This window comes from Actinomadura sp. NPDC047616, from assembly GCF_040642915.1.
In the GTDB taxonomy this organism is placed as follows: Bacteria; Actinomycetota; Actinomycetes; order Streptosporangiales; family Streptosporangiaceae; genus Spirillospora; species Spirillospora miaoliensis.
The window spans coordinates 1-113,375 of the sequence record NZ_JBEYTB010000010.1; the positions used below are offsets into that span (position 1 = coordinate 1).

A 113,375-nucleotide genomic window follows, 5' to 3' on the forward strand; every position below is an offset into this window, starting at 1 on the left:
CGCTGGAACAACTCCCATAGCTCGTCAGGAACCAGTCGCTCAGTGAAGCTCGCCACGCCTGATCAAACGAGTGATCGCCAATCAAGACACGGTCTTAGCGGGGCGCAGCAAACCAAAGACCCTGCCGGTTAGCCACCGGGGAGCGAAGGGGGCCGCCCGCAGGAAACACGCCCCCCGGAACAGGGCGGAGCACAGTGCAGGCCTGCCGGTCAGCCACGGGAGGGCGAAGGGGGCGCCATCAGCGCACACGCCACCCGCAACAGGACCCAGCGGAGTGCAGGGTGCCGGTTTGGTTCTGCCCGCAGACGCAGGATCATTCAGGCGATCAGCTCCGCCCGGCGCACGCCAACGACTCAATCGTCTTGCGAGCCGTCAGCCCACCCGCTCAAGGACCTGCACTCGCCCGCCGTCCATACCGCGACCTCACCACCATGCACACCGGTACGAAATCAGGCGGACGGTGGCGCGCAGAAGTACGGACGTGCTGGTGCTCCTCACTGACCTTCCTAAATTCCCGAAGGTTCAAGACAACCGTGCACAGGACTTCAAAAACGACATTTCCTGCGATCGTCGAGCGACGGTCTGAGGCTCAGGGCGCTGACCGGCCGACTCCCGAAAGGTTGCCGTGCCACCGAAGCTGTCACACGCCAAGGCCGGGCGTCATCGTCTCCTCCTGGAAGCGCATCGAAAGGCCGCCGCACTGCCGGACGGCGAGATGCCGGAGATCCAGCCGGGCCCGGCAGCGCGGTCTGTAGGCAGACGACATCGTCACCGCCGCGGTGAGAACCGTCCCGCGACAGGACCGATGCGGCGAATTCGACGTGCTGGCGGAACCGCTGCGACAAGCTCAAGCCGCCCGCCCGGCCAGGCCGAGATCGAGCTGCAGCTGCGCGCTTGGCCGCCGCCCCTGCGCCCGCCGACCAGGCACCACGCCCGGGGCGCCCTAAAGGGCCTTAACACGTTGTCGGAACCCGCCATGCAGCGCACCCAACTCCCCACCGACGCCGCTCTGCCAGACTGGCACCCTCCGCCGCGTCCGGGAACGGTCCGGCGCGGTTGCTGCGCGCGACCGAGCTCCGGGCGGAGACCGCCCACCGGTTCCTGCCAGGCGGTCCAGCCCGCGTCACTGTCCCACCCCCGCCCCGTAGCGGCCTGCCTGACGGCGCTTGCCGATCAGATCGCCCTCGCCAGAACCCGTTAGCCTGACGGACGGACGCCCCTTGTACCCCTTCGCGGCCGACGGGCGGCGCTGCACTCCGCTCCGCCTCTGGTTCCGGCCGGGCTGCTACCAAGCGCCCGATGCGATCGCGAACTGGCTTCCGCGACGACCGGGCGGCCCCGCTACTGTGGAGCGGCCCCGCCGCCACCTTCCGCGAACCACTGCGACGGCCGGGGCCAACAGCCGCCCGGCCAGGGTTGTTAACAGCCGTCCAGCCGAGGACCAGTGGCCTGGTGGTGGCGCCGCGCCGGTCGATTGCTCGATCGTTGCCCGCCTTCGGGTCGACGGGTGGGAGCACATGCCCACTGGGCGTCTGACCAGCAAGCCCCAGCGCTGGACTGGAAGGCCGAACGACACCCGGTCCGCGGAAAGGAGAACCGATGGGTGTTGCAGCCGACGTGGATGCTCTGCTGCGGCTGATGCCGCCGCCGGAGGACGGCGGCAGGGCCGTCGACTGGGATCGGATGGCACAGTCCTGGGGCCGACCGTTCCCGCCTGACTACCGGCGGTTCATGGAGGTGTACGGAGCCGGAGTCGTCCAGGACTTTCTGGTGGTCCTCGCGCCGCAGCCGAAAGCACCGCTGCCCGAGGCGGGCTGGGACGGGATGGTCGAGGAGACGGGAAACGCCGAGGACACCTGGGCGGACGCCTACAAGACCCCCGAACTGGAGGGCACGTCGCCCCGGCTGATCGCCTGGGGGGCCGCCGCCAGCGCCGACATGATGTGCTGGGACGCCTCCGGGGAGGATCCGGCCGCGTGGCCGGTCCTGGTTTTCAACCGCGGGAAGATGCAGTTCAGTCGCTACGAGTGCGGGATGGCGGAGTTCCTCACCCGGTTGCTGCGGGGCGATTTCCCCGAGTGCCCGCTGGGAGACGTCACCCTGTGGGAACGGGGAGAGGCGGCCTTCGAGAAGCTGGGGTAACCCGCCGCTCGTAAACAGTGAACGGAAGGCCCGGATCGGTCGCGGCCTGGGCCTCCTGCCTCGTCCGGGCGCAGCACCGGCGCCGACTCACTCCCCCACGTCCACATCGCAGTGGGACCGGCCACTCGCCGCCGCAGAAGCAGGGCCGGTTTCGCCATCATGGCGGCCAGACCGGCCAGGACACCTGAGACGTCATCAACTGGCCGGACTGACGGAGTCATCGCCGAAGGAGACGGCGCGGCCTGGACGGCTATGCCCAGGCCCACGTCCGCCTCGATCTCGAGGGCACCTGGCGCCGCGTCGACCCGCTGCAAGAGCTGCCCCGATAGGTCGACCCGTCACCGACCAACGCCGTTCCCCCTCTCGCCGAAGCGCTGCGGGACTGGAGAGGACGGTCGAACAAACCCGATGACGCGGGGAGCCCGCTACCGCCGCTAAGGCTGCTTGTCAGCCCACACGAGCGTCCACCTGCGGACCGTCAGCCGCCGCTCGTCGGTGAGAAGATCGCCGGACGATCGGGGATCATCAGTCGCCGGGCCGGTCGCCCCCTGTCAGTCCGAGTGCCAGGCCGTGTCGCCCGCCGCGATAGCCACCGAGTGCCGCATCCAGCACCCCATCCGTGCCGATCTCCGACGACCGCGGTCAACAGTCCGATGGCGACTCCCGGGGGCGAGCACAACGCCGGCACGGAGTACACCGTCAAGCGGCCCGCAACAACCTCCGCCGCCGCTCCACGGGGCCGTCCTTGGCGTGTCCCATCAACCACCAAGCCGGGGCCGCAGCACAACGCCGGTTCCGCCGCTCGCCCCCCGAACACGATCAAGCAGCGGGGAAACCGCTACCTCGTGGTGCGCCGACCTGTCATTCATGAGCAGCAGCCATGACATCCTTCCCCAACTCCCCCGCGGCTCCGCGGAGGCAACCGCACTACGCGCCCCCGCCCCCCCAGGCTCGTTTTGAGCAGTGCGGCACTGGGGCGGTTGCTCGCCGCATCAGGTCCGGACGACAGCCGTGTAAAGGCCCCTCGTCGGTGGCGGCCAGGAGGATGCCGTCCGCGGTGAAGGCCAAGTCGTTGACCATGCCGGGAAAAGCGATGCGGTGACAGGAGGCGGGGTGGGCAGCGTCCCAGGCCAGCAGCAGACATGGATCGTTGGGCACGTCTGCGGCCACGAGCAGGCGGCCCGCCACGGTGGCGGCCGCCACCTGTTCGGGCAGATCGGGTGTCTGCAGCGCGGTGACGCGCCTGCCGTCGAGCCGGCACTCCAGCACGCCGGGGTACTCCGGCCGAATCAGCGAGGCGCCGTCCGGTCCGTCAACCGCCGCGGCCCGCCGGCAGCCCGGGGACGGGAAGCTGGTGATCTCCTCGCCCCGTTCGATGTCCCAGACTGCGAGGTAGTAGGCGTCCACGACGTCCACGGTGCCGTCGTCCCACTCATCGATCTGTTCGGTGTCGCACATCAGGCCGATCAGCGGGCCGGTCAGGTGCAGGATCCAGCGGTCGAGCCCGGCCCAATGGCCGAGCCACACACCGAAGACGGCACGCTGGTCCCCGGTGAAGGCGTCCCAGACGACGACCTCGGCGTCAACGGGCCCGAAGACGGCGACGACGGCCGCTGTGCCACAGTGCACGGCCAGCCCGACCGACACCGGCGGCTTGGGGCGCTTGGGATCGATGGTGATCTCAGTTCCGGTACCCAGGTGACGGACGCGCAGGCATTGGCGGTCTGCCCAGGCCACCAGCGGCGCGTCACCACCTGGGCCGGGCAGGACATCGAACGCCCAGCTCGACCGGTCGGAGGGGAAGGACAGGATCGGCGGGCCGACGGGCGATCCAGACGGCACGTGCCATGTTCGTCCCGTGTTCTGGGACTGCGCGCGCTGGGACGTGAACGCCAATGGCTCCTCACGGGTGGTGGCAACGCCGTCGAACACCCCGGGCGCCAGCAGGTTTGCGGTCACGGCTTCTGACACGTGACGCAGGCTAGGGCACATGCGCGCCCCGTACCGCATATTCAATCTCCGTCACTACGGGCCCGCAGGGCATCCTGCAGGCGGGAGAAGCACAAAGTCATCCACGACCGAATCCGGGAGCCGAGACATCCACTCGCGGGCATCGCGTTCGATCAACGGCAGGAATTTCTCCGCAGGTCAGCGCTGCGGAACGCGCGAGCCACCAGCGCGCGCCGCACCGCGTACTCGCGCCCGCCGAGTTGCACGATGGTGCGCCCGTACACCTGGGAGGGGTGAACTCGATGCGGCCGGGCTGAGTAGCGGCACCGCCAGGCCCGCTCACGGTGCGGACGGGACGACTCGTGGTCACCAACGACTCCTTCACCCGTGAAGCCCGTCGCCGAGCGATGCAGTTCCGCATGCCCCTGGTCAACCGGAGCCGGATGGCGCCACGGGACCTCCTGCGGCGTGTCAGCCTGTCAAAAGATGTTTGAGCTGGTCAGTCGGTAATGCGACCACTGCTGTCGACTGTTGTGCCGTATTGAACAACCCACGCCCTTTACAATGTAGATCAACAAGGGGCGGGCCAGTCTCGACGCGGCGCGGCAGGTGATGAAGCCCCTCCGGTCCACGCCACGGTCATCGATGCGCTCGGACGCGCACTCGACGTGCTCGGCGATCGCCTCGTGGTGGTGAGGTCATCGGCGGCGAATGACGCCGGCCAGGCTTCGGTGGCCGGTCCGAGAGCCTTCTCGCTGTGCACGAAGTCAGCGAAGTCGCCGCTGCCGTACGCGCCTGCTGGGCCTCAGTGTTCTCCCCACGCGCCATCGACGGCCGGGATGCCTCCCGCCGCAGCGACCAGCCGCCCAACGATCCTCTAATGGCCGTCATCGTCCAACGTCATCTGAACGCCGAGGTATCCGGGATCATGTTCACACCCGCGGACCCCGGCGACACGACGGAGATTGAGGCGTCCTGGGGCCTCGGCCCAGCATCGTCGGGGGCACGGTCTCCCCTGACGCCTACCGCATCACTGAAGGCGGGACGGTTACGGGCACCGTCGCGGACGAACGGACCCGCCTCGACCGGCACGGCACGAAGCTCGTCACCCGCAACGTGCCCACCCGTATGCGGAACCGCCCGGCGAGCGACGCCACGACCGCGACCCGGCTCGCCGAGCTGGGCAAGGAGATCATTGCCGCCCTCGGCGGACGCAGAAACATCGAGTGGGCGATCTTCGACGGCCGCATCTGGGTCTGCAAGTACGGCCGGTCACCGCCGCACTCCCACCGCCACGGCCGCCCTCCGCCAGCGCACGCTCACCGGAACGCCTGGCAGCCGCAGGACCGTGCAAGGGTGGGATCGGTGGCGACTGAGCTCCTCGTGAACTCCGTCACTGGTTGGTCTTGATCATGAGTGACAGCGGTGTGCCCATCGAGGCCATCGCCGATCTCGTCGGGCACGTGGGCACCGCTGTGACAGAGAAAGTGTACCGGCATCAGCTCAGACCGATGATCAACGAGGGGCCGAGGCCATGGCCGCCGTCTCCGGGCGGCGACAAGTCAGCGAGGTCCGCTGACGGTGGCTCACCGTTTGGCTCCTGAGACCAACCAAGATCAGAAAAAGGTCCCGGAGTGATCTCCGAGACCTTCCGAGCTGGTGGGACCGGGTGGGCGATACTGGGTTCGAACCAGTGACCTCTTCGGTGTGAACGAAGCGCTCTCCCACTGAGCTAATCGCCCCGGCGGTTCTGCCTTGCGGCGTTCCCGACGACCGAAAGACTAGCGCATGTTGGGGGTTGTTCGCGCATCGGAGCGGAGATCAGCCGGGCGGATGAGGGCGCGGGGGCGCGGCCGGCGGGGTGGGAGGAAGGCGGCGCCCCTGGTCAGCGGGGGTGGCGGCTGAGCGCGGGAGGTGTCCGAGGGCGCCAGGAAGATCGCGAAGCGGGCCGGGAGCACGGGCCGGAATGGGGGGCTCGGCGTGAGGGGGCTGGGGGCGCCGGGCTGGGGTGGGCGGCAGGTGGAGCTGGCCCGGGTGGAGAGAGGGGGTGAGCGGGGTCAGGCGGACGCTGGGGGTTACTGCCAGGGGGTCAGGTCTTTGACGTTCCAGGGGAGGTTGAAGCCGTAGACCGTCAGGTAGGCGATCACGGCGGCGCCGGCGAGGATGCCGCCGATGACCGCCAGGATGGTGTTGCGGCGTTTGGTGCGGGGGTCGAGCGCCTTCTCCTTGGCGCGCTCGGCGGCCTGGCGGGCGTGGTGCAGGGCGCGCTGGGCCCAGGCGAACTCGGTGGCCAGGATGGCCAGGCCGACGACGATGCCCAGGATGCCCGGTCCGGGGGTCACCATCATCACCAGGCCCCCGAGGAGGACCGTGGCGCCGACGGTGAAGACCCCGATGCGCCACGTGGTGTGGAGCAGCGGGTTGCGGCGGATGAACGCCCGGAACCGCACGAAGCCCCCCGGCTTCTCCTCCACCCCCTCCACAGGCGGGGGCGGGACGTCCTTTTCCTGGTTAATTGCCATCTTATTACCCTAGGACACAATGACGGTCGTCTCGGCCCGCAGAACCCAATTCGGCAATCATTAACGCGTCCTCCATCGTCGCAGATCCGCGCCGACACCGTCCGGGCACCGCGCCCGGGGGCTCCATGATCCGTTTTTGCCCAGGTCAGGGGCTTGGTCACGGAGCGTGAGGTGAGTCACACGCAGCTGCGGGAACGGAATGTTCCCCCGCGCTCACTCAGTTACGCGTCATAGATCGCGGGGATGTCCGTGGGTGGAGTGAACTCCGACCGGGAACGCCCGCGTGCGAGCGGGACCGACGTCCGAAGGAATGGCCATGAACAGCAGTACCACCGTCTCGGCCGAGCTGGGCCTCCGACTCGTCGTCCCCGACCGCACGACCGTGCCCCTGCTGGCCGGGCTGGAGTACGCGGCCGACGACCCGTACGCCATCCGCATGGCCTTCCATGTCGGCGACGGCGAGCCGGTGGAATGGATCTTCGCTCGGGAGCTGCTGACGGTGGGCATCGTGCGGCGGGCGGGCGACGGCGACGTGGAGGTGTGGCCCGCCGGGCCGGACGAGGACGACGGCACGCTGAACCTGGCGCTGTCCTCGCCTTTCGGAAACGCGCGGTTCCTGGTGCCCCTGTCCCCTTTGGCCGACTTCCTCCACCGCACCTACAAGGTGGTCCCGGCGGGACGGGAGCCGGAGTTCATCGACATCGACGCCGAGCTGGAGAACCTGCTGTGGTCGTCGTGACCGGTCACTGGCTCAGCCGGGCGATGTGCCGCATCTTGTTCATGGCGTCCAGCGCCGCCACCTTGTAGGACTCGGCCAGCGTCGGATAGTTGAACACCGCGTTGACCAGGTAGTCCACGGTTCCCCCGCAGCCCATGACGGTCTGTCCGATGTGCACCAGCTCGGTGGCCCCCGTACCGAAGACGTGCACCCCCAGCAGCGACCGGTCCTCGGGCGAGACGAGCAGCTTGAGCATCCCGTAGGAGTCCCCGATGATCTGGCCGCGGGCCAGTTCCCGGTAGCGGGAGATCCCCACCTCGAACGGCACCTTGGCCTCGGTCAGCTCGTCCTCGGTGCGGCCGACGAAGCTGATCTCCGGGACGGTGTAGATCCCGATGGGCTGCAGCTCGTCCAGCCCGGACACCGGCTCGCCGCAGGCATGGTGCGCGGCCAGCCGTCCCTGTTCCATGGACGTGGCGGCCAGCGAGGGGAATCCGATCACGTCGCCGACGGCGTAGATGTGCGGGACCTCGGTGCGGTAGTCGCCGTCCACCGTGATGCGGCCGCGCGCGTCGGCGGTCAGCCCGGCGGCCGCCAGGTCGAGGTCGCCCGTCATGCCGTGCCGGCCCGCCGAGTACATCACGGTGTCGGCGGGGATCCGCTTGCCGCTTTCCAGCACGGTGATGGCGCCGTCCCGGCGGCGTTCCACCGAGGCGACGCTCTCGCGGAAGCGGAACGTCACGGCCAGGTCGCGCAGGTGGTACTTGAGCGCCTCGACGATCTCCAGGTCGCAGAACTCCAGCATCCGCTCGCGCCGCTCCACCACGGTGACCTTGGTGCCGAGCGCGGCGAACATCGAGGCGTACTCGATGCCGATCACCCCGGCGCCGACCACGACCATGGTCTCGGGGATGCGCTCCAGGCTGAGGATGCCGTCGGAGTCGATCACGGTGCGGTCGTCGAACTCGACGCTGTCGGGGCGGGCGGGACGGGTGCCCGTGGCGATGACGATCCTGTCGGCGGTGACCTTGTGCTCGCGGCCGTCGCCGTCGCTCACCCCGACGGTGTGGGGGTCGAGGAAGCGGCCCGTGCCGGACAGGACGGTGACGTGGTTGCGCGCCAGCTGGCTGCGGATCACGTCGACCTCGCGGCCGATGACGTGCTGGGTCCGCATGCCGAGGTCGGCGACCGTGATGTCCTCCTTGACCCGGTAGCTCTGCCCGTACAGCTCGCGCTGGTTGAGCCCGGTGAGGTAGAGGACCGCTTCGCGGAGGGTTTTGGACGGGATCGTCCCGGTGTTGATGCACACGCCGCCGAGCATGGTGCGCCGGTCGACGATCGCCACCCGCCGGCCCAGCTTGGCCGCGGCGATCGCGGCGCGCTGTCCCCCGGGTCCGGAGCCGAGCACCAGCAGATCGAAATCGCTCACGGCCCCCAGTGTGACGGGATGCCGGGCATCCCATAAGCCCTTCGCCGGGACGTTTCTGATCGTTTCGTGCGATGTCGTGGATGGACCGGAGGCGGCTCAGGACGCGGTCAGGCCCGCGACCAGGTCGTCCAGGCCCGCCTTGACGCGTTCGAGGCTCATGCCCCGGGTGCGGCGCTGGTGCCGGAACAGGTTGGCGGCCAGCGGGGCGAGCAGCGCGTCGGCGACGTAGGCGGCGTCGGCGGACGGGCGGATGCGCGTGATCAGCGTCTCCAGGTGCATCCGGTACAGCTCGTAGGAGCCGTCGTTGAACCGCGCGTCGGGCGAGTCGGACTCGGCCATGAGCAGCAGGTCCATCTGGTCCTCGGTGCGGTCGGCCAGGGCGTGCAGGAAGGCCCGGACGCGGTCGAGGGGGTCGGCGCCGGGGCCGAGCGGCGGCGGGCCCTGGAGGAAGGCGGCCTGGAATTCGCGTTCGCGGTCGTCGAGGACCGCGTAGAGCAGCCCGGCGCGGTCACGGAAGCGCCGGTAGACGGTGCCGACCCCGACGCCCGCCACGCGCGCCACCTCGTCCATCGACAGGGTCTCGACCCCGCGTGTGGCGATCAGGTCGGCCGCGGCGGCGAGGATCCTGCGGCGGTTCTGCGCCGCGTCGGCGCGTTCGGCTCGCCCGCCGCGCGGCGCGCGTTCCGCGTCGGGGCCGAGCAGGGGCAGCGCGCGACGGCCGGACGGCGGTGCGTCGCCTCGTCCCCGGGTGTCAGCCTCGCTCACCGGGCTTCCTCCTCCGCGCCTGCGGTGTCCCTCGGAGATTACCGGAAGGCCCTCCGGTTTCCGGGTTGTAACCGGAGAACCCTCCGGATATGGTGGCGGCGGATTAACCGGAGAAATCTCCGGTTATCCGGAGGGGAGGCACGACATGCCGGAGCTGACGGGACGGGCCGCGCTGGTGACGGGCGGCAGCCGGGGCATCGGCGCGGCGATCGCGCTGCGCCTGGCCCGCGAGGGCGCGGACGTGGCGATCACGTACGTGCGGGCGGCCGACCAGGCCCGTGAGGTGGTGGCCCGGATCGAGGCCGAGGGGCGCCGGGGCCTGGCCATCGCCGCCGACGCCGCCGACCCACCGGCCGTGGCGGCGGCGGTCGACCGGGCGGCCGAGGCGTTCGGACGGCTGGACGTGCTGGTCAACAACGCCGGCATCGCCCCGTACGGCCCGCTGGAGGAGGTGTCGGCCGAGCAGGTGGACCGGACCCTGGCGATCCACGTGCGCGCCGCGTTCGCGGCCGCGCAGGCCGCCGCCCGCCACCTGGGACCGGGCGGGCGGATCATCAGCATCGGCAGCAGCATGGCCGAGCGGGTGCCGTACCCGGGCTGGACGCTGTACGCGACGAGCAAGGCGGCGCTGGTCGGGCTCACCAAGGGGCTGGCCCGCGACCTGGGGCCGCGCGGCATCACCGCCAACGTGGTGCATCCCGGGTCGACCGACACCGAGATGAACCCCGCCGACTCCCCCGACGCGGAGTTCGAACGCGGTTTCAGCGCGCTCGGCCGGTACGGCCGTCCGGAGGAGATCGCCGCGATGGTGGCGCACCTGGCCGGGCCCGGCGGCGACTACGTGACGGGCGCGTCGATCGCCGTCGACGGCGGCTACGCGGCCTGACCCCCAATCCGGCGAACATTTCCGAAGGAGGAGCTTTCGTGGCCTGGTTGCTGCTGGTCGTGGCGGCGGCGATGGAACTGGTCTGGGCGACCGCGCTCAAGCAGTCGGACGGCCTGACCCGGCTGGGGCCGAGCCTGGTGGCGCTGCCGGTGAGCCTGCTCAGCGTCGTCGTGCTGTCGCTGGCGCTGCGGGAACTGCCGGTCGGCACCGCCTACGCGGTGTGGGTGGGCCTCGGCGCGTTCGGCGTCGCGGTCGCCGGCATCGTCGCGCTGGGCGAGAGCGTCAGCCTGCCGCGCCTGGCGTTCCTGGCGCTGATCCTCGTCGGCGTCATCGGGCTGCGGGCCGTCGACGGCTGAGCGAAACGCGCCAAGGGTGATCCTTTAACCCGGTCCGGCCTGGGCATGCTGTCAGCAGACGGTCGGTTGACGCACGGGAGCGGGGCAGGGGCAATGGGCATGGAACTGCTGGGCATCGACATCGGGGGCTCCGGCATCAAGGGCGCTCCCGTCGATCTCGACCGGGGCGTGCTCGCCGCCGAACGGCTGCGCGTCGACACCCCGCAACCGGCCGAACCGGAGCCGGTCGCGCGGGTGCTGGCCGGGATCGTCGACCATTTCGGGTGGACGGGCCCGGTCGGCGTCACGTTCCCCGGCGTGGTGATCGACGGGGTGACGCTGTCGGCGGCCAACGTGTCCAAGAAGTGGCTGGGCCTGAACGCGCGGGACCTGTTCGCCACGGCGACCGGACGCGACGTGACGGTGGTCAACGACGCCGACGCCGCGGGCATCGCCGAGATGCGGCACGGCGCCGGGCGCGGCGCGGACGGCACGGTGGTGGTGCTGACGCTCGGCACCGGGATCGGCAGCGCGCTGTTCACCGAGGGCGTGCTCGTGCCCAACACCGAGTTCGGTCATCTGGAGATCAACGGCAGGGAGGCCGAGGCGCGGGCGTCCGCCCGGGTCCGCGACGAGGAGGGGCTGAGCTGGGAGAAGTGGGCCCACCGGCTATCGCGGTACCTGCGCCATCTGGAGGCGTTGATCTCCCCGTCGCTGATCGTGCTGGGCGGCGGGGTGTCGAAGAAGTCCGACAAGTTCGTTCCGCTGCTCAAGGGGGTGCGGGCGCCGATCGTCCCCGCCGCCCTGGTGAACAACGCCGGGATCGTCGGTGCGGCGATGGCGGCCGCGGACGGCGCGGCCGCGGTGCGCCACCGCGGCCTCCAGATCGACCAGCCCGCCGCCTTCCACACCGCCCGGCAGGCCGCCCGGGACGATCACGCCGCGTCGTGAACCCGCAGGGTGGCGATCTCCCAGGGACGTAGCGGCAGGGACACCGCGCCGCCGTCGACGGGGAGCACCTCCCCGGGGCGTCCCCGCAGGTCGGCGCGTGTCGCCTCGCCGAACGCGCCGCGGACGACGGCCGTCGTGGGCGCCGGGTGCAGGGCGACGAGGCGCAGCTCGGTCCAGCCGTCGTCGCGTCGCCGCACGCTGGTCAGCGCGACGCCCTCCCCCTCGACCTCGATCCCGGTGCGCGGCTCGGGCAGCGGCGCGGCCTCGGGGCCGTAGCCGGCGGCGGTGAGCAGGTCGTGCCGGTAGGTCTCGGCGGCGGCCGCCACGTCAGGGCCGGGCCGCTCCCCCGCGTACGGCATGATCGCCATCTCGACGGTGCGTTCACCGCGGCACTGGGCGCGCGGTGTGGCGAGCTGGGGCCCGGCGGGCTGGTCGCGGTAGGCGTTGTGGTCGCGGGACAGGTAGCCGACGCAGCGCAGCAGCGTCAGCGCCAGCTCCCGCGTCTGCGGCCGCTCCCCCACGAGTTCGTACTCGGTGACGTGCTCCAGCAGGACGGCGAGCCCGCCGGCCGCCACGAAGCCGGACGCGGGGAAGGTCGGCACGGGCCGTTCGCCGCAGCCGCCCTCCGAGGTCGTCCCGCGTTCGACGACCGCGAACTGCCCCTCGGCGAACGACACGCCGGCCCGGCGGGGCAGCGGCAGGTGCAGGCGCACGCGATGGTCGTCGCAGCGGTTGTCGAACGAGATCCGCAGCCGTACGAACGGCTCGCCGGTGCGCAGCTCCACGCGGGTCGTGACGGTCACGTCCTCCGGCTCGCCGACGCGGCGGGCGTCGGCGGCGGGGTCGCCGGAGCGCGGCCAGCGGTAGGTCCGTTCGACGTCGACCGCGCCGACGATCGGGCCGTCGCACACCGGGCGGACGCGCGTCGCGACGGGGGTGTCCACCACGTGGTCGTGCCGGGGCGGGGCGTGGTTGTAGGTGTCGCCGAGGTCGCCGCCGTCCACGACGCGTCCGAGGCCGTCGATGACGTCGCCGTCGGGTGTGCGCATGGCGAAGGTGCCGTCGTCCGACACGTCCACCCGCAGCAGCCCGTTGTCGAGCACCGCGCCGTCGACGCGCACGGGCCGGCCGACAGAGGCCGAGCCGGCGGCGGGGGCCACGGAGACGTGGCCGAGCGGCGGCGCCTCCACCACCGCGGCGACGGTGCGGCGGGGCGCGGCCAGGACACGCACGCGCCACTGCCCGTCCGCGTCCCGCAGCGCCTCGCGGACGTCGGCGATGTCGAACGGCGTCTCCGAACGGCGCGCCACCTGGAACGTGAGCGTCCGCTCGGCCGGCGACACCGACCAGCCGGTGATCTCCTGCCCGAACAGCACCCGCCCGAACACCCGGTTGAGCACCATCGGCAGGTCTCCGGCCGGGTGGACGGCGTCGTCCAGCACCGTCGGCGCGGCGTCCAGCGTCTGCGCGGGCCACACCCGGCCGGACGCGTCCCGCAGCACGAGATCGCCCGATGCGCCGCCGGGCACCGGGACGTCCAGCACGACCACGCCCGCACGGCGCGCCGGGGACGGGTTGAACACCAGGTGCCCGCCGACCGGAACGGACGCGGCCAGTTCCGCCGTCACCATGTCGCAGACGGCACGGCCGATCTGCTCGGCCTCGGCCATGCGGGCGGCGACCTGCTCGGCGGTCTCGTCGCTGCCGCAGCCGGTCACCGAGTCGTGGCAGCTCACCTCGATCAGCCGCCGCCAGGCCATGGCCAGGAAGCGTTCGGCGTCCCCGGCGTACCAGAGCGCGGCCAAGGGCTCGGCGTAACGTTCGACGAGGCGTTCGGCGCGTCCCATCGCCTGTTTGAGATGCGCCCGCGCCGAGATCACACCCGGCAGGATGTTGGCGCGCGCGTGCGAGCGCAGTTCTCCGCGCACGCGCGGCAGGTCGCTGGTCGAGTCGTCCTGGGCGGCCAGGTATCCGGCGAGGGTGTCGAGCCGCATCGGCAGTTCCGCGGCCTCGATCTGGTCGGCGAGGTCGGCGGCGGGGGCGGTGTGGTCGGATCCGTACATCGCCAGCAGCGGACCGCCGTCGCGGCGCCACCGGCGCATGCGGTCGGCGAAGCCGGCGACGCGGCCGGGCAGCAGGCCGGGCTCGCCGAACAGCGTGGCGTCCTCGAACATCCCGGCGGCGTTGCCGTAGCCGCCCTCCGGCAGGTACTCGGTGCGGACGGCCGTGCCGTCCGGCGCCTCCCACGCGAACGCGTGGGACCGCACCCGCGCCGGGACGCCCCGCCACACGCACGCCCGCGTGATCCCGGCTCCGTGCAGGATCTGCGGTGTCTGCGCGCAATGACCGAACTGGTCGGGCAGGTAGCCGACCATCATCGCGCCGCCGAGCTCCTCCGCGCGGCGCAGGCCGAGTTCCAGGTTGCGGACGATGTTCTCGCCCGAGCACAGGAACTCGTCGTGCAGGATCTGCCAGGGGCCGACGGCCAGGCGTCCCGCGCGCACCAGCGCGGCGATCCTGTCGCGGTGCGCGGGGCGGACCTCCAGGTAGTCGTCCACGGCGGCCATCTGGCCGTCCAGCGTGAAGCACTGGCGCGGGTCGCGTTCCATCCGGTCGACGACCTCGTCCAGCAGCGCGACCAGGCGGAGCCGGAAGCGCTGGAACGGCAGGTACCACTCGCGGTCCCAGTGGGTGTGCGGGACGACGACCACCTCGGCGCCGGCGTCCGGGGGGTTCAGCCGCATAGGGCGATCACCTCGTTCTCGTACGACTCCAGGCGGTGCGTTCCGCCGGTGCGGGCGGGCAGCCGGACGCGGTCGCCCCGGATGACCGTGCGCGTCCCGTCCGGGCGGACGAGCACGGTGCCGTCCGCGTCGACGGCGATCAGGTCGTCGTCGACGCGCAGCAGCAGGGGCGCGCCGGGCGACGCCGACACCGCGGTGCGTCCGGCGGCCAGGGCGCCGAGTACGCCGTCGTCTCCGGCGAGCACCCAGGTGGTGGGCTCTCCGAGGACCTGGTGCTGCGCCGGGGAGTGGAAGTCGCTGCCGCCCACCGGGACGACGTCCGGTCGCCACAGGTCCGCCCAGGCCAGGGGGGCGCCCCAGCGGCGGTCCCACCACGACGAGTGCCAGATCTCCGCCAGGCGGGGCCGCGACGCGGGCGGCAGGGGCCGCAGCCAGGCGCAGTCGCCGCTGAGCGGATGGTTGATCGAGACCAGCCCGCCGCGTCCGGCCGCGAACGCGACCCAGTCGGCGGGCGGGCGCCGGAAGTCGACCCAGCCGGTGTGGCCGAAGACGTTGGCGTGCCCGCGGTCGGTCGTGACCTCCTGACCGGGCAGGAGCGTGATCCCCGCACGCGCGGCGGCCGCGGGCAGCTCGGCGTGGTGGCTGACGGTGTTGTGGTCGGTGACGGCCAGGAAGTCCAGGCCCCGGGCGGCGGCGCGGCGTGCCAGCTCGGGGACGGTGAGCGTGCCGTCGCTGTGGTGGGTGTGGGCGTGCAGGTCTCCGGCCAGCCAGCGCGTTCCGGCGGGCGCGGGCAGATCACGGCGTCGCGGCGGCCGTTGCGGCGGGCCGGGGTCGCCCGGCGCGGGCGGATCGGGCGGCGGGGTGCCGGACGCGACGGCGACCACCTCGTAGGGGACTCCCTCGGGCGGCACGCGGTGCAGGCCGAGCCACACGTGCCAGACGCCGGGCTCCGGCTCGCCCGGAAGGTAGCCGGGCGTCGCCCGGTCCGGCCCGATCACGAACTCGCGGCGCGCCCCGCCCGACCAGCCGCGAAACCCCGCCGGGCCGTGGCAGCCCAGATCGATGACGCCGCCCTCGTACGCCAGGGTGACCGTGAGGGAGGCCGTGCCGGGCGGCACCTCCACCGGCAGCTCGCGCAGGGCGGCCTCCAGCCGGTCTTCGAGCGTCCACCGTCCCCGGAACCGGGCCGTCGCCGTCATGTCGCCGCCGGTCTCGTCGCGGGGTCGGCGGCGGTGCGCTCGTTCACCAGCTCGCCGTCGCGGTACAGCAGGACGCGGCCGGGGCGGGGCACGGCCCAGCCCCGGTCGCCGGGCCGTGGCTCGTGCCCCTCCCCGACGACGACGTGCACGAGCGTCCCGGCCACGTCGAGCGTGACCAGGGACGCGACGCCCAGGTTCTCCACGACCGCCACCTGCCCGCAGAACGCGCCGTCCACCGGTGTCCCGGAGTAGTCCAGGTATTCGGGGCGTACCCCGTAGACGACCGGCTCCTCGTCGGCGACGCGGCCGCGCGCCTCGTCCGGCAGCGGCAGCGTGGCGCCGGCGGCGACGACCCGTTCCCCGCGCACCCGGGCGTCCAGCAGGTTCATGGGGGTCGAGCCGATGAACGAGGCGACGAACAGGTTGGCCGGGCGGCGGAACACCTCGGACGGCGTGCCGATCTGCCGGATCCGGCCTGCCTCCATGACCGCGATCCGGTCGGCCATCGCCAGCGCCTCCGCCTGGTCGTGGGTGACGAACACGGTGGTGACGCCCAGCTCTCCCTGGAGTTTCCTGAGGAACGTGCGGGCCTCCAGACGCAGCCGGGCGTCCAGGTTGGACAGCGGCTCGTCCAGCAGGAACACACGGGGCCGGGCCGCCATCGCCCGCGCCAGCGCCACCCGCTGCTGCTGCCCGCCCGACAGCTCCCCCGGCCGCCGCGCCAGCAGCCCGTCCAGTCCGAGGGCGGCGGCTACGTCGGCCGCGGCCGCGTGCCGTTGCTCCTGGGGGACCTTCTTGACGCGCATCGGGTAGGCGATGTTGTCGGTGACGGTCATGTGCGGGAAGAGGGCGTAGTCCTGGAAGACCATGCCCACGTCGCGGCGGCCCGGCGGCAGCCGCGTCACGTCGCGGTCGCCGATGCGGACGGTCCCGGACGTGGCGGACTCCAGCCCCGCGACCGTGCGCAGCAGCGTGGTCTTGCCGCAGCCGGACGGGCCGAGCAGCGCGAAGAACTCACCGTCGGCCACGGCCAGGTCCAGGGCGTCCAGCGCGCGGACCCCGCCGGGGAACACCTTGGTCAGCGCGCGCATGGTGATGGCGGCCATCAGCGCTTGATCCCTCCGTGGAAGCGGAACCCGTACCGGCGGCTGACGAACAGGAACATCACCACCACCGGCACCGCGTACAGCAGCGAGAACGTCGAGATCAGGGCCAGGTCGGGCTGGCCGCCCTCGGTGTAGAAGGTGTACATGATCACCGACGCGGGGGCCTTGTCCGGGTTTCTCAGCAGCAGGAACGGCATGAGGAAGTCGCCCCACACCTGCGCCACCGTCCACACCGCGACGGTGGCCAGGCCGGGCCTGATCACCGGGACCACCACGTCCCGCAGGACCCGCAGCGGGGAGGCGCCGAACACCCGCGCCGCCTCCTCGTAGGAGGCGGGCGTGGCGTCGGTGAAGTCCTTGAGGATGAAGATCGCCGCGGGCAGCAGGCCGCCGCTGAGCACCAGGATCACCCCCAGCCGCGAGTCGATCAGGTTCAGCTCGAAGGCCAGCAGGAAGATCGGCACCATCGCCGCCGTGCCGGTGATGATCGACGACAGCAGGAGCAGCACGTACAGCAGGGCGTCCCGGCCGGGCACCCGGACCCGGCTCAGCGCGTAGGCCGCCAGCGCCGCGCAGGTGACGACCACGACGGCGGTGCCCGCGGCCAGCAGCGCCGAGTTGCGCAGCGACGCCAGCGCGTACGGGTTGTCCAGCAGCACCCGGAAGTTGCGCAGGGTGAACTCCGGCAGCGAGGCGTTGATCTGCGGCTCGGCGTCGAACGGCGCGAACGCCAGCCACAGCAGCGGCAGCGAGAAGAAGCCCAGCACCAGGGACAGGAACGTCAGCAGGCCGATCCGGCGGAGCACGTCCCGTGCGGTCATGGCGCCCCCACCCGGCCGGCCCGTTCCCGGCCGGCGCTCTCCCGGCCGCGCAGCGTCCGCAGGTACACCAGCGCGATCACCAGGTTGATCAGCAGCATGACCAGGGAGACGGCGGCGCCGAAACCGAGCCGCCCGTCGCCGAGGGCGGTCCGGTAGACGTACACCGACATGATCTCCGAGCGGCCGTCGGGCCCGCCCGCGGTGATCAGGAACGGGGTGAAGTCGTTGAACGTCCACAGGCTGACCAGCAGCAGCCCGGTGAGCAGATGGCCGCGCACGCGCGGGAGCACCGCGTCCCGCAGCGTCTGCCAGGTGGACGCCCCCGCCAGCCGCGCCGTCTCCAGGTGGGACGGCGGCACGTTCCCCAGCGCCGCGCCGTACAGCATCATCGAGAACGCCGTGCCGCGCCAGATGTTGAACACGATGACGCAGGCCATCGGATGGTCCAGCAGCCAGGCGGTGCCGGGCGTGCCCAGCAGCGCGTTGAGGGTGCCGCCGTCGCGGTCCAGCAGCGCGATCCACAGGAACGCGATCACCGAGCCGGGCAGGATCCAGGCCAGCAGGATGACACCCTCCACCAGCCGCCGGAGGACACCGGTCCGCTCGCGCAGCACCCACGCGACGGCGAAGCCGAGCACGGTCTGCCCGATCACCGCCGAGCCCACGACGAACTGCAGCGTCAGCCACAGCGACCGGTGGAACCGCTCGTCGCCGACCGCGCCGGTGTAGTTGCCGACACCGACGAACCTCGGCTCGCTGGCGGCGACGCCCGTCAGGCGGTAGTCGGTCACGCCGAGGTACAGCGTCCACAGCGCCGGGAAGACCAGGAACACCGCGACCAGCACCAGCGCGGGCGCCGTGAACGCCGCCGCCCGCCCGCGGCCCAGGCCGGCGGCGTCGTCGCCGTGGCCGGTGCGGGCCGTGTCAGCGAGGGGCGATGCCGCCGGAGCCACCGACGATCCCCTCCAGTTTCCTGGCGTACCCGGCGGCGGCCCGGTCCGGCGACTCACCGGAGACCACGGCGGCCGTCGCCTCCTGCAACGCCGTCGACACCTGCGGATACACCGCGCTGCCGGGCCGGTAGGAAGTGATCGGCAGGATCCTGTCGGCGATGAACTTCAGCAGCGGGTCGCCGCGCAGGATCTCGGCGTTGACATCGGTCCGCGCGGTGATCTCCGGGGTGCCCGCGGTGCGCGCCCTGTGCATCTCCGGCGAGTTCATGAACGCCAGCAGCTCGAAGGCCTGCTGCGGGTACTTCGTGCTGGGGTTCAGCACGGTGACCGAGCCGCCCGACATGCTGACGAACGACTGGCCGCGCACGCCGCGTCCCGGCGCCACGGCCGGGAACATCGCCCACCCGACGGCCTCGTCGCGGTCCTTCATCTTCGCGATGCCGGTCCGCGGGTTGAGGACGTCGCGCCACAGGTAGTCGCCCTCGGCGATGATGCCGATCCGACCGGCGGCGAACTCGGCGAACGCCTTGTCGCGTCCCTTGGCCTCCTGCTGGAGCCGGGGGTCGCCCAGGCCCTCCCGGTAGATCGTCGAGTACAGCCCGAGGACCTGCCGCAACGCCTGCCCGCCGCCGGTCCACCGGCCGTCCGCGTAGATCTCCGCGCCCGCCCCGGCCAGCAGCGGCAGCACCCCCTGCATGGTGGTGGCCTCGCCCATGGCGGTCCCGGCGTTCAGCTGGACCGGTGTCACGCCGGGCAGCCTCTTCAGCGCACGCGCGGCGGTGAGGATGTCCGCCCAGCTCTTCGGCTGCCAGTCCGCGGGCAGCCCGGCCCGCGCGAACAGCTTCCTGTTGTAGAACAGCAGCCGCCCGTCGGTGGCCGCGGGGATGCCGTAGCGCCGGGCGTCGAACGACGCCAGGCGCTGCACCGCGCCGGGGATCGCGCTCCAGCCGTCCCAGGAGTCGGCCCTGCCGCCCACCACCTCGGCCAGCGGCCTGATGTACCCGGCCTGGGCGAACTCGCCGACCCAGATGCCGTCCAGGTCGATCAGGTCGGCCCCGGACCGCGCCTTGAGGTCCAGGGCCATCTTGGTCTTGTACGGCTCGTCGTCCACGCCGTACCCGCGGAAGGTCACCTTGGCGGTGACGCCCCGCGCCTTCTGCGCCGCCACGAACCGGGGGATCACCGTCCTGGTGATCCACTCGGCCTCTTCGGTGTTCTTGCCGCCCTCGATGGCGTTGCGGGTGATCGTCAGGGTGAAGCTCTTGGCGTCCGCGCCCCGGTCGGGGTCGCTCGACGTCCCGCCGCCGCCGCAGCCCGCGCCGGCCGCGCCCGCGAGCAGGGCGAACGCGGCCAGCGCTCCTATCCGCCGTCTGGAGAAGTCCACGGTGACCTCCTGTGAGCGTCACCGTTAACGTGACCCATGATTTCGATCACGTAAAGGGTCCGCGGCGTCACGGATCCATGAGCTCGGCGCTGCGCGCCGCGAACACCTCCTGAACCTTCGCGGTGATCGGGCCCGGCGCGGCGGGCAGCGCGGTGCCGTCCACGGCGCGGATCGGCTGCACGTCGCGGGTGGTGGAGACCAGGAACGCCTCCTCGGCCCGGTACAGGTCCTCCAGCGGGACGTCCTCCTCCTCGGCGCCGTGCCACTCCAGCACCAGCGCCCGCGTCACCCCCGCCAGGCACCCCGCCGACAGCGGCGGGGTGAGCAGCCGCCCGCCGCGCACCAGGAAGATGTTCGTGCCGGTGCCCTCGCACAGGTTCCCGGCGATGTTGCCGAAGATCGCCTCACCGCCGCCGCGTTCCTTGGCGTACGCCAGGGCCATCGCGTTCTCCGCGTACGAGGTGGTCTTGAGCCCGGACAGGGCGCCCCGCTCGTTGCGCGGCCACGGCACCACCGTGACGTCCGCGGTCGCCGGGAACGGCGTCTGCTGCGCGACGGCCACCACCGCGGTGGCCCCCTGGCCGCCGCGGTCGGACCCCAGCGGCCCCGGCCCGCTGGTGTAGGTGATGCGGACCCGCGCCAGCGGCCACTTCGGCGCGGCGTTGAGCACCTCCAGCGTGGCCTGCGCGAGCACGTCCTGGTCGGGCTCGGGCAGGCCCAGCCCGGCCGCCGAACGGGCCAGCCGCCGCAGGTGCCGGGTCAGCGCGAACGGCTCACCCCTGGTCGCCTTGACCGTCTCGAACACCCCGTCCCCGACCAGCACGCCGTGGTCGAAGACCGACAGGCGCGCCCGCTCAGGTTCGAGCAGTTCCCCGTTCACCCAGACCTTCGCCTGCTCGTTCGCCTGGCCTGTCGCTCGCTCCGCGGACACCGGAAGCCACCTCCAACAGCCGAGCCGCCTTCAGCTCGGTCTCCTGCCATTCACGTCGTGGATCGGACTCCCACGTGATGCCCGCCCCGGTGCCGAAACGCAGATGCCCGTCCTCCGCCCAGAAGGTCCGGATGCCCACCGCGAGGGCTCCACGCCGGGAGTCCGCGTCCACCCAGCCGACGGCCCCACAGTACGGGCCGCGTGGCACGGGTTCGAGCGCATCCAGCAAGCTCAACGCACTCGACTTGGGCGCGCCCGTCACCGAACCGGGAGGAAACGTGGCCTTCAGCAACTCCGGCCACCCCCGCCCCGGCGCCAGCCGGGCCCGCACCGTCGACACCAGGTGCACCAGCCCCGGATGTTCCTCGACGGCGCACAGATCCGGGACGGTCACGCTGCCGGTCTCCGCCACCCGGCCCAGGTCGTTGCGGACCAGATCGACGATCATGACGTTCTCGGCCCGGTCCTTGGGCAGCAGATCGTCCTCCGTGCGCCCGGTGCCCTTGATCGGCCGCGACTCGACGACACGCCCGTCCCTGGACAGGTAGAGCTCCGGCGACGCGCTGGCCACCTGGAGCCCCGGCACCCGGAGCGTCATCGCGTACGGGGCCGGGTTGCCCCTGGCCAGCCGCGTTCCCAGCCCCGCGATGTCGGCGTCCGCCGGCAGCGGCGCCGACAGGACCCGGCACAGGTTCGCCTGGTAGACGACACCGTCGGCGATGGCCTCGCGGATCGTCTGCACCCCGCGCACGTAGGCGTCCTCGTCCATCGACGAAACCCACCCCCGTACGCCCTTCCAGGTCCCCTCCGGATGGGGCGCGGGCCGCACGGTGTCGAACCGCGCGCACGTCACCTTTCCCTCGTAGGTGACGACGACCGCCCACCACCCGTGCGACTCCAGCGCGTACGGATCACTGGTCACGTCCCGGAGCCCGCTGGCCAGCATGCCGCCGACGTGCGCGAACGCGTCTTTCACAGGACGCACCCGAACACGTCCGCCAGCCCGCCGCGCCCCTGCCGGGTGATCTCCAGCGCACGCCGCGTCCGGCCCCGTTCGAACCAGCCCAGCTCGATCATCCGCGCCAGCAGCGCCGCCCCCAGGGCCCCGTTCAGGTGCGGGCGCCGCTCCGTCCAGTCCAGGCAGTGCCCGGCGAACTTCCTGCGCCCCTTCCTGAGCTCGGCGACGTCCAGCCCCACAAGCCCTAGGCGTTCGTCCCCCTTGGCGGTGACCTCGTAGACGCCGTCGCCCTCGATCAGGCCGCCGTCCATGAGGGAGGCGAACAACGCCACCCCGGCCACCCCCGCCAGATGGTCGTAGCACGACCTCGCCGTGTGCAGGCGCCGCGCGTCCCTGGACTGGTTCAGGCTCCTGGCTTCGAGGGGCGGGCTGATCCGGCTCAGGGCCTCCACCACCTGTGCGACGTCGGCCCCGCTGAGCCGGTAGTACCGGTGCCTGCCCTGCTTGACCACCGTCACCAGGCCGCCGTCCAGCAGCCTGGCCAGGTGCGCGCTGGCGGTCTGCGCGCTGACTCCCGCCACACGCGCCAGTTCCCCCGCCGCCAGCGGCCGCCCGTCCAGCAGGGCCGTCAGCATCGCCGCCCGCCCCCGGTCGGCCAGCAGCGCCGCGACCGGCGCGATGTCGCTGTCGTAAACGGACATGTCCCCACGCTATGCCCACCACGCTTCCACGCAGGTCGAAGCGTCGCCGGGCGTTCCGGCGTAATCCAGTTTGGGGAAGCGGCCCGGACACGCTAATGTTTTCCTCGTCGCCGCGAGGGGCCGAAGCCCCGAAGCGAGACAGGCGGAAGTGGCTCAGTTGGTAGAGCATCACCTTGCCAAGGTGAGGGTCGCGGGTTCGAATCCCGTCTTCCGCTCTGGGAGGCCACCAGGTCTCGTTCTGGTGGAGTGGCCGAGAGGCGAGGCAACGGCCTGCAAAGCCGTGTACACGGGTTCAAATCCCGTCTCCACCTCAGGCGCCGTACTTCCCCAGGAAGCACGGTCCCGGGCGATTAGCTCAGTGGGAGAGCGCTACCTTGACACGGTAGAGGTCACTGGTTCAATCCCAGTATCGCCCACCATCCCCCACCCCGGGCCAGATCCCAAGATCCGGCCCGGGGTTCCTGTTTTCTCGGCCTCCGGCGTCATGCACCGCCCGGAGCACCTACTGTGACCGGTGCACGCTTCCTCAGGAGGAACGGCGGCGGCGTATCTCGTCGCACGTCATGAGGTGGTCGGCGACGACCATTGCCGCCGCCAGTGACAGGCCGACAACCACCACGGCGATGAGCATGGCACCCGGCTACGGCCAGGGAGGCCAGTCCTGCCGGCACCACTGCCAGCCCGGCGGCGAGCAGCCACGCCGCGGCCGCCTCGGGGACGATGGGGCGCAGCGCGGCGGTCTCCTCGTCCCCGGCGCCGTGGCCGGTGAAGCGCTCGACCCGCCACCCGATCCGGTTCGGCGTGACCGTCGCGTTGGTCACACCCATGACGACCAAGATCAGCCCGAGTACCTCGTTCACGGCGACTCCCGCTCGGCCAGTGCGGCACCGCCGGCCCCGGCTGGGCGACCACTGTGTCCCACAGCGGCGCCATACGCGTGGGCGAGCACAGCGCCACGCCGGCTCCGCAGGACGCGCTGCCAGATGTGCTCGGCCTCGACCTCGGGCATGGCGCGCCCACGGCGACGGCGCTCGCGCCCTGGTGAGGCGAGGACATTCGGCATGCTCACTCCTGACGGTTCACCGCCATCCTCACGCGGCCCGCAACGTGGCGAATCCGAAGGCGGGGGTGTTCGCGTGTCAGGCTCTCGCCGTGGACACCATGCGCCATGCTCTGCCCACCGGCCGCAGGCCGTCAGGCGGGCCGTCGTGGGCTCGACGTGGTCATCTCTTCCTCTTCCTGTCCGGCATGATCGCCTCGGCCGCCGTCCTGGCGTTCGTCGGCCTCGGCGGAGCACCGGGCCCGGCGGCGCTCGTGGGGGGCCGGCGGTTGTCTGACCACCGCCCTGCGCTCGGCCACCCGCGGCATGCCATCACCGCTGACGATCTGTGCCTACCTCGGCGGGAAATTGGACTCTTGGACCGGCGCCCGTATCGGATGGCCGGGCGTGTGCGGCTTTGGCATTGCTCACCGCAACGGGGCCGATCCGCCACGCCAGGAAGCGGCCCGCGCCGGTCGGGCGCCGAAAAATCGAGGGAGTTGGGGCGAGAGCACGGCGATGGATCGCGCGGGATCGGCGGGATGACCGGAATCGGTTGATCATGGGCGGCCGGGTGCCGTATGCAGGCGGTGTGCCGTTCACCTTGAGTCATCCCGCCGCCGTCATTCCGCTGGCCCGTGGCCGGCTCGTGCCGTCGGCGCTGGTGGTCGGGTCCATGGTGCCGGACGTCCCGTACCTGTTCTCGATCGGCGCGTTCCGGGGGACGACGCATCGGCCGCTCGGCATCGTGACGATCGATCTCGTCCTCGGCATGGTGATCTTCGCCGCGTTCCACCTGCTCTGGAAGCGGCCGCTGGTCGCGTTGGCGCCACCGTGGCTGCGGACGCGCATGGCGCGACCGGCGGCTGCGTTCGAGTGGCGGACCGCCGTGGCCAGGGTGCCGTTCTCGATCCTGGTCGGGATTCTGACCCATGTGCTGTGGGACGCGTTCACCCACCGGTACCACGGATTCGCCGACGTCCTGCCCTGGCTGGTCACGACCTCTGTGGCGGGGCTCGAACTGTTCCGCTGGCTGCAGTACGCCAGCGGATTGATCGGCGGCGCGGTCGTCGTCCTGTGGACGCTGCGATGGCTGCGAGCAGCCGAGGTGGAGGAGGAAGAGCAAGTTCCCGGACTGTCCAGGCGCGGTGCGTGGACGGTGTGGGGCTGCCTGGCGGGCGCCGTGGGAATCGGCGGGGCGGTGGGCGCGGCCACGCTGTTCAATCAGGCGCCCGGTACCCCGTGGAACCTGCACGCGGGCATGGCCAGTGGCGCCGTCAGCTCGATCGGCGGTGCCCTCCTGGTGCTGACCGCCTACAGTCTCGTCTGGCTCGTCATGCCCTCCCGGCGATCGGCCTCGGTGCCGCCGGCGGGGCAGAGAACCGAAGGCGTGGGATGAAGTGCGTCGCCATCGCCGACTCGCCCGTTTCGCGGCGGCACCGTCCTCTGCCACCGTCTAGGTGTCGCTGGGGCGTCGCATGGGGCCCCACTTGCCCTTCTGCTCGGAGACGACGCGTTTGGCGTCGCCCAGTACGGACTCGTCGATCCAGGCGATGGGCCGGATGCAGCGCACCAGCGGTTCGTTGTCGGGACCGCGTCCCAGCTCCTCCCCCACCAGGATCCACGGCCTCACCCCAGGCCCCTTCTCGTGCTTGAGGTGCGAGTAGTCGTACAGCCGCCGGGCCACCCACACCACGAGCGGGCGCGGCGCCCACCACTCCTCGACCTTGAGGGGGTTGGCCGACAGGCCCGGCATCTCGACGCCGGTCAGTTCGTCGCGGCTGCTTCCCTCGGCGTCCGTCTCGGGGCCGCGCGACCACCGGACGAACAGCCGATCGTCCTTCTCGACCAGTCTCGCGAGCTCATCCAGGCTGGTTACGGTGGGCATCTCCTCCATTGGCCATGCCCTACCCAATCCCGGCCCCTCTCTGCCACTTCACCGCAGAATGGCCTGCGAGCCGGTCATCCGCGTTCGCAGTGGAGCCTCGACCGGCCCCACCGCTGTCGAGCCGGAAGCGGGCTGGTACATGATCCGTCCGTGGTGGGCGGCCGGCCCCCGCCACGGGGCCGGCCGCCCCGTGACGCCGGCTCCTCGCGGATCTGGCGTCAGAGCGCCTCGCCCAGGGCGTCGCCGTGCTGTGGCTGCGCTGTGGTCATCGTGACGACGCGCTTGGTCATTCCTTCGGCCGAGGGGTCGATGCCCCAGGAGAAGACGATCCGCGGGTGGATCCTGATGATCTCGGGGCTGAGGTAGGAGCCCGGGACGGCCTGCTCGGTCAGCACCTCGGCCCGGCCCCGGATCTCGATGCCGCGGACCGCCCACGGGTCGGTGGAGACCAGGTCGTCGATGACCAGGGAGACCTGGTCGTTGCGCCGAACGTTGCGGAACTTGCGGGTGTTGGCCAGGTTTCGGCCGTAGATATCGATGGTCCCGGTCTCTTCGTTGTACGCGAAACCGACCGGATTGTTCTGCGGATCTCCCTTGGGACCGACGGTGGCCAGCCGTCCCAGCCGCTGCGTGCTCAGATATTCGCGTTCGATCTCTGTCAGGCTCATGACTCCAGCGTGAAGGCTCAACCTAGGTTGAGGTCAAGCGCGGCCCGCCGGTCGGCCGCGATCGACCTCGGGTTCGGTCAGCCGCCGAAGGCGACGGATCGGGCGAGTTCGTCGGGTGCCGCTCGTAGGCGTCGCCGGAGGACGCACCCTCCGCTCGTTCGTCTGCGTCCCTCTCGTCCCCGCCCACGCCCAGCCAGGGCCGTACGCGCAGATCGACGCCTACATCCGCGACCGCATGAAGGCCACGCGCACCCCCGGGATCTCCTACGCCGTGGTCGGTCCCGGCGGGCCGGTCCACCAGCGTTCCTGGGGAACCGACGGGCGGGGTGAACGCGTGACGGCCGAAACCCCTTCCTGTGGGGTTCGATCGCCAAGCCCGTCGCGGCGACCGCCGTCATGACCCTCGTCCAGTCGGGACGGCTCCGCCTGGACGACCGAGTCGTCGATCACCTGCCGGGTTTCCGGTTCGGAGGCGCCTCGCACGCGTCCAAGGTGACCATCCGTCATCTGCTCGCGCAGACCACCGGCCTTCCCGAACCGGCAGGTTTCGAGGTCACCGACTGCTTCCGGTCCGGCTGCCCCTCCCCCGCCGAGCGCATCGGCGCCCTGGACGACGTGAAGCCGCTCGGTCCTCCCGGTATGAGGTACGCCTACACCAGCGCCAATTATCTGGTGCTCGCCGCCGTGGTGGAGGCGGTCACCAAGCGTCCCTTCGGCGACTACCTCCGGCAGGCGGTCCTCGGCCCGGCGGGCATGGACGGAGCCGTCACCGACGCGGTGTCGGCGAGGAGACGGAACCTGCCACCGGGCCACCAGCTCCTGTGGGGCATCCCGTCCGCGGTCGCCGACGGGATCGACGACCACGGCGCGAGTTACGGCTACCTGGGCGGCGACCTGGGCGACCTGGCCGCCTTCGCATCGCTCCAGTTGCGCAGGGGGAAGACCGTCGACGGCGGCACCGTCCTGACGTCCGACTCCGTGCGGCTGATGCGCGAGGAGGGGCGGCTCCAGCCCGCCGGCACGGGAACCGGCTACGGGCTGGGCTGGCGGATCGGCGGCGGCCTGGAGGCGCCGCTCGACACGGCCGTCTGGCACACGGGCGCCACCCCCGGCTACTCGGCGATGCTGTTCCTGCTGCCGCAGCGGAACATCGCCCTCGTCCTCCAGCAGAACATCTACGGGCTCCTGCACGACGGGGCGGTCATGGAGGTCGGCTTCGGTGCGGTCAGGCTGCTCACCGGCGGTCGGCCGCCCGCAGCCCAGCCGTCCGCTTCGACGTACTACGCCACGGTCTGGGGGGGTCAGTGTCCTGGCGCTGGCGATGATCCTGGCGGCCGGGCGCTCGGTCCTGCTCCTGCGCCGCCCGGCCGCGACCGCCGCACGTCTCCGGCTCGCCTTCGTGACGGCGGCATGGTGCGTGCTCGGCGCGTTGCCCGGTGCGGGGATGGTGTGGCTCGCGGAGTCGATGACCCTGCGGCAGGTGAGGACGTGGGTACCCGACGCCTTCCTCGCGCTCTGCGTCGCGGCGACCGCCGGCGCCGTCACCGTCGTCCTCCGGATCATGCTCGCCCTGCGTGCCGGCGGGCACTCGCGTTGACGACCTCGTGGCGGCGGAGAAGACGGGCCGATCTTGGTTTTCTGGAAGGCCGCCGGGAACAGAGAGGACCATGACCGCTGCCACCCATCGGCCCCGGGCGGATGCCGAGCCGGCCGACCTGCGCCTCCCCGGCATCGTGCTGGGCGTGGGTCTCGGCGGATTCGTCGACGGCATCCTGCTGCACCAGCTGCTGCAATGGCACCACATGCTCAGCAGCACCGACAGCGACAACATCGGCGTGAGGTTCTACAACCCGCGCACCCTGTCCGGTCTGCAGATGAACACGGTGTGGGACGGTCTCTTCCACGTCGTGTGCTGGCTGTCGGTGCTGATCGGGCTGGCCGTCCTGTACTCGCGGGTCACCCACCGGCGGCGCCGCGTCTGGACGTCCCGGGTGCTGTGGGGATGGATGCTGGTCGGCTGGGGACTGTTCAACCTCGTCGAAGGCATCATCGACCACCACGTTATGGGCATCCACCACGTGCAGACCGGTGCCTACCGGCTCTGGTGGGACATCGGATTCCTGGTGCTGGGCGCCGTGCTGGTGGCCGCCGGATACCTGCTGCAGCGCACCGGCACACCCTTCGTCCCCCAGCCGGGCCCCGAGCCGGGCGGTGCCGCCGGCAGGCCGCGGAGCGCCTGATGCACGACCACCCGATGCCCGCACCCGGCGGCGGAGCGTGGCAGGCCGTACCGGCGGTGGCCGCTGCCGTGCTGCCGGCGGTCGCCTACCTGCTGCTCGTGCGCCGCGCGGCCCGGTCGGGGCGCCGTCCGCCAGGGCGATGGCGCACGGCGGCCTTCCTCACCGGATGCGCTCTGCTGGCCGTGGCGCTGCTGCCTCCCGTCGCGCCGTTCGCGCACCGGGACTTCCGCGGCCACATGCTCCAGCACCTGCTGATCGGGATGTACGCGCCGCTGGCCCTGGTGCTGGGCGCTCCGATCACTCTCCTGCTGCGTGCGCTGCCCGTACGGCATGCCCGGCGGCTGACCGGTGTGCTGCGCAGCCGTCCGATGCGCTCGGTGGCCCACCCGGTCACGGCGCTGGCCCTGAGCACCGGGAGCCTGGCCGTTCTGTACTTCACACCTCTGTACGAGGCGACCACCGCCGATCCGGTCCTGCACTGGTCGCTGCACGCGCACTTCCTGCTGTCGGGGTGCCTGTTCGCCTGGGTCATCGCCGGTCCCGACCCCGCGCCGTCCCGCCCCGGCGTCCGGGCCCGGCTGGTGGTGCTCGGCGTGGCCATCGCCGCGCACGCCGTCATCGCACAGCTCATGTACGGCGGATTCCTCGTCGACGTGCACGCGCCCATCGCCGAGGTCCGCGGCGGCGCGGAGATCATGTACTACGGCGGGGACATCGCCGAGCTCCTGCTCGCCGCCGCCCTGGTCGCCACCTGGCGGCCCCGCGCCTCCTCTGACCGTGGAGTCCGCCGCCGCCCGGTCGACACCTCGCCCGCGTGAACCGCGCCGCCCCACGTCCCGGTGGCGCAGGACGTCAATCGCCATGGGCCCCTTCATTCGCGTCCTCGGCCTCAGCAGGCGGCCACGGCGGCGCCTGCCTGGTGTACCCCTGGGTCCCGGGGTAGGGGCCTGGAGCCGATGGCCGGGAACGTGGCCGGTCGGCGGCCGAGGGACTGGAGGGGGCATCGGTGCGGGAGCCCGAACTGGAGCGGCGGATCGAAGCGGCCTGGGAGAGGCTCGGGCTGGAGGAGCCGAGGCCGGGGCAGCGGGACGCGGTGTGCGCGCTGGCCAAGGAGGCCGACGCGCTGGTGGTGATGCCGACGGGCAGCGGGAAGTCGGCGGTCTACCAGGTGGCCGCCGCCGTCCTGGGCGGTCCCGCCCTGGTGGTGTCTCCGCTGATCTCCCTGCAGCGCGACCAGGTGCGGCAGCTGCGCGCCATGGGGCTGGAGGCGCACGTCCTGAACGCGACCACCGGTGCCCGCCGCCGCGAACAGGGCCTGGCCGCGTTGCGCGGCGACGGCACGGCCTTCGTGTTCATGGCTCCCGAACAGCTCGTACGGCAGGACGTGCGCGACGCGCTGCGGGAGTCGCCGCCCCGGCTGGTGGCCGTGGACGAGGCGCACTGCATTTCGGCCTGGGGGCACGACTTCCGTCCCGACTACCTGCGGATCGGCACGACGCTGGACGCGCTGCCGCGCCGTCCCGTGGTGGCCGCGCTCACCGCGACCGCCGCCCCGCCGGTGCGCGCCGAGATCGTCGAACGGCTGCGGATGCGCGATCCCGCCGAGGTCGTCCGCGGATTCGACCGCCCCGAGCTGCGCCTTTCGGTCCGAACGTTCCACGACGCCGAACGGCAACGCGAGGCGGTGCTGGCGACGGCGCGCGAGCTGCGCGGATCGGGCATCGTCTACACGGCGACCCGCAGGGACGCCTCCGAATACGCCGACGCGCTGGACGGCGCCGGCGCGTACCACGCCGGGCTGCGCCGCAAGGAACGCGACCAGGTGCAACGGGCGTTCATGGCCGGGGAGATCCGGATCGTGGTCGCCACCACCGCGTTCGGCATGGGCATCGACAAGCCCGACATCCGGTTCGTCCTGCACGCCAGGGTGCCGGACTCGCTCGACTCCTACTACCAGGAGATCGGACGGGCGGGCCGGGACGGCGACCCCGCCGAGGCGATCTGCTTCTATCGCGGCGAGGATCTGGCGCTGCCCCGCTTCTTCACCGGCGGCCTGCCCGACGAGGACACCCTGGCCGCCGTCTGCGACACGGTCGCGGACGGTCCGATCACCCGCCGGAACCTGGCCGAGCGCACCGGCCTGTCCGCCCGGCGGCTCACCGCGCTGCTCGATCTGCTCAACCGGGCCGGAGCGCTGCGCCTGCGGAAACGCATCGAGCCCGCGCCCGACGCGCCGCCCACGGCCCAGAACGTGGCCCGCGCGATGGAACTGGCCGAGGAACGCCGGTCCGTCGAACGCACCCGCATCGAGATGCTGCGCCGCTACTGCGAAATGACCGACTGCCGTGGCCGCTTCCTGCTGCGGTACTTCGGCGAGAACCGCGAGCGTCCCTGCGGGCACTGCGACATCTGCCAGGCGGGAGAGGCCGAACAGCTCGCCGAGAACGCCGCCTTCCCGATGGGCGCACGCGTCCGGCACCGTGAATGGGGGCCAGGAGTGATCGTCGGCGGCGAGCAGGACCGGATCACCGTCCTGTTCGACGAGGCCGGCTACAAGGAACTCCTGGTGGAACCCGTCCTCGACCAGGACCTCCTCACCCGCGAATGACCCCTCGGCCGACGCGGCGTCCCCCAGGCCTGCGGCGCCCGGCCGTGCGGTCTCGGCCGCTCGTGGGCGCACCGATCGGGTAGGACGGGAGGGTGGACGCTCGGCGCCGACTGATCACCTTCGGCCACGGCACCGCGGAGCCGGAGCGGATCGCGAGCCTGCTCGGCGGTGTCGGCGTACGGCTCCTCGTGGACATCCGCACCGCCCCCGGCAGCCGGCGCAACCCCCACGTGGCCCGCCGTGAGCTGGAACGCTGGCTGCCGGAACAGCGTGTCGGATACCGCTGGGACAAGCGCCTCGGGGGGTTTCGGCGGCCGCCGCCGGACTCCCCCGACCTGGCGTGGCGGCAAGAGATGTTCCGCGGATACGCCGCGCACATGCGCACCGGGGAATTCTCGGCCGCCGTGGACGATCTGGTGGCCGACATGGAGAAGGTGGGCGACGCCGTCGGCGCGGTGGCGGTGATGTGCAGCGAGAGCGTCTGGTGGCGCTGCCACCGGCGGCTGGTCGCCGACTTCCTCGTGCTCGTCCGTGACGTGCCCGTCGCCCACCTCATGCACGACGGGCGCCTGACCGACCACACTCCCTTCCCCGCTGCCCGTGTGCGACAGGACGGGTTGCTGGTGTACGACGGCGGCCAGTCCGCACTTCTCTGACCCCGTCGTCGCGGCCCGTTACGGCCGTCTCCGTTCACGGGTCGGTCTAAATGCGTGCTCGACCGATGTGGCGTCCGGGGATTTCAGGTGGCACGGACGGGTGCTTCCACGACGGCCGCGTCGTCTTCTGCGAATGGGCCGTCTTCGAACTCCGAGGACAGGACCCGCACGTTTCCGGTGGACGCCATCCGCGGGTCGGCTCCGGTGTCCGGATCACCGCCTGCCGTGGCCGTTCGCAGCGCCTTGCGGCCGCGCTCCCACAGCTCGACGTCGACGCCGCTGCTCAACTGGGACAACCACGGCCCCAGGGCCAGCAGGGCGAGCACCGACAGGGCGATCAGGACCGAGACCATGACAGCGTCCCCCAGCTCCTCGGTCGGCACGACCGACGAGATCAATCAGGATGAATGTGGCATCAGCCTAGATACCACGGCAAACCACCACTAATCGCCCATCCAGCGCGTCCGTGAAGTCCGAAAGCGGGGCCCGCCATCGGCGGCCGAGAGGAACTCGACTGATCGTCAGGAGTAGGCCAAGTGACGAATCACCGGGTCGGGCATGACCCGGCTGTCGGCAAACGTTCGGCCAGGTCGACCACGGTGCCCTGTGGCGCGGCCGGAGTCAGCCTCCGGCCTGAGAGCGGGAAGGCCGTGCGGCCTAGGCGGGGGCGCAGGTGGTGGGGAGGGGGCCGGAGCCGGTCGCGGTGAGACCGGCGGAGGCGGTGCCGCCCGTGGGGACGGCGGCGTTCCAGGAGGCGTTCGCGACGGTGACGGTGGTGCCGGAGCGGGTGAACGCGCCGTTCCAGGTGGAGCCGAGCGTCCAGGTGGAGGGAAGGTCGAAACGGGCGCGCCAGGCGGCCAGGGCGGGGCCCTCGTTGCGGATCGTGACGGTGGCCTGGAAGCCGCCCGGCCACTGGTTCGTGACCGTCAGGGTGCAGGTGACCTCGGCGGGCGGAGGGGTGGTGGGCGGCGTGGGCGGGGTGACGGTTCCGAGGGCGGAGGCCAGGGCCGGGTACCAGCGGTCGGAGATCTTCTGGTTGCCGGAGTCGTTGGGGTGCACCCCGTCGTAGGTGTCGGCGGAGGTGCTGAACCCGGTCCACTGGTCGACGACCGTGATCGGGGACGCGGCGGTGGAGTTGGCGGCGGCCCAGTCCGGGATGGCCCGGTTGAGGGCGACGAGGCGGTCGGCGCACTCGGCGCAGGTGGCCGGGTTCATCGGGATGAGCTGGGCGACGAGGATCTTCATCGCGGGGTTGCTCGCCCGCATCTGGCCGACCAGCGTGCTGTACGCGGCGAGGATCGTGCCGGTGGGGCGGTTGCTCCAGACGTCGTTGGTGCCGAAGTGCATCAGCACGATGTCCGGGCGGGTGGCCGGCAACCAGCCCGGCAGCAGGTTCTGGTCGGCCACGTTGGTGACCAGCGCGCCGCCGTGCCCTTCGTTGTCGCCGTCATGGGGCACCGAGCAGCCCTGTGCGGGGAGGGTGCCGACGAAGTCGACGTCGGTGTGGCCGGAGTTCTGGAGGCGGTTCCACAGCAGCGCGCGCCAGCAGCCCGGGGAGCCGGTGATCGAGTCGCCGAGCGGCATGACCCGCACGGCGGTGGCCGCCCGGGACGGGGCCGTCGGCAGCACCGCCGGCAACGCCAGCAGCGTCACGCCGGTCGCGAGCAGCGCCAGGAACCTGGCCATGACGACCTCCAGGACTGGGAGCGCTCCCATCCTGCGGAGGCGTTCGCGCGACCGTCAACGAACCGCCCCGCGGCCGCCCGTCTTTCATTGCTCGATCATTGTTCAAGCCTGAATCATCAGTGCGTTTGCCCTGGTCGTGCACATGCAAGTGGGAATGCACAGGCATAGGGTGGTGGCGGTAACCAGAGCGGTCCGACGCATAGTGATCTGCCGAGGCGAGGAATGGTTGTTGCGACGTCGGGCACCTCGACGAGGCGGCGACGCAGGTCCGGGCTCCCGGCCGAGGTGACGAGCTTTGTGGGACGTCGGCACGAGGTCGCCGAGATCAGGCGCCTGCTGGCGGGGTCACGGCTGGTCACCCTGACGGGGGCCGGAGGCGTGGGCAAGACGCGGCTGGCCATCCGGGTGGCGGCGACGCTGGAACGTGCCTTCGCCGACGGGGTGTGGCTGGTGGAACTGGCCGACCTGGAGAAGCCCGGGCTTCTGGCGCCGACCGTCATCCAGACCCTCGGCATCCGGGACCAGTCGGCCCGCCCGCCGGCGGAGGTGCTCGCCGGGCACCTTGCGGACCGGCGGACGCTGCTGGTCCTCGACAACTGCGAGCACCTGCTGCGGGAGTGCGCGATCCTGGCCGAGACGCTGCTGCGGGCGGCGCCCGAGCTGCGGATCCTGGCCACCAGCCGCCATGTGCTGGGGGTCGCCAGCGAGCAGGTCTTCCCCGTGCCGCCGCTGTCGCTGCCGGACCCGGGGCCGGACGGGGGCGGCCCGTCGGACGCGGTGCAGCTGTTCACCGAGCGCGCCCAGGCCGTGCTGCCGGGATTCGCGATCACCGACGACAACCGGGAGGCGGTGGAGCAGATCTGCCGGCGCCTGGACGGCCTGCCGCTGGGCATCGAGCTGGCGGCGGTGCGGCTGCGGGCGCTGTCGGTCCCCCAGGTGCTGAAACGGCTGGACGACCGGTTCCGGCTGCTCACCACGGGGTCGCCGGCGGCGCTGCCCCGGCACCAGACGCTGCGCGCGCTGATCGACTGGAGCTACGCGCTGTGCGGCGAGAAGGAGCGCACGCTGTGGGCACGGATCTCGGTCTTCAGCGGCGGCCTGGACCTGGAGGCGGCCGAGGCGGTGTGCACCGGCGACGGGATCGCCGCCGAGGAGGTCGTCGACCTGGTCGTCGGCCTGGTGGAGAAGTCGATCCTGATCCCCGAGGAGCATCCGGGCACGGTCCGGTACCGGATGCTGGAGACGCTCCGGCAGTACGGCCGCGAGTGCCTCGCCCGATCCGGGGAGGCCGAGCGGGTCGCGCTGCGGCACCGCGACCACTACCGGGATCTGGCGACCGAGGCGCGCGTCCGCCTGTTCGGCCCCGACCAGGTCCAGTGGCTCACCCGGCTGCAGCTCGAACACGCCAACCTGCGCACCGCCCTGGAGTACTGCTTCGCCCACCCGGGCGAGGCCGGGACGGGCCTGGGCATGGCCGCCGACCTGCTCTACCACTGGATCACCAGCTACTACCTGGCCGAGGGGCGCCGCTGGCTGGACCGGGCGCTGGCCGCCGACACCGCGCGGACCGAGGTCCGGGCACGTGCGCTGTGGGCCGACGGCTGGCTCGCCATCATCCAGGCCGACCCGGAGCCGGCCGAGGCGATGCTGCGGGAGAGCAAGGCCATCGGCGAGGAGCTGGGCTCGGACTCGGTGCTCGGCTACGTCGCGATCTTCTCCGGCATGATCGCCATGTGCCGCCGGGACCCCAAGACGGCGATCGCCCTGTACGAGGAGGCGCTGGCCCGGCACGGCGCCACCGGCGACCCGGTGGGCCTGTCCCTGGCGCTCGTCCGGCTCTCCCTCGCCTACTCGTTCCTGGGCGACTCGGCGCGCGCCGTCGCCATCGGCGAGGAGGGCCTGGCCGTGTGCGAGGCGCACGGCGAGGGCTGGCACAGGGCGTACACCTTGATGGCGCTGGGAATCGAGGTCTGGCGCCAGGGCGACACCCGCCGGGCCGCCGCGATGGAGCAGGAGAGCCTGCGGTTCAACCGTTCGCTCGACGATCCGCTCGGCATCGGGGTGAACCTGGAGGTGCTGGCCTGGATCGCGGCCGCCGAGCGGCAGTACCAGCGGGCGGCCCGGCTGCTGGGCATCGTGACGAAGGTGTGGAAGGCGGTCGGCGCCCCGCTGTCCGGTTACGGGCATCTGGTGCACTTCCACGACGAGTGCGAGGCCGCCACCCGCGAGGCCCTCGGCGCGCAGGCGTTCCTGGCGGCCGTCCAGCGGGGCGCGAGCCTTCCGTACGAGGCGGCGCTCGCCTACGCGCTGGAGGAGCGGGCCCCGGCGGCCGCCGCGTCGCAGAGCGCCGCGGAGATCTCGCCGCTGACGCCCCGCGAGACGGAGATCGCCGGTCTCGTCGCCCAGGGGATGAGCAACAAGGACATCGCGGCGACCCTGGTGATCGCCCAGCGCACCGTCGAGGGGCACATCGAGCACATCATGAACAAGCTCGGGTTCCGTTCCCGCGCCCAGATCGCCGCGTGGGTCAAGGACCGGGGCCACGCGTCCGGCGAGGGAACGCCGTCCGGGTGAGGGCCGAGATGGACGCGCGCGGCGACGTGGCCGGGAAGGGCCGGCCGGACGGCACATCCGGCCTCGTCGGACGCCGCCGGGAGATGGCCGAGGTGCGGCGGCTGCTGCCCCGGACGCGGCTGCTGACGCTGACCGGCGCGGGCGGGGTCGGCAAGAGCCGGCTGGCGGGGTGGGCGGCGTGCGCGCTGCACGACTGGTTCCCCGGCGGGGTGGAGCGCGTCGACCTCGCCACGGTGGAGGACGGCGCCCTCCTGGAACCGGCGGTGGCCACGGCGCTCGGGCTTCGTGACACCGGACGGCAGGCGATGCCCGTCCTGGTGGACCACCTGGCCGACAAACGGATGCTGCTCCTGCTCGACAACTGCGAGCACCTGCTGCGGCCCTGCGCCGCGCTGGTGGACAGGCTGCTGCGCGGCGCGCCGCGGCTGCGGATCCTCGTCACCAGCCGGCAGCGGCTGGGAGTGGCCGGGGAGCAGATCCTCCCGGTGCCCACGCTGCCCGTCCCGCAGCCCGACGCCGACGTCCGCGACGTCGCCCGGTGCGCGGCGGTACGCCTGTTCGCGCAGCGGGCGGCCGAGGCGCGGCCCGGGTTCGCGGTGGACGCGGGGAACGCCGCCGCCGTCGCCCGGCTGGCGCGGCGCCTGGACGGTCTGCCGCTGGCCATCGAGCTGGCCGCCGTACGGCTGCGCACGACGACCGTGGACGACCTGCTGCGCGGGCTGGACGATCGCCTCGACGCGCCGTCCCGCGGCGGCTCCGGCGCCCCGCCGCGGCACCGGACCCTCCGGGCGACCGTGGACTGGAGCTTCGAGCTGTGCTCGCCCGGCGAGCGGCGGTTGTGGTCACGGCTGGCGATCTTCCCCGGCGGGGTGGACCTGGAGACGGCCGAGGAGGTCTGCGCGGACGCCGGCATCGCCCCCGAGGAGGTGTTCGACCTGATCGCCGGGCTGGTGGACAAGTCCGTCGTGGTCGCCGACCCGACGGCGGGCGGGGTCCGCTACCGCATGCTCGACACGATCCGGGCCTACGGCCGCGAGCGGCTGCCGTGCGCCGACGAGCGCGTCCTGCACGGACGGTACCGCGACCACTACCGGCGGATGGCCGACCGGAACCGGGTCGATCGGCTCGTCCCCGACCAGCTCGACCGCTACCGGGCCGTGCGAGCCGAGCTGCCCAACGTGCGCACGGCGCTCGACCTGTGCTTCCGGCGGCCCGAGGACGCGCACGCGGGGCTGGACATCGCGTGCCCGCTGTGGGCGCACTGGATCCTGTCCGGCGCCGTCAAGGAGGGACGGCACTGGCTGGAACGGGGGCTGGGTCTCGCTCCGGGCACCGGCCGCGCCCGCGCGACGGCCCTGTGGTGCGCCGCCCTGATCGCCGTCCGGCAGGACGATCTCCCCGCGGTGGCGCCGCTGCTGGAGGAGTGCCGGGCGCTCGCCGAGCGGACCGGGGACGAGACGGTCCGCGCGCAGGCCGTCGAGATCTCCGGCATGGCCGCGCTGGCCACCGGGGACGGCCGGCGCGGATTCCCGCTGATGCTGGAGGCGCGCGACCTGCGCCGGGCCGCCGGCGACGTCCACGCCGTCGCCGTCAACCTGTACTACACCGCCGCGTTCGGCATGGCCGAGAGCCCGGGCAGCGCCGCCGACGTCGGGGCGGAGCTGCTCGCGCTCTCCCTCGCCCACAACGCCCTGCTGTTCAAGGCCTACGCCCAGTTGAAGCTGGCGTTCGCGGCCTGGCGGCAGGGCGACCCGGGCCGGGCCGAGACCCAGATGCGCGAGGCGGCCACGGTTCTCGGCGCCGTCGGCGACCCGTGGGGCCTGGTCCAGTGCCTGGAGGTGCTCGGCTGGACCGCCGGGGCGAGCGGACGGCACGAACGGGCCGCCCGGCTGCTGGGCGCGGCCGGCAGGGTACGGCAGACCCTCGACATCACACCGGCCGAACTGCAGTACCTCGCCGACGCCCACCGCGACTGTGCCGAGCAGGCCCGACGAGAGCTGGGCGGCCGGGCGTTCGCCACGGCGTTCCGCGCCGGGGCGAGGCTCACGCTGGATCGTGCGCTCGCCTACGCCCTGGAGGACCACACGGTCAGCTCCCCCGCGCGATGACCCCCGGCACCGGGGGCCTGCGCGGGGGCCTACGTGCGATTGATCTACTCGGAATCTGCGCGGGGCCTACGCCGGGGAAGGGGCGGCGGGCCAGTTCCCGACCGTCAGGACCCAGCCGTCCTCGTGCACCAGCCGCGCCCCCAGCCCCATGGACTGCAGCCAATCGGCGGCCTCATGCCCGTAGGCGAGGGCGGCGGTGCAGGCCGTGCCGGCGTCGACACAGCTGTCGGCCGTGACCGAGACCGTGCGCCACGGCCCGCGCGGCTGCCTGCCCGCCAGGCGGTCGACGAGGCGCGCGACTCCGCCGGACGCCGGACGCTCCAGGGCCGACAGACCGCAGGTGGCCAGCCCGCACGGCGCCCGCAGCAGGATGTCCCGGCCGAGCGGGTCGTCGCCGCGCCGTGCCTCGCGGGGATCTTCGGTGATCCGGATCCGCCAGCCCCCGGCGGGGGGCGGCCCCGCCACCGAGACCTTCTGGTCGAGCGAGAAGAGAACTCCGCACCGCGCCTCGCCGGCGGCGAGCTCGGCGGCCCGGTCGACGGCGAAGGGCTTGGCCGTGGGCCACAGGTCGAGGGTCGCCCCCGCGGGCAGCCGCACCGACCCCGGCGGCTCGTCGATCACGATCGAGCGCCAGGCGCCCCTGGGGGCGCGGACGAGCGGATCGGCCCGGCCCCCGGTCACCTCGGCCGCGTGCAGGGCCGTCCACAGCAGCGCGTGGAACGTGGCGCCGACCTGGACCGGCCGGCCGGCCGCCGCGTGGACCCGCGCCAGGTCGCAGTCGCCGCGGTAGGCGTCGCAGGCGGCGTCGATGTCGGCGATCACGCGGTCGACGGCCTCGCGGGCGATGCCGAGGCGGTCCGGCTCGGTCACCGTCACCGTCGCCGTCGCGCCCCAGAGCGGAAAGCTCTGCGACACCGGCGCGGGCGCGCCGGTGTCTCCGGGCTGCGATCGTTCCTGCTGGTTCAACGGGTTCACAGTGTCTCCTCGGGTCTCGGACGCGCGGCCCACGCGGCGCTGAAGCGCCCACGCGGGAGCGGCGCGTACCGACACGCGGGCCCGGTGCCGCCGGGCCCGGTCTCAGCCCACGGGCACGACGTCGGCGGCCCGGTCGGCGGGTCGCACCCGGCCGTCGGGCGTCAGCTCACCGCCGTCGTCGAAGATCAGAACTCCGTTGCAGAGCAGGCCCCACCCCTGTTCGGGGTGGTAGGCGACGAGGCGGGCCGTGTGGTGGTCCGGGGCGGTCGCGGGTGGGCAGGGTGGCTGGTGCTGGCACATTTCGAGCCCCTCGGTGCACGCAGGGTGCGGTGGCTACCTAAAGAGCATGTCCCGGGCACCGCCACGGGGAACGGGGGTAAACCCCCATGTCGCTACCCATCCCCCCGGGGGACCGAGGGTCGGCCGCCGGCCGTCCCCCACCACGAGGTGCCGCTCTACAGGGTGTTCCCGGTGGAAATGGGTGTCAGGCCCGATGGTCCGGCGAACGCCGATGACGCATGGTGGATGCCAGGCCATCACGGGATGGCCCCTTGCTTTTCTGCGGGAAAGGGACGACGTCGGATGACCACGAACGTGGGGGACAGTGCTTCCGGTACGCATGCGCTGAACGACGCGGCGACGCGGGAGGTCCGGCAGCGCCTGGAGGAGGAGCGGCGCACGCGCGCCTCACAGCTGGCCGTGCTGGAGCAGGCGGTCGAGCGGTCTCCGCTGGAGCAGGTGGAGGCGTCCGACTACACCCGCCTGGAGAACCTGCGGCAGAGCCTGGTGGAGATCGACGGTGCGCTGCGGCGGCTGCAGGAGGGCACCTACGGCAAGTGCGAGGGCTGCGCGCAGGCGATCCCGGCCGGGCGGCTGGAGATCCTGCCGTACGTGCGGTTCTGCGTGCGTTGCCAGGGCCGCGGCGACCGCGGCGCCCGCTGAGGCGGAGGCGAGCGATGCAGCAGGTGTCCGGAGCGCCGCCATGCGGCCGGTTGGACGGCTGGCACGTGCTGGTGCCGCGCGCCGCCCACCAGGCCGGTGAACTGTCACGGTGCCTGCGCCGGTACGGGGCGGTTCCCTGGGAGGTGGCGATGATCGCGGTGGAACCGCCGCGGTGCGTGGCGTCGCTGGATCGCGCGCTCACGCGGTTGCGGGAGGGCGCCTACGCCTGGGTGGTGTTCACGTCCGTCAACTCCGTGCTAGCGGTCGGGCGGCGGCTTGCCGCTCACGGCCTGGACGGGCGGGCGCTGAACACCGCGAAGGTGGCCGCGGTCGGCGACCGTACGGCGGCGGAACTGGTGCGGCTGGGCGTGCGGGTCGACCTCGTCCCCGGCGGCGAGCAGTCCGCCGAAGGGCTGCTGGCCTGCGAGGCGCTGCGACGCGCGCCGGACGCGCCGGGGCGGGTGCTGCTGCCGCACTCCGACATCGCCCGCGACACCCTGGCGGTGGGCCTGTCCGAGCGGGGCTGGCAGTGCGACGCGGTCGTCGCCTACCGCACGGTGGCGGCCGCCGCGCCGCCCGCCGACGTGGTGACGGCGATCGCGGACGGCCGGTTCGACGCGGTGGCGTTCACGTCGTCGTCGACGGTGCGCAACCTGCTCGCGCTCGCCGCGGCGCCGCCGCCGTCGACGGTGATCGCGGCGATCGGGCGGCAGACCGCCGAGACGGCGCGCGAGCACGGGCTGCGCGTCCACGCGATCGCCCGGCGGCCCTCGGCCGGCGAGCTGGTCGCGGCGCTGGCCGGATACGCGGCCTCGGCCGGGCACATCCCCTCGCCGCGCGGCGCTCCCTTCCCCGCATAGAGCCGGATCCCCCCTGTCGCCTCCTGGAGGGGATCCTGAACGCTGCCGGGCCCGGGGCGAACCCGTAAGTACACCGCGCAAACACGGGTTCGTTTGGAGCCACCCGGGCCCGGCAGCCTCCCGGGCTCACAGCCCGGTGGAGGTTCACAGGATCCGGACGGCGGTGCTTCCGGAGACGGTGACCCGGACCTCGTCGAAGCTTCCGGCCTGTTCGGCCAGCCAGACGCAGTCGGCCAGGGTCGTCGTGCGGACCTTGTGGACCCGGGCGGGACGCCATGGCCGGTGCCGCAGGAAGGCCGGCTCCACCGGATCGTCGTAGATCACCCCGTAGGCCAGGGTGACCGCGCCGATCGCCGACGGGCCGAACGGACGGGCCAGCCGGACCAGGTGGGCGCCGAGCAGCGGCTGTCCGCGCCCGGCCGGCGGGAGCAGCGAGTAGGTCAGGGGCGAGCCGCCGCCCGGATCCACCACCAGGCGGGACGGCCGCCCGTCGTGCTGGTGGACACGCGCGGTCCAGCCGGTGAGCGGTAACGTCACCTGGCCGAGGAGATCACGGTTCATCAGGTCGCAGTTCGTCAGGTCTCGGGTCATCGGTTCACTCCGTTGTGATCAACCGTGGGCCAGCAGCTTGCGCAGTGCGGCGGTCGCGGCCGCGTCCCCCACGGCCACGACCGCGTCGCCGTGGGCGAGGCGGAAGCCGGAGGGCGGTGAGGTGATCGTGCGGCCGTCGCGGATGACGGCGACGATGGACGCACCCGTCCGGGTGTGGGCGCGGGTGTCGCCGAGCGTCCGGCCGTCATAGGGCGAGACGGCCGGCACCGGAATGCGCACCGCCCGCAGCCCGTCCGCCCGCGCCCCGGCCAGGGCGCGGTTCAGGTGGGGCACGTGGTCGATGACGACCGGCAGCCCCAGCAGTTCGGCGACCGTGCGCGGTTCGGCGCCGGTCAGCACCACCGTGCACCGCACCCGCTCGGGGTCGTGCGGGTCATAGAGCACCAGGTCGCGGCGGCCGTCGCGGTGCGCCACCACACCGGCGCGCTGGCCGTCGGCGGTGGTGAACACGTAGAGGAACCCGACCTTGGGCAGGACCATCCTGTCCAGCAGCATCGACAAGCCCTTCTCTTCGTGAAACCGTCGGCCCGGTCGGCGGGTCCGCGGCGCGACCGCCGTCCGCGCGGCGGGGGCCGGGCGGACGCGGGCCAGGCCGCGGATGGTGGCGCGGTCCATGCACGGCACCTCGGCGGGCGTACAGGAACCGGCGCCGGGCGGGCACCGGGGAGGCGGGACCGGCGCCGGCTCAGGGCCCGGTCTGGTGCCGCCGTTGCTGGCACAGCACGCAGCGGCGGGCATGGGGAAGGATCTCCAGGCGGGCCTGGCTGATCGGTTCACCGCAGTCTTCGCAGAGCCCGTAGGTGCCCGCGTCCACGCGGGCCAGGGCGGCCTCGATGTCCCGCAGGGCCTGCCGCAGCGTGGCGCACCGGGCCAGCGCCGGCTCCAGCGCCGCCCGGTCGCCGCGCGTCTCGGTCTCGTGCTCGATGATCACCAGTTGCGCCGTCCGGGTGCGACGCTGCCGCTCCAGCCGCTCGCGGGCCTGCCGGGCGGCCGCCTCGTCCGGCCCACGACCGGCCGGCACGGGACGCGCCGGGGACGAGCCGCCGGCCGTGCCGCGCGCGGCACCGCTCACAGTCATGCAACAGCTCCCTTCGGCCCCCGTCAGGGTGCCCGCGGTGGTCGGTCCCTCGGTTTCTCCTCCACCATGGGTGACTGCCGTGCCGACCGCCATCGGGGGCACCACCCATTCGCCGCGTGGGGGTCCTGTATTCGCAGGTCACCGGGCATGGGTGACGGCCGGGGGCATGGGTGCCGCCCCGGATCGCCCCTCCGGGGCCGCGGGCGGCAGGATGGACCGGCGGGAGCGTTGGGCGCGCGGATCGGCACCGGGCCGGGGCGCCTACCGTGGAATCAGCGCTCGCATCGTGCACGCGAGGCTTCTCGCAGACGTGTCCGCCGTGGGACGAGGCAGGGAACGCGCGAGGATGGGACACGAACGGCTTGTGGGCCGGCCCGGCCGGGCAGGCGACGAGGGGGACGTGCGGTCAGTGCGGCTGTTCTGGCGGGTGTTCTGGCTCAACGCGCTGGTGGGGGCGTTCGCCACCGTCCTGTTGATGGTCGGGCCGTGGACGGTGTCGGTGCCCATCCGGCTGACCGAGGCGCTGGTGCTGCTGGCCGGGCTGGCGTCGATGCTGGTCGCCAACGCCGTCCTGCTGCGCTGGGGGCTGGCGCCCCTGGACCGGCTGGCCCGCCTGATGACCACCGTCGACCTGCTGCGTCCCGGCCAGCGGCTGCCGGTCACCGGCAGCCGCGAGATCGCCACGCTGATCGACACCTTCAACCAGATGCTGCAGCGCCTGGAGACCGAACGCGGGACCAGCAGCGCCCGCGCCCTGTCGGCGCAGGAGAACGAACGCCGCCGCATCGCCCGGGAGCTGCACGACGAGATCGGCCAGAGCCTGACCGCCCTGCTGCTGGACCTCAAGCGGCTCACCGACCGGGCCCCCGAGCCGCTGCGCGAGGAACTGCGCCACGCCCAGGAGACCACCCGGCACAGCCTGGACGAGGTGCGCCGCGTCGCCCGCAGGCTGCGGCCCGACGTGCTGGAGGACCTGGGCCTGGCCAGCGCGCTGACCGCGCTGGTCGCCCAGTTCGACACCCACACCACCCTGCGCGTGCGCCGAAGTCTGCACCCGGACCTGCCGCCCCTCGGCCCGCAGATCGAACTGGTGCTGTACCGGATCGCCCAGGAGGCCCTGACGAACGCCGCCCGCCATTCGGGCGCCACGCGTGTCGAGCTCAGCCTGACGCCCGCCAACGTTCCCGGCGACGGTGGTGTGCTGCTGCGCGTCGACGACAACGGCAGGGGGATCGACGGCGCCCCCGAAGGCGCCGGGATCCGGGGCATGCGCGAACGCGCCCTGCTGGTCGGCGGCACCCTCAACCTGCACACCCGCTCCGAGGGCGGCACCCGCCTCACCCTGTACGTGCCCACCGGCCCCACCACCGGTCAGGACCACCCCGGCAACCGAGATCCCGGCGAGGACATCCCATGACCGCCAGCCCGAATCCGCCCGCGCACTCCGCCGCGAAGACCCGCATCCTGCTGGCCGACGACCACGCCCTGGTGCGCCGCGGCGTCCGGCTCATCCTCGACGGCGAACCGGACCTCCAGGTCGTCGCCGAGGCCGGGGACGGCGCCGAGGCCATCGCGCTGCTGCAGGGCACCGCAGGGCAGCGGGTCGAGGCGGACCTGGCCATCCTGGACGTGGCGATGCCGCGGATGACCGGCCTGCAGGCCGCGCGGGAACTGTCGCGCCGCCGGCCCGATCTGCGGATCCTCATCCTCACCATGCACGACAACGAGCAGTATCTGTTCGAGGCGCTCAAGGCCGGCGCCGCCGGGTACGTGCTCAAGTCCCTGGCCGACCGCGACCTGATCGCCGCCTGCCGGGCGGCGATGCGCGGCGAGCCGTTCCTGTATCCCGGGGCGATCAGCACCCTGATCCGCACCTACCTCGACCAGGCCGGCGCCGGGCAGGCGCCGGACACCGTGCTGTCCCCGCGCGAGGAGGAGATCCTCAAGCTGGTCGCCGAGGGCCACTCCTCCAAGGAGATCGCCGACACCCTGGTCATCAGCGTCAAGACCGTCGAGCGGCACCGCGCGAACATCCTGGCCAAGCTCGGCATGAAGGACCGCCTGGAACTGGTGCGCTACGCCATCCGCACCGGCCTCATCGAACCCTGACCCGCCGCCCGGGAACGGCCCGCAGGTGTCGCCCGGTCGGTGGTGTCACCCGATCGGCGCGGGCACGACCGCCACGGGGCACAGCGCCTGCTGCAGCACGGTCTGGGTGACCGGGCCCAGAAGCGTCTGGGGCGTCGACCCGATCCCGCGGTCGCCGACCACCAGCAGCGTCGCGCCGTCGGCGGCGTTGAGCAGGGCGTGCCGCGGCCTCTCGACGACGAACCTGCTCTCGACCGGCACCTTGGGGTACTCGGCCCGCCACGGGGTGACGGCCTGGTCGAACCGCACGATCGCCTCGTGCCTCAGCCTGTCGGGTTCGACGAAGGGAGCCCGGTCCGGCCCGGGCAGCGCGGCGGGGTCCCACCAGCTGCACACGGCCAGCAGGGACGCGTCGCGCAGCGCCGCCTCCGCGAAGGCGAACCCGAGGGCCGCCTCGCTGGCCGGTGAGCCGTCCACCCCGACGACGATCCGGGCGCTCTCCCAGCGGGCGGGCGGCGTGTCCGCCCCCACGACGACGACCGGACGGTCGGCGCGGGAGGCGACCTGCACCGCCGTGGACCCCACCGTGAGCCCCTCGAACCCGCCGTGGCCTCGCAGGCCGAGCACGACCAGCTCGGCGTTGCGGGACGCCTGCAGCAGCACCGCCGCGGCCCAGCCCCGCTCCAGGCACCAGCGGACCTCGACGTCCCCGCCGAAGGCGAGTGCCCTGCGCACCCCTTCGCCCGTCAGGAGGGCATGGGCCTTGCGCACGCCCTCGTCGGCCACGATCGCGCCCGCGCCGCGCAGGATCTCCAGGGTCTCCTCGTCCGGCTGACGCAGCGGGTAGGGCCAGTGCCAGGCGTGGCAGACGGTGACGGGGCGGCCGCGGAGCCGGGCCTCCTCCACTCCCCAGCGCAACGCGACCTCGGCGGCCGGCGATCCGTCGTATCCGACCAGTACGGGGCGGCCACCGCCGTCCTCGCTCATGGGCCACCTCCCTTGCGGCGGGCTCGTCTCCAGCCTCGCCGGGCTGGATCCGCCCAGGTAGAGGCCGGGGGTCCCCGAGGCCGGGGACCTTCGGCCCCGCCCCGGGGCGCCGTGCCTCGCCGGGCGGGGCCACCGCCCCGCCGCGGGTTCGGCCGGGTTCAGGAGGCGCTGGGCTCGCTGGTGCCGGTCTCCAGCCAGTGCAGGGCGGTCCGGAGATCGGGCTGGTGGTAGAAGGCCTGGTCGAGGCCGGTGAGGGAGAAGACCCGCTCGACGCGGCTGGGCATGCCGACGATGACCACGGTGACGCCGCGGGCGTCGGCGCGGCGGCGGGCGCGGGCGAAGACGTTGAGGCCGCTGGAGTCGCAGAACTCCACACCGGTCATGTCCACGATCACCGCCAGGCTGGTCATGTCGATCGCCCGGCCGAGGTGCTCGTTCATCGCCGGGTGGGTGTGGAAGTCGATGGATCCGGCGGGCACGACCAGGGAGTAGCCGGCCTGCTCGGTGACCTCGATGGTGAGGGCGGGGTCAGTGCTCATCAGGGGTCGCCTGTTCTCGTGCCGGGGAGCGGGAGGGGGCATCATGACCGGTGAACGTCTCATCATGACCGGCGAACAGGGTGATGAGCGCGTTGATGTGCTGGTCGCCCTCGGCCGGATGGCGGAAGGGCCGGTCCGGGTTGATCGTGTAGGTGTTGCGGCGGCCCACCCGGGCACGGGTCAGGTAGCCGGCCTCTTCCAGGTCGTTGATGATCAACTGGGTGGCGCGTTCGGTGATGCCGATGCCTCCCGCGATGTCGCGGATACGGGCCTGCGGATTGCGTGCGACATGGATCAGCACGCGGGCATGGTTGGTCAGGAAGGTCCAGCTCTTGCCGCCGAGCGCGTCGGTGGCGCCCACGTGATCACCTCTGGCCGTCAGCGGGTCTGCGGATGTTGAACGAAGCGAATTTCATGTAATGAACTGCGCCCTAAGGGTAGCCTCTGACCGCCGGGTCACGCCACCGCGGGGAACCCTGGGTGACATTGGTCTTCCATGCACGTCAGCGTCCGCGCGGCGGCCGTCCGACGCCGGCGGGACGGCCGTCCGGCGGATAGCGGCCGGGGGACGCCGGGCCGGGACCGACGGCTCGTGCGAGCAGCATGACCAACACGCCCGTCACGAAGCCGATGACGTGCGCCAGGTAGGCGACCGATCCGGTGCCGGGGACGGTGTACCCCAGGGAGTAGAACCACTGGAGCAGGAACCACAGCCCGAGCACCGCCCAGGCGGGCAGCACGAGCGGGATGAAGAACAGGAAGGGGACCAGGCTCCACACCCGGGCGCGGGGGAAGGCCACCAGGTACGCGCCCAGCACCCCGGCGATCGCTCCCGAGGCGCCGATCAGCGGCGTGGTCGACTCGGGCGCGGCCAGCGCGAAGCCGTACGCGGCGGCGTACCCGGACACCAGGTAGAGCAGCAGGTACCCCAGCCTGCCCAGACGGTCCTCGATGTTGTTGCCGAAGATCCACAGGTACAGCATGTTGCCGAGCAGGTGCAGCCAGCTTCCGTGCAGGAACATCGCGTACAGCACCGACAGGGCCGGGATCTTCGCGTACGGGGGGCGGTCCGTCGCGCAGGCAGGCCGGCCGCCGGCGGTCTCCACGACCCGGCCGGTCGCCACCCGCGGCAGCGGCCGGTTGCCGACCAGCTCCCGGGGGATCGCCGCGTACCGGTCGTAGAAGGCCGCCTGACCGCACACGGCGCCCGGCCCCGCCTCGCCCGCCGGGGTGGCCGCGGCGCCGGGGGTCAGCAGGAAGACCACCACGTTGACCAGCACCAGCGCGGTCGTGACCAGCGGTGCCCGGCGCACGGGGTTGACGTCATGGATCGGGATGACCACAGGCTCTTGGTGCCCGTGACACCCGCTGGTCACACCGGCGGGGGCCACCCCCACGGGTCGCGCGGAGGAGGTTACGGCGCGTCCCAGGTGACCGGGAACCGTTCGGGAGCCCGCGTCGCCATGCCGGCCTTCCACACGATGTCCTGCTCGGACCCGGCGAAGCGCAGGCCCGGCAGGCGCTCCAGCAGCGTGCGCAGGGCGACCTGCAGCTCCATCCGGGCCAGCGGCGCGCCGAGGCAGTGGTGCGGTCCGTGCCCGAAACCGACGTGGGGCGCCTCCTGGCGCCGCAGGTCGAGCCGGTCCGGATCGCTGTAGACGGTCTCGTCCCGGTTGGCCGAGGGCAGGGCGACCACCACGGGTTCGCCCGCCCGAACGGTCACGCCGCCCAGTTCCACGTCTTCGAGCGCGTACCGGGCGCCGCCACCGGCGAGCCCGAGGGGCACGTAGCGCATCAGCTCCTCGACCGCGCGCGGAACCAGGCCGAGGTCCGCGCGCAGCGTCGCCAGCTGCTCGGGGTGGGTGAGCAGCACGTAGACGAAGTTGGGGATCTGCGAGGCCGTCGTCTCGTGACCGGCGACGAGGATGCCCTCGGCCAGCGCCAGCATCTCGTCCTCCGACAGCCGGTCCTCCTGGTCGCGGGCCACGACGAGCGCGCTGAGCAGGTCGTCCCTCGGCTCCCGACGGCGCTCGGCGATCAGCCCGGCCATGTACTCGCGCAGCCGCGCCACGTGCTCGGCCACCTGCTCGGGCGTGAACCGGGTGGTGGACAGGAACGCGTCCGACCAGATCCGGAAGCGGGCCCGGTCCTCGACGGGGACGCCGAGCAGCTCGCAGATCACGGTGATCGGCAGCGGCAGCGCGAAGTCCTCGACCAGCTCGGCCGGGGCGCCCCTGGCGATCATCCGGTCGACCAGCTCGCCGGCGATCTGCTCGGCGCGCGGCCGCAGCAGCTCCACGCGCCGGACGGTGAACGCCTTGGTGACCAGCCTGCGCAGCCTGCTGTGCTCGGGCGGGTCCACGCTCATGATGCTGCCGGACGGGCCCCGGTAGCCGCGGGTGCGCGGCTCGTCGCGGGACGCGGCGGCGGCGCGGCTGAACCGCGGGTCGCTGAGGACGAGCTTGACGTCCTCATAGCGGGTGGCCAGCCAGGCCGGCTCGCCGTAGGGCAGCCGCACCCTGGACAGCGGCTGGTCGCGGCGCAGTTCGGCGAACAACGGCTCCATGTCGAGCCGCTCGGGTTCGCTGAACGGGAAGGTCCTGGTCTCCGTCGTGGTCATGACGAACTCCTCACTCGCCGAAGTGAGCCCTCCCGGCAACACATGTATTCACCATACGTTTCCCTGCAAGGCCTGACAATATGTCAGAGAACTGGTCATTTCTCCCCGCGTTTAGCCCCTCCTCCACGGTCGGCCGGCAGGCGGACGCCGATGGCCACGGCCACCAGGCCGATCGGCAGGAGCGCGGCGGCGGGCCTAGCGGCCGACAGCAGTGCCGCCGCGACGATCGCACCCGCCACCAGCGCGCCGATCTGGCCCAGCGCGGCGACGCGGCCGCCGGGCCGCCCGGCGGCCAGGTCGTGCAGCGCTCCGGTGAGGGCCCCGGTCATGTAGGTCGTCGCGGCGTGCAGCCTGAGCGCGATGACGCTCTGGCCACCCATCGCCATGGACGCGAGGACCAGCAGGAACGGCCCCAGGACGGGCCCCGGGCGCCCGGCCGCCGCGAACCAGCCGGCGGCCAGGGCGGCGAGCACGGCCAGTTCGGCCACCAGCGGCCCGAGCACCGCGTCGGGCCGGCGCCGCCACAGGCGCGACCACGCGAACAGCCCGGCGGCGAACCCGGCGACGGCCTCGGTGACGGCGCCGATCCTGCCGAGGTCCGCCGTCCCGACGCCCAGTCCGGCGATGACGAGGTTGCCGGTCACGATCCCGGCGAACGCGCCGCCGAGCCCGGCGAACGCCAGCAGGTTCACCGCGCCCGCACAGGCCGCCAGCGCCGGCGCGGCCAGCGCCGCCCCTCTCGTGGTTGCGCTTGCAGCGGTTGTCGTCACGTCGCCCCCGAAGCCTCACCTGCCGGCTCGCCGCCGGCCGCGCCCAGCCCTGGTCGTCCCCGTTCCCGCGCCGTGGTCACGCGCGCCGGCGCTCCGGCCGGGCGCCCGGAGGACTCAGGAGGTCCGGACGGTGGTCGCCTGGACACACTCCGGAGTTAACTTTAGAATTCTATAGTCATCGTTTCACGGCGGCAAAGGAGGAGCGGATGTCCGCAGGCGAGGTGTCCGCCGCCGACGAGGTCGCGGAGATCTACGACCAGACGTTCTGGGGCGTCGAACTGGTCGGCGGCAGCTTCCACGTCGGCTACTGGTGGGACGAGCACGACCGGACGCCGTTCCTGGAGGCGATCAACCGGAACACCGAGATCGTGACCGGCAGGCTCGACCTGCGTCCCGGACAGCACCTGCTGGACGTCGGCTGCGGCTGCGGGGTACCGGCGATCCGCGTCGCGCACCGGGCCGACGTCCGGGTCACCGGCATCACCAACAGCCGGGCGCACCGGGACGAGGCGATACGCCGGGTCCACCAGGCCGGTCTGCGCGGGCAGGTGCGCATCGACCTGGGCGACGCCGCCGCGCTCCCCTATCCGGACGCGTCCTTCGACGCGGTGCTGTCCTTCGAGTCGCTGGTGCACGCCGACGACCGCGAACGCTGGCTGCTGGAGATGGCGCGCGTGCTGCGTCCCGGCGGCCACCTGGTGCTGACCGACCTGGTGGTGGACGTCCCGCTGTCCGACGAGGACAGGCGGGCGCTGCGGGACTTCACGCTCACCCTGCCGCACTCCGGCACCGCCATGATCGACATGGTCCGCCGCACCGGCTTCAGGCTGGAGGAGTTCGCCGACATCACCGACCGGATCAGGCCGACCTACCCCGCCTACGTCCAGCGGATGAAGGACCAGCGGCAGGCGCTGGTGGACGCCTACGGCTGCGAGAACATCGACCACTTCCTGACCGGCACGCCCCGCATCCTGGAGGTCGTGCAGGCCAGGACCGGCTACGTGATCATCGTGGCCCGCAGGCGGGAGGGCGACCTCGCGGAGCGGAGCCCGGACACCTGACCGGGCCGAGGGCCGGACGGCGCGGGCCGCGGGCGCTTCGGCCCGCGCCGTCCCCGGGGCGTCTCGCGGTCTCAGGCGGGCGCGTGCCAGACGCGCGAGGACGCGACGGTCTCGCCGCGGGCGAGGTCGGCCAGGGTGATCTGAATCCGCCAGGGGTCGAGGCGCAGCACGTTGAAGTCGGGGTCGTGGGCGCCGTCCCGCCAGACCGCGTACGGGTCGAAGCCGCGCTCGCGCGCCTCGGCCGCGACCAGGGTCCAGGCATGGCGCCGGCTCGCGTCGTCCTCGGCCCAGCGGGCCCGGCAGTCGGCGAACACGGCGTCGTGCGCGGGAGTCCAGTAACCGCAGGACACGTACGGGTTGCGCGCCAGGTGAGCGGTCTTGACAGGAGACCTGGAGGTGCTGACCCACCCGACCGGCGCACCGTCGCCGGTCTCCCACGAGACGTGCAGGATGCGGGTGCGGGGGCGGCCCTTCCCATCGACGGTGGCGACGGAGCACCACCCGATCTCGGTCGTCAGGCGCAGGAAGTCGTCGTGGAGGTCGGCGAACGGGACCTCGGTGCTGAAGGTCGCGGCGCTGGCTGAGGTCATGCCGACCAGCGTAGTACGCCACAACCCAAGGTAACTATATGAATATGAATCCTGATCCTCAACTACGACGCGGTATTGCCTGAGCCTGGGCTGATAACTATGTTTTCATGTAGCAACTTCGCCGAACCTGCTCGGAGGTCGCATGCGTGTGCTGTTCGTGGCGGCCCCGGCGATCGGGCACGCCTATCCGATGGTGCCGCTGGCGTGGGCCTTCCGCGCCGCCGGGCACGACGTGGTGTTCCTCACCGGAGGCGACGGGCGGGGCGTGGCGCGGGCGGGGCTGCCCGTGCTGGACGCCCTGCCCGGCGTGACGAGCGCCGAGCTGCTCGCCGGGTTCGCCCGCGACTTCCCGGAGCTGTTCGCGCCGATCGAGGGCGAGTCCGTCGAGGCGATGGTCGCGGCGATGGACCGGCGCAAGCCGTTCATCGTCGCGGCCTGGGACGCCTACGTCGACCACTACGTCGCGCTCGCCAGGCGCGCCCACCCCGACCTGGTGGTCTACGAGCCGTTCTGCGGCGCCGGACCGCTCGCCGCGGCCCTGCTGGACGTCCCGGCCGTCGCGCACGGGCTCAGCGCGACACGGTTCGCTCCCGAGATCCTGCGGGCGGACCCGGCGGTGGAGGCGTTCCGCCGGCACGGCGTGGAGCCGCCCGACGGCATCCCGACGATCGACGTGGCGCCGCCGGGCATCGCCGAGGGCCCGCCGTCGGACCTGGCCATGCGCTACGTGCCCTACACCGGCGGCGGCACGCTCGGCGACCTGCTGCTCGTACCGCCGGAGCGCCCGCGCGTCCTGGTAACGGCCGGGTCGCTGCTGCCGGACACCGAGTGGTCCCGTCCGGTCGAGCGGGTCATCGCCGCGGCGCCCGACGTCGACGCCGAGTTCGTGGTGACGCTCGGCCACGAGCATCCGGAAGGGCCCCCGGACCTGCCGCCCAACGTGCGCACGACCGGGTGGGTGCCGTTCGCCGCGCTGCTGCGGACCTGCCGGGCGGCCATCCACCTGGGCAGCGGCGGCACCATGCTGACGTGCTGCGCGCTGGGCGTGCCGCAGCTGGCCCTGCCGCCCACCCCCGACCGGCAGATCGAGGCCGCGCTGCACCGGGCCCGTGGCACGGCGCGCGTGCTGCGCCCCGAGGAGCTGGACGCCGGCGCCATCGACGCGCTGCTGTCCGACGAGGAGCTGCGCACGACGGTGCGGCAGGTCCAGGCGGAGATGGCCGCGCTGCCCTCCCCCGCGGAGATGGCGCTGCGGCTCACCGGCGTCGCGTACGCCGCCACACGATGAGGAGGTCGCATGGGGCGCAACGACCCCGTCGCCGCGCGGGTCGGGGAGTACTACGACGACATCGGCGACTTCGTCGAGCTCGTCGGCGGAAACCTGCACGTCGGCTACTGGACCGGGGAGGACGACGACACGCCGCTCCTGGGCGCGCTGCACCGGCTCACGTCGATGATGGAGGAACGGCTGGCGCTGCGGCCCGGGCACCGGCTGCTCGACGTGGGCTGCGGCGTGGCCGAGCCCGCCGTCCGGATCGCCCAGCGCAACGAGGTGACCGTGGTCGGTGTGACGGTGAGCGGGTGGCAGGTCGCCGAGGCGGACCGCCGGATCATCGCCGCGGGGCTGCGCGGGCAGGTGTCGGTACGGCTCGCCGACGCCGCCGCGCTGCCGTTCCCCGACGGCTCGTTCGACCGGGTGCTGGCGTTCGACTCGCTGCCGAACGCCGAGGACAAGCGGCGGTGGACGGCCGAGATGTTCCGGGTGCTGCGGCCGGGCGGGCGCTGCGTCTACTCCGAGTACCCCAGGGACCCCGGGACGAGCGAGGAGGAACTGGCGGTGCTCAAGCGATACGCGCTGTTCGACCCGCCCATCCCCGACCGGGTCACCGCGCCGGCCGAGGAGGCGGGGTTCACGGTCGTGGAGACGCTGCACTGCGGCGACCGGGTCAGGCGGTACTACGACCTGGTCCTGGACAAGCTGGCCCGCCAGCGGGACGCGCTCACCGCCCTGTACGGCCGGGAGCGGATGGAGGCGTTCGCGGCCGACCTGCGCACGTCCTACGGCATCTGCCGCAGGCGGTTGGGATACGTGATCGTCACATGTCGCAAGCCCGGGTCCTGACCCGTCCGCGCGCGCGGAAACGCCGGGCGGAAAGACAGTCACGTCAAAGATTCAGGAGGCAGGATGTCAGCCGATCTCCGGCGCCGGAAGCTGGAAAAGGTCTTCGCGTCCTTCGACACCGACCGGGACGGCGTGATCGACGAACTGGACATCACGGCGATGGCGCAGATCTGGTGCGACACCTACGGCGTCGCCCCGTCCTCGGCGCACTGGCGGTCCATCCACGGCCGGGCGCACGGGCTGTGGCGGGGCATCCGGGAGAACACCGACGGCGGTGACGCCGACCGCGTCAGCAGGGACGAGTGGGTGGCGGCCATGGACAGCCCGGGCTTCGCCGCCTTCGTGGAGCGGTCGGCCATCCCGTTCAGCATGGCGGTGTTCGCCGCGGCCGACGGGGACGGCGACGGCCGGATCACCGTCGAGGAGATGATGGCCGCGCAGAGCAAGTCGGGCATGAGCGCGGAGGAGACCCGCACCGTGTTCGCGTTGCTGGACACCGACGGCGACGGCCGCGTCTCCTACGACGAGTACGTGGAGGCCGCGCGGCAGTTCTACCTGAGCGACGACCCCGAGGCGCCGGGCAACCTGATAGCCGGCGACTTCTGAGCACGGGCCCGCGTACGCGAACGGCCGCCCTCGAATGCGCCACGCCGAGGGCGGCCGTTCGCGGTGCCGGGGTCAGCGGGCGGAGCGGCGGTGGGCGATCATGGGGAGGGAGTCCACCGGCATGGTGATGGCCGGCCGGGGGCGCGGGGTGTGCCCGGGGACGGCGGCCAGGCGCCAGCGGGCGGCGATCGTGGCCAGCGTGATGATCATCTCGGTCCAGGCGAACTGGTCGCCGATGCACGCGTGCGGGCCGACGCCGAACGGCATGAACGCGCCGCGCGGCAGGTCGCGGACGCGTGCGGGCAGCCACCGGTCGGGGAGGAAGCTCTCGGGGTCGGGGTGGATGTCCGGGTTGTGGTTGAGCGCGTGGAAGCTGTAGAGGACGGGGCTGCCCGCGGGGATCAGGTAGCCACCCAGCTCGGCGTCGCGCGCGGTGACCTTGCTGAGGAACAGGCCCTGGGTGCGCACGCGGAGCGTCTCGGTCAGCACGCGCCGGGTGTAGGCGAGCGCGCGGACGTCGTCGTATCCGGCGGGCCGTCCGTCCAGCACCGCGTCCACCTCCGCGTGCAGGCGCTCCTCGACGCCGGGGTGGACGGACACTTCGTGGAAGGTCCACGCCAGGGTGTTGCTGACGGTGTTGCTGCCGCCGATGAAGAACGTCATGACCTCGTCGTGCAGCTGCCGGTCGGTCATGGCGGGCGTGCCGTCGTCGTCGCGGGCCAGCATCATCATCGACAGCAGGTCGCCGCGGTCGGCGCCGTCGGCCCGGTAGTCGGCGATCACCCGCTCGATGGTGCGGCGCAGGTGCTTCTCGGCGCGGCGGTAGCGGTGCTCGGCCGGGGTCGGCAGGCGGGCCGCCGGGCCGGTGCCGCCGGTGACCCGCCGGAACAGCCCGCCGAGGACGACGGTGGTGGCGGCCATGAACAGGCGCCGGTCCAGCGGCGTGTCCGCCGCGAAGATCGCCTGCGTGACGTTGGCGAGCGCCAGGTCGTCCATCTCCCGTTCCACCGCGAGGCGCTGCCCGTCGTGCCAGGACGCGGCGGCCGCCGCGGCGAGGGCGCTCATGCCGGCGGCGTGGCGGACGATGCCGGTGTGGTGGAACGCGGGCTGGATCAGCGCGCGCTGCCTGCGGTGGAACTCGCCCTCGGAGGTGCCCAGGCCGTTGCCGAACATCCGGCGGAACCGCTCGGTGACGGGCCCGCCCCGGGCGAACACGTCCGGTTCGCGCTGCACCCGGCGGATCAGCCCGGGGTCGTTGACGACGTACACGCGGCGCCGGCCGAGCCGCAGCGCGCAGACCGGTTCGCCGGTGCGTTGCAGCGACAGCAGCAGGTCTCCCGGCCGGCGCTTCATCTCGAGGGCATGGCCGAGCAGCGGCCGTGCTCCCGGGGCCGTGGCGGGCGAACGAAGCGTGGTGGTCATGGGGCGGCGTCCTCCCACTCGATCCGCCGGTGTCGCGTCATGGGGTCACCGGGGCGCCGGGCGCGTACGCGTCGAGGGCCTGGGCGAGGTCGTCCGGCGGGTCGGCGGGGACCAGCCCGCCGCCGGTGCGGGTCATGCACGCGATGGTCTGCCGTCCGCGTGCCACGAGGCGGGCGGCGCCCCGGCCCGCGAGGTAGTAGTCGAAGTCCATGGTGATCCGGCCGCCCCGGCGTTCGCGGAGGCTCATCCGGACCGAGACGGTGTCGAAGGCGTGCAGTTCGGCGTAGTAGTCGCAGGAGCAGGACACGGTCACCAGGGCGAGGTCGCCGTCGAGCCGGGCCAGCAGGCCGGGGGCGTGCTCGGCGAGGAACAGCTCCCGGCATCTCCCCTGCCAGGCCAGGTGGCTGGCGAAGTAGACGTTTCCGGCGACGTTGGTGTCGGCGAACGTCACCACGTGGGTGACCTCGAAGTACCGTCTCACCGTTCCTCCCGGGCCAGGACGGCGAGGGCGATCGGGCGGGGCAGGCCCTCGACGGACACGACGGCGGAGATCACGCTGCCGGTGCCGGCGCGCAGCCGCACCCAGCCGTGCTCGTACACGCCGTCGACGGTGAGCGGCCCGCCGGGGGCGCGACCGTCCTTGGCCAGGCATTCCCGCACCGTCCACAGGCGGGTCAGGACGCGGGTCTCGGGTTCGCCGGTCATGCCGCGCAGGTGGGCGGCCTGGTCGGGCCAGGGGGCGAGGCCGCGCAGCCGGTCGAGGTCGTCGGCGTCGGCCTCCCATGCGCAGTCGCAGGCGGTGGGCGCGGCCCCGGAGACGGTCAGCAGGACGTCGCCGAGGCGGCTGCGGCAGGGCCCGTCGGCGTGGCGGGCGGACGGGCTGCGCCCGGTGGCCCCGTCGGGGCCGTCGCCCAGGGCCATCGTCAGGCGCACGTGGGCGTCCGGGAGCAACGCGTCGAGGTTGCGCTGCAGGTACGGCTCCAGCAGGACGCGGCCGAGCCGGTGCGGACCCGGTTGCGGACCCACGTCGCGCAGCCGCAGGCCCGTCCAGCTGACGACGGGACGGCCGTCGCCGTCGCGCAGCACCACGTCGTAGGTGTACTCGGCGCCGGTGTGGGAGCGTTCGGACGCGGTCAGGAGCAGGTCGCCGGGGGCTGGGGCGTCGCGGTGGACGGTGAAGGCGTCGCAGCCGACAGGAAGCAGCCGCCGGTGCGGCACGCACGCCTGGAGGACGTGGATGGAGGCGTCGTTGCGGAACGGGTCGCCGAGCCGGACGTCCGCGGGCTGCGCCGGCCCGAACGGCGCCCCGGCCGGGCCGGCGCCGGTGAGGATCGCGGTGCAGCCCTTGTCGGACAGCCGTTCGTAGCGTCGCAGCCGCTGGTAACGCGGCCCGTGGAAGAACAGCGGCCCGTACAGGGCCCGCCCGTCGTGGGGCGGGACGGGTGCGCGGCCGGGTGCCTCGTCGGGCAGGCCCGGCGGTTCGGCGGCGGGCGCGACCACGCCGGTGAAGTGGTCGACGGCGAAGTCGGTCTCGTCGCTGCGCAGCGCGACGCGGACGGTGCCGTCGTCGTGGACGAGCGCGCACACCCGGACGGTGCGCGCGCCGCCGTCGTCCGGCACGGTGACGGGCCGGACGAAGCGTCCGTCGCGGACGGCGACGCCGGTGCCGCCGACGCGCGGGGGGCCGGTGAGCACGGCGGCTGCCTGCGCCATGGCCTCCAGGGCGCACACGGCGGGCAGCACGGCCGTGCCGTCGAGCCGGTGGTCGGCCAGGTAGGGGTCGTCGTCCAGGCTCAGTTCGGCCTCGGCGACCAGCTCGACGCCCGGTGTGCAGGCAAGGACGCGACGCAGGAAGCGATGCTCCCCCACCGGGGCGCGCCCCGCCGCGTCCAGTTGCGGCAGGCGGCCGGTCGCCAGCACGGTGGACGAGTCGGGCGCCCCCTCGACGAGCCGGGTGAGCAGCCGTACGCCGTTTCCGGCGGGCAGCGGCGTGACTCCGCCGCGGATCAGGCCGTCGAGCACGTCCAGCCGCTCCCCCATGCCCGCGCCGGACCACACCGTCCAGTCGACGTTGCAGACCCTGCAGCCGGGGAGCCGGGCCGCGGTCACCCGCGCCAGTTCCCGCATGCGGCCGTTGGCCAGCGCGTAGTGCGCCTCCCCGGCCAGGCCGAACCGCCCGATGACGGATCCGAACGTGATGAGCAGGCGCAACGCGGACGTGTCGAGTTCGTCGAGCAGCATGCGCAGGCCGCGTTCCTTGGGCGCGCTGTGACCGGCGAACGCGGCCTCGTCCAGGTCGGTGAACCGCGCCGGGCGGTTGACGCCGCCGGCGTGCAGCACCCCGGTGACCGTGCCCAGCCGGGTCGTGATCTCCTTGACGGCAGTACGGAGCGCGGCCTCGTCGGTGACGTCCGCCGCCGCGTAGTGGAACGTCGCCCCGGCCGCGCGCAGCCGGGCGAGGCCGGCGCGCAGCTCGTCGTCGGTGCCGGGGTCGGCCCGTCCGAGCAGCCCGAGGCGCACGCCGTAGGACGCGGCCAGGTGGGCGGCGCTCTCGAGCCCGATGCCCTTGCCGCCGCCGGTCACCAGCAGCACGTCACGCGCGTCGAGCGCGATGCCGGCGGCTGCGGGGCGCATCGGGCATGGCGTGAGGACGCAGGGGCGGCCATCACCGTCCACGACGAGTTCCGCGTGGCCGCGCCAGGGCACGGCCAGGACGTCGGCGATCGCGCCGGCGGCGCCGTCGCCCGCCAGGACGCGGATCCAGCGGACGTCGAGGCGCGGGTGCTCGCAGGCCAGCGCGCCGACGAAGCCGGACGCGGTGTCGCCGTGGTCCACGACGGTCAGGGGCGTCCCCGACCGCACGGCCAGCCGCGCCGCGTCCAGCAGGGCGGCCACCGCCGCGTCGCCGGGGTCCTCGGGCAGGAACGCGGCGACGGCAGGGGCGGCGTCGCCGTCCGTGTCGAGAAGGGGTTCGACGGCATGGCGCAGCGGCCCGTCGCCGAAGACCCGCCAGGCGTGGCGGCGCCGTTCGCGCGGCGGCTCGATCCGGTGCGGCTCCTCGACGAGCAGGCGGTGCCATTCGGCGACGCCCGCCGGGACGCCGCCGGACGCGGGTTCGGCGCCGGGGGCGGGCGGGAGCGCGGCGATCACTTCGACGAGTCCGCCGACGGTGGAGTCGGCCAGCGAGGGCGGCGCGGCGGGGACGGCGCGGCCGCAGCGCTCGGCCGCCCGTGCGGCCAGTTGCGCGACGCGCAGCGAGTTCAGGTGCAGGTCGCCGAGCAGGGTGTCGGCGTCGCCGATGGTGTCGGCGGGCAACTCCAGGGCGTCGGCGACCAGGGCCCGCACCGTCGACGCCACGCCGCCGTCCGGCACCGCGTCGGCGGCGGCCGGGGTCGGGGCGGCCAGGGTCGGGGCGGCGAGCTGTGGACGGGGGTCGCGGCCGCGTTCACACGGGCTGCCAAGGAACTCCGGTTCGCGCCACAGATCGAAGGGGCGGTGGAAGCGTTCGGCGAACAGCGCGCCGGGAAGGTCGCTGACGGCGCCCGCGGCGAAGAGCACGGCGACCGCCCGGCACAGCGGCCCGGCGGACTCGGCGCCGGTGTCCAGGGCGACCACCGGCAGGCCGCTGATCTCGGCGGCGAGCCCGGCCAGCGCGTGCCCCGGGCCGCACTCGACCAGCAGGTCGCACTCGGCGGCCAGCCCTTCCACGGCCGCGCGGAGGCGGACCGGTTCGGTGACCTGGCGGGCCAGCACCTCGCGCAGGTCGTCGGCGGCGGTGAGGACGTCGCCGGTGACCGTGGAGTGGACGCGATGCCGAGGCGCCGCGATCGGTGTGCGGGCCAGGTGACGGGTCAGCTCCGGCACCGCCGCCGCGACGGCGGCGGTGTGGAAGGCGTGGCTGACCGGCAGCCGCCGCGCGGCGATCCCGGCCGCGCGGGCGAGTTCCAGCACGCGGGTCAGCTCGGGCAGCGCACCCGCGACGACCTGCGCGGGGCCGTTGTCGGCGGCCACGCACAGCCCCGTGCCCTCGATCAGCCCGGCGACCGCGTCCGGTGGCGCGCCGATCGCGGCCATTCCGGTGCCGGGCGTGCCGTGCTCGGCCATCAGGCGGCCGCGCACGCGCACCAGCTCGCGCGCGTCCGGCTCGGCCAGCGCCCCGGCCCAGCACAGCGCGGTGATCTCGCCGAGGCTGTGCCCGGCCGCCGCCGCGGCCTCCACGCCCAGGCGGGCCAGCCAGCGCAGCCCGGCGACGGACGCGCCGAACACGGCGGGTTGCGCGACGGCGGTGTCCACGGCGTCGGCCGCGGCATCGCCGAACTCGTCCGCCGCGTCGGGGAACACGATGCCGAACGCACCGGCGCTCGCCCGGACGGGCGCGCCCTGCCCGGGGAACAGCAGGCCGATCCTGGAGGGGGCGCCGTGGCCGAGGAACACGCCGCGCTGCTCGGCCCAGCCGCCGTCGAGCGCCCCGGGCGGGGGCTCGTCCAGCAGGCGTCGTGCGCGTTCGGCGCGGCGGGCCAGCTGCTCGGGGTCGCGGGCGACGATGGCGGCGCGCCAGGGCGCGTCGGCGCGGGACGACGCGGCCAGGGAGGCCGCCAGGTCGGTGTGCTCGGCGCGGGACATGGTGGCGGCGCGCACGACGGTGCGTTCCAGGGCCGCCGCCAGCGCGTCGCGGGTGTCGGCGGCGTAGGCGAACACCTCGGCGTCCAGCCCGGGACGGGCGACACGGCGTTCCACCGGTGTCAGGCGGCGGGCGCGACGCGGCGCGGCGCCTTCGAGGACGACGTGGGTGTTGACGCCGCCGAAGCCCATGGCGCTGACGGCGGCGCGCAGCGGGGCGTCCGGCCATGGCGCGGCCTCGGACGTGACCTGGACCGGTGTCCGCGGGGCGCGCAGGAGCTCGTGCGGCTCCCGGCAGCCGGTCGTCGGCGGGATCACCTGGCGGCGCAGCGCCATCGCGGCCTTGATGAGCCCCGCGGCACCCGCCGCCGCCTTGGTGTGCCCGATGTTCGCCTTGATCGACCCGAGCGCGGCGGGTGCGCGGCGGCGCGCGCCCGCGTGGACCTCGATGAGCGCGCCGAGCTCGGCCCGGTCGCCGACCTCCGTGCCGGTGCCGTGCCCCTCGAACAGCGCGACGGTGTCGGGGCCGAAGCCCGCACGGTCGTAGGCCCGCCGCATGGCCAGCAGCTGCCCGTCGCGTTCGGGCCGGGTCAGCCCGCCGCGCCCGTCGGACGACACGCCCCAGCCGCGGATCAGCGCCAGCGGCGCGAGCCCGGCGTCGCGGGCGTCGGCGGCCCGCATCAGCGCGACCATGCCGCACCCCTCGCCCGGGAGGAACCCGGTGGGACTGGCGTCGTAGACGCGCATGGCCGAGGTCGCCAGCGCTCCCGTCCGGGCGAAGCCGACCAGCTCGAACGGGTCCAGGCTGAGATCCACGCCGCCCGCGAGGACGAAGTCGAGGTCGCCCGCCGTCAGGGCCGTGCACGCCGAGGTGACCGCCAGCAGCGACGAGGCGCACGCGGCGTCCACCGTGAAACCGCCGCCGCGCAGGCCGAAGTGGTTGCACACGCGGCCCGCGATGGCGTTCGCCAGGCCGCCGACCAGGCTTTCGTCGGTGGGCTCGGCGAACGGCTCCTTGTAGCGGCGCTCGGCCCGGCACAGCGCCGTGTCCAGGTCCGGCCCGGTCACACCGAGCGAGGTCAGCGTCTCCCCCAGCACGCGGCGCACGTAGGGCCAGCGCAGCCGCATGACCGCGGCGCGGCTGAACTCGCCGCCCATGCTGTTGCCCAGGATCACGCCCGCGCGGTCGGCGTCCAGGCCCCGGGCCTCGGGGAAACCGGCGGCGGCCAGCGTCCGCGCGGCCACGTCGAGGGCGAGCCACTGCGTCGGGTCGGTGACCGCGAACGTGGCGCCGGGAACCCGGTGCCGGGCCCGGTCGAACGACCAGCCGTCCAGCACGGCCGCGCGGCGCACGTAGGTGAGGTCGGGGGCCTCGCGGTCGCCGCGGCCGTAGTCGGCCAGGTCGAGCCGGGTGCGCGGCAACGGCCGGAAGGCCCTGCGTCTGGAGAGCGCCAGTTCCCACAGCCCGTCGGGGCTCGGGGCGTCGGGGTAGCGGCAGCCCGCGCCCACGATGGCGATCGCGTCGCTCGTACCGCTCACAGCTCACCGTGCCTTTCGGACGCGGCGGCAGGGCGCGGGGCCGGGACGCGGGCGGGCATGGGGAGGGGGGCGCGGTCGCCCGCCCGCCACCGCCGCACCGCCGGCCGCGCCGCCAGCCACACGCCGCGCAGGCCGCACACGATGACCAGGGCGAAGAACAGCCCGTACACGACGTGGAACCAGACGAGCAGCCCGTACGCCGCCGCGGTGGCCGCGCCGAACGCGACCTGGTCGCGCGGCCGCACCGGGGTGGTGCCCGGGTCGGTGATCATGTAGTTGGTGAACAGCACGAACGCCACGCCGGTCATCACCAGCAGGGCGCTGGCGGTCGCGGTGCCCTCCACGGCGGTGCGGACCACGGCCTGCGCCGCGAACCCGCCCACCCAGGCCAGGATCAGCGGCATCCTGCCGGTCAGCATGGCGTTCAGCGCGGTGCCGGAGGCCAGGATCAGCGCGGGCACCACCCAGTCGAGCGGGCCGCCGATCCACTCGGTGAACTGGTAGGGCGGCGCGATGCCGACCCACGGGAACAGCACCAGCACGGCGGCGATGCCCAGGTTGGAGGGGTTGAACACGTGCCGCGTCCGTCCGTCGACGCGGACCCGCAGCAGGTACTTGGACGTGATCGCGACGGTCACGGCCAGCGCCACCGGGCCTAGGCGGCTGTTGGCGTACAGCAGCATCGCGCAGGCCAGCCCGGTGATGTGCGCGGGCAGCAGGAAGTCGGCCACGGCGCGGACGCCGCCGCCGTACTTGACCGGACGCCGGTGGGCCCATGCCTCCACCGTCTCCAGGCCGAGCTCCAGCGCGTAGGCCACGGCCAGGGCCATCAGGGGGGTCGCGTACGCCTGCTCGAAGCCGAGCACGGTGTGGCCGAGAACGGTGAACACCGAGATGGACACCGCGAACCGGCGCAGCGCCATGATCCGCGGCTCCCTGGTGGGAGTGGGGGTCACGATGCCTTCTCTCGGATCGAACCGTCGGAGGCGAGCACCAGGTCGTGCCAGCCGGGCGCCAGGCGGATCCGCCCGGTGCGCAGGACGCCGCAGGCGTCCCGCCAGCTCACGGTGACCGGCGCGGCGGCCGTGCGGGCGGTGGTGCCGGCGGGCAGCCCGAACAGCAGGTCGGGCGAGGACACGCCCGCGTGCCCGTTGGCGGGGTACGCCTGCCGGACCCGCACGCCCCTGCCGCCGGCGTCCACCCGGGCCGCCGCGCCGATGGCGGGTGTCAGCGCCACGCCGGCGGAACCCCGGGAGGCGTCCTGGCAGGTGCCCGCGGGACGGAGCAGCCGCAACCCCAGGTAGGGCGGCCGGGCGGCGCGGGTGTTGCGGTAGAACTGGGACTGCCGCCACTGGTTGGCGACCGCGAAGTCCAGCCGTCCGTCGCGGTCGACGTCGGCGAGCGCCAGCCCCCGGGACACTCCGGGGTCGGCGACGCCGAGCCGCCGGGCCAGGTCGTGGAAGCGGCCGTCCGCGCCGCGTACGAAGAACGGGTTGGGGTCGTCGCCGGAGACGTCGTCGCGGCCCGGCGCGAAACGCGGCCACGCGCCGGGTCGGGCCAGCAGGTCGTCGTTGGTCATCGCCAGCTCCTGCAGTTCCGGCCAGCGGTTGACCCGGCCCCGGACGAATCCGGTGGCCTGGAGGATCTGGTCGGTGCCGGTGCCGGCGAAGTCGCCGGTCTTGACGTCCCAGCCCCAGCCGGAGCGCGACAGTCCCAGCGACTCGCTGTGGTCGTCGTAGTGGGCGGTGCCGCCGCGCAGCACGTCCCGTCTGGTGCTCAGCCAGGCGAAGTTGCTCTCCAGCAGCCCGTACTGCTCGGTGATGTTGCTGACCACCATGTCGGGCACGCCGTCGGTGTTGAGGTCGGTGAACGCGACGCCCATGCCCTTGAACGAGTCCTTGCCCAGCACCTTCGACTTGGGGGTGGTCAGGTGCCGGGTGCCCTCGACGAGCCGCAGCCGCACCCGTCCGGGCTCGGACTGGTTGCGCAGCAGCCGGTCGGGGCCGAAGTCGTTGGCGAAGTACAGTTCGGGGCGGCCGTCACCGTCGAGGTCCTGCGCGCCCGTGGCCAGCGTCCAGCCCTTGGCGACCCGGTCGGGGAACGGCTGGGGCACGGCGCCGAACGAGGCGTCGGGCTGCTCGCCGCCGGCGCCGGAGCGCCACAGCAGGATGCGGTTGACGCCCCCGTTGTAGGCCGCCGACATGGAGCGCTGCATGACCAGCTCGCTCTGGCGGGCCGCGGTGTCCAGCACTCGCGCGCGGTCCGGGAAGTAGTTGCCGACCACGATGTCGGTGTGGCCGTCACCGTCGACGTCGGCCAGCGTCACCGCGTTGGTGTTCCACACCTGGTACGGCGTGACCAGCTCACGCGGCGCGAACGCCCTGGCCGTGCCCAGGGGCGCGGGCGTGCGCAGGAACAGCACCGGTGAGCGGCCCCAGTAGTGGACCATCACGTCGGGGCGGCCGTCCTCGTTGTAGTCGCCGGGCGTGCAGCCCATCGGCGCCATCGTCGCGTCGTAGGGCAGCGCGCCGGCGGGCGTCAGGAGCGTCGCGGGGAAGCGGGCGCCGGTGTGGGGGACGGGGGCCAGGGTCACCGAGTCGTCCCGGGGGTCGACGACGCAGAACTCGTCGGGGCGGCCGTTGCCGTCGACGTCGGCCAGCGCGACGGCCGCCCCGACCGAGGAGATCCAATGGCGGATGTGCCGGTACGCCGGTGCCACCGCGCGGACCTCCCGGGGCACGACCGCGTCGTTCAGGGGGACCCGTTCGAAGGCGAACCGGGCGGCCAGCCGCCGCAGCTCCGCCTGCGAGGCGTCCGGGAGGGTGGCCACCTGCCAGGCCACCAGCAGCAGGATCACCGAGCAGATCTGCACCAGGCGGGCGCGCGACCGGGCGATCACGCCGCGCCGCCCTGGGCCCGCCAGGCGCCGCGGATCTCGGCACGCCACCGCTCGTAGCGCCCGGCCGGGTCGTCGCCGTCGCCCACCGTCCGCAGGGCGTCGTCGGTCCAGCCCGCGGCGACCGGGGCGGTCACCCCGCACAGCGCTTGAATCGCCGCCTGCGACGCCTTGGGCACCTCGCCGGAGAGCACGTGCGCCTTGGCGGCGAACGCGGCGCCCTGGGCGAGGTGGTCGCGGTATCCGGCGGCCGCGCCGGTCAGTTGCGGCAGCCGCGGTGCGGGCAGCGCGCCGGTGTAGGCGGCGGCGAGGCCGACGCCGGCCCACAGGTCGGCACGGCGCCGTTCGGGGAACGCGGCGATGACGCCCGCGATCCGCTGCGGGTCGGCGCCCGCGTGGAACCACAGCGCGCGTCCGGCGCCCTGGTCGCGCACCGGGGCCGCCGGGCCGCGCGCCGTCCGTTCGACCCGCTGCCGCCCGAAGACGTCCCCGGGCCGGAAGTACGCCTGGTGGAAGCCCCATCCGTCCCAGGCGAGACGGCGCAGCAGCCCGTCCCCGAAGCGCACCGTGCGCCAGGGCGGCAGGTGGAGGCGCGCGAACGCCCAGCCCGCCCCGACGTGGAGGAGGTGGGTGTAGCGCCGTCCGGGACCGTCGGCCAGTCCGGCGAGCCTGCGGCCACGGGACGGGGTGAGCAGGTCGAGCAGCGTGCGGCTCATCGCCGCGCCCTCGTAGGCGAAGCCGCGGAACTCGTGCGGGACGTACGACAGGTCGAGCTGCCCGCGCGGAACCGCGAGCGCGGCGTTGTAGCCCGACGCGAAGGCGCGCACCGCCGAATCGAGCCGGTCGCGCACCTCGGGATCGGCGGCGAATTCCCCGCCCCTGGGCCGCAGCGTTTTCGCGTTCAGCATGAACGGCCGCAGATGCCGGGAAATAACGGGCGTTTTCTGCGCATTCTGCGTAGTGACCATTGCCACCCCTCTCGCGGGCACCGCCCGCGACGTGGTCGGCTACAGGAAGGTAAAGCGCAATTTATTATGACCACCACGGAGGTGGCCATGTCCGGACGGGTAAGCAATGCCGACCCGGTGTCAGAACAGGACTGGCCCGTTCGTCACCATTTCCGCCGCCGGGTAAAAGCTGGTCAAACTCCGTGACAGGGGGCGGGGTCAGGCGTCTCCGGACAGCAGCAGTCCCTGCATCGCGTACGGCGCGGCCTCCATCTGGAAGTCCAGCGTGGGGTGGTGCCGCCGCACCGCCCCCTCGGCCGCCAGCAGGCACAGCATCGGGAAGACGAACTCCGGCTCGGCGAACAGCCGGTACCGGCGCTGCAGGTCGAACAGCTCCAGGCAGAACGCGGGCAGGTCGAACTCCGCCGCCGTCCTGCCCTCGGCACGCTCGACCAGGTCGGCGACCCGGCGGCGGAACGCGCCCAGGTCGGCGCCGGGCTCGACGCGCCGCACGCTGGCCAGCAGCGCCCGCGCGCACAGCTCGCCGTCGCCCCGGATCATGCCGCCGAAGAACTCGGTGAACCGGCGGCGCGCGGACGCGCTGAGCGCCACGACGAACCCGGCGTCCAGGAGCACCACGCCGCCTCCGCGCACGAGGTACACGTTGCCCTGGTGCAGGTCGGCGTGGACGCGGCCGGTCACGAACAGCATCCGGTAGACCGCGCGGACGAGGCGCGTCACCGCCTCCCGGCGTTCGCCGCGGGTCAGCGCGCACTCCGCGCCGCGGTCGAGGCCCTCGACGAACTCCATGGTGATGACGCCGTCACCGCACAGTTCGGGGACCACGTCCGGCACGACCACGCCGGGGACGTCGGCCAGGTCCGCGCGCAGCCGCCGCAGGTTGGCCGCCTCCGCCGCGAAGTCGAGCTGCCCGGTCAGCGCCTGCGCGACCCGGGCGGCGATCTCGGCGAGCGGGACGCGCCGCAGGAACGGCAGCCGTCCGGCCGCCGCGGCGGCGCCGCGCAGCAACGCCATGTCGGCCGCGAGCGCGTCGCCGACACCGGGACGCCGCACTTTGACCGCGACCGCGCGGCCGCCCACCCACGCCCGGTAGACGCAGGCGATCGATCCGCTCGCCACCGGAGGCGCCGCGCACGCCGCGGCCAGCTCCGGCGGCGCACCCGGCAGCCCCGCGCGGACCGCGCGGACCGCTTGCCGCGCGGTCATCGGCGCCACGTCGTCCTGCAGCCGTCCGAGGGCGTCGGCGACGGTCTCCCCCACCAGGTCCGGTCGTGCCCCCAGGAACTGCCCCGCCTTCAAGAAGGCGCCGCCGAGCCGCTCCAGCACCCTCGCGAGTTCCTCGGCCCCGCGCCGCTCACGTCTCCCCCGCCGCGTCAGCGCCGTGCGCACGGCGGCGGGCACCGCCAGTGCCACCACGCGCACCGCCCGCCCGGCACACCGCGTGCCGACCTTCACGCCTCCGCGCACGGATCAGCCGTCCTGGCCGGTGAGAGCGCGTTCGAGGTGGTCGCGCAGGTCCGCCGGGTCGTGGTCGAAGGCGTCCTCGGGCACCGTGACCGGATCGCCCGCCCGGTGGAACTCGGTGGTGCGGCCCGACGGCGGCAGCGACACGCGGACGCGCCGGGGCAGGCCGCCGCTGTCGGGACGGCCCGGTTCGGCGATCTCCCAGCGGCGGACCGGCTCGCGGCGGCGTTCCACGCTGCGGGCCACCACCAGGCCGGTGCGCGGGTCGGTCGCCTCGGTCACCGTCAGGCCGGGCGTGCTCGCCGGACCGAGGTAGCAGCACGCCCGCGCGTCCGGCCAGGCGCTCCAGGACATGTCGGTGTCCCGGTCCTCCGGGGCGGCGCCCAGCCGGGGGTAGCGCCAGGCCATCAGGTCCAGATAGCCGATCTCCGTCAGCGGCAGGCATCCCAGGACCTGCCGTTCGACGACCCGCACGGAACGCGGCATCGTCGGGACGAAGGTCCGCACGTCGCACACGCGGCGCGCCGGGTCCTCGCTGATGCGCACCCAGGTGCCCGCGAGGGTCACGGGGGCCAGCACGAACAGGGCCGTCTCGGCGGACCCTCCGCGCAGCCGGCGCGCGATCAGGTAGCGCATGGGGCGCCGTCCGATCGACGCGCGCACGGCGAACCCGAACGAGGTCAGCGGACCGGCGTCGAGGTTCGGCCGGTCGCCGAGCCCGTGGCCCGCGCGTGGCGGCGCGGTCGCGGCCTCGCCCGCGGCGGTGGCCGTCGTGGCGGTTCGTGCCTCGCCGGCTCGTGCCTCATCGGCGCCCATGCTCACCCCGTCCCGTCGATGGCGGCAGTTCACAGAAAGTGAAGGCGTGATACAGGAACGTAGTCAATACGGGGACCGCCCGCAGGGCGGCGACGGGTCAAAAATGAGGCGGACGCGTCAGCCGACGAGCCCGAGCAGGCGCGAGCAGCGCAGGACGGCCTCGCCGTCGCCCTCCATCACCAGCCGCTTGGTCAGCGTCGCCTCCAGCGGGCTCAGCCGGCCGGCGCCGATCTCCACGAACGTCACCGCGTCGGTGTGGACGGTCAGCGCGGGCTCCCCGTCCGCCTTGCCGTGGGCCACCGACACCCGGCCCTCCCGCACCGTCACGTGGAAGACCTCGCCGTCGACGCGGAACTCGTACTGCTCGTCGACCTCGGCGGCCGAGGGGTCCACCATCGCCTCGACGGCGAGCATGGTCCAGCGCGGCCGCACGGCGTCCTCGGCCGCCGGCGTCGACAGCACGCCGAGCCCCCAGCGCGCCAGGGCGAGCACCGCCTCGCGCAGGCCCTCGCCCTGCTCGGTCAGCTCGTACAGCCGGATCTTGGCGCCCTCCTGGCGGCGCTGCCGCACCAGCCCGGTCTCGGTGAGGAACTTCAGCCGGTCGGCCAGCAGGTTGGTGCCGATGCCCGGCAGGTTGGCCAGCAGCTCGTTGTAGCGGCACGGGCCGGTGAGCAGCTCACGGATGATCAGCAGCGTCCAGCGCTCGCCGACGATGTCGAGCGTCCCGGCGAGCCCGCAGTACTGTCCGTAATTGCGGCGCTGTTGCTTCACGGCTCGTTCCTCCCCGCTTCCACTTGACAAGTGTATTCCTTTGCGGGTCGATCCGGCCCGACGCGACGGTGCTGACGCGTCAAATCCGCTTACGATTCGTATAGTTCCCCGGATCTGGTGGAGGTGGCCTTGGCGGCACCGTTCGACGCCCTCCCGCTGCCCGACCTCGCCGACGCGGCTCTCGGCAGGGCCGCCGGGCTGGGCGCGCGGCACGCCGCGGTCCTGGTGACACGGGTGCGGACCGGCACGGACCTGCTCTACGACGGACGCCCCGCCGGCGGACACGACGCGACGGACACCGCCCTCGGTGTCCGGGTGATCCGCGACGGCGTCCAGGGGTTCGCCTCCACCGACGACATCGGCACGTCGGCGGCGGCGGACGCCGCCGCGCGGGCGGTGTCCCGGGCCCGCGCCTGCCGGGCGATCACGGCGGTGCCGTCCGACCCGGTGGACGAACCGGTGCATCGCGACACCGGCTGGTCGTCGCCGTGCCGCGTCGACCCGTTCGGCGTCCCGCGCGCCGAACGGGCGCGGCGGCTGGCCGACTGGAGCCGCCGGCTGCTCGCCCACCGGCCCGTGACGCACGTGCACGCCAAGCTCGTGGCGGTCCGGGAGGAGAAGTTCTACGCCGACCTGGCGGGCACGGTGACCGTGCAGCGGCGGGTCCGGATCCATCCCCAGGTGACGGTCCTGGGCGTCGGCCCGGGGACGGCGGCCTCGTTGCGCACGGCCGGGCCGCCGACCGCGCGGGGCCTGGAGTACCTCGACGGCGACGGCTGGGACTGGGACGCCGAGCTGGCCGCGCTGCCCGGCCACCTGGCCGGCAAGCTGCGGGCGCCCGCGGTCGAGCCCGGCGAGCGCACTCTGGTGATCGATCCGTCCAACCTGTGGCTGACCGTCCACGAGTCGGTGGGACACGCCACCGAGCTGGACCGGGCCCTCGGTCACGAGGCCGGGTACGCGGGCACCACCTTCGCCGATCCCGCCGCACGCGGGGTGCTGCGGTACGGGGCGAAGCCGATGAACGTCACGGCCGACCGGACGGCCGAGCACGGCCTGGCCACCGTGGGCTACGACGACGAGGGGGTGGCCGCGCAGGCGTGGGACCTGGTCCGCGACGGCGTGCTCACCGGCTTCCAGCTGGACCGGAGCACCGCGCGCCTGGCCGGGGCCGAGCGCTCCAACGGCTGCGCGTACGCCGAGTCGGCGCGGCATGTCCCGCTGCCGCGCATGCCGAACGTGTCGCTGTGCCCCGCGCCGGACGGGCCGTCCACCGAGGAGCTGATCTCCGACGTCACCGACGGGCTCTACCTCGTCGGGTCGGGCGGCTGGTCGATCGACACCGAGCGCCGCACCTTCCAGTTCACCGCCCAGCGCTGCCACCGGATCCGCCGCGGGCGCCTGGCCGGGCAGGTCCGCGACGTCGCCTACCAGGCCGACACGCTGGCGTTCTGGAACTCCCTGTGCGCGGTGGGCGGCCCCGCCGACTACCGCCTGTTCGGCGCCGACCTGTGCGGCAAGGGCCAGCCGGTGCAGGTGGCCGCGGCGAGTCACGGCTGTCCCCCGGCCGTCTTCCACCGGGTCCGGGTCGTCAACGCCGCCCGTGAGGCCGGTCTGTGAGCGAGTGCCCGAAGGAGGCGGCGCGGTGAGGCGAGCACAGGACGTGGCGGAACGGGCGCTGGCGGCGTGCGGCGCCGACGAGTGCGCGGTGATCGTCGACGAGTCGGACGGCTCCTTCCTGCGGTGGGCCGGGAACTCCATGACCGCCAACGGGACGGGACGCGAGCGCCGCGTGACCGTCGTCGCCATCGTCGGCGGCAAGACGGGACGGGCCGTCGGCACCGTGTCGTGCGGCGGCCCGGCGGCCGACGCCGCCGGCGAGGTGGCGCGGGCCGCCGAGCGGGCGGCGCGGCGCGCCGTGCCGGACCCGGCGGCCCCCGCGCTCCCGCAGGGCCGCGAACACGGCTGGGACGAGCCTCCGGCGGATCCCCCGCCCGACGTGCTGGACGAACTCGTCCCGGACCTCGGGCGGACGTTCCGCCGGGCACGGGCCGAGCGGCGCCTGCTGTACGGGTACGCGGAACGCCGGGTCACGACGACGTACCTGGCCACCACGTCCGGCACACGAGCGCGGCACGTCCAGCCGGCGGGCGTGCTCGACCTGACGGCCAAGACCTCCGACCACTCGGCGTCCGCCCGGGCCGGCACCGGCACGACCGGCCGCTGGGACGTCGCCGGCATGCACGACCGGTTGCGGCGCAGGCTGGGCTGGTCGCGGCGCCGCGTCGACCTGCCGCCGGGATCGTACGAGGTGCTGCTGTCCCCGTCGTGCGTCGCCGACCTGATGATCCACCTGTACGGGGCGGCGGGCGCGGCGGACGCCCTCGGCGGCCACGGCCCGTTCGCCGCGGACCCCGGAGGCACCGGCCCCGGCGGCACGGGGCTGGGGGTCGGCGAGCGGCTCACCGACCAGCCTCTGACGCTGAGCGGCGACCCGGCCGCGGCGGGGCTGGAATGCGCCCCGTTCCTGGTCGCCCGCTCGTCCGGGCCGGTGGTCTCGGTGTTCGACAACGGGGTGCCGCTGCGGCCGACGACCTGGATCAGCGGTGGCGTGCTGACCGCGCTGGTGCACACCCGGGCGTCCGCGCGGCAGGCCGGTCACCCCGTCACCCCCTGGATCGACAATCTGGAGTTGCGCGGGGAGGGTCCCGGGCGGACGCTGCCGGAGATGGTGGCGGCGACCAGGCGCGGGCTGCTGCTGGGCTCGCTGTGGTACCTGCGCGAGGTCGACCCCCGGTCGCTGCTGCTGACCGGGCTCACCCGCGACGGCGTCCACCTGGTCGAGAACGGCGAGATCGTGGGGGCGGTGAACGGGTTCCGCTTCAACGAGAGCCCGGTGCGGCTGCTGGAACGCGTCACGGAGGTGGGGCGCACCGAGCGCACGCTGCCCCGGGAGTGGGGCGACCACTTCACCCGCGTGGCCATGCCGCCGCTGCGGATCGCCGGCTTCACCATGTCCGCGGTCAGCGCCACCCCGTGACACCGGTCAGGGCGCGACGGCGCGCACGCACAGGGCGGTCGACGGAAGCGGGATGACACCGCCGGCGGCGAACGGCGCCACGGCCGCGCCGACCGCCTCCCACGTCGCGGGATCGTCCTCCGAGCCGTAGCGGTCGCGGAGCAGGCCGAGCAGCCGGGGCGGCGTCATCGCCTTGGTGATCTCGACGTACTCGCCGGGGCCGTCCAGCCGGAACGGCACGGTGAACGCGGTCACCGACACGTCCTGGAAACCCGCCGCGATCAGGTCGGCGGCGAGGCGCCCCGGGTCGGACATGCTGAACGGGCCGGGCAGGCCGGGCGGTGGCGAGGGCAGGTCGAGCCGGTCGGCCAGCACCCGGTACCCCAGCGACATCATCGGCGCGGCCTCCGGCTCGGCCCACACGGCGGCGGCCAGCACACCGCCGGGCACCAGCACCGCGCGCAGTCCGCGGAACGCCGCGACATGGTCGACGGCGAACATCAGGCCCAGGCGGCTGAGCACCACGTCGAACGCGCCTTCGGGCTGGCCGAGGTGCTCGACGTCGCCCTCGGCGAACGCGACGTTGCGGCACCCGTGCAGCCGGGCCCGCCGGCGCGCCACCGCCAGCATCGCGGGCGAGATGTCGACGCCGACGACGCATCCGCCCGGCCCGACCGCGGCCGCGGCGTTCAGCGCCGGTTCGCCGATGCCGGTGGCGACGTCGAGCACGCGCCGGCCGGGCCGCACGTCCGCCAGGTCCAGCAGGCGGCGGGTCAGCGCGGCACCGCCCCGCTCGAAGATCTCGTGGGTGGCGTCCCAGCCCGCGCTGATGGCGTTCCAGGACCGCCGCTGCTCGGTCTTGACCTGCTCGGGGTCGATCACGTGTCCTCCCGTCACTGCGCGCCGGGGGCGGCCGGGGCGTGGTGCAGCGCCGCCATGTGCGCGGGCGTGGCTCCGCAGCAGCCGCCGACGATGTCGACGCCGGACTCCTCCCGCCAGCGCGCGACGCGTTCGGCGAACCGCTCGGGGGTGACGGCGGCGGGCAGGACGCGGTCGACGTGCCGCCCGCGCGGGATCCCGCCGCGGTCCTCCAGGTTGGGCGCGACCCCGACGGGCCCGTCGCAGGCGTCGCGCAGCACCCGCAGCGCCGTCTCGGTGTCGTCCAGGGACGCGCAGTTGACCAGCGTGGCGGCGGCGCCGTCGCGTTCGACGGCGCGGGCGGCGTCGGCCAGCGGCTCACCCGACAGCAACCGCGCCCCGTCCGCGCACACGAAGCTCACCCACGGCCGGCCGCCCGCCGCCCGCACCTGCTCCAGCGCGATACGCGCCTCGCGGGCGCGGTTCATGGTCTCCACGAGCACCAGGTCCACGCCCGCCCCCACCAGCTCCGCGGCCAGCCGGCGGTGTTCGGCGCGCAGCTCCTCGTCGGGCGGGACGAGGTCGGGCCGGTAGCAGTCCTCGACGGGCGCCATCGCCCCCGCGATCAGCACGTCCTCGGCCTTGGCGGCCGAGCGCGCCGCCCGTGCGACGCCGACCGCGGCGTGCACCATCCATCCGAGCCCGGCCGAGTCCAGCCCCAGCCGGCGCAGGGCGCGCGGGTTGCACCGGAACGTGTTGGCGGTGATCACCTGCGCGCCCGCCGCGATGTGGCGTGCGTGCACCTCGCGCAGCAGGCGGCGGTGGCCCTCGCCGTTGAGCGCCAGCGTGCTCCACCAGGGCGCGCGGACGGGCAGGCCCGCGCGCTGCAGCTCGGTGGCGGTCGCGCCGTCGAGCCGCACCGGCTCGCCCGTCGTCGGCCGGACGGTCATGGCATCCCTCCGTGTCGCAGTGCGGTGAGCAGGTCGTCCAGCAGGTCCGCGGGGTCCTCGATGCCCGCCGACACGCGGATCAGGTCGTCGGTGACGCCCAGCCGCAGCCGGACGTCGCGCGGGACGGCGGCATGGGTCATCGTGGCGGGACGCTCGACGAGCGAGCGGACCCCGCCGAGGCTGACCGCCACCGAGAACAGCCGCAGACGGCCCAGCGCCCGGTCCGTGTCGCCCAGGTACCGGAAGCTGAACACCGAGCCCGGCGCCGACATCTGCCGCGTCGCGGTCTCGTAGCGGGGATGCTCGCGCAGCCCCGGATAGTGCAGCGCGCCGACGTGCTCGCAGTCGCGCAGCGCCGCCACCAGGGCCCGCGCGTTCTGCACCTGCCTGGCGGTGCGCAGCGACAGCGTCTTCAGGCCGCGGTGCACCAGGAAGCAGTCGAGCGCGCCCGGGACACCGCCGATCGTCGCGCGATGGGAGCGGAAGGCGCGGTCCAGTTCCGCGTCGTCGTGGACGAGGGCGCCGCCGAGGACGTCGTAGTGTCCGGCGATGGACTTGGTGGTGCTGTAGAGCGACACGTCCGCGCCGAACCGCAGCGGCTGCTGCAGGGCGGGACCGGCGAAGGTGTTGTCGACGACGACGCGCACGCCGCGTTCGCGGGCCAGCCCGCACACCTCCTCCAGGTCGACCACCTTCAGCAGCGGGTTGGTCGGCGTCTCGATCCACATCAGGCCCACGTCGTCGCCGAGCGCGGCCGCCACGGCGGACCGGTCGGTCAGGTCGACGTGCTCGACACCGATGCCGTACCGGGCGGCCGTCTGGAACAGGGCGTGCGTGCCGCCGTAGACGTCATCGCACGCGACGAGCCGCTGCCCCGGACGCAGCAGTGCCAGCACGGCGGCCCCGGCCGCCTGCCCCGAGGCGAACACGGTCGAGAAACGGGCGTCCTCCAGCGAGGCCAGGCACTGTTCCAGGCCTTCGGCGGTGGGGTTCTCGCCGCGCGCGTAGAAGTAGCGCGGCGGGTCCTGGACGCGGCGTTCGAAGGTGGTGGCGACGTGCACCGCCGGGACGACGTCGCCCGTCCCGGCGTCGGCCTCCTGACCCACGTGCACCAGCCGGGTGTCGAAGCGCATGTTCGGTCCGCCGGTCATGTCACAGGAACCGTGCCGTCGGGCGCTCACGGGGTCCACGTCCCGGGTCGTACGGTGCGCAGCGCGCCGGCCACCAGGTCCACCTCGTCCTCGCTGTTGTAGACGGCGAACGACATCCGCACCGTGCCGAGCAGGCCGAGATCGTCGAGGAGGTCGGCGGCGCAGTGCACGCCGCCGCGCACCGCCACGCCGTGCGCGTCCAGATGCCCGCCCACGTCGTAGGGGTGGACGCCGTCCACGACGAAGGAGACGATGCCGCTGGGGTCGGCGCCCGGATCGCCCACGACCCGTACCCGGTCGATCTCGCCCAGCGCCGCCACGGCGTAGCGCACGAGCGCCCGGTCGTGCCGCCTGACGGCGTCCCACCCCAGCCCGTGCAGGTAGCGCAGGGCCGCCGCCAGCCCCACGGCGCCCTCGATGTTGGGCGTGCCCGCTTCGAACCGGCCCGGGACGGGGAGGTACCGCACCGGGCCGGTGCGGGTCGCTCCCTTCACCATGCCGCCGCCGACCTGGTAGGGGGCCGTGTCGGCGAGCAGGTCACGCCTGCCGTACAGCACGCCGACGCCCATCGGCCCGTACACCTTGTGGCCGGAGAAGCAGTAGAAGTCGGCGTCCAGTTCCCGCACGTCCACCGGACGGTGCGGGACGGCCTGCGCGCCGTCCACCACGATGGGGACGCCGTTGCGGTGCGCGACGCCGGCCAGCGCGCGCACCGGGTTGACGGTGCCGAGGACGTTGGACACGTGCGCCACCGCCGCCAGGCGGACCCGGGGACCGAACGCGGCGGAGAAGTCCTCCCGCGACACCCTGCCGTGCGCACCGGCCGGGACGACCACGAGTTCGGCGCCCGCCTCCTCGCACAGCCGCCGCCAGGGCAGCAGGTTGGAGTTGTGCTCCATCCCGGTGACGACCACCTGGTCGCCCCTGCCCACGACGCGCCGTCCGAACGTGCCCGCCACCAGGTTCACCGCGTCGGTGGTGCCGCGGCAGAACACGATCTCGTCGGCGTGCGCGGCGCCGATGGCGCGGCGCACCGCCTCGCGGGCCCGGTCGTAGCGGTCGGCGGCGGCCCGGCTGAGCGCGTAGTGGCCGCGGCCGACGTTGCCGTTGACCGTGGAGTAGTAGCCGACGATCGCGTCCAGGACCGCGCGCGGCTTGTGCGTCGTGGCCGCGTTGTCCAGGTACACCAGGGGATGGCCGTCGAACCTGGCGGACAGGATGGGAAAGTCGGCTCGTACCGCTTCGGGCAGGCGTGCCGGGTGCGCGTCGCCGGGCGGGGCCGGCGGCGGGGGGTCGACCTCCGCGGTGGCCCGCGACGGATCGTCCATCACGACTCCTCTCTTGTGGCGCCGAGGTCGAACATGCGGGGGAACGCCTCGACGAACTCCTCGGCGAACCGGAAGACCTTCTGCTGGGGGTAGGGGCGGTGGTGCGGCGGGACGTATCCGGGCTCGCCGCGCCGGGGCAGCCGCCCGTCGCGCAGGCGCAGGTGCGGGCCGTAGAAGAACCAGGCGACCTGCCCGACCTGCTCGGTGAACAGCACCGGGTGCACGTCCGGCGGGTAGAGGGCCATCTGGCAGAACGCGGCCCGGAACTCGCCCGCCGGTCCGAACCCGTGCCCGAACATCAGGTGCCCGAAGACGTCGTGGACGGCTCGGAACAGGTCGTTGTGGCACAGCTCGACGCCGTCGGCCCGGACCCCGGAGGGTTCGCGCATCGGATGCCGTCCATCCGTGGCGCGGGACGGGCCGTGCCCGGCGCGGGTCGGGTACACCCACAGCACGCCGCTGCTCCGCACGCGTCTGCGCAGGTCGCGGGAGTCGCGGTAGGGCTGGCCGGGCGACGTCCACGGCCGGACCGTGATGCCCGCCTCGGTGGTGATCGACCGATACAGCTCGGCCGTCCGGCGCTTGAGTTCGCGGTACTGTGCGCGCAGTCCGGCGTCGTCCTGCAGGGCGGGCGCGGCATGGTGGTGATCGGCCATCCGGCGGCACAGCTCCTCGTCCAGGGACAGCCGGGCCTCTCCCCGCCGCGAGATCTCCTGACCTGGTGCGTCGCGGCGTTTCAGCCGGTGGTCGACGTGACGCTGCGCCACCCGCACCAGGGCGGGGCCGGCACTCCGCTCGTCGATCACACCGGACCTCTCGAACACTCGAAGGTCGGACGAAGACTTTAAGAGTATATAGCAATCGCTCCGGCGGGTCGGTGCCCGCCGGAGCGATCGGCGCCCGGCCGCACGGCCGGGCGCGGAGCGTCTCAGCCGCGCTCGCGTCCCGGATAGTCGTTGCCGGCGTACCAGTCGCCGCGGCCCCGCGGGAACATGTCGAGGATGTTCCACACGGGGTTGAGCAGGTCGATGCCGCGCTCGGTGTCGTCCAGGAAGTTGGCGGGCAGCGAGTAGAAGTGCCGCACCCCGTCGCCCTCCCTGAGCAGCACGCTGGCCATGGGCCGCTGCGCCCCGCCGGGCCGCTCGGCGTTCATGTCGGCGTTGAAACCGGTGCCGTGGCTGGACACGATGCGCAGGCCGTCCCACCCGCGCCGCCGCGCCCACTCCCGCAGCTTGGGCAGCGGCGCCTTGCCGATGACGGCGAACGCGGCGTGCCGGCGGATGTGGTGGGACACCCCGTGGAACCCGTCCACCCACATCGAGCACATGGGGCACGCGGCGTCCTCGTCGGGGTGGAACATCAGGTGGTAGACGAACAGCGTGTCGTGCTCGCCGAACAGCTCGGCGAGCCGGGTGGCCCGGACCGGCTCGTCCCTGCCGAGGTCGCGCGGCCCCTCGCTGAAGGTGTAGTCGTCGAGCAGGGCGCCCCGCGGCATCCGCCGCCGCGCCGCGGCGACCTCCTCGATCTGGTCGCGCAGCCTGCGCTCGGCCCTGCCCAGCTCGATCCGCGCGTCGATGTACTCCTTGCTGGCACCGACGGGCCACATCGGCGGGATGTCCGTCCTCTGCTCCATGCACCGGCCTCCTTCAGCGGCGTCGTACCGGCGGTGTCGGAGCTCTCGACTATAGGGAACGCCAGCGTCCGGCGACGTGGGATCGCCGTACGCAGGAACTTTCCCGATCATCACTTCACCTTCATCTACCTCCCATAACGCCACTCATGGCGCATTGCCTCCAGACCACCGGCGAACGGCGACGGGCGGGACCCGGCCTGCCGGATCCCGCCCGATCGCGACGGGGACGCTCCGCGACGGGGGCGGTCGCCCCGTCCCGGCTAGTTCGCGTCCTTGTAGAAGGACTCGGTGTAGCGGCGGTACTCGTCGCGGGACAGGTACCCGTCGCCGTCGGTGTCCCAGCTCTGGAAGGCGTCCACGGCCTCCTTCGGGCCGAGGCCGTGGGTCTTCTGGGACGCCAGCCACTCCTGGATGGAGATCTGGCCGTCGTTGTCGGTGTCGGCCAGGTCGAACGCGGCCATCGCCAGCGGGATGGCGATCTCGTCGACGAACCCGGGCTGGGCGTGCGCGGCGGTGAACTCCTCCTTGCTGACCTTCTTGTCGCCGTCGACGTCGTGTCCCTCGATCGACGACCACAGCCTGTTGCCGAGGTCGACCAGCCGCCGCCAGCCGTCGCTGCCGGGCGTCACGCCGAACTCGTGGGTCCAGCTCGCGATCAGGGCGTCGATGTCGCTCTGAACGATCTCGCCGTCGTTGTCGGTGTCGTAGTAGCCGAAGACCTCTTCGTACTTCTCCCGCTGCACCTCGGTCGCCATGTGTACCCCTTTCCGAAGCCGGATGCGGATGCGGACTTCTCGGCGAGCCGCCTGTCTCCCTTGGGCGGATCTCCCGCAGAGACTGACTCGGTGATTCCGTAGCGATTTCTAGTTCCGGTAGGTGCCGTTCAGGACGTCGTCGAGACGGACGGACTTGACCCGGCGGGCCTCGAAGTCGCAGTACCACAGCTGGTAGCCGTCCCAGGTCAGGCCGGTGGGACGGCCCTCGACGCGGACCGCGCCGCGCGGCCTGCCCGTGGCGGCGTCGACGGCGCGCACCGTCGCGGCCTCGAACTCCGAGTACAGCACGATGCCCGCCACGTGAGTCAGCCCGGACGGGGCGCCCTCCACCGGGTGCTCCCGCCGCACCGTCATGGTCGCGAAGTCGCGCAACTGGACGACGGCGGGGGCGCGCAGGCACATCCAGACCCCCTCCGGGCCGGCCTCCACGCCGCACAGCCGGCCGCCGGGCGGCGCCACCTGCCGTTCCTCGACGATCTCGCCGGTTTCCGGGTGGACGAGCAGCAGCCGCTTGGGACGTCCGCCGACCTGGCAGAGCAGCCCGTCGTGCCAGGTGAGGTCGGCGCGCACGCGCGGGCAGTCCAGGGTCCGCACCACCGCGCCGCACGCGGGTTCGATCGCGAAGATCTTCCCGGCGTCCTGGTCGGAGTGCCACAGGAGCCCTTCGGCGAAGGTCAGCCCGCACATGTAGGCGGCGGGCGCGAGCAGGGAACGCACCACCGGGACGGGCCTGACGGCCGGTGCCGTCGCCATCGCGGATCCTCCTTTCCCGGAGCGGTGACCCGGCGCCCCGGTCAGCGGGGCGGGTCGAGCCAGAGGTTGGACAGGTCGAACCAGCGGTCGATGGTCGGCATCGCGATCGCGTTGCGCACCCGGTCGCCGCACAGGTGCGGGATGGTGGGGGCGTGCACGAGGATCGGCACGATCGCCGCGTCCTCCATCACCCGGCGGTCGACCTCGTGCCAGGCGGCGCGGGCACGGTCGGGGTCGACCGCGCCGAGCGCCTCCTCGATCAGCCGGTCCACCTCGGGGTCGCTGTAGCAGCCGTAGTTGCCGGTGCCGCGCGAGCAGTTGGTCTGGAACATCGGCTGCAGGAACGCGCGGCCGTTGTTGCCGAACCAGTCCGGTGTCCACGACGGGGCGGTCAGGTCCCACAGCCCGGCCCGCGCGTTGTCAGGGTCCTGGAGGAACCGGTAGTAGTCGGCGTGGCCCATCGGCACCAGCCGCACCGCGATCCCGGCCTTCTCCAGGTCGGCGGCGTACGAGCGGGCCACCTCGGGGTTGGCGTCCACGTCGCGGTGGACGGCGACGAGTTCCAGCCCGTCGGGGTGGCCGGCCTCGGCGAGCAGCGCACGCGCCCGGTCGGGGTCGCCGCGGTCGTCCGGCGTCGGGTACAGGTCGTAGTCCTCGTAGCCGTCATTGCCGGGCGGGATCGCGGTGCGCGCGGGGCGCATCACCGTGCCGGCGGCCAGGTCGTGGTAGATCCGCTGGATCGCCGCCTTGTCGATCGCGTAGGCGATGGCCCGCCGCACCGCGGCCTTGCCGAGCGCGCCGCCGCAGTTCGGGCTGACCACGTTGAACACCAGGTACGGGTTGAGCGCGTAGCCCAGGTCGTTGCCGGTGTCGGTGGGGTCGATCTCGTACGGCTCGGTGACCGGGGACGCCCACGACAGGTCCGCCGCCCCCGACCTGATCCTGGCGCCGACCTCCTCCGGGGTGGCCTTCTCCATGGTCACCTCGATGGACTGGACGTACTGGTTGCGCACCGGGTCGGTCTCCTTGCGCCACACCGGGTTGCGTTCCATCCGCAGCCGCCTGCCGTGGACGTAGTCGACGAACCGGTACGGTCCGTTCGACCGCACGTCGCGGCGGAACTCGTCGCTGTCGGGCACGTGGGCGTCGTATTCGACGGGCGCGGGCGAGGCGAACGTGAGCGCGAGGATGTTGAGGAAGTCGGCGGCGGGACGCAGCAGCTCGAACACCAGCGTGTCGTCGTCCACGGCGAACATCCCGGGGATGTCGTGGGAGTTCTGGAAGCCCGCCAGGTCGGCGGCGGTGGCGTCCTTTCCGGGCACCGCGGCCGCGTACTCCTCGCAGAACTCCCGCATGCCCCGGATGGTGCTGGTGAAGTAGCGGATGCCGCCCGCGCCGATCACCGGGTTGCACATGCGCTTGAAGCCGCGGACGAAGTCGTGCGCGGTCACCTCGCGAGGCGGGGTGGTGTCCCACATGACGCCGCGGCGCAGCGTGACCGTGTAGACCTTGTGGTTGGCGCTCAGGCCGCCGTTGTGGGTGGAGGGGATGTCGACGGCGATGTCGGGGACGGGGGCGACGGCGCGCCAGTCGCGCAGGTCCTTGACCGGCGCGTAGGTGAACAGCTGGCGGGCGAACAACCGGATGATCTGACCGCCCAGCATGTAGTACGCGCACGCGGGGTCGACGTGGTCCATGCTGCCGGGGCCGTAGAGCCGGAGCACTCCCCCGTAGGTCGGCTGGCCGCTGCTCATGGGTGGGGCACCTTTCCGTGGCGTGGGGTCGTGTCCGTGGCGGTGGGTTCACGTCCGTGGCGTGGGGGCATGTCCGTGGCGGCCCGGGTCACGCCATCTCGTCCGCCAGCCGGCCCATGACGTCGACGGCGTGGTCGATCTCCTCGCGGGTGTTGAACAGGTGGGTGCACACGCGGGCCGCGTAGTGCATGTGCGGGGAGCCGGGCACGTCGAACTCGATCCAGCGGATCCAGATCCGGTGCTCGCGCTCCAGCCGGTCCACGAAGGTGTTGATCTTCTTGGGGTTCCACGCGTCGTGCGGCGCGCGGAACGGCCGGAAGCTGATGAGCGGCGAGCGCAGCCGGGGGTCTGCGGGCGAGTACAGCGCCCGCTCGCCGAACCGTTCGGCGAGGCGGTCGCGGGCGTGGTCGCCCAGCTCCATGATCCGCCGCTCGATGCGGCCGCGGCCGATGGCGTTCCACATCTGACAGGCCCTGGTCAGCGCGGCGGCGCGGGCGACGCCGGCGCTTCCGGCGCTCTGCAGGTAGTCGCCCATGTTGCAGGTCTCGACGCGGGTGGTGGTGCGCGGCGGCATGGGGCCGAGCATCGGGTACCAGGTGGAGATGACGGGCCAGAACGGCGGCAGCGGCAGCGGGTTGTGCTCGGGGATCACCTTGTTGCGCACGTACAGCAGGCCGGTGCCGAGCGGCCCGCACTGGAACTTCGAACCGGACCCGGTCATGAAGTCCACGCCGAGGGCGCGCAGGTCGGCGTCCAGCATGCCGGGCAGCAGCGCCCCGTCCACCACGGTGACGATCCCGTGCCGCTGCGCCAGGTCGCACAGCGCGCGGACGGGCATCCGGGTGCCGGTGAACAGGGTGACGGCGGCGAAGAACATCACCCGGGTGCGCGGGGTGACGGCGGCGGCGAACAGCTCGACGATGTCCTCGGCGCGCACGTCCGGCCCGGACGGGAGGGTGATGGTCCGGACGGTCAGCCCGGTGCGGTTGTGCACCAGGTTGAGGTTGGACGGCACCGAGTAGCACTCGTGCGTCGTGGTGAGCGCCTCGTCGCCCTCGCCGAGGTCCAGGCCCGCGATGACGCGCGCCATGCCCTCGGTCGAGTTGTGGCAGATGACCATCTCGTCCTGGTCGACGCCGAAGTCCCCGGCGATGGCGGCGCGGTACTCGGGATACAGGGTCGGCGGGTAGACGTCGCGCAGGCTGCCCGTCCATTCCCGGGTGACGCGTTCGTGGACGTCGAGCACCTCGTGCGGCATGGCGCCGACGGTTCCGGTGTTGAGGTGGACCGTGCCGGGGCGGAGGGTGAAAAGCGACCGGATGTGGTCCCAGGACGCGGTGCCCAGATGCCTGTCGGGGCAGTGGGCGCGGCGGTCGCCGTCATGGCCGGGGAGAGGGGAAAGCGTGCCGGTGCGGTCGGCGGAGACGCTCTGACCCACGGGACCTCCCACAGTGAAATCACTATATGTAATTAAAGTAACTCACCGGGTGGGCGGGAGCAAGGGCTCGCGGAGCAGCCGGCCGAAGCGCTCCGTGACGCCCGCGCCCGGCTTCCCCTCGGGGCCGTCCGCACGGGCCCCGTCGGCACGGTCCCCCGCGAGCCAGGCGGAGACCAGGCGGGCGCCCTCGATGTAGGTCGTGACGTACGCGCGCCACAGCGGGTCGAGCAGGAACCGCACCATGTGCCGTGCCCGCCCGTCCTCGATCAGCAGCCAGCGCCGCAGGTACGCGACCGCCTCGTCGGCGTCGGCGCCCCGGTCGTGCAGCAGGATCGCCGCGTCCTGCCGGGCCGGGAACAGCCGCCTCATCTGCGCCATCACGGGCTGCATCCGCTCCCTGTCCACGCGCAGGCCCAGCTCGCCGAGGATCTCGGCGGTCCACGGTCCCCACGCCCGCCCCAGGACGGCGTCCAGGCCCGTTTCGGCCAAGCCCTCGGCGAGCAGGCCCTGCGGGGTGTTCACCAGGGACAGCACGTGCTCGCCCTGCCCCTGCCCGTCGACCAGCACCGCCTCCTTCACGCAGTGCTCGGTGTGGTGCCCGGGATGGCCCGGTCACCGGGCGCCGAACAGGCCGCGGTTGAGCACCGGCCGGGCCGTCTCCTGGAAGTCGATGCCGGGGTCGAGGTCGCGGATCGTGCCCTCGATGACCAGCAGCGACAGCAGCGGGAAGATCAGCTCGGGCGCGGCGTGCACGCCGTGGGCGCGCTGCAGGGCGAACATCTCGGTGGCGAACGCGACCAGGCTGAACTCCCGGGCGGGCAGGCCGTGGCTGCGTTCCACCAGGTCGGCCATGCGGTCCAGGAAGCCGTCCAGGTCGGCGCCGGGGCGCGTTCCGGCCGCGCTCTCGACCACGATCTCGGCGCAGCGGCTGCCCCGGCCCACCGACATGTTGAGGAAGAACTCGGCGAACAGGCGGCGCAGGCGCTCGCTCAGCCGCACGCTGAACCCCGCGTCCAGCACCACGACCTGCCCGTCGCGGGTGAAGTACAGGTTGCCGGGGTGCAGGTCGCAGTGCACGAAGCCGTCGACGAACAGCATCTGGTAGATCGCGGTCAGCGCGGAGGCGGCGAGCCTGCGGCGCGTCGCGGGCGGGCACGCGGCGGCGGTGCGCACGTCCAGTTCGGGGATGAACTCCATGACGACGCAGCGCGGCCGCGACGCGTGGGCGTAGACCTTCGGGACCCGCACGCGCGGCACGACCGCCAGGTTGTCGCGCAGGCGGGCCAGGCCGTCGGCCTCGCGGGCCAGGTCGAGCTGGCCGTGCACGGCCGCGCACATGTCCTCGACGACCGCGGCGACCGGCACGCCCCGCAGCATCGGCAGCCGGGCGACCAGGCGGGACGCCGCGCGCACCAGCGCCAGGTCCCGGGCCATCACGCGGTCGACGTCCGGCCGCCGCACCTTGATCGCGACCTGCTCGCCGGTCGCCAGGACCCCGCGGTGCACGCAGGCGACGCTGCCGCCGGCGACCGGCCGCTCGTCGATCTCGGCGAACACGCCGTCCGGGCCGGTCAGGGCCGGGTCCGCCGCGTACGCCTCGGCGAGTGCCCGCCGCGTCTGCGCGGGGCCCGGCGGCGGCACCGCGTCCTGCAGCACCGACAGCTCGTCGCACAACGCGGCCGGAAGCACGTCCCGCCGTGTGCCCAGCACCTGCCCCGCCTTCACGAACGCCGGGCCCAGCGCCGTCAGCAGCGCGGTCAGGCGCCGGTAGACGTACCGCCGTCCCGACGAGCGGCCGCACAGCGACGCGTGCGCCAGCCCGGCGAGCACGCCCGGCACCAGGACGACGACGGCGGTGGCCACGACCCGCACCGCCCGGCAGGCCAACGTGAACCTTCCCGGCGTCGCGTGCGGCGCGAGGCCCGTCACGGCGCCCGCTCCGCCCGCGCGATGCCCGGGACCTCGATGGCGCGCAGCTGGAACGTCGCGTGATCGCAGTACCAGATCAGGCTGCCGTCCCAGGCGATCCCGGTCGGGTTGCCCGGGACCGAGACCGACGCCACGTCCCGGCCGCGGTCCAGGTCGAGGAGGTTGATCGTGCCCGCGCGGTGGTCGGCGTAGGCGAGATAGCCGTCCGACACCGTGACGCCCGCGACGGCGTGGCGCACGGGGAAGCTGTCCACCAGCCGCAGGTCGTCCACGCCGCGCAGGTCGATGCGGCGCAGGTCCCCGTACCCCAGCCACAGCCCGTGCCGCGTCGCCTCCAGCCCGCACAGCACGGCTCCCGGACGGGGGTTGGGCAGCTCGCCGACCACCTCGCCGGAGTGCGGGTCGAGGACGCGCAGCACCCCGTGCGGCCCGGCGACCTGCACGAGGTAGCCGCCCAGCGTGGTCAGGTCGGTGCGGACGTCCCGGCAGGGCAGGCGCCGCGCCACCTCGCCGCTCGCCGGGTCCACCGCCATGATGAGGTTCTGGACGGCCTCCGAGCACCACAGGAACGTCCCGTTCCAGGTCAGCCCGCACAGCTTGAGGCCGCGTACCGGGATGTCGCGCACCGTACCGGCCGCGTACGGCATCACGGCCTCCCCACGGCGCCGGGCGAGGCCGTGTCCCCCGGTTGCGCGCCGCACTCCCCCGGTCCGCGCGAGGCGGCGGGCCGGACCGCCCGGTCGAGCCCGCACTCCAGCCGCCAGTCGGTGGCCACCCGCACGCCCTCGGGACGGCGCACCCGCACGCGCAGGACGTCGCCCGCGGCGACCGGCGTGTGCCGCAGCGGCCAGATCCACACCGCCCAGTTGCACCCCGGGTAGGACGGGAAGTTCGACAACCGCACGTCCTCCGCGAGGGTGGCGGTGAAGAACCCGGCGACGGCGTGCAGCGTGCCGGGCCGGGTGACGACCAGGTCGCGGACGCGGCGCACGACCGCCGCGGACCGGTCCCCGATCCGGTTGTCGGCGATCGGCACCGGCTCGCTGAGCAGCGTCGGGCGGCGCTGGAAGAAGTGCAGCTGCGCGCCGGGCGGCGCGCACTCCTGGACGACGTCGAGCCGGTGCCCGAAGAAGTCCCCGCCCCACACCCCCCACCCCTCGCCGTCGAACTCGACGGCGGCCAGGTGGGTGACCAGCCGCTGCGGGACGACCCGGCCGCCGGGGGCGAGGTTGCCGCGCGCGAAGGCGTCGAGGACCTCCATCATCTGCTCCTCGGGGCCGAGGTTGCCCATCATCTCGGCGACGACCACGTCGGCCCGCTTCGGCAGCCGCACGGTCCGGGCGTCGGCGCGCACGACGGTCAGCCGGCCGCCGAGGTCGTTGTGCTCGGCGATCCGCGCGGCGACCGCGGCCGTGGCGGGGTCGGCCTCCACCGCGAAGACGCGCCCGGCGCCGTGCCGCAGCGCCAGCAGGGACAGCACGAGCGTGCCCGCCCCCACGTCGGCCACCACGTCGCCCGGCCGGACCGCGCGTGCGAGCGCCCGGTCGTAGGCCTCCAGCCGAGGCCGGTCGGCGAGCATCGCCTGGTGCATCAGCACGAGTCGCTGGTCCATTCGGCACTCCCTCTCGGGCCTCTCCCGGACGTCTCGGGGCCGTCCGGGAGAGGCCGGCCGGCCGCGGCCGGCGGACGGGGCGGACACGTGCGCGGTGTGCGCGCGACCTCAGACGTTGACCGCTGCGGTCTCCCCGACGTGCGCGTCGCGCATCGCCAGGCGGACGCCGGCGAGCCTGGCCCGGACCGTCCCGTCATCGGTGACCAGCGCCGTGTCCGCGCCGGTCATGGCCAGCTCGCTGCCGGTCGCCTCCAGGTCGCGCAGCCTGCCCGCCACGTGCACCGGCCCGGCCGCGCACAGGTTGCCGCGCGGCGTGACGATCTCGAACTCGGCGTCGATGTGCAGCTCGGCCGGGAAGCTCACCCGGCTCAGGCCGTCCTCGGTGCCCTCGCCGAGCGTCCCCCCGGAGGGCCGCGGCCAGCTGGCGCGCAGCATCACCCGGCCGCCGAGGGCGGCGCTGTGCCCGACCATCGCCACCCGCGCCAGCTGCGCGAGCACGCCCTGCCCGTCGTGCTTGTCGGGCCCGAACAGCAGGATCTCGGTCCCGGCCGCCCTGCGGTGGTCGCCGGCCAGCTCGATGGTCTCGGTCCGGCCGTCGATCTCGACGTCGATCGCGCCCTCCAGCGACACCTGCATGATCAGCGAGGGGTCGACCAGCATGGACATGCACGGCCCCGCGCTGGCGGCGAAGAACACCGTCGGCGTCAGCCCCACGGGCTCGTTCTGGTCGTCGGCGGGGTACCACGCCTCGGGCAGCGTGGTGCCGCGCACCACGTTGGGCGCCTGGACGACGTCGAACGGGCCGTCGCCGCGCGGGCTGCCCAGGTACGGGCCGGTGAGCGGCTTCTTGTACGGCGGGATGCCGTCGACGACGCCGTAGATGTCGATGACGTTGCGGTGGGCCAGCCGCAGGGTGCTGGTCTCCAGGATGCCGAAGCGGCGGATGTAGAACTCGGCGGGGAAGTTCTTCCCCGGCACGATCTGCCGCACGTGCCCGGTGTTGGGCAGGAACGGGTTCGACAGGACCTGGATGCGGTCGTCGAGCTCGTAGCTGAAGCCCTTGATGCCGACCTCGGGGGCGCTGATCAGTTCGAGGTCCAGCTCGGCGTGGCCGCGCTCGTCGACGCGGTGCTCGAAGCCGGGCATCGGCCACTTGTTGAGCTGGACGAAGCCGGACAGGTTGATGGTCTCCCGGCGGCCGGCGTAGTAGTCGTCGCCGAAGACGACCGTCGCGGCGGCCAGGATGTGCGGACGGATCGGCTTGGGTTCGAGGTCGAGGGATTCGTACGTCTCGCGGAACATGCTCAAGCCAGACACCTCCAGCGTCTGTCGAGGCGATCCTTACCGGGCCCCGGCTGCGGACCCCGGTGACGGACCCAGGCGCTATCACTATATTTTTCTATAGTTTTCTGTCAAGACATCGTCTGCGGGCGGCACCTCCGGGGAGGCCGGCGCCGGCCCGCTCGCGGACGCCCCGCCGACCGGCCCGCACGCCACCGCGGATGCGCGTCTCCACTGGTCATGCCCCTCCTCCACCTGCGACTGCCCGACCGAGGTCACGACCAGCGCGTCGACCATGGGATGACGCTCCAGGGACACGAGTGACTCCTCTCATTGACGCGGACATTCACTTTAGTATTCGCTAGTGACACCGTCCTCGAGGAGCTGATGCGGATGTTGGAGAGGTTCACCGGCCGCGCGCGGCGGGTCGTCGTTCCGGCCCGGAGGAGCGATCCGGCCCGGAGGGCGGACGGTCCCGGGAGGCCCCGGCGCGGCGGGGTGCTCATCATGGTCGGTGCCGGGGACGTCGACCATCTCGACCCGGCCCTGGCGTACCACACCGTCACCCGCGGGATCGTCCGCGCCTACACCCGGCAGCTCGTCGGGTACCCGGCCGGACGGGACCGCGAGGCGGCGGGAAGGATCGTCGCGGATCTCGCCACCGAGGTGCCGAGCGCCGCCAACGGACGGGTCACCGCGCGCGGCACCCGCTACACCTTCACGCTCAGGGACGGGGTGTGCTGGAACACCCCGTCCGGGGCCCGGCCGGTGACCGCGCAGGACGTCGTGCGCGGGATCAAACGGCTCGCCCACCCGTTGGCGCCGAGCCCCGGCCTGCCGTACTTCCTGAGCACGATCGACGGCATGGCCGAGTTCCGCGACGCGCTGGCCGGGGCTCCCCGCACGCCCGAGGCCATCGCCGAACGCATGGAGCACACCGACGTTCGCGGGATGCGCGCGGTCGGCATGACCGAGGTCGTCTTCACCATCAGGCACCCGGCGACCGACTTCCTGAACATGCTGGCGTTGCCGTTCGCCACTCCGGCGCCGGCCGAATACCTGCCGCATGTGCCGGGCAGTCCGGAGCTGAACGACACTCTCATGTCGAACGGCCCGTACGAGGTGACCCGCCACGTCCGCGGGCGGCGGATCACGCTCGGACGCAATCCCGCCTGGGCGCCGGAGACCGACGGCCTTCGCGCCGCCCATGTCGACGGGGTGGACATCCGCCAGGGCGTCTCCGAGGAGGACGCCTACGAGCTGGTCGCGTCGGGCGCCGCCGACATGCTCTGGGACGTCCAGCCGCTCACCGCGAGACTGCCGGAGCTGCTGCGCACCGGCGATCCCCGGCTGGAGGTCTGTCCGGCCGGCCTGCTCAGCCCCTACCTGGTCATCAGCGTCGTCAGCCCGAACGAGGGGAACGCGACCGGCGACCGGAAGGTCCGGCAGGCGTTGCAGTACGCCGTGGACAAGGCGGCGGTGTCACTGGTGTGGGGCGGTCCCCGGCTGAACGACATCGCCGACCAGATACTCCCGCCGCTGTGCACGGCGCACCGTGAGTTCCGCCCCTACCGCACCGAGGGGGGACGCGGCGATCCCGAACGGGCCGGGCGGCTGCTCGCCGAGGCCGGATATCCGGAGGGACTCACGCTGAGGCTGGTGTTCCGCGACGCGGACATCCACCCCGAGACCGCGGAAACGGTCAAGGTAGCCCTCGCACGCGCGGGCATCCGGGTGAAAACGGTACCGGCGTCGATCAACGAGTTCTTCGACGACTATCTGTCGTCCTCCTCGGCCGCGCGGGAAGGCGCGTGGGACATCGCGCTGACCGGCTGGGAACCCGACTGGTACGGCAACAACGCCCGGACGTATCTGCAGCCGCTGTTCGGCAGCCGCGGCGTCGCCGACAACGGCGACTGGGGTTCCAATTTCGGGCGCTACCGCAACGAGAAGGTCGACGACCTGCTCGACGCCGCGCTCACCTCGGAAAGCCAGAAAAGGGCCGCCGAGTTCTTTCGCCGGCTGGAGGAGGAGGTGATGCGGGACGCGGCGGTGGTGCCGATCCTGTTCGCCCACCAGTACTGGTTCCATTCGACCCGGGTGCACAACTGGCTGCCCTACCCGGTGCTGAACGGCGATCTCACCAATCTGTGGCTGGGGGACGCGCCGTCCGGCGCGTGAGGCGGCGAGCGGCACGAGGGCGCACGCGCGTGGCCGATGCGCCCTCGTCCGCCGTTCTCACATCTTGATGTCCACGGGGTGGGCGTCGGCCACGATGGTGAGCCGGAGGTCGTGTTCGAGCAGCGCCTTCAGCGCGCACAGGACCATGGTGAAGCCGCCCATGGAGTCGATGGCCGCGGCGACCGCACTGTCCCCGTCCCCGGCGAAGCCGTCATTGGTGATCTGGACGTAGGTGGTGCCGTCGTCCTGCGGGAAGAACTTCCACTCGATGGTGGTGGGCGACTCCTCGATCCCCCAGTCGGCGAGGATACGGGCGTCCTTGTCGACCTCGCGCACCTTGACGTGGGTGGAGACGCCGTACATCTCCCATTCCCATTTCACCTGCGCTCCGGGGGTCAGCCTGCCGCTGCTCCTGGTGAACCAGAATCTCGTGGTGATCGCCGGATCGACGAACGCCTCGAACACCTCGCCGACCGGCCGGCGAATGAGCATTCCGGTCTTCACGACCGGCGGATTCGTCATCCGGAGTCCGTCCACCGACATTCCCGCACGCCCCTTTCCGATGGCCGACTGCGCGGTCAGGATAACATCGGCGACGGCAGCCGAGGCCGACCCCGATGGTAATATCGCGGGCAGCAGACCATCGATATTCCCGGCATTCTTCCGAAATGACTATTTCGCTGCCGGACGTGCCGGTCGCATGGCGGCCATGACCGTCTGCTCCAGGCCCTCGCGAAGCCGCACACTCGGCCGCCACCCCGTCCGGCCCCGGAAGGCCGACGCGTCGACGACCACGCTCGCCAGGTCGGCGGGGCCCGCGTGCGGGGGCGGCGGCACCCGGCGCACGGGCACCGGCCGTCCACCCCGGCACGCGGCGGCGATCTCGGCGACGCATCCGAACACCCGCTCCAGCGGCACGCCCTCGCCGGTGCCGAGCAGCCAGTGCCGTCCGGCGAGCGGGCCGACGTGGTCGAGCGCGGCCAGGAACGCGGCCGCCGCGTCCCGGACGTGCAGCAGGTCCCGCCGCACGGTGCCGTCGCCCCACAGGGTCAGCGGCTCGTCCGCGAGCGCCCGCCGGATCATGACGGCGAGCGCGCCGCCGCCCAGGGCACCGGTCGCGGGGCTGTGCCCGTACAGGGTCGGCAGGCGCAGGGAGACGCCCCGGACGGCGCCCTCGGCGGTGGCGTCGAGCAGCATGCGCTCGGCGGCGTGCTTGTGCCGGCCGAAGGGGTCGCTCGGGGCGTCGGGCTCGGAGCCGTCGAGCACCGTCCGCGGCGGCACGCCCACCTGGTGGATCGCCCCGGCGAACAGCACCGCCGGAGGCGGCCCCGGACGCCGGCGCCCGCGCATCGCGTCGAGCAGCGACGCCATCACCCCCACGTTCACCCGCTCCGCGTCCGCCTCCCCGCCGCGCCCCGGGCCGTACACACCGCCGGCGACCAGGTGGATCACCGCGTCGGCGCCCTCCACGGCGTCGGCGAGTCGCGCGCTCTGGGTCAGGTCGGCGCGGCGCACCTCGACGTCGGCCAGGCAGCCCGTGGGCACCGCGCTCGGCCGGCGCGCCACCGCACGCAGCCGCACGGGACGGTCGGCGAGCGCCGCCGTCACCACGGACCCGACGAACCCCGAGGCGCCCAGCACCACGACGAGCGGCCGCGCCCACCGGCCGGTGTCGCTGGAGGCCATGTCACCACCTCCTCAGACGACGTGCACGCGCGGCACGTACATCAGCCACCGGCCCCCGGCCCGCCGGAACTCCCGCTCCTTGCTCATGATCTCTTCGGCGTGGTTCCACGCGAACAGCAGCGCGTAGTCGGGGTAGGGCCGCGCGAACTCGCCGGGCGGCCGCACCGGGATGTGCTTGCCGGGCGTGACCAGCCCCTGCTTGGCGGGCGTGGTGTCGCAGATGAACGGCACCAGGTCCGGTCCGATGTCGCAGAAGTTCAGCAGGGTGGCGCTCTTGGCGGTGGCGGCGTAGCCGACGACGCGGCTGCCGTCCCGGCGCAGCGCGGTCAGCATGGCGACCAGCTCGTCGCGGACGCGCGCGGTGCGGGTCGCGAAGCCGCGCAGCACCGCCTCGTCGGTGAGCCCCCGGGAGCGTTCCTCCTCCAGCAGTTCGGCCACGGCCGCGGCCGGACGGCGCGCACCGGCCCGCGCCAGGGTGTAGCGGACCTGGCCGCCGTGGACGGGAAGCCGCTCGACGTCCACCAGCTCGAACCCGAACCGGCCGGCGGCCGCCCGCACCGAACGCGCGGAGAACAGATAGAAGTGCTCGTCGTAGATCTGGTCGAACGCCGTCCTGGCCAGGACGTCGCCCAGGTAGGGGTCCTCGAACACGAAGACGCCGCCGGGCGCCAGCAGCGCGTCCACGCCCCGCAGAACCGAGTCCAGATAGGGGATGTGGCAGACGGTGTTCGCCGCGTAGACGACGTCGGCGGGTCCCTCGGCCTCGGCCGCCCGCGCGGCCGTGGCCTCCTCGAAGAACTCCCCGCGCACCCGCACCCCGGCCGCGCGCGCCGCCTCGGCGACGTCACCGGACGGCTCGAACCCCAGATGCCGCACGCCCGCGCGGCGGATCGTCCGCAGCATGACGCCGTCATTGCAGCCGATCTCGACGACGAACGGATCGGGGCCGGTCAGCTCGGTTTCGAGGAACCGCTCGGCCACGGCGGTGAAGTGCCCGGTCATCGCGCGCGACCCGGAGGAGCGGAACGGGTAGCCCTCGTGGAACATCTCCTCGCGCGGGATCTCCTGGCAGAGCTGCACCATCGTGCACGAACCGCACTGCCCCACGGCCAGCCGGAAGAAGACCTCCGGGGAGCCGTCGGCCGGGTCCCGGAACCGCTGGGAGATCGGCTGCGCACCCAGGTCGAGAAACGCCTCCACGACGCCGCCGCACACGCGGCACGCGACGGTGTCACCGACATGCCCGATCACGCTCACTCCTCGACCACCCGCGACTACGTCAGGTGATAGTTTCACTACTCGGCGTCGCCGCCCGCACTAGCGTGACGGCGACGGCCCCCTCACCCCCTCCGGGGCGGTTCACGGCCCGGCGATTCGCCGGCATCGGACGAGGATGAGATGACGACACGCGTGTGGGACTACCTGCCGGAGTACGGGCAGGAGAAGGCGGACCTGCTGGACGCGGTGACGACCGTGTTCGAGTCCGGCCGGCTGGTGCTCGGGGAGAGCGTCCGGAACTTCGAGGCCGAGTTCGCCGACCACCACGGCGTGGCGTACTGCACCGGCGTCGACAACGGCACCAACGCCATCACGCTGGCGCTGCGCGCGCTGGGGGTCGGCCCCGGCGACGAGGTGATCACGGTGTCGAACACGGCCGCGCCCACCATGGTCGCCATCGTGGCGGCGGGCGCCGTCCCGGTGTTCGTCGACGTCCGCGAGGACGACTTCCTCATGGACACCGGCCAGGTGGAGGCCGCCGTCACCGCGCGCACCCGGGCGCTGCTGCCCGTTCACCTGTACGGGCAGTGCGTCGACATGGCCCCGCTGCGGCGGCTGGCCGACCGGCACGGCCTGGTCGTCCTGGAGGACTGCGCCCAGGCCCACGGCGCTCGCCACCACGGCCGGCTCGCCGGATCGATGGGCGACGCGGCCGCGTTCTCCTTCTACCCCACCAAGGTGCTGGGCGCGTACGGCGACGGCGGGGCCGTGCTGACCGGTGACGGGGGCGTCGACCGCGCCCTGCGGCAGTTGCGCTACTACGGCATGGCCGACGACGCCTACTACGTCGTGCGGACGCCCGGGCACAACTCCCGGCTGGACGAGGTGCAGGCCGAGATCCTCCGGCGGAAGCTGCGGCGGCTGGAGGGCTACATCGCGGGACGGCGCGCGGTGGCGCGCCGGTACGCCGAGGGGCTGGGCGACCTGGCCGGGACGGAGGGGCTCGTCCTGCCGTCCACCGCCGAGGGCAACGAGCACGTGTATTACCTGTACGTGGTGCGGCATCCCCGCCGCGACGACATCCTCGAACGGCTGCGGGCGTACGACATCGCGCTGAACGTCAGTTACCGGTGGCCGGTGCACACCATGAGCGGGTTCGCGCACCTGGGATACACCAGGGGCGCGCTGCCGGTGACCGAGCGGCTGGCGGAGGAGATCTTCTCGCTGCCCATGTACCCGTCCCTGCCGCGGAGCCTGCAGGACAAGGTGATCCGCGCGCTGCGGGACGTGCTCGCCACGCTGTGACCGCGGTCGGGCGGTCAGCCGCCCGCCATGGGGGCGATGAGCGTCACCGTGCTGCCGTCCGCCACCACGGTGCCGGCGCGCCGGTCGCGCGGGACCAGTTCGTCGTCGACGCAGACGTTGACGTACATGAGCGGTTCGCCGTCGGGCCCCAGCACCCGGTCGCGGCAGTCCGGACGCTCGGCGGCGAACCGCTTGACGACCTCCGCGAGCGGGCCGGCGGCGGTCTGGAACCGCGTCGTCCCGTCCGCCGTCCACACCATCGGCACGATGATCGTCACCATGAGAGCGCTCCTGGGCCGGGGATCGAACCGAGGGGCCGGTCGCGGGGGCCGGTGTCGTCGCTTGCGCAGCGGAAGCCGACCGCGAAACTCGACCACCCGGTGGGGTCGCCGTGCAGGCGTTCGGTGCAGCGGGCCTGGTAGCGGAAGTTCATCCAGGATCCGCCGCGGATGACGCGGTAGCGTCCCAGCGCCGCCCGCAGCGCGGGATCGCAGTCGGCCGTCCGGCCGTACAGGTGCGACGTGGTCGCCGTCCATTCGTACACGTTGCCCGCCATATCGGCGCATCCGAAAACACTGTCGCCGGCGGGCGAGAAAGCCCCGACCGGGGTGGTCAACGGCATCGGGCCGTCTCGTTCACGGATTCCGCGCCACCATTCCCGCCATGCGGTGAGGGTGGTGAGCGTTCCGGCGTGGAATTCGGCGGTGTTGGCGTTGTGGGCGTTCCAGTCGTCACCCCAGGGCCAAATGCGGAATTCATGGCCGCGGGCGGCGAGTTCCCACTCGGCCTCCGTCGGCAGCCGTTTTCCGGCCCATCGGGCGTAGGCGTCGGCGTCGTTCCAGGAGACGTTGACGACCGGGTGGTCGTGTTGTCCTTCGACCGCCGTTCCGTGCCCGGCCGGCGCACGCCAGGTGACGCCCTCGCGTTCGGTCCACCGCCGCTCGTAGAGCATGCCGAACCCGCGGCGTTCGGCGTCGGTCACGTAGCCGGTGCTGCGGACGAACTCGGCGAACTCCCCCACGGTGACCGGGTGCCGGTCGATCCGGTAGGCGGGCAGCGTCCGGGCGAACCGGGGGGTCTCGTCGGCGAACCAGCGCCGCGGCAACGGCTGGTCGGACCGCTCCAGCCAGTCGAGCATCCAGGAGGGGGACCCCTGCAGGAACGACCCGCCGGGAATACGCGACATTTTCTCCACAAATCCTCCACTTTATCGATTCGGCGTCCCGTCGTGCCATTCTCTTTGCGCTTGCCGAGACTATGAGGGGGGGAGCGGAACGCCCATCGATTAGTGGGCGAGAGAACACTCACCCGCGAGAGATGTTGATCTTCAAGCGCCGTGGCGCGACCGGAACAAGAGGCCGACAACGCGATCTTTGATGATCGCTGGACGCGATTGACCGTGCACATTGGGTCATCTACGCTCGCGACCATGCCACTCCCCACCGAACCGATCGGCAGCATTCCGCGTCCCGCCGAACTGCTGGACGCGGCGCCGTCCGAGCTGGCCGCCGCCCAGGAGAAGGCCGTCCGCGACACCATCCGGCGGCTCGAAGAGCTCGGCTCGCCGGTCGTCACCGACGGCGAGCAGTCCAAGCCGAGTTTCGCCACCTACCCGATCGCCGGGCTCGACGGCCTGGCCCCCGACGGCGCGGTCATCCCGTTCGCCGACGGCCACCGGCGGCAGCTGCCGAGGCTGACCGCCGGGCCGTTCCGTTACGCCGCCCGTGCCGAGGAGTACCTGCGGGTCGCGCGGCGGCACGCGAACGTCCCGGTGAAGCAGGCGGTGATCGCTCCGTCCGCGCTGAGCCTGCTCTACCCGGCCGACGGCATCGACGGGTACCCGCGCGAGCGGTTCCTGGCCGACCTGGCCGACGAGGCCGAGGCGGACATCCGCGGCTGCCTGGACGGCGGTGCGCACGTCGTCCAGCTCGACTTCACCGAGGGGCGGCTGTCGCTCAAGCTCGACCCGAGCGGCGGGGTGCTGGACGACTTCGTCGCCCTCAACAACAGCGTGCTGGAGCGTTTCACCCCCGAGGAGCGGGCGCGGATCGGCGTGCACACCTGCCCGGGCGGCGACCAGGACTCCACGCACAGCCTCGACGTCGACTACGCGGGGCTGCTGCCCAAGTTGTTCCAGCTCAAGGCGGGCAACTTCTACCTGCAGCTCGCCAGCGAGCCCGACCCCGACAAGACCCTCGCCGTCGCGGCCGAGCACCTGCCCGCCGACGCGCGGATCTTCGTCGGCGTGACCGACCCGGTCGACCCCCGGGTCGAGACGGCCGAGCAGGTCCGCGACCGGGTGCTGGCCGCGGCCCGTCACCTGCCCGTCGACCGGCTGGGCACCTGCGACGACTGCGGGTTCTCCCCCTTCGCCGACGACGTGTCCACTTCCCGTGAGACCGCGTTCGCCAAGATCGGGGCACGGCTGGAGGGCACCGCGCTGGCCTCGGCGCGACTGGGGATCTGAGCGGTCGCCGCACTCTCCGCGGAATTGCGCGGGGCCGCACGGCAATCCGACTCGGCAGTTTCCGAGAAGACCCCTGCCCGAATCCGCGCCGATACTCGACGACGTCGGCGGAAAACCGGATTGGGCGTCCATGGGCTCCATGGGCGCGCGGAGTTGGGGAATTGCCGGATGTCATTGCGGAGTGCGTTGCGCTGGGCGGCCGAGGACCGGGCGGCGGAGATGCTCGAACGGCTGGAAGAACTGGTGTCGTGCGAGTCGCCGCCCGGTTCGGCCCCGCATCTGCGGGCGTGCGCCGACCTGCTGTCCGGCTGGGGCCGCGCGGTGCTGGGCCGGGAGCCGCGGCGGATCGTCCGGGACGGGGTGCCGCACCTGCTGTGGCCGGCGGCCGACCAGCGGGTGCTGCTGCTCGGCCACTTCGACACCGTCTGGCCCGCGGGCACGATCGAGCGGTGGCCGTTCGCCGTCGACGGCGGGATCGCCACCGGTCCGGGCGTGTGCGACATGAAGTCCGGCATCGTGCAGATGCTGGCGGCCCTGGCGCTGCTGGACGACACCTCGCACGTCGGCGTGCTGCTGACCGGCGACGAGGAGAGCGGTTCGGTGACCTCGCGTCCCCTCATCGAGGCCGAGGCCCGGCGGTCGGGGGCCGTGCTGGTGTGCGAGCCGAGCACGCCGTCCGGTGAGCTGAAGGTGGCGCGTAAGGGAGGGTCGGCCTACCGGCTCGTCGTCCACGGCAGGGCGTCCCACGCCGGGGTCGAGCCGCACGCGGGCGTCAACGCCACCGTGGAGGTCGCCCACCAGATCCTCGCCGTCCGCGAGCTGGCGGCGGCCGCGCGCGGCACCAGCGTCACGCCCACGGCGCTGAGCAGCGGCACCACGTCCAACACGGTGCCCGAGCGGGCCGTCCTCGCCATCGACGTGCGGTCATGGACGGGCGCGGAGCTCGACCGCGTGGACCGGATGATCCGCCGGTCCGCGCCTCGCCTTCCGGAGGCGCGGCTGAGCCTGGAGGGCGGCGTGAACCGGTACCCGCTGACCGAGGACATGGCGCGGGGGCTGCTGGCGGCGGCCCGCGAGGCGGCCAAGGAGCTCGGTCTCGAGCCGCCCGGGGGCGCGCACGCGGCCGGCGCCTCGGACGCCAACTTCACCGGCGCGCTGGGCGTGCCGACCCTGGACGGTCTCGGCGGCGTCGGCGGCGGCGCGCACGCGCGCAGCGAATACGTCGACGTGCGGCGCATGCCCGAACGCGCCGCCCTGCTCGCGGGACTGGTCGGCCGTCTCGTCCGCACGCCTTTGCGAAAAGCCCGAACGCCGTAGCGCGTCCGCGCCCTAAGCTGAGGCGCATGGTCGCGGATGATCAAGCCCGCCGGTTCGGTGTGGAAGAGGAATTCCTTGTCGTCGACCGGCGGACACGGGAAACCGTGGCACGCGCCGGGACGGTTCTCCGGCAGGCCGAAAAGGAACTCGGTTCCTGGGTCGGCGGGGAGATCACCGAAATTCAGCTGGAAGGCCGGACCACGCCCTGTGTCACGGCCGCCGAGGCGGCGGGGCAGCTCGCGCGCAACCGCGCGACGCTGGCCGCGGCGGCGGAGGAGGAGGGGCTGGGTGTCATCGCCAGCGGCACGCCGGTGCTGGACGCGTCCATCCCGTCTCCGATCACCGAGGGGCCCCGGCAGGACCGGGGCAACGCGACGTTCCGGGGCCTGCACCACGAGCTGAACATCTGCGCCCTGCACGTCCACGTCGAACTGCCGGACCGGGAGCGGGCGGTGCTGGTGAGCAACCACCTGCGGCCGTACCTGCCGGTGCTGATCGCGCTGGCGGCCAACTCCCCGTTCTGGCGCGGCCTGGACACCGGGTACGCCAGCTGGCGCACCCTGCTGTGGAACCGCTGGCCGGTGGCCGGCCCGCCGCCGTACCTCCGTTCGGCCGCGCACTACGACGAGCTGGTCGCCACGCTGCTGGAGGCCGAGGCGCTGGTGGACGACGGCACGATCTTCTGGGACGTGCGGCCGTCGGCGCGGCTGCCGACGCTGGAGGTCCGGGTGGCGGACGTGCCGATCACCGCCGAGGAGTCGGCGGCGCTGGCCGCGCTGGTGCGCGGTTTGGTGGTCAGCGTGCTGCCCTGGGTCGACCGGGGCGACCCCGGGCCCGAGCTACAGCCGGAGTTCATGCGGCTCGCCTACTGGCGCGCGGCCCGCGACGGCATGGCCGGTTCGGGCGTCGACGTGCTGACCGGCCGTCCCGTCCCCGCGCGAGAGCTGGCCCGGCGGCTGTTGGAGACGGCACGCCCCGGCCTGGAGGAGCACGGTGACCTGCGCCGCGTCACCGCGTGGCTGGACGGGCTGGCCGAACACGGCGACGGCGCGACCCGGCAGCGCCGGGCCGCCCGCGACGGCCGGCTCACCGACGTCGTCGACGATCTGATCCGGCGGACCGCACCGATCGGCGAGACCGGTGTGCCCGACGCGCAGAACAGCATGACGACGTAAGGCGTCCCCGGGGCGCCGCCGTGATACTGGAGACGCCGCGACGATGGGAGGCGTTTCGATGACCGAGGTGGCACCGGCCCGGACGGTTCCGCTGCCCTTCCGGCAGGTCCCGCGGGTGGAGGGCGTGCGCGCCGCGCGGGCGTTCAGCGAGGTGATGGCGACCCGGCGGTCCGTGCGGGAGTTCTCCCCCGAGCCGGTCCCGGAGGAGGTGATCGAGACGGCGATCCGGGCGGCGGCGAGCGCGCCGAGCGGCGCCAACGTGCAGCCCTGGCGGTTCGTCGTGATCACCGATCCCGAGCGCAAGCGCAGGCTGCGGCTGGCCGCCGAGGCCGAGGAGCGCGAGTTCTACGGCCGCCGCGCCTCGCGGGAGTGGCTGGACGCGCTCGGCCCGATCGGCACCGACTGGCACAAGCCGTTCCTGGAGATCGCGCCGGTGCTGATCGTGGTGTTCGAGGTGCACCAGGGCCCGCACAGCCCGAAGCCCTACTACGTCAAGGAGTCGGTGGGCATCGCGGTCGGGCTGCTGATCGCGGCGCTGCACCACGCGGGGCTGGCGACGCTCACCCACACCCCGAGCCCGATGCGGTTCCTCAACGAGATCTGCGATCGGCCGCGGGAGGAACGTCCCTACGTGCTCATGCCGGTCGGTTATCCGGCGCCCGGCGCGCGGGTGCCCGACCTGACGCGCAAGCCCCTCGACGAGGTGATGGTCCGGTGCTGATGCTCAGCCCGGCAGCTGCTTGGCGAAGTACTCCTCCAGGGGGGCGACGTGCCGGTCGGGGCGGCGCCATTCGGCCAGCAGATCTTCCAGCAGGTGCAGCTCGTCGACGAGCTCCCCGTCCCGGTACCGGCGGATGACGGGGTGGATGAACGCGCTCTCCGCGGCGCGGTCCGGCTGCGGGTGCCGTTCGATGGCGAAGACGTCGCCGTACTCGTCGCGTCCCCAGCGGAGCGTGACGGTGTAGAGGTCGCCGAACCGGTCGGCCGCGTAGTCCTCGGGCAGGTCGATGTAGTGCCGCAGGCCGCCCGAGGCCGGGTCGGGCACCAGGGCGTCGCACAGGTACTCGAACTGCGTCCACAGCGCCGAGCTCCAGTTCACCCGGTCCAGCACGAGCCGGGTCAGCGCCTCCGGCTCGGCCGGCACCGTGTCGTAGGACAGCGGGACGTCGTCGTAGCGTTCGCGCAGCAGCCTGGTCAGCGTCCGCAGGTTGTAGCGGAAGCCGTCGATGAACGCCGATGAGGCGCGTTTGAAGTCGCGGGCCTGGGCGATCGTCCCGGCGAAGTACAGGTCGTCGACGTTGGCGGACTGCCAGTCGGGACGCAGCGACGGCATGCGGCCGTCGCGTTCGGTCACCGGCGCGCAGGAGGCGTCGAAGATGCCGGTGTCCATGCGGAAGCCGGTGCAGCGGAGCACCGTGTCGTAGCGCAGCAGCGCCTGCTCGCCGTCGGCGTGGGTGTAGGTGATCCGCACGTCGTACCCGTCGGCGTCGCGGCGGATCTCGTCGATCGTGCAGTCCAGCACCGAGTGCAGTGTCTTGAACTGGTAGCTGTCGAGCAGCGCGCCGTACTGGCCGCGCACGTCGCCGGGGTGCTTGCTGTTCCAGGCCAGTTTCAGCGGGCGGCGGCTGGCCAGGTGCACCATCGCGGCGTGGCCGAGCATGGCGTGCGCGGTCTCGAACGCCGAGTTGCCCTTGCCGATGATCAGCACGCGCTTGCCCGCGTACTCCTCGGGCTCGATGCTCATGTCCTCGTAGCCGACGGCGTGCTCGATGCCGGGGATGTCGGGGATGAACGGCGCGCCCCACCCGGCGGCGACGATGACGCACCGGGCGTGCAGCACGCCCGCCGGTGTGTGCAGGACGAATCCTTCCGGTGTCCGCTCGATCCGTTCGACCGCCGTTTCGAAGCGGACGTTCAAATCGTGGAAACGCCGGAAGTCCTCCAGGTAACGGACCAGGTCGTCGGCGTGCGGCAGGTATTCGCCGCTGTACTCGGGGAACATCAGCGCGGGCGCGTCGTTGAGCAGGGAGTTCCAGTCCCAGCGCAGCTTGATCTCGGGATCGGTGCTGGTGGTGTGCACCTTGTTCAGCGAGATCAGGCGCCGGTGGCGGGGGTAGCGGCGGAAGAAGGCCGCCGGTTCGGCGCCGCGTTCGAGGGTGAGGTAGTCGGCGCCCTCCCGGTGCAGGTAGTAGCTCAGCTGAAGGCCCGCCGGACCCGCTCCGACGATGACGTACCGATGGTTTCCGATGATCATGAAATGATCTTAAACCACCGGATAACAGTGTCATATGGTCAAGCCGACCATTCGTCCCAACAAGGTCATCGCATGATCGAAATACGGGGCGCGATTGTCGATGGCGTTGTCGAACTGGCCGAACAGTTCGAAGCTCACCGTTCCGAACAGCCCGGCCCAGGCGGTCAGGGCGCGCGCGGCGACCTCGTCGGGGACGTCCATCCGCACGTGCCCGCGCGTGCGTTCCAGGTCGGCGCGCAGCTCGTCCGGGAGCGGCGGGCACGGGCCCGCCGGCTCCAGCGCTCCCGCCTCGTACGCCTCGGTCACGATGCGCGCGAACACCACCGTGTCGCGCATGGCGGCGGAGACGGTGTCCTGCGGCGCCTTGTAACCGGGCACGGGCGACCCGTAGAGCAGGGCGTACTCGTGCGGGTGGGCCAGCGCCCACTCCCGGACGGCCCGGCAGACCGCCAGCCACCGCTCCCCGTACGGACGTCCGCGGGCCTGCTCGTCGGCGCGTTCGACGGCCTCGCCCACCGCGTTGTAGCCGTCGATGATCAACGCGGTGAGCAGGTCGTCGCGGCTCGGGAAGTAGCGGTAGATCGCCGAGGAGACCATGCCCATCTCGCGGGCGACCGCGCGCAGCGACAGGCCCGCGGCCCCCTCGGTGGCCAGCTGCCGGCGGGCGATCTCGGTGATCTCGCGGGTCAGCTCCGCCCGCACCCGTGCCCGCGCCGTGCCCGCCCTGGTCATCGCCGTCCCCTTCCCGCCGTCCGCTCACGGTGGGACCGAGGCTATCAGAGCGGCGCATCAAAACGAGAGCAGTGCTCTTGACGAGCGTCGCTCACATGAGAGAGCATTGCTCTCGCAACGGACTTCTGATCTCCCCTGGAAGGGAAACACCGTGGGAAAGCACGTCATCGTCGGAGCGGGACAGGTCGGCGGGCACCTGGCGGACCTGCTCGTCCGCGAGGGGCACGACGTCACCGTGGTGACGCGGTCGGGGTCGGGCCCGGACGGCGTCCGCAAGGTCGCCGCGGACGCCGCCGACCGGGAGCGGCTGACCGAGGTCACGCGGGGCGCCGACGTTCTCTACAACTGCATGAACCCGCGCTACCACGAGTGGGCGGCGGTGTGGCCGCCGGTCTCGGCTTCGCTGCTGGGCACCGCCGAGGACACGGGCGCGGTACTGGTGACGCTGGGCAACCTGTACGGGTACGGGCCGGTGGACGTGCCGATGACCGAGGATCTGCCCCTGGCGGCCACCGACACCAAGGGCCGGATACGCGCCCGGATGTGGGAGGACATGCTCGCCTCCCACCGGGCCGGACGTGCCCGCGTGACCGAGGTGCGCGGTTCGGACTTCTACGGCCCCGGCAGCAGCGACCAGGCGTACATCGGCACCGACCGCTTCGTCCGGCCCCTGCTGGCGGGCAAGCGCGTCGCGTTCATCAGCGATCCCGACATCCCGCACAGCTGGACGTACCTGCCGGACGTCGCGCACGCTCTGGCCGTGGCGGGCACGGACGAGCGCGCGTGGGGCCGCGCCTGGCACATCCCCACCGCCCCGGCGTTCACGCCCCGAACGTTCGCCGAACGGCTGTGCAAAACCGCCGGCGCCCCGGCACCGCGCATCACGCGGGTGCCGCGCCCGGTCTTCAACGCGATCGGGGTCGTCTCTCCGATGATGCGGGAGCTGCGCAGCACGCGCTACCAGTTCGATCGCCCGTACATCCTCGACTCCTCGGCCTTCGAGACCACCTTCGGCCTCCGCCCGACCTCGATGGACGACGCCGTGAAGGCGGTCATCGCCGCCGCCTGACGACCGGCCGTTATAACGCACGATTCCGGCGACACGCTATGATCTCTGCCCGCCAGGCCGAATGGCGTGCCGAGGTTATAAGACAGCGGTCGGGACGGGGAGCGGATGAGGCGGTCGGCGGAGGCCATCCCGGCCATGAGCGGGACGCTCGGACGCGGCCGGACGGCGGCGCTGCTGACGCACTCGGTGATCACCCAGGCGGTCACGTTCGTGCTGCGGCCCACCATGTCGTACCGCGCGATCGAACTGGACGTGCCCGCGGCCGGGCTCGGCGCCCTGGCCGCCGCCTTCGCCCTGGCCCCGCTGTTCCTGGCGCTGCCCGCCGGGCAGCTGACCGACCGCGTCGGCGAACGCCGGGTGATGACCGGCGGAGCGGCCCTGCTGACCGGCTCCTGCCTGGCCTTCCTGCTGGCCGGGGACACCGTCGGCGGGCTGGTCGCGGCGGCCATGCTGCTGGGCACCGGGCATCTGGGCTGCGTGGTCGGCCAACAGGCGCTGGTCGCCAACACCGCCGTCCGGGGCGCCCACGACACCGCCTTCGGCTACTACACCTTCGCCGCGTCGCTGGGGCAGTCGGCCGGCCCGGTGCTGATCACCGTGCTCGGCGGCCGGCGCGACATCCCCGACACCGGGCGCATCTTCGCCTGGACGTGCGCGGTGTCGGCCGTGCTGATCGTGCTGTCCCTCGCGTTGACCAGCACCGGCCGGGCCCCGGCGGAGGCGCGGCGGGAGGGGCCGCGGACCCGGACGCTGCTGCGCCTGCCCGGCCTGCCGCACGCGCTGCTGACCAGTTGCGTGGTGCTGTCCGCCGTGGACATCACGCTGGCCTACCTGCCCGCGCTGGGGGCCGAGCGCGGCCTGTCGTCCGGCACCGTGGGCGTGCTCCTCACGCTGCGCGGGCTGGCCTCCATGGGATCGCGGTTCTTCCTGGGACGGCTCAGCGGCGCGCTCGGCCGCCGCCGCCTGCTGGTGGTCAGCACCGTGGCGGCGGCGCTCGCGCTGGGCCTGGCCCCGCTGTCCTCGCCGGTGTGGCTGCTGGGCGCGCTGCTGGTCGTCGCCGGGTTCGGGCTGGGCGTCGGGCAGCCGCTCACCATGTCCTGGCTGGCCGAGTCCGCTCCCCCGGGGCTGCGCGGCCGCGCCATGTCGCTGCGTCTACTCGGCAACCGCACCGGGCAGATCGTGCTGCCCAGCGCCGCCGGCCTGCTCGCGGCGGGTCTGGGGGCGGGCGGCGTCCTGTACGCGACGGCACTGGGCCTGGGCTGGGCCGGTCTGGCCGCGCGCCGCCTTCCCGTGGACGCCCCGCGCCCGCCGGACCGGTGAGGTCAGCGGGCAGGGCAGGGCACGGCGGGCGGGGCGCGGCGCGGCCGGGAGTCCGCGGGGCAAATGAGCGATAATCGCTGTGATGTCCGACATCTCCGTCGAGGAGGATGTTCCGTGACCGGCAGCGACACGCCCCCACCCGAAGGCCCGGGCTCGGGGCACCCCAAGATCGACACGACCGTGCCGCACTCGGCGCGCATCTGGAACTACTGGCTCGGCGGCAAGGACAACTATCCCGTGGACCGGGCGGCGGGCGAGGCGTTCCGGCAGATCTACCCGGGCATCACCGACCTGGCCCGGGGCTCGCGCTACTTCCTCGGGCGGGTGGTGCGCTTCCTGGCGGGCGAGGCCGGCATACGGCAGTTCCTGGACATCGGCACCGGCCTGCCGACCGTCGACAACACCCACGAGATCGCCCAGCGGGTGGCCCCCGAGTCGCGGATCGTCTACGTCGACAACGACCCGCTGGTGCTGATGCACGCCAACGCGCTGCTGACCAGCAGCGCCGAGGGGGTCACCAGTTACATCGAGGCCGACCTGCGCGACCCCGCCACCATCATCCGCGAGGCCGCCAGGACGCTCGACCTGGGCCGGCCGGTCGCGCTGATCCTCATGCAGATCCTCGGCCATGTCGGCAACGCGGGCGACGACGAGGAGGCGCGGTCGATCGTCCGGCGCCTGATGGACGCCCTGCCGTCCGGCAGCTACCTGGCGATCAACGACAGCGCCGACACCAACCCGGCGAACGTCGAGGCCACCCGCCGCTACAACGAGGGCGGCGCCGTGCCGTACCACCTGCGGCGTCCCGAGCAGATCGCGCGCCTGTTCGAGGGGCTGGAGCTCGTCGAACCCGGCGTCGTGCCCATCAACGACTGGCGTCCCGACCCGAGCCCCTTCGAGACGCCCTCCGACGAGGGAGTCCTCGGCGGCGTCGCCCGCAAGCCCTGACCCGCCGCCCGCGCCTTTCGCCCTCCTCCCCGGCCTGACGGCCGGAACCCTCGACGCGGGCCGACGTGTACCGGTTACGATAATGATTATCATTTTGTCGAGACCGTGATCGTCGTGGCCCCCGGCCGCCACCCGCGAACCCCGAGGAGAGACACATGACCACCGTCCGCGAGCTGGCGGAGATCTGGGCCGAGCTGCTCGGCATGGACCCCGGCGCGATCGACGAGGACGCGAGCTTCCTGCGGCTCGGCGGCGACTCGGTGCTCGCCGTGCGCATGTCGGCGCTGGTGCGAAGGCGGCTGTCGGTGGAGCTGGCGCTGTCGGACGTGACCGTCGAGATCACCCTGTCGGGGCTGGCCGACCTCGTCGCGCGGCGCGGCCGGGACGGCGCCGCCGCGCGGGCCCTGCCGGTGGAGATCGAGCATCGCGCCGACCCGGACGCCCCGTTCCCGCTCATGCCGCTGCAGCAGGGGTATTTCGTCGGCCAGCATGACGGCTGGGAGCTGTCGTACGACTCGGCGCACTTCTACGCCGACATGGCGCTGACCGGCGTCGACGCCGAGGAGGCCGAGGAGACGCTGGCGGACGCCCTGTACCGGCTGGCGCTGCACCAGCCGACGCTGCGGGCCCGGATCACCCCGGACGGCATGCAGTACGTCCTGCCGCCCGACGCGCCCGGCGCGATCCCGCGGCCCCGGGTCCTCGACCTGCGCGCGGCGGACGACACCGACGTCCGCGCCGCGCTGGAGGCGGTGCGCGCCGAGATGGCGACGACCGGCCCGAACCCGCTGACCGGCCCGGGGCTGGACGTGCGGCTCAGCCTGCTGCCCGGCGGGCGGGGCCGGCTGCACACCGCGATGAGCCTGATCTCGATGGACGGCTGGTCGGCCACGGTGCTCAACCGGGAGCTGCTGACGCTCGCCGCCGACTGGAACGCCGTCCTCGCGCCGCTGGAGGTCGACTTCGGCGACTACGTCACGTCGGTCGGGCGGCTGCGCCGGACCGAACTGTGGGCCGCCGACCGCGACTGGTGGTGGGAACGGCTGGACGACGCGCCCTCCCCGCCCGCGCTCCCCCTGCGCACCGACCCCCGCGACGTGGCGCCGACGCTGATGGACACCCGCGAGGCCAGGCTCGACGCGGCGCGCTGGACGGCGTTGCGCGAGCAGTGCGCCGCGCACGAGGTCACCCCGTCGGCCGCGATGCTCACCGCGTTCGCCGTCGTCCTGGCCCGCTGGGCGGGGCACCGCCGCATGCTGCTCAACACCCTGCAGCTCAACCGGCTGCCGCTGCACCCCGACATCCACCGCACGATCGGCGCGTTCGCCTCGACCATGCTCGTGCCCGTCGCGCTCGGCACGGGCCGGACGTTCGCCGAGCTGGCGGCCGCCCAGCAGCGCACGTTCGGCGAGCACGCCGCGCACAACCTGATCTCCGGGGTGGAGGTGTCACGGGAACTGGCCCGCCGGCGCGGCACCACCCGGCCGGTCGCGCCCGTGGTGTTCCAGAGCACCCTGGGCATGGACGCGGCCATCGGCGAACGCCAGGCCCGGTCGGCCGGTCCGCTCGGCACGCTCGACTTCGACGACTTCTACCACCAGCTCCGCACCCCGCAGGTGGCGCTGGAGGCGCGGTTCTGGGAGATGGGCGAGGAGATGGCCGTCGCGTTCTCGCTGGTGGCCGAGCTGTTCGAGCCGCGGGAGGTCGGCGCGGCGTTCGGCGGCCTGGTGGCGCTGATCGAGACGCTGGCCGACGGCGCCGGCTGGGAACGCGTGATCGACCTGCCGACCGCGTCGGAGCCGGACGGGGCTGGCGGCGGTTCGGTCCTGAGCGGCGGCGGCCCGGCCCGAGGCGACGCGGTCCGAGGCGACGCGGTCCGAGGCGACGCGGTCCGAGGCGGCGGGGACGAGACGGCGGGTCCGCCTCGCGACGAGCTGGAGCAGCGGATCGCGCTGCTGTGGGAGGAGATCCTCGACGTCCCCGTCCTCGACCGCGCCACGCCGTTCTTCACCCTCGGCGGGGACTCGCTGCTGGCCGTGCGGGCCCTGGCCAGGCTGGCGAAGGACGTCGGCGTGGCGGTGCGGGTGCGCCGGTTCCTGGACGCGCCGACCGTGGCCGGGCTGGCGGCCGCCGTCCGCGAGCAGGGGTTCGGCGGATGACGACGATCGGTGTGCTCGGGGGTTCCGGGGCGGTCGGCCGGGTCGTCGTCGACCGGCTGGCCGCCTGGGAGCCGGGCGGCAGGCTGCGCGTCGGCGGGCGCGACCCGCGGCGAGCGGCCGCGGCATGCGCGCAGGTGACCGGGGCCGGTGCCGAGCCGGTGCGCGTGGAACTCAACGACGACGCCGAGCTGCGCGCGTTCTGCACCGGCTGCGACGTGGTCGTCAACTGCGCGGGACCGTCGTACCAGGTGCTCGACCGGGTGGCACGGGCGGCGCTGGCGGCCGGGGCGCATTACGTCGACGCGGCGGGCGACGTGGTGGCCGCCGACGCGCTGTGCGACGGACACGCCCCCGGCCTGGGCGACCGCGCCGCGCTCTTCTCCGCGGGGCTGATGCCGGGGCTGTCCGGGCTGCTGCCCCGCCTGCTCGCGGTGGACGGGCCGCCGCCGTCCCGGCTGGACGTGTACGTCGGCGGGGCCGTCGCGATCGGCCCGGTGTCGGCGGTGGACGCGCTGCTGACGCGAGGCCCCCGGTTCGGCACGGCGCTGGCCGCCTGGCGGCACGGTGCGGTCGCGCCGAACGCGCTGCGCCCGCTGCGGTCGGTGGCGCTGCCGGGGTTCCGGGGCCGGGTGCACGCCTGGCCGTTCCTGTCGGCGGAGGCGTCCCGGCTCGCCGCCGACCTTGGCGTGGACGAGCTGCGCAACTACACCGTCTACGTCACCGACGCGATCCCGCATGCGCTCGCCGTGGCCTGGGCCGACGAGGACGCGCCGCCCGAACGGCACGTTCCGGCGGTGGTGGCCGCAGCCGAGGCCGACCTGGCCGCCACCGGTCCCTACTACACGATGCTGTTCCAGGCCGTGCACCGCGACCCCGCACCGGGGCGTGCGCGCCGCCTCGTCCTGCGCACCCCCGACTCCTACGCGCTGAGCGGAGTGGTCGCGGCACTGGCCGCCCGCGACGTGCTCGCCGGGCGGATCCCGCCCGGCGTCCACTTCGCCGCCGACGTGCTGGACCCCCGCCGGACCCTGACCCGGCTGACCGGCGACCCGCTGGTCACCGGAGTCGAGCTGACCTGACCGACCCCAGAAACCGACCCCGAGAGCAGAAGGGCCCCACTCATGACCGACGAGGCGGCCAGGGCGGACCGCGGACTGGGTTACGCCGTCAACGCCCCCTACTACGACCTGATCCTTCCCCTCGCCCACTGGGACGCCGTCGCGGCGGCCCTCGCCGGCGTGCTGCGGAACGCGCGCCGCGTCGCTGAGATCGGCGCCGGGACCGGCCACTTCACCGAGGCCATGCTGGGCTTCCTGCCGCCCGAGGCGGAGATCTTCGCGATCGAGCCGACCCGTGCGATGCGGGCGGCCCTGGTGACCCGGCTGGCGCGGCTGCCGGAGCCGGCCGCGCGGCGGGTGACCGTGCTGCCCGAGGAGGCGGTCGGCGCCGCGCAGACCGGCGGTGTCGACGCGGTCGTCCTGCTCAATGTGATCATGCACTTCGGCCCGGCCGAGCGGGCGCGGCTGTGGCGCAGGTGGGCGGACGCGCTGGAACCGGGCGGGCTGCTGGTCGTCGAGGCGCAGCACCCGCAGAAGGCCGAGCCGGTACCGCCCACCGAGGTCCCCGGCCGCTCGCTCGGCCGGCACCGGTACGAGACGGTGACGCGGGCGGACGTCATCGGCGACGACATGATCCGCTGGGTGAACGCGTACCGGACGTGGGAGGGCGACCGCCTGGTCCGGGAGGAGGTCGCCGCGTTCGACTGCCACGTCATCTCCGACGAGCGGCTGGCCGAGGAGCTGTCGGCCGCCGGGCTCACGCCCGTGCCGGACGTCCCGGAGCGGCTGCGCGTGTGGCGACGCTGAGATCCCCGGGATCAGCGCGCCCGGGGCGCCGCGGCGAGCACCCGCCGCAGCGCCGCCAGCACGGCGTGCCGGCGCGGCACCAGGTAGAAGTGGTCGCCCGGGAAGATCTCGACACGCGTCCGCGCCCGGGTGGCGTGCCGCCAGCCTGCCGCCTCGGCCGGGGTGAGGTCGGGGTCCCGGTCGCCGAGGAACACGGTGACCGGGCAGTCCAGCGGGGGCAGCGGCCGGGGCCGGTAGGTCTCGATCAGCCGGTAGTCCGCCCGCACGTACGCGAGGATCAGCGCGCGCAGGCCGGGATCGGCCAGCACCGCCGGGTCGGTCGCGCCGAGGCGCATCAGCTCGGCGTACAGGTCGTCGTCATCGCCCCGGTGCACGTCGCCGCCCTTCTCGTCGTGCGGCGCCTCGCGCGCGGACGCCACCAGGTGCACCGGCCCGCGCAGGCCGCGCCGCCGCGCCTCCTGGGCGACCTCGTAGGCCACGGTCGCGCCCATGCTGTGCCCGAACAGCGCGTACGGGCGGTCCGCGACGGCCGCGACGGCGTCGGTGAGCGCGGCGACCAGCTCGTCCATGTCGCGCGGCATCGGGTCGGCGATCCGGTCCTCGCGTCCGGGGTACTGGACGGCGAGCAGCTCGACGTCCGGCGGCAGCAGCTCGGCCCACCCGAGGAACGCCGCGGCGCCGCCTCCGCCGTGCGGGACGCAGATCAGGCGCAGCCCGGCGTCCGGGCGCGGCAGGAAGCGGCGCAGCCACGGGCCGCCCGGTTCGTCGACGTCGACCAAGATCCCCTCCTCATCTTCCGCATATGATAATCGTTTTCACATGGAGTCCGGCATGTACGACGTGATCGTGGTGGGCGGCGGGCCCGCGGGGCTGAGCGCCGCCCTGGTGTTCGGGCGGCAGCGCCGCCGCGTCCTGGTGGTCGACGGGGGCCGCGTGCGCAACGCCCCCGCGACGGAGATGCACATGTACCTGAGCCGCGACGGCTTCCCGCCCGCCCGGCTGCTGGCGATCGGCCGCGAGGAACTGGCCGCCTACCCGTCGGTGGAGGTCCGTCCCGGCACCGTCGTGACGGCCCGGGGCGTCAAGGACGACTTCGAGATCGAGCTGGCCGACGGCGCCCGCGAACGCGCGCGGCGCCTGGTGCTGGCCACCGGCCAGGTCGACGAGCCGTACGACATCCCCGGCCTGGCCGAACGGTTCGGCAGCGGCGTCTTCCACTGCCCGTTCTGCCACGGCTGGGAGACCAGCGGGCTGTCGCTCGCCGTCCTCGGCGCCACCCCGCCGGAGGCGATGCTCGCGCTGTACGTCGCCGACCGGTTCAGCGACGACGTGGTGCTGTGCACCAACGGCCCGCTGGACCTGCCCGAACAGATCGTCAAGAAGCTGGACGAACGCGGCCTGACCGTCCGGTCCGAGCCCGTCGCCGAGGTCGCGGGCGAGCCGGGCGACATGACGATCCGGTTCGCCGGCGGCGGCGTCCTGCGCCGCCAGGCCGTCTACCACCGCGCCCCCACCCGGCAGCACTCCGACCTGGCGGCACAACTCGGCTGCGAGATCCTGGACGACGGCACGGTACGCGTCAACGAACTGCAGGAGACCACCGTGCCGGGCGTCGCCGCCGCGGGCGACACCGCCAAGCTCCCGGCCGTGCCGGACGCCGCCACCCTCGTCTCGCTGGGGGCCGCCGACGGCGTCCGGGCCGCGCTGTGGATGGAAGGCGACCTGTTCCGCTCCAGCCTGGGTCTCCCGTCCTCCTGACACACGACGCCTAGGCGGAGCCCGGTGTCGCGTGGGCTCCGCCTAGGCGCGGCGCGCGACGAACAAGCGGAGCCCCGCCTCGGCCAGGGGATGGTCGGGGCGTGGCAGCGTGAACCACGGCCGCAGCCCCGCGTCCTCCAGTTGCGCGAGCCATTGATCCTCGCTCAGGAACACGCGCTCGTCGTCCGCCCTGGGGTCGTCGGGGTGCAGGCGCTGCTCGCCGGGATGGGCGGACATGAGGAACTGCATCGAGGTCAGGATCGAATACAGCTCCCGGCTCGTCTCCACGAAAACGAACAGGCCGCCTGGGGCCAGCAGTTCCGCGAGCCCGGAGAGCGTCTTCGCGATGTGGCGGGCGTTGTGCAGGACGTTGGCCGACAGCACCACGTCGAGCGACGCGCGCGGCACCCCCTGCGCGGCTGCGTCGGCGTTGATGTCGAACGTCCCGAAACGCACGCCGGGGTGTGCGCCGAAGCGTTCCCTGCCGAGGGTGAGGAAGTAGCGGGAGACGTCGGTGAACAGATAGTCGACGTCGCCGTGCGCGAGGGCGGCCAGAGCGTCAGTGGTCGTGCCGCCCACGCCCGCCCCCAGTTCCAGCACCCGCAGCGGAGGACCCTGGTTCCGCTGCGCCCACCGCATGACTTCGGCGACGGCGCCGTTGAGATACCGGTTGACGGCGTTGTCGCGGTAGGCGCCGTCGGCGGTGTCGACGCCATCGTCGTCGCCGAACAGAAGAGCGCGGACGGAGAGGTCGTCGCGCAGCAGTTCGGGCAGCCGTGCCATCGCCGACAGCATGAAGCGCGTCGTCTCCGCCGGGTAGCCGATCCGGGCGCCATCGGCCGCCAGCCCGTCCGCGGCCGCGGCCGCCTCCCGCCGCGTCACCGGCCGCAGCCCGCCGTACGCGCCGTCGTCGTGCCGGACGAGCATGCCCTGCGTGACCAGGACGTCCAGCCAGCGGCGCAGGATCCAGCGGTGGCGGCCGGCGGCCCGGACGGCATCGGCGATCTCGTCGGCGGTGAGCCGGTGTTCCGGCCGGGTCAGGCCCGCCGGACGCAGCGCGGACGCCATCGCGAGCACCGCCACCCCGTCCAGCCTCCGCAGGAAGGGCGGCAGCCGGGCCGGATCGGTGCCGGTCGCCTCCGCGGCGGCGCGGGCGGCGCGTTCCGGCAGGGCGGTCTCCGCGTCGATCTCGATCGTCACGTCCCGGCGCAGGACGGCGCGCGCCACCTCGGCGAGCCGGCGCGCGGTGAACGGCACGAACGGGTCGTGCGCCGTGCCGGGCCGTCCGGCGATCTCGTCCACGGGCACGGCGGCGGCCTCGGGCGGGGTCACCACCCCGAGAAGGGCAGGATCCGCCGGATCGGCGACCACCGCCGCCCGCTCCCCCACGATCTCCCTGAGCCGGGCCGCGGGCAGGCGGTCGCGCGGGATGCCGTGGACGCTCACCGCCGCTCCGCCGAAGGTGAGCCCGGCCAGCGCGGCGGCGCGATCGCCGGGCAGCTCATCCCAGGCGACCGGCCTCGGGGTGGGGCGAGGAGCGGCGTCGACGTGCAGGACGGCGTCGAAGCGGTAGCGGGTCAGCTCGGTGTCGTCCCGCATCGTCTTGGGATGGACGCCCATGCGGACGGTACGGCCGGTCTCGGCGGCGGCCTGCGCGGCCAGCCGGGCGAGCAGCGGCGGGTCGAAGAGGAGTTCGGGTTCGCGCCGGGCCCGCTGTGCCGCGCGCCGCGCCACCTCGGCGGGATCGGCGCCGGGGGTCCGCGCGTGCTCGACCCACCGGCAGAAGTCGGACAGCAGCCGCGCGTCTCGTACGTCGCCGACGACCACGGTGCCTCCGGGAGCGACCAGCGCGATCGCGTCCCGGATCACCGCCGCCAGGTAGGCCGTGCCGGGGAAGCACTGGGTCACCGAGTTCAGCAGCACGCAGTCGGGCCGGGCATCGGGGAAGCCCGCCGCCCGCATCGCCGCCTCGACATGCGGCGATGCGGCCTCGTGGGCGGCGGCGCGGGCGAACGCGGTGCCCGGGCGCCGGGCGTCGGCGTCCAGCCTGCGGACGGCGGCGCCGGCGACGTCCGTGCCGACGTACCCGGCCACGTGGTCGCGCAGCCGGTACATGAGCAGCCCGGTCCCGCATCCCAGTTCCAGGATCCAGCGCGGGTGCAGTCTCAGCACCAGGTCGACGGTGTGGTCCACCCATTCGCGCATGTGCCGGACGGGGAGCGGGCGGCCGGTGTCGGAGGCGCGCCATCCGGACAGGTCGAGGTCGTCGGCGTGCCGCCCCTCCCCTTCGGAGTACGTCCAGTCGTAGACCTCCCCCCAGTGCTCCAGGAACTCGGCGGCGAGGTCGTCGCGGGCGGACGCCGACGGGCGGAGGCGCACCGTGGTGCCGTCCGGGGCGAGGCGGGCGTCATCGATCCAGGGATGGTCGCGCAGCGGCTTCAGGAAGTCGTCACTGGGCACGGCTGGAAGACTCCGTTCCTAGGAGTTGTCGGTCGTTGACGTGCAGGACGCGGTCCGCGCACGCCGCCACCGCGCGGTCGTGCGTCACCAGCAGCACTGCCAGGCCGCCGGCGCGCAGCTCGGCCAGCAGCCGCAGGACGGCGGCGGCGGACGCGGCGTCCAGGGCGGCGGTGATCTCGTCGGCCAGCAGCACGGACGGTCCGGCGGCGAGCGCCCGGGCGAGCGCGACCCGCTGGCGTTGCCCTCCGGACAGCTCGCCCGGGCGGCGTGCGGCCAGCGCGGGGTCGAGGCCGACGGCGCGCAGCAGTTCCGGGACGCGCCCGCGCGCCTCGGCCCGGGTCGTCCCGGCCGTGAGGCGAAGGGGGCGGGCCACGATGGTCGCGACGCGGTGGGCGGGGTTGAGCGCGCCCAGCGGATCCTGGCCGACGAACTGGACGGCGCGGACGTCCTCGGGGCCGCGTCGTTCCAGCGGCCAGGGCAGTGTCCGGCCGCGCAGGCTGAGGCGGCCGCGCTCCGGGGCGTGCAGCCCGGCGAGGGCGCGCAGCAGTGTGCTCTTGCCGCTGCCCGACGGCCCGGTGACGGCGACGAACTCGCCGTGCCGCAGCGACAGCCGGCCGACGTCGAGCAGGGCGGTCGGGCCGTGGGCCAGGCCGAGGCCGGTGACCGCCAGC

Annotated in this window: 101 protein-coding genes and 4 tRNA genes (1 of these 105 running past the window's edge); 40 read left to right on the top strand and 65 right to left on the bottom strand. The window is 73.3% G+C overall.

Annotation, left to right across the window (positions count from 1 at the left end; genetic code table 11):
- Positions 1–1,599 precede the first annotated feature (1,599 nt).
- Positions 1,600–2,142 carry a hypothetical protein gene (locus ABZ801_RS23465; protein WP_360701217.1) on the top strand — a complete coding sequence of 181 codons (543 nt, stop codon included), beginning with the start codon at positions 1,600–1,602 and terminating at the stop codon, positions 2,140–2,142.
- A gap of 927 nt (positions 2,143–3,069) precedes the next feature.
- On the opposite strand, the gene ABZ801_RS23470 is transcribed toward ABZ801_RS23465, so the two are convergent.
- Positions 3,070–4,113: a hypothetical protein gene (locus ABZ801_RS23470; RefSeq protein ID WP_360701220.1), complete on the bottom strand. Its 1,044-nt coding sequence runs from the start codon at positions 4,111–4,113 to the stop codon at positions 3,070–3,072.
- A 736-nt stretch (positions 4,114–4,849) separates the two neighbouring features.
- Between ABZ801_RS23470 and ABZ801_RS23475 the strand changes: the two genes are divergently transcribed.
- A complete protein-coding gene (locus tag ABZ801_RS23475; RefSeq protein WP_360701223.1) occupies positions 4,850–5,479 on the top strand; it encodes a PEP/pyruvate-binding domain-containing protein in 630 nt (209 codons plus the stop codon).
- 283 nt (positions 5,480–5,762) lie between these two features.
- Here the strand turns inward: ABZ801_RS23475 and ABZ801_RS23480 are convergent.
- Positions 5,763–5,834: transfer RNA gene (locus ABZ801_RS23480), tRNA-Val, on the bottom strand.
- A gap of 333 nt (positions 5,835–6,167) precedes the next feature.
- A complete protein-coding gene (locus ABZ801_RS23485; protein ID WP_344952400.1) occupies positions 6,168–6,614 on the bottom strand; it encodes a PGPGW domain-containing protein in 447 nt (148 codons plus the stop codon).
- A 316-nt stretch (positions 6,615–6,930) separates the two neighbouring features.
- Between ABZ801_RS23485 and ABZ801_RS23490 the strand changes: the two genes are divergently transcribed.
- Positions 6,931–7,353 (top strand): SsgA family sporulation/cell division regulator, encoded by a 423-nt coding sequence (locus ABZ801_RS23490; protein WP_285493991.1) that lies wholly within the window; start codon positions 6,931–6,933, stop codon positions 7,351–7,353.
- A 4-nt stretch (positions 7,354–7,357) separates the two neighbouring features.
- Here ABZ801_RS23490 and sthA read toward each other — a convergent pair whose 3' ends face one another.
- Together sthA and ABZ801_RS23500 are read right to left on the bottom strand one after the other, a co-directional pair.
- Entirely contained in the window at positions 7,358–8,761 is a 1,404-nt protein-coding gene (gene sthA, locus ABZ801_RS23495) for a Si-specific NAD(P)(+) transhydrogenase (protein ID WP_344952397.1), read from the bottom strand.
- A gap of 96 nt (positions 8,762–8,857) precedes the next feature.
- The gene (locus tag ABZ801_RS23500; protein WP_360701227.1) at positions 8,858–9,526 is read right to left on the bottom strand and encodes a TetR/AcrR family transcriptional regulator; all 669 of its coding nucleotides are present in this window, start codon (positions 9,524–9,526) and stop codon (positions 8,858–8,860) included.
- A gap of 145 nt (positions 9,527–9,671) precedes the next feature.
- Here ABZ801_RS23500 and ABZ801_RS23505 point away from each other — a divergent pair, with 145 nt between their 5' ends.
- The 3 genes from ABZ801_RS23505 (at position 9,672) to ppgK (ending at position 11,698) form a co-directional block, all read left to right on the top strand.
- Complete coding sequence (locus ABZ801_RS23505; RefSeq protein WP_360701229.1) at positions 9,672–10,412, top strand: SDR family oxidoreductase; 741 nt, start codon at positions 9,672–9,674, stop codon at positions 10,410–10,412.
- Positions 10,413–10,450: 38 nt separating this feature from the next.
- Positions 10,451–10,768, top strand: a complete 318-nt coding sequence (locus ABZ801_RS23510; protein ID WP_344952391.1) for a multidrug efflux SMR transporter — start codon at positions 10,451–10,453, stop codon at positions 10,766–10,768.
- Between the two features lie 99 nt (positions 10,769–10,867).
- Positions 10,868–11,698 carry a polyphosphate--glucose phosphotransferase gene (gene ppgK / locus ABZ801_RS23515; RefSeq protein ID WP_360701232.1) on the top strand — a complete coding sequence of 277 codons (831 nt, stop codon included), beginning with the start codon at positions 10,868–10,870 and terminating at the stop codon, positions 11,696–11,698.
- Here the strand turns inward: ppgK and ABZ801_RS23520 are convergent.
- The 9 genes from ABZ801_RS23520 to ABZ801_RS23560 all read right to left on the bottom strand — a co-directional run bounded on the left by ABZ801_RS23520 (position 11,683) and on the right by ABZ801_RS23560 (position 22,495).
- Positions 11,683–14,442: an alpha-mannosidase gene (locus ABZ801_RS23520; protein ID WP_360701235.1), complete on the bottom strand. Its 2,760-nt coding sequence runs from the start codon at positions 14,440–14,442 to the stop codon at positions 11,683–11,685. The genes ppgK and ABZ801_RS23520 overlap by 16 nt on opposite strands.
- The gene (locus ABZ801_RS23525) at positions 14,433–15,641 is read right to left on the bottom strand and encodes a CehA/McbA family metallohydrolase (RefSeq protein ID WP_360701238.1); all 1,209 of its coding nucleotides are present in this window, start codon (positions 15,639–15,641) and stop codon (positions 14,433–14,435) included. Before ABZ801_RS23525 ends, ABZ801_RS23520 begins: the two co-directional genes overlap by 10 nt.
- Entirely contained in the window at positions 15,638–16,747 is a 1,110-nt protein-coding gene (locus ABZ801_RS23530; protein WP_360701241.1) for an ABC transporter ATP-binding protein, read from the bottom strand. Before ABZ801_RS23530 ends, ABZ801_RS23525 begins: the two co-directional genes overlap by 4 nt.
- Entirely contained in the window at positions 16,747–17,568 is an 822-nt protein-coding gene (locus ABZ801_RS23535) for a carbohydrate ABC transporter permease (RefSeq protein WP_360701244.1), read from the bottom strand. The genes ABZ801_RS23530 and ABZ801_RS23535 overlap by 1 nt, the downstream gene beginning before the upstream one ends.
- Positions 17,565–18,521 (bottom strand): sugar ABC transporter permease, encoded by a 957-nt coding sequence (locus tag ABZ801_RS23540; protein WP_360701247.1) that lies wholly within the window; start codon positions 18,519–18,521, stop codon positions 17,565–17,567. Before ABZ801_RS23540 ends, ABZ801_RS23535 begins: the two co-directional genes overlap by 4 nt.
- Entirely contained in the window at positions 18,493–19,905 is a 1,413-nt protein-coding gene (locus ABZ801_RS23545; RefSeq protein ID WP_360701250.1) for an extracellular solute-binding protein, read from the bottom strand. Before ABZ801_RS23545 ends, ABZ801_RS23540 begins: the two co-directional genes overlap by 29 nt.
- 67 nt (positions 19,906–19,972) lie before the next feature.
- Positions 19,973–20,785 carry an aminodeoxychorismate lyase gene (locus tag ABZ801_RS23550; RefSeq protein ID WP_344952376.1) on the bottom strand — a complete coding sequence of 271 codons (813 nt, stop codon included), beginning with the start codon at positions 20,783–20,785 and terminating at the stop codon, positions 19,973–19,975.
- Positions 20,760–21,812, bottom strand: coding sequence for a chorismate-binding protein (locus tag ABZ801_RS23555; RefSeq protein ID WP_360701252.1), 1,053 nt, complete (start codon positions 21,810–21,812; stop codon positions 20,760–20,762). The genes ABZ801_RS23550 and ABZ801_RS23555 overlap by 26 nt, the downstream gene beginning before the upstream one ends.
- Positions 21,809–22,495, bottom strand: coding sequence for a winged helix-turn-helix domain-containing protein (locus ABZ801_RS23560; RefSeq protein WP_344952372.1), 687 nt, complete (start codon positions 22,493–22,495; stop codon positions 21,809–21,811). The genes ABZ801_RS23555 and ABZ801_RS23560 overlap by 4 nt, the downstream gene beginning before the upstream one ends.
- A 142-nt stretch (positions 22,496–22,637) precedes the next feature.
- Between ABZ801_RS23560 and ABZ801_RS23565 the strand changes: the two genes are divergently transcribed.
- The 3 genes from ABZ801_RS23565 to ABZ801_RS23575 all read left to right on the top strand — a co-directional run bounded on the left by ABZ801_RS23565 (position 22,638) and on the right by ABZ801_RS23575 (position 22,914).
- A tRNA-Gly gene (locus ABZ801_RS23565) sits at positions 22,638–22,710 on the top strand.
- Positions 22,711–22,735: 25 nt separating this feature from the next.
- A tRNA-Cys gene (locus tag ABZ801_RS23570) sits at positions 22,736–22,806 on the top strand.
- Positions 22,807–22,839: 33 nt separating this feature from the next.
- A tRNA-Val gene (locus ABZ801_RS23575) sits at positions 22,840–22,914 on the top strand.
- 63 nt (positions 22,915–22,977) lie between these two features.
- Here the strand turns inward: ABZ801_RS23575 and ABZ801_RS23580 are convergent.
- Positions 22,978–23,355, bottom strand: coding sequence for a hypothetical protein (locus tag ABZ801_RS23580; protein WP_360701256.1), 378 nt, complete (start codon positions 23,353–23,355; stop codon positions 22,978–22,980).
- Between the two features lie 597 nt (positions 23,356–23,952).
- Between ABZ801_RS23580 and ABZ801_RS23585 the strand changes: the two genes are divergently transcribed.
- Positions 23,953–24,933 (top strand): DUF4184 family protein, encoded by a 981-nt coding sequence (locus tag ABZ801_RS23585; protein ID WP_360701259.1) that lies wholly within the window; start codon positions 23,953–23,955, stop codon positions 24,931–24,933.
- 57 nt (positions 24,934–24,990) lie between these two features.
- Here ABZ801_RS23585 and ABZ801_RS23590 read toward each other — a convergent pair whose 3' ends face one another.
- Together ABZ801_RS23590 and ABZ801_RS23595 are read right to left on the bottom strand one after the other, a co-directional pair.
- On the bottom strand, positions 24,991–25,422 hold the full coding sequence (locus tag ABZ801_RS23590) for a DUF6098 family protein (RefSeq protein ID WP_360701262.1): 432 nt from the start codon (positions 25,420–25,422) through the stop codon (positions 24,991–24,993).
- Positions 25,423–25,640: 218 nt separating this feature from the next.
- Positions 25,641–26,090 (bottom strand): PPOX class F420-dependent oxidoreductase, encoded by a 450-nt coding sequence (locus ABZ801_RS23595; RefSeq protein ID WP_360701265.1) that lies wholly within the window; start codon positions 26,088–26,090, stop codon positions 25,641–25,643.
- Between the two features lie 396 nt (positions 26,091–26,486).
- Here ABZ801_RS23595 and ABZ801_RS23600 point away from each other — a divergent pair, with 396 nt between their 5' ends.
- From ABZ801_RS23600 to ABZ801_RS23620, 5 genes are all read left to right on the top strand, one after another.
- Positions 26,487–27,761, top strand: coding sequence for a serine hydrolase domain-containing protein (locus ABZ801_RS23600; protein ID WP_360701268.1), 1,275 nt, complete (start codon positions 26,487–26,489; stop codon positions 27,759–27,761).
- A complete protein-coding gene (locus tag ABZ801_RS23605) occupies positions 27,758–28,330 on the top strand; it encodes a DUF2243 domain-containing protein (protein ID WP_360701270.1) in 573 nt (190 codons plus the stop codon). Before ABZ801_RS23600 ends, ABZ801_RS23605 begins: the two co-directional genes overlap by 4 nt.
- Positions 28,330–29,148 carry a cytochrome c oxidase assembly protein gene (locus ABZ801_RS23610; RefSeq protein ID WP_360701273.1) on the top strand — a complete coding sequence of 273 codons (819 nt, stop codon included), beginning with the start codon at positions 28,330–28,332 and terminating at the stop codon, positions 29,146–29,148. The genes ABZ801_RS23605 and ABZ801_RS23610 overlap by 1 nt, the downstream gene beginning before the upstream one ends.
- Positions 29,149–29,336: 188 nt before the next feature.
- The gene (locus tag ABZ801_RS23615) at positions 29,337–30,938 is read left to right on the top strand and encodes a RecQ family ATP-dependent DNA helicase (RefSeq protein ID WP_360701276.1); all 1,602 of its coding nucleotides are present in this window, start codon (positions 29,337–29,339) and stop codon (positions 30,936–30,938) included.
- A 92-nt stretch (positions 30,939–31,030) separates the two neighbouring features.
- Positions 31,031–31,594: a DUF488 domain-containing protein gene (locus ABZ801_RS23620; protein ID WP_360701279.1), complete on the top strand. Its 564-nt coding sequence runs from the start codon at positions 31,031–31,033 to the stop codon at positions 31,592–31,594.
- Positions 31,595–31,677: 83 nt separating this feature from the next.
- Here the strand turns inward: ABZ801_RS23620 and ABZ801_RS23625 are convergent, their stop codons facing one another.
- Entirely contained in the window at positions 31,678–31,992 is a 315-nt protein-coding gene (locus tag ABZ801_RS23625) for a hypothetical protein (protein WP_344952344.1), read from the bottom strand.
- 259 nt (positions 31,993–32,251) lie between these two features.
- Positions 32,252–33,310, bottom strand: a complete 1,059-nt coding sequence (locus ABZ801_RS23630) for a GDSL-type esterase/lipase family protein (protein WP_360701282.1) — start codon at positions 33,308–33,310, stop codon at positions 32,252–32,254.
- Positions 33,311–33,577: 267 nt separating this feature from the next.
- Between ABZ801_RS23630 and ABZ801_RS23635 the strand changes: the two genes are divergently transcribed.
- Positions 33,578–35,854: a LuxR C-terminal-related transcriptional regulator gene (locus ABZ801_RS23635; protein WP_360701285.1), complete on the top strand. Its 2,277-nt coding sequence runs from the start codon at positions 33,578–33,580 to the stop codon at positions 35,852–35,854.
- Positions 35,851–37,962 carry a LuxR family transcriptional regulator gene (locus ABZ801_RS23640; protein WP_360701289.1) on the top strand — a complete coding sequence of 704 codons (2,112 nt, stop codon included), beginning with the start codon at positions 35,851–35,853 and terminating at the stop codon, positions 37,960–37,962. Before ABZ801_RS23635 ends, ABZ801_RS23640 begins: the two co-directional genes overlap by 4 nt.
- A gap of 66 nt (positions 37,963–38,028) precedes the next feature.
- Here ABZ801_RS23640 and ABZ801_RS23645 read toward each other — a convergent pair whose 3' ends face one another.
- On the bottom strand, positions 38,029–38,937 hold the full coding sequence (locus ABZ801_RS23645; protein WP_360701292.1) for an FAD:protein FMN transferase: 909 nt from the start codon (positions 38,935–38,937) through the stop codon (positions 38,029–38,031).
- A gap of 102 nt (positions 38,938–39,039) precedes the next feature.
- Positions 39,040–39,237 carry a DUF5999 family protein gene (locus ABZ801_RS23650; protein WP_360701295.1) on the bottom strand — a complete coding sequence of 66 codons (198 nt, stop codon included), beginning with the start codon at positions 39,235–39,237 and terminating at the stop codon, positions 39,040–39,042.
- A 282-nt stretch (positions 39,238–39,519) separates the two neighbouring features.
- Here ABZ801_RS23650 and ABZ801_RS23655 point away from each other — a divergent pair, with 282 nt between their 5' ends.
- Positions 39,520–39,879, top strand: a complete 360-nt coding sequence (locus ABZ801_RS23655; protein WP_344952332.1) for a TraR/DksA C4-type zinc finger protein — start codon at positions 39,520–39,522, stop codon at positions 39,877–39,879.
- 14 nt (positions 39,880–39,893) lie between these two features.
- Complete coding sequence (locus tag ABZ801_RS23660) at positions 39,894–40,739, top strand: uroporphyrinogen-III synthase (RefSeq protein WP_360701298.1); 846 nt, start codon at positions 39,894–39,896, stop codon at positions 40,737–40,739.
- Between the two features lie 144 nt (positions 40,740–40,883).
- Here ABZ801_RS23660 and ABZ801_RS23665 read toward each other — a convergent pair whose 3' ends face one another.
- The 3 genes from ABZ801_RS23665 to ABZ801_RS23675 all read right to left on the bottom strand — a co-directional run bounded on the left by ABZ801_RS23665 (position 40,884) and on the right by ABZ801_RS23675 (position 42,429).
- Positions 40,884–41,330 carry a hypothetical protein gene (locus ABZ801_RS23665; RefSeq protein ID WP_344952328.1) on the bottom strand — a complete coding sequence of 149 codons (447 nt, stop codon included), beginning with the start codon at positions 41,328–41,330 and terminating at the stop codon, positions 40,884–40,886.
- An 18-nt stretch (positions 41,331–41,348) separates the two neighbouring features.
- Positions 41,349–41,966, bottom strand: a complete 618-nt coding sequence (locus ABZ801_RS23670; protein WP_360701301.1) for a TrkA C-terminal domain-containing protein — start codon at positions 41,964–41,966, stop codon at positions 41,349–41,351.
- A gap of 70 nt (positions 41,967–42,036) precedes the next feature.
- Entirely contained in the window at positions 42,037–42,429 is a 393-nt protein-coding gene (locus tag ABZ801_RS23675) for a TraR/DksA C4-type zinc finger protein (protein ID WP_360701304.1), read from the bottom strand.
- 400 nt (positions 42,430–42,829) lie between these two features.
- Here ABZ801_RS23675 and ABZ801_RS23680 point away from each other — a divergent pair, with 400 nt between their 5' ends.
- Positions 42,830–43,846 (top strand): sensor histidine kinase, encoded by a 1,017-nt coding sequence (locus tag ABZ801_RS23680; protein WP_360701307.1) that lies wholly within the window; start codon positions 42,830–42,832, stop codon positions 43,844–43,846.
- On the top strand, positions 43,843–44,538 hold the full coding sequence (locus tag ABZ801_RS23685) for a response regulator transcription factor (protein ID WP_360701310.1): 696 nt from the start codon (positions 43,843–43,845) through the stop codon (positions 44,536–44,538). The genes ABZ801_RS23680 and ABZ801_RS23685 overlap by 4 nt, the downstream gene beginning before the upstream one ends.
- 45 nt (positions 44,539–44,583) lie before the next feature.
- On the opposite strand, the gene ABZ801_RS23690 is transcribed toward ABZ801_RS23685, so the two are convergent.
- The 6 genes from ABZ801_RS23690 to ABZ801_RS23715 form a co-directional block, all read right to left on the bottom strand.
- Positions 44,584–45,504, bottom strand: coding sequence for a universal stress protein (locus ABZ801_RS23690; RefSeq protein ID WP_360701313.1), 921 nt, complete (start codon positions 45,502–45,504; stop codon positions 44,584–44,586).
- Between the two features lie 158 nt (positions 45,505–45,662).
- On the bottom strand, positions 45,663–46,043 hold the full coding sequence (locus ABZ801_RS23695) for an STAS domain-containing protein (RefSeq protein WP_360701315.1): 381 nt from the start codon (positions 46,041–46,043) through the stop codon (positions 45,663–45,665).
- Positions 46,033–46,404, bottom strand: coding sequence for a helix-turn-helix domain-containing protein (locus tag ABZ801_RS23700; protein ID WP_360701318.1), 372 nt, complete (start codon positions 46,402–46,404; stop codon positions 46,033–46,035). The genes ABZ801_RS23695 and ABZ801_RS23700 overlap by 11 nt, the downstream gene beginning before the upstream one ends.
- Positions 46,405–46,546: 142 nt before the next feature.
- Positions 46,547–47,386, bottom strand: coding sequence for a rhomboid family intramembrane serine protease (locus ABZ801_RS23705; RefSeq protein WP_360701321.1), 840 nt, complete (start codon positions 47,384–47,386; stop codon positions 46,547–46,549).
- Between the two features lie 71 nt (positions 47,387–47,457).
- Positions 47,458–48,663 carry a cytochrome P450 gene (locus ABZ801_RS23710; RefSeq protein ID WP_360701324.1) on the bottom strand — a complete coding sequence of 402 codons (1,206 nt, stop codon included), beginning with the start codon at positions 48,661–48,663 and terminating at the stop codon, positions 47,458–47,460.
- A gap of 95 nt (positions 48,664–48,758) precedes the next feature.
- Positions 48,759–49,433, bottom strand: coding sequence for a DUF1275 family protein (locus ABZ801_RS23715; RefSeq protein WP_360701327.1), 675 nt, complete (start codon positions 49,431–49,433; stop codon positions 48,759–48,761).
- A gap of 206 nt (positions 49,434–49,639) precedes the next feature.
- Between ABZ801_RS23715 and ABZ801_RS23720 the strand changes: the two genes are divergently transcribed.
- Positions 49,640–50,494, top strand: coding sequence for a methyltransferase domain-containing protein (locus ABZ801_RS23720; protein ID WP_360701330.1), 855 nt, complete (start codon positions 49,640–49,642; stop codon positions 50,492–50,494).
- A 71-nt stretch (positions 50,495–50,565) separates the two neighbouring features.
- Here the strand turns inward: ABZ801_RS23720 and ABZ801_RS23725 are convergent, their stop codons facing one another.
- On the bottom strand, positions 50,566–51,084 hold the full coding sequence (locus tag ABZ801_RS23725; RefSeq protein ID WP_360701333.1) for a pyridoxamine 5'-phosphate oxidase family protein: 519 nt from the start codon (positions 51,082–51,084) through the stop codon (positions 50,566–50,568).
- A 142-nt stretch (positions 51,085–51,226) separates the two neighbouring features.
- On the opposite strand from ABZ801_RS23725, the gene ABZ801_RS23730 reads away from it, so the two are divergent.
- From ABZ801_RS23730 to ABZ801_RS23740, 3 genes are all read left to right on the top strand, one after another.
- Positions 51,227–52,372: a nucleotide disphospho-sugar-binding domain-containing protein gene (locus ABZ801_RS23730; protein ID WP_360701336.1), complete on the top strand. Its 1,146-nt coding sequence runs from the start codon at positions 51,227–51,229 to the stop codon at positions 52,370–52,372.
- A gap of 9 nt (positions 52,373–52,381) precedes the next feature.
- Positions 52,382–53,206, top strand: coding sequence for a methyltransferase domain-containing protein (locus tag ABZ801_RS23735; RefSeq protein ID WP_360701338.1), 825 nt, complete (start codon positions 52,382–52,384; stop codon positions 53,204–53,206).
- Positions 53,207–53,269: 63 nt separating this feature from the next.
- Positions 53,270–53,812, top strand: coding sequence for an EF-hand domain-containing protein (locus tag ABZ801_RS23740; RefSeq protein WP_344952298.1), 543 nt, complete (start codon positions 53,270–53,272; stop codon positions 53,810–53,812).
- A gap of 72 nt (positions 53,813–53,884) precedes the next feature.
- Here the strand turns inward: ABZ801_RS23740 and ABZ801_RS23745 are convergent, their stop codons facing one another.
- The 9 genes from ABZ801_RS23745 to ABZ801_RS23785 all read right to left on the bottom strand — a co-directional run bounded on the left by ABZ801_RS23745 (position 53,885) and on the right by ABZ801_RS23785 (position 68,308).
- Complete coding sequence (locus tag ABZ801_RS23745) at positions 53,885–55,234, bottom strand: cytochrome P450 (RefSeq protein ID WP_360701342.1); 1,350 nt, start codon at positions 55,232–55,234, stop codon at positions 53,885–53,887.
- 37 nt (positions 55,235–55,271) lie between these two features.
- Entirely contained in the window at positions 55,272–55,715 is a 444-nt protein-coding gene (locus ABZ801_RS23750; protein ID WP_360701344.1) for an acyl-CoA thioesterase, read from the bottom strand.
- A complete protein-coding gene (locus ABZ801_RS23755) occupies positions 55,712–61,393 on the bottom strand; it encodes an SDR family NAD(P)-dependent oxidoreductase (RefSeq protein ID WP_360701347.1) in 5,682 nt (1,893 codons plus the stop codon). The genes ABZ801_RS23750 and ABZ801_RS23755 overlap by 4 nt, the downstream gene beginning before the upstream one ends.
- Positions 61,390–62,349 carry an enediyne biosynthesis protein UnbU gene (locus tag ABZ801_RS23760; protein ID WP_360701350.1) on the bottom strand — a complete coding sequence of 320 codons (960 nt, stop codon included), beginning with the start codon at positions 62,347–62,349 and terminating at the stop codon, positions 61,390–61,392. Before ABZ801_RS23760 ends, ABZ801_RS23755 begins: the two co-directional genes overlap by 4 nt.
- Positions 62,346–64,292, bottom strand: a complete 1,947-nt coding sequence (locus tag ABZ801_RS23765) for a VCBS repeat-containing protein (RefSeq protein WP_360701352.1) — start codon at positions 64,290–64,292, stop codon at positions 62,346–62,348. The genes ABZ801_RS23760 and ABZ801_RS23765 overlap by 4 nt, the downstream gene beginning before the upstream one ends.
- Positions 64,289–65,197 carry a DUF1702 family protein gene (locus ABZ801_RS23770; RefSeq protein ID WP_360701355.1) on the bottom strand — a complete coding sequence of 303 codons (909 nt, stop codon included), beginning with the start codon at positions 65,195–65,197 and terminating at the stop codon, positions 64,289–64,291. Before ABZ801_RS23770 ends, ABZ801_RS23765 begins: the two co-directional genes overlap by 4 nt.
- A 258-nt stretch (positions 65,198–65,455) precedes the next feature.
- Positions 65,456–66,712 (bottom strand): AarF/UbiB family protein, encoded by a 1,257-nt coding sequence (locus ABZ801_RS23775; protein WP_360701358.1) that lies wholly within the window; start codon positions 66,710–66,712, stop codon positions 65,456–65,458.
- A 15-nt stretch (positions 66,713–66,727) separates the two neighbouring features.
- Positions 66,728–67,537 carry a hypothetical protein gene (locus ABZ801_RS23780; protein ID WP_360701361.1) on the bottom strand — a complete coding sequence of 270 codons (810 nt, stop codon included), beginning with the start codon at positions 67,535–67,537 and terminating at the stop codon, positions 66,728–66,730.
- 117 nt (positions 67,538–67,654) lie between these two features.
- Positions 67,655–68,308 (bottom strand): winged helix-turn-helix transcriptional regulator, encoded by a 654-nt coding sequence (locus ABZ801_RS23785; RefSeq protein ID WP_360701363.1) that lies wholly within the window; start codon positions 68,306–68,308, stop codon positions 67,655–67,657.
- 129 nt (positions 68,309–68,437) lie between these two features.
- Between ABZ801_RS23785 and ABZ801_RS23790 the strand changes: the two genes are divergently transcribed.
- Both ABZ801_RS23790 and ABZ801_RS23795 read left to right on the top strand, forming a co-directional pair.
- Positions 68,438–69,928 (top strand): TldD/PmbA family protein, encoded by a 1,491-nt coding sequence (locus ABZ801_RS23790; protein ID WP_360701365.1) that lies wholly within the window; start codon positions 68,438–68,440, stop codon positions 69,926–69,928.
- Positions 69,929–69,953: 25 nt separating this feature from the next.
- A complete protein-coding gene (locus ABZ801_RS23795) occupies positions 69,954–71,348 on the top strand; it encodes a metallopeptidase TldD-related protein (protein ID WP_360701368.1) in 1,395 nt (464 codons plus the stop codon).
- Between the two features lie 6 nt (positions 71,349–71,354).
- Here ABZ801_RS23795 and ABZ801_RS23800 read toward each other — a convergent pair whose 3' ends face one another.
- The 15 genes from ABZ801_RS23800 to ABZ801_RS23870 form a co-directional block, all read right to left on the bottom strand.
- Positions 71,355–72,209 (bottom strand): class I SAM-dependent methyltransferase, encoded by an 855-nt coding sequence (locus ABZ801_RS23800; RefSeq protein ID WP_360701371.1) that lies wholly within the window; start codon positions 72,207–72,209, stop codon positions 71,355–71,357.
- An 11-nt stretch (positions 72,210–72,220) separates the two neighbouring features.
- Positions 72,221–73,135 carry a homocysteine S-methyltransferase family protein gene (locus tag ABZ801_RS23805; protein ID WP_360701375.1) on the bottom strand — a complete coding sequence of 305 codons (915 nt, stop codon included), beginning with the start codon at positions 73,133–73,135 and terminating at the stop codon, positions 72,221–72,223.
- The gene (locus ABZ801_RS23810) at positions 73,132–74,286 is read right to left on the bottom strand and encodes a PLP-dependent aspartate aminotransferase family protein (RefSeq protein ID WP_344946839.1); all 1,155 of its coding nucleotides are present in this window, start codon (positions 74,284–74,286) and stop codon (positions 73,132–73,134) included. Before ABZ801_RS23810 ends, ABZ801_RS23805 begins: the two co-directional genes overlap by 4 nt.
- A 26-nt stretch (positions 74,287–74,312) precedes the next feature.
- Complete coding sequence (locus tag ABZ801_RS23815; protein ID WP_360701378.1) at positions 74,313–75,614, bottom strand: cysteine desulfurase; 1,302 nt, start codon at positions 75,612–75,614, stop codon at positions 74,313–74,315.
- Positions 75,614–76,420, bottom strand: coding sequence for a crotonobetainyl-CoA--carnitine CoA-transferase (locus ABZ801_RS23820; protein WP_360701381.1), 807 nt, complete (start codon positions 76,418–76,420; stop codon positions 75,614–75,616). The genes ABZ801_RS23815 and ABZ801_RS23820 overlap by 1 nt, the downstream gene beginning before the upstream one ends.
- A gap of 122 nt (positions 76,421–76,542) precedes the next feature.
- Entirely contained in the window at positions 76,543–77,247 is a 705-nt protein-coding gene (locus ABZ801_RS23825; RefSeq protein WP_360701384.1) for a DUF899 family protein, read from the bottom strand.
- 260 nt (positions 77,248–77,507) lie between these two features.
- Positions 77,508–78,002, bottom strand: coding sequence for an EF-hand domain-containing protein (locus tag ABZ801_RS23830; RefSeq protein WP_360701387.1), 495 nt, complete (start codon positions 78,000–78,002; stop codon positions 77,508–77,510).
- Between the two features lie 108 nt (positions 78,003–78,110).
- On the bottom strand, positions 78,111–78,776 hold the full coding sequence (locus ABZ801_RS23835; RefSeq protein ID WP_360701390.1) for a hypothetical protein: 666 nt from the start codon (positions 78,774–78,776) through the stop codon (positions 78,111–78,113).
- 41 nt (positions 78,777–78,817) lie between these two features.
- Positions 78,818–80,530 carry an ABC transporter substrate-binding protein gene (locus ABZ801_RS23840; RefSeq protein WP_360701393.1) on the bottom strand — a complete coding sequence of 571 codons (1,713 nt, stop codon included), beginning with the start codon at positions 80,528–80,530 and terminating at the stop codon, positions 78,818–78,820.
- 88 nt (positions 80,531–80,618) lie between these two features.
- On the bottom strand, positions 80,619–81,968 hold the full coding sequence (locus ABZ801_RS23845) for an aminotransferase class V-fold PLP-dependent enzyme (protein WP_360701395.1): 1,350 nt from the start codon (positions 81,966–81,968) through the stop codon (positions 80,619–80,621).
- Between the two features lie 42 nt (positions 81,969–82,010).
- Positions 82,011–82,547: a hypothetical protein gene (locus ABZ801_RS23850; protein WP_360701398.1), complete on the bottom strand. Its 537-nt coding sequence runs from the start codon at positions 82,545–82,547 to the stop codon at positions 82,011–82,013.
- A gap of 33 nt (positions 82,548–82,580) precedes the next feature.
- Positions 82,581–83,897, bottom strand: coding sequence for an AarF/UbiB family protein (locus ABZ801_RS23855; protein ID WP_360701401.1), 1,317 nt, complete (start codon positions 83,895–83,897; stop codon positions 82,581–82,583).
- A complete protein-coding gene (locus tag ABZ801_RS23860) occupies positions 83,894–84,544 on the bottom strand; it encodes a hypothetical protein (protein ID WP_360701404.1) in 651 nt (216 codons plus the stop codon). Before ABZ801_RS23860 ends, ABZ801_RS23855 begins: the two co-directional genes overlap by 4 nt.
- Complete coding sequence (locus ABZ801_RS23865; RefSeq protein WP_360701407.1) at positions 84,544–85,509, bottom strand: 50S ribosomal protein L11 methyltransferase; 966 nt, start codon at positions 85,507–85,509, stop codon at positions 84,544–84,546. Before ABZ801_RS23865 ends, ABZ801_RS23860 begins: the two co-directional genes overlap by 1 nt.
- 108 nt (positions 85,510–85,617) lie before the next feature.
- Positions 85,618–86,811, bottom strand: coding sequence for a DUF6004 family protein (locus ABZ801_RS23870; RefSeq protein ID WP_360701901.1), 1,194 nt, complete (start codon positions 86,809–86,811; stop codon positions 85,618–85,620).
- A 486-nt stretch (positions 86,812–87,297) separates the two neighbouring features.
- Here ABZ801_RS23870 and ABZ801_RS23875 point away from each other — a divergent pair, with 486 nt between their 5' ends.
- On the top strand, positions 87,298–88,971 hold the full coding sequence (locus ABZ801_RS23875; protein ID WP_360701410.1) for an ABC transporter substrate-binding protein: 1,674 nt from the start codon (positions 87,298–87,300) through the stop codon (positions 88,969–88,971).
- A 57-nt stretch (positions 88,972–89,028) separates the two neighbouring features.
- Here the strand turns inward: ABZ801_RS23875 and ABZ801_RS23880 are convergent, their stop codons facing one another.
- The 3 genes from ABZ801_RS23880 to ABZ801_RS23890 all read right to left on the bottom strand — a co-directional run bounded on the left by ABZ801_RS23880 (position 89,029) and on the right by ABZ801_RS23890 (position 91,905).
- The gene (locus tag ABZ801_RS23880; RefSeq protein WP_360701413.1) at positions 89,029–89,493 is read right to left on the bottom strand and encodes an SRPBCC family protein; all 465 of its coding nucleotides are present in this window, start codon (positions 89,491–89,493) and stop codon (positions 89,029–89,031) included.
- Between the two features lie 150 nt (positions 89,494–89,643).
- Complete coding sequence (locus ABZ801_RS23885) at positions 89,644–90,657, bottom strand: NAD-dependent epimerase/dehydratase family protein (RefSeq protein WP_360701416.1); 1,014 nt, start codon at positions 90,655–90,657, stop codon at positions 89,644–89,646.
- 12 nt (positions 90,658–90,669) lie between these two features.
- Complete coding sequence (locus ABZ801_RS23890; protein WP_360701904.1) at positions 90,670–91,905, bottom strand: class I SAM-dependent methyltransferase; 1,236 nt, start codon at positions 91,903–91,905, stop codon at positions 90,670–90,672.
- A 150-nt stretch (positions 91,906–92,055) separates the two neighbouring features.
- Here ABZ801_RS23890 and ABZ801_RS23895 point away from each other — a divergent pair, with 150 nt between their 5' ends.
- A complete protein-coding gene (locus ABZ801_RS23895; RefSeq protein ID WP_360701419.1) occupies positions 92,056–93,180 on the top strand; it encodes a DegT/DnrJ/EryC1/StrS family aminotransferase in 1,125 nt (374 codons plus the stop codon).
- A gap of 14 nt (positions 93,181–93,194) precedes the next feature.
- On the opposite strand, the gene ABZ801_RS23900 is transcribed toward ABZ801_RS23895, so the two are convergent.
- Both ABZ801_RS23900 and ABZ801_RS23905 read right to left on the bottom strand, forming a co-directional pair.
- Complete coding sequence (locus ABZ801_RS23900; RefSeq protein WP_360701422.1) at positions 93,195–93,461, bottom strand: MoaD/ThiS family protein; 267 nt, start codon at positions 93,459–93,461, stop codon at positions 93,195–93,197.
- On the bottom strand, positions 93,455–94,366 hold the full coding sequence (locus ABZ801_RS23905) for an SUMF1/EgtB/PvdO family nonheme iron enzyme (protein ID WP_360701425.1): 912 nt from the start codon (positions 94,364–94,366) through the stop codon (positions 93,455–93,457). Before ABZ801_RS23905 ends, ABZ801_RS23900 begins: the two co-directional genes overlap by 7 nt.
- A gap of 243 nt (positions 94,367–94,609) precedes the next feature.
- Here ABZ801_RS23905 and ABZ801_RS23910 point away from each other — a divergent pair, with 243 nt between their 5' ends.
- The 4 genes from ABZ801_RS23910 to ABZ801_RS23925 all read left to right on the top strand — a co-directional run bounded on the left by ABZ801_RS23910 (position 94,610) and on the right by ABZ801_RS23925 (position 98,860).
- Positions 94,610–95,647 carry a cobalamin-independent methionine synthase II family protein gene (locus ABZ801_RS23910; RefSeq protein ID WP_360701428.1) on the top strand — a complete coding sequence of 346 codons (1,038 nt, stop codon included), beginning with the start codon at positions 94,610–94,612 and terminating at the stop codon, positions 95,645–95,647.
- Positions 95,648–95,815: 168 nt separating this feature from the next.
- Positions 95,816–96,964 (top strand): M20 family metallopeptidase, encoded by a 1,149-nt coding sequence (locus tag ABZ801_RS23915; RefSeq protein WP_360701431.1) that lies wholly within the window; start codon positions 95,816–95,818, stop codon positions 96,962–96,964.
- A gap of 26 nt (positions 96,965–96,990) precedes the next feature.
- Entirely contained in the window at positions 96,991–98,139 is a 1,149-nt protein-coding gene (locus ABZ801_RS23920; RefSeq protein ID WP_360701433.1) for a glutamate--cysteine ligase, read from the top strand.
- A gap of 58 nt (positions 98,140–98,197) precedes the next feature.
- Positions 98,198–98,860, top strand: coding sequence for a nitroreductase family protein (locus ABZ801_RS23925; protein WP_360701436.1), 663 nt, complete (start codon positions 98,198–98,200; stop codon positions 98,858–98,860).
- 3 nt (positions 98,861–98,863) lie between these two features.
- On the opposite strand, the gene ABZ801_RS23930 is transcribed toward ABZ801_RS23925, so the two are convergent.
- The gene (locus ABZ801_RS23930) at positions 98,864–100,393 is read right to left on the bottom strand and encodes an NAD(P)-binding domain-containing protein (RefSeq protein WP_360701439.1); all 1,530 of its coding nucleotides are present in this window, start codon (positions 100,391–100,393) and stop codon (positions 98,864–98,866) included.
- 30 nt (positions 100,394–100,423) lie between these two features.
- Positions 100,424–101,125 carry a TetR/AcrR family transcriptional regulator gene (locus ABZ801_RS23935; RefSeq protein ID WP_360701442.1) on the bottom strand — a complete coding sequence of 234 codons (702 nt, stop codon included), beginning with the start codon at positions 101,123–101,125 and terminating at the stop codon, positions 100,424–100,426.
- Positions 101,126–101,276: 151 nt separating this feature from the next.
- Between ABZ801_RS23935 and ABZ801_RS23940 the strand changes: the two genes are divergently transcribed.
- The 6 genes from ABZ801_RS23940 to ABZ801_RS23965 all read left to right on the top strand — a co-directional run bounded on the left by ABZ801_RS23940 (position 101,277) and on the right by ABZ801_RS23965 (position 108,486).
- Positions 101,277–102,194 (top strand): NAD-dependent epimerase/dehydratase family protein, encoded by a 918-nt coding sequence (locus tag ABZ801_RS23940; protein ID WP_360701445.1) that lies wholly within the window; start codon positions 101,277–101,279, stop codon positions 102,192–102,194.
- Between the two features lie 105 nt (positions 102,195–102,299).
- Positions 102,300–103,514: an MFS transporter gene (locus ABZ801_RS23945; RefSeq protein WP_360701448.1), complete on the top strand. Its 1,215-nt coding sequence runs from the start codon at positions 102,300–102,302 to the stop codon at positions 103,512–103,514.
- 114 nt (positions 103,515–103,628) lie between these two features.
- Positions 103,629–104,462, top strand: a complete 834-nt coding sequence (locus ABZ801_RS23950) for an SAM-dependent methyltransferase (RefSeq protein ID WP_360701450.1) — start codon at positions 103,629–103,631, stop codon at positions 104,460–104,462.
- Positions 104,463–104,617: 155 nt separating this feature from the next.
- Positions 104,618–106,621, top strand: coding sequence for a phosphopantetheine-binding protein (locus tag ABZ801_RS23955; RefSeq protein WP_360701453.1), 2,004 nt, complete (start codon positions 104,618–104,620; stop codon positions 106,619–106,621).
- Positions 106,618–107,700 (top strand): saccharopine dehydrogenase NADP-binding domain-containing protein, encoded by a 1,083-nt coding sequence (locus tag ABZ801_RS23960; protein WP_360701455.1) that lies wholly within the window; start codon positions 106,618–106,620, stop codon positions 107,698–107,700. The genes ABZ801_RS23955 and ABZ801_RS23960 overlap by 4 nt, the downstream gene beginning before the upstream one ends.
- Before the next feature lie 42 nt (positions 107,701–107,742).
- The gene (locus tag ABZ801_RS23965; protein ID WP_360701458.1) at positions 107,743–108,486 is read left to right on the top strand and encodes a class I SAM-dependent methyltransferase; all 744 of its coding nucleotides are present in this window, start codon (positions 107,743–107,745) and stop codon (positions 108,484–108,486) included.
- Positions 108,487–108,497: 11 nt separating this feature from the next.
- Here ABZ801_RS23965 and ABZ801_RS23970 read toward each other — a convergent pair whose 3' ends face one another.
- A complete protein-coding gene (locus tag ABZ801_RS23970; RefSeq protein WP_360701461.1) occupies positions 108,498–109,265 on the bottom strand; it encodes an alpha/beta fold hydrolase in 768 nt (255 codons plus the stop codon).
- A 40-nt stretch (positions 109,266–109,305) separates the two neighbouring features.
- On the opposite strand from ABZ801_RS23970, the gene ABZ801_RS23975 reads away from it, so the two are divergent.
- Positions 109,306–110,244 (top strand): NAD(P)/FAD-dependent oxidoreductase, encoded by a 939-nt coding sequence (locus tag ABZ801_RS23975; RefSeq protein ID WP_360701464.1) that lies wholly within the window; start codon positions 109,306–109,308, stop codon positions 110,242–110,244.
- 42 nt (positions 110,245–110,286) lie between these two features.
- On the opposite strand, the gene ABZ801_RS23980 is transcribed toward ABZ801_RS23975, so the two are convergent.
- Both ABZ801_RS23980 and ABZ801_RS23985 read right to left on the bottom strand, forming a co-directional pair.
- A complete protein-coding gene (locus ABZ801_RS23980) occupies positions 110,287–112,704 on the bottom strand; it encodes a methyltransferase (RefSeq protein ID WP_360701466.1) in 2,418 nt (805 codons plus the stop codon).
- A protein-coding gene (locus ABZ801_RS23985) for an ATP-binding cassette domain-containing protein (protein ID WP_360701469.1) crosses the window boundary here: on the bottom strand, positions 112,694–113,375 show its 3' end. Its footprint extends 1,523 nt past the window's final position; 682 of the gene's 2,205 nt are visible here — the last part of the coding sequence; the start codon falls outside the window, past its right edge — the gene reads right to left on this strand; the stop codon is at positions 112,694–112,696. Before ABZ801_RS23985 ends, ABZ801_RS23980 begins: the two co-directional genes overlap by 11 nt.

What these genes read in the sequence shown, in the direction of transcription:
- ABZ801_RS23465 (WP_360701217.1), top strand. Translation starts at nt 1,600, where the DNA reads ATGGGTGTTGCAGCCGACGTGGATGCTCTGCTGCGGCTGATGCCGCCG.
- ABZ801_RS23485 (WP_344952400.1), bottom strand. Translation starts at nt 6,614, where the DNA reads ATGGCAATTAACCAGGAAAAGGACGTCCCGCCCCCGCCTGTGGAGGGG.
- ABZ801_RS23490 (WP_285493991.1), top strand. Translation starts at nt 6,931, where the DNA reads ATGAACAGCAGTACCACCGTCTCGGCCGAGCTGGGCCTCCGACTCGTC.
- ABZ801_RS23505 (WP_360701229.1), top strand. Translation starts at nt 9,672, where the DNA reads ATGCCGGAGCTGACGGGACGGGCCGCGCTGGTGACGGGCGGCAGCCGG.
- ppgK (WP_360701232.1), top strand. Translation starts at nt 10,868, where the DNA reads ATGGAACTGCTGGGCATCGACATCGGGGGCTCCGGCATCAAGGGCGCT.
- ABZ801_RS23520 (WP_360701235.1), bottom strand. Translation starts at nt 14,442, where the DNA reads ATGCGGCTGAACCCCCCGGACGCCGGCGCCGAGGTGGTCGTCGTCCCG.
- ABZ801_RS23525 (WP_360701238.1), bottom strand. Translation starts at nt 15,641, where the DNA reads ATGACGGCGACGGCCCGGTTCCGGGGACGGTGGACGCTCGAAGACCGG.
- ABZ801_RS23530 (WP_360701241.1), bottom strand. Translation starts at nt 16,747, where the DNA reads ATGGCCGCCATCACCATGCGCGCGCTGACCAAGGTGTTCCCCGGCGGG.
- ABZ801_RS23535 (WP_360701244.1), bottom strand. Translation starts at nt 17,568, where the DNA reads ATGACCGCACGGGACGTGCTCCGCCGGATCGGCCTGCTGACGTTCCTG.
- ABZ801_RS23560 (WP_344952372.1), bottom strand. Translation starts at nt 22,495, where the DNA reads ATGTCCGTTTACGACAGCGACATCGCGCCGGTCGCGGCGCTGCTGGCC.
- ABZ801_RS23590 (WP_360701262.1), bottom strand. Translation starts at nt 25,422, where the DNA reads ATGCCCACCGTAACCAGCCTGGATGAGCTCGCGAGACTGGTCGAGAAG.
- ABZ801_RS23595 (WP_360701265.1), bottom strand. Translation starts at nt 26,090, where the DNA reads ATGAGCCTGACAGAGATCGAACGCGAATATCTGAGCACGCAGCGGCTG.
- ABZ801_RS23600 (WP_360701268.1), top strand. Translation starts at nt 26,487, where the DNA reads ATGACCCTCGTCCAGTCGGGACGGCTCCGCCTGGACGACCGAGTCGTC.
- ABZ801_RS23605 (WP_360701270.1), top strand. Translation starts at nt 27,758, where the DNA reads ATGACCGCTGCCACCCATCGGCCCCGGGCGGATGCCGAGCCGGCCGAC.
- ABZ801_RS23610 (WP_360701273.1), top strand. Translation starts at nt 28,330, where the DNA reads ATGCACGACCACCCGATGCCCGCACCCGGCGGCGGAGCGTGGCAGGCC.
- ABZ801_RS23630 (WP_360701282.1), bottom strand. Translation starts at nt 33,310, where the DNA reads ATGGGAGCGCTCCCAGTCCTGGAGGTCGTCATGGCCAGGTTCCTGGCG.
- ABZ801_RS23650 (WP_360701295.1), bottom strand. Translation starts at nt 39,237, where the DNA reads ATGTGCCAGCACCAGCCACCCTGCCCACCCGCGACCGCCCCGGACCAC.
- ABZ801_RS23655 (WP_344952332.1), top strand. Translation starts at nt 39,520, where the DNA reads ATGACCACGAACGTGGGGGACAGTGCTTCCGGTACGCATGCGCTGAAC.
- ABZ801_RS23660 (WP_360701298.1), top strand. Translation starts at nt 39,894, where the DNA reads ATGCAGCAGGTGTCCGGAGCGCCGCCATGCGGCCGGTTGGACGGCTGG.
- ABZ801_RS23665 (WP_344952328.1), bottom strand. Translation starts at nt 41,330, where the DNA reads ATGACCCGAGACCTGACGAACTGCGACCTGATGAACCGTGATCTCCTC.
- ABZ801_RS23670 (WP_360701301.1), bottom strand. Translation starts at nt 41,966, where the DNA reads ATGGACCGCGCCACCATCCGCGGCCTGGCCCGCGTCCGCCCGGCCCCC.
- ABZ801_RS23675 (WP_360701304.1), bottom strand. Translation starts at nt 42,429, where the DNA reads ATGACTGTGAGCGGTGCCGCGCGCGGCACGGCCGGCGGCTCGTCCCCG.
- ABZ801_RS23685 (WP_360701310.1), top strand. Translation starts at nt 43,843, where the DNA reads ATGACCGCCAGCCCGAATCCGCCCGCGCACTCCGCCGCGAAGACCCGC.
- ABZ801_RS23690 (WP_360701313.1), bottom strand. Translation starts at nt 45,504, where the DNA reads ATGAGCGAGGACGGCGGTGGCCGCCCCGTACTGGTCGGATACGACGGA.
- ABZ801_RS23695 (WP_360701315.1), bottom strand. Translation starts at nt 46,043, where the DNA reads ATGAGCACTGACCCCGCCCTCACCATCGAGGTCACCGAGCAGGCCGGC.
- ABZ801_RS23710 (WP_360701324.1), bottom strand. Translation starts at nt 48,663, where the DNA reads ATGACCACGACGGAGACCAGGACCTTCCCGTTCAGCGAACCCGAGCGG.
- ABZ801_RS23720 (WP_360701330.1), top strand. Translation starts at nt 49,640, where the DNA reads ATGTCCGCAGGCGAGGTGTCCGCCGCCGACGAGGTCGCGGAGATCTAC.
- ABZ801_RS23725 (WP_360701333.1), bottom strand. Translation starts at nt 51,084, where the DNA reads ATGACCTCAGCCAGCGCCGCGACCTTCAGCACCGAGGTCCCGTTCGCC.
- ABZ801_RS23730 (WP_360701336.1), top strand. Translation starts at nt 51,227, where the DNA reads ATGCGTGTGCTGTTCGTGGCGGCCCCGGCGATCGGGCACGCCTATCCG.
- ABZ801_RS23735 (WP_360701338.1), top strand. Translation starts at nt 52,382, where the DNA reads ATGGGGCGCAACGACCCCGTCGCCGCGCGGGTCGGGGAGTACTACGAC.
- ABZ801_RS23740 (WP_344952298.1), top strand. Translation starts at nt 53,270, where the DNA reads ATGTCAGCCGATCTCCGGCGCCGGAAGCTGGAAAAGGTCTTCGCGTCC.
- ABZ801_RS23745 (WP_360701342.1), bottom strand. Translation starts at nt 55,234, where the DNA reads ATGACCACCACGCTTCGTTCGCCCGCCACGGCCCCGGGAGCACGGCCG.
- ABZ801_RS23770 (WP_360701355.1), bottom strand. Translation starts at nt 65,197, where the DNA reads ATGCTGAACGCGAAAACGCTGCGGCCCAGGGGCGGGGAATTCGCCGCC.
- ABZ801_RS23780 (WP_360701361.1), bottom strand. Translation starts at nt 67,537, where the DNA reads ATGGGCGCCGATGAGGCACGAGCCGGCGAGGCACGAACCGCCACGACG.
- ABZ801_RS23805 (WP_360701375.1), bottom strand. Translation starts at nt 73,135, where the DNA reads ATGACCGTCCGGCCGACGACGGGCGAGCCGGTGCGGCTCGACGGCGCG.
- ABZ801_RS23810 (WP_344946839.1), bottom strand. Translation starts at nt 74,286, where the DNA reads ATGACCGGCGGACCGAACATGCGCTTCGACACCCGGCTGGTGCACGTG.
- ABZ801_RS23815 (WP_360701378.1), bottom strand. Translation starts at nt 75,614, where the DNA reads ATGGACGATCCGTCGCGGGCCACCGCGGAGGTCGACCCCCCGCCGCCG.
- ABZ801_RS23825 (WP_360701384.1), bottom strand. Translation starts at nt 77,247, where the DNA reads ATGGAGCAGAGGACGGACATCCCGCCGATGTGGCCCGTCGGTGCCAGC.
- ABZ801_RS23830 (WP_360701387.1), bottom strand. Translation starts at nt 78,002, where the DNA reads ATGGCGACCGAGGTGCAGCGGGAGAAGTACGAAGAGGTCTTCGGCTAC.
- ABZ801_RS23835 (WP_360701390.1), bottom strand. Translation starts at nt 78,776, where the DNA reads ATGGCGACGGCACCGGCCGTCAGGCCCGTCCCGGTGGTGCGTTCCCTG.
- ABZ801_RS23840 (WP_360701393.1), bottom strand. Translation starts at nt 80,530, where the DNA reads ATGAGCAGCGGCCAGCCGACCTACGGGGGAGTGCTCCGGCTCTACGGC.
- ABZ801_RS23860 (WP_360701404.1), bottom strand. Translation starts at nt 84,544, where the DNA reads ATGCCGTACGCGGCCGGTACGGTGCGCGACATCCCGGTACGCGGCCTC.
- ABZ801_RS23865 (WP_360701407.1), bottom strand. Translation starts at nt 85,509, where the DNA reads ATGGACCAGCGACTCGTGCTGATGCACCAGGCGATGCTCGCCGACCGG.
- ABZ801_RS23870 (WP_360701901.1), bottom strand. Translation starts at nt 86,811, where the DNA reads ATGTTCCGCGAGACGTACGAATCCCTCGACCTCGAACCCAAGCCGATC.
- ABZ801_RS23875 (WP_360701410.1), top strand. Translation starts at nt 87,298, where the DNA reads ATGGTCGGTGCCGGGGACGTCGACCATCTCGACCCGGCCCTGGCGTAC.
- ABZ801_RS23880 (WP_360701413.1), bottom strand. Translation starts at nt 89,493, where the DNA reads ATGACGAATCCGCCGGTCGTGAAGACCGGAATGCTCATTCGCCGGCCG.
- ABZ801_RS23885 (WP_360701416.1), bottom strand. Translation starts at nt 90,657, where the DNA reads ATGGCCTCCAGCGACACCGGCCGGTGGGCGCGGCCGCTCGTCGTGGTG.
- ABZ801_RS23895 (WP_360701419.1), top strand. Translation starts at nt 92,056, where the DNA reads ATGACGACACGCGTGTGGGACTACCTGCCGGAGTACGGGCAGGAGAAG.
- ABZ801_RS23900 (WP_360701422.1), bottom strand. Translation starts at nt 93,461, where the DNA reads ATGGTGACGATCATCGTGCCGATGGTGTGGACGGCGGACGGGACGACG.
- ABZ801_RS23905 (WP_360701425.1), bottom strand. Translation starts at nt 94,366, where the DNA reads ATGTCGCGTATTCCCGGCGGGTCGTTCCTGCAGGGGTCCCCCTCCTGG.
- ABZ801_RS23910 (WP_360701428.1), top strand. Translation starts at nt 94,610, where the DNA reads ATGCCACTCCCCACCGAACCGATCGGCAGCATTCCGCGTCCCGCCGAA.
- ABZ801_RS23915 (WP_360701431.1), top strand. Translation starts at nt 95,816, where the DNA reads ATGTCATTGCGGAGTGCGTTGCGCTGGGCGGCCGAGGACCGGGCGGCG.
- ABZ801_RS23920 (WP_360701433.1), top strand. Translation starts at nt 96,991, where the DNA reads ATGGTCGCGGATGATCAAGCCCGCCGGTTCGGTGTGGAAGAGGAATTC.
- ABZ801_RS23925 (WP_360701436.1), top strand. Translation starts at nt 98,198, where the DNA reads ATGACCGAGGTGGCACCGGCCCGGACGGTTCCGCTGCCCTTCCGGCAG.
- ABZ801_RS23930 (WP_360701439.1), bottom strand. Translation starts at nt 100,393, where the DNA reads ATGATCATCGGAAACCATCGGTACGTCATCGTCGGAGCGGGTCCGGCG.
- ABZ801_RS23935 (WP_360701442.1), bottom strand. Translation starts at nt 101,125, where the DNA reads ATGACCAGGGCGGGCACGGCGCGGGCACGGGTGCGGGCGGAGCTGACC.
- ABZ801_RS23945 (WP_360701448.1), top strand. Translation starts at nt 102,300, where the DNA reads ATGAGGCGGTCGGCGGAGGCCATCCCGGCCATGAGCGGGACGCTCGGA.
- ABZ801_RS23955 (WP_360701453.1), top strand. Translation starts at nt 104,618, where the DNA reads ATGACCACCGTCCGCGAGCTGGCGGAGATCTGGGCCGAGCTGCTCGGC.
- ABZ801_RS23960 (WP_360701455.1), top strand. Translation starts at nt 106,618, where the DNA reads ATGACGACGATCGGTGTGCTCGGGGGTTCCGGGGCGGTCGGCCGGGTC.
- ABZ801_RS23965 (WP_360701458.1), top strand. Translation starts at nt 107,743, where the DNA reads ATGACCGACGAGGCGGCCAGGGCGGACCGCGGACTGGGTTACGCCGTC.
- ABZ801_RS23975 (WP_360701464.1), top strand. Translation starts at nt 109,306, where the DNA reads ATGGAGTCCGGCATGTACGACGTGATCGTGGTGGGCGGCGGGCCCGCG.